This window comes from Candidatus Pelagibacter sp. HIMB1521 (assembly GCF_052047875.1).
Classification (GTDB): domain Bacteria; phylum Pseudomonadota; class Alphaproteobacteria; order Pelagibacterales; family Pelagibacteraceae; genus Pelagibacter.
This window is the reverse complement of the sequence record NZ_JBNAIZ010000001.1, coordinates 56824-151189: the sequence shown is the minus strand read 5'-3', so window position 1 is coordinate 151189 and position 94366 is coordinate 56824. Positions and strand designations below refer to the sequence as shown.

84 protein-coding genes and 1 tRNA gene (1 of these 85 cut by a window edge) are annotated in these 94366 nt (G+C 29.4%); 53 read left to right on the top strand and 32 right to left on the bottom strand.

The window, feature by feature from the left end:
- The first annotated feature begins 72 nt into the window (after positions 1-72).
- Positions 73-1929, top strand: a complete 1857-nt coding sequence (locus ACTTA5_RS00730; RefSeq protein WP_440647123.1) for a hypothetical protein — start codon at positions 73-75, stop codon at positions 1927-1929.
- A 28-nt stretch (positions 1930-1957) separates the two neighbouring features.
- On the opposite strand, the gene ACTTA5_RS00725 is transcribed toward ACTTA5_RS00730, so the two are convergent.
- On the bottom strand, positions 1958-2545 hold the full coding sequence (locus ACTTA5_RS00725; protein ID WP_440647121.1) for a pilin: 588 nt from the start codon (positions 2543-2545) through the stop codon (positions 1958-1960).
- Between the two features lie 245 nt (positions 2546-2790).
- Between ACTTA5_RS00725 and ACTTA5_RS00720 the strand changes: the two genes are divergently transcribed.
- Together ACTTA5_RS00720 and ACTTA5_RS00715 are read left to right on the top strand one after the other, a co-directional pair.
- The gene (locus ACTTA5_RS00720) at positions 2791-4680 is read left to right on the top strand and encodes a tetratricopeptide repeat protein (protein ID WP_440647119.1); all 1890 of its coding nucleotides are present in this window, start codon (positions 2791-2793) and stop codon (positions 4678-4680) included.
- Positions 4673-5380 carry a glycosyltransferase gene (locus tag ACTTA5_RS00715; protein ID WP_440647117.1) on the top strand — a complete coding sequence of 236 codons (708 nt, stop codon included), beginning with the start codon at positions 4673-4675 and terminating at the stop codon, positions 5378-5380. The genes ACTTA5_RS00720 and ACTTA5_RS00715 overlap by 8 nt, the downstream gene beginning before the upstream one ends.
- Here ACTTA5_RS00715 and ACTTA5_RS00710 read toward each other — a convergent pair.
- Positions 5369-6994 (bottom strand): hypothetical protein, encoded by a 1626-nt coding sequence (locus ACTTA5_RS00710; RefSeq protein ID WP_440647115.1) that lies wholly within the window; start codon positions 6992-6994, stop codon positions 5369-5371. The two genes, ACTTA5_RS00715 and ACTTA5_RS00710, sit on opposite strands and share 12 nt — an antisense overlap.
- A gap of 67 nt (positions 6995-7061) precedes the next feature.
- Here ACTTA5_RS00710 and ACTTA5_RS00705 point away from each other — a divergent pair, with 67 nt between their 5' ends.
- Positions 7062-7739, top strand: coding sequence for a hypothetical protein (locus tag ACTTA5_RS00705; protein ID WP_075506340.1), 678 nt, complete (start codon positions 7062-7064; stop codon positions 7737-7739).
- 9 nt (positions 7740-7748) lie between these two features.
- Here ACTTA5_RS00705 and ACTTA5_RS00700 read toward each other — a convergent pair whose 3' ends face one another.
- On the bottom strand, positions 7749-8522 hold the full coding sequence (locus ACTTA5_RS00700) for a hypothetical protein (protein ID WP_440647113.1): 774 nt from the start codon (positions 8520-8522) through the stop codon (positions 7749-7751).
- A 38-nt stretch (positions 8523-8560) separates the two neighbouring features.
- Between ACTTA5_RS00700 and ACTTA5_RS00695 the strand changes: the two genes are divergently transcribed.
- Genes ACTTA5_RS00695 through ACTTA5_RS00685 form a run of 3 tightly spaced genes read left to right on the top strand, consistent with a single transcriptional unit; the run spans position 8561 to position 11560 of the window.
- Positions 8561-9073 carry an STAS domain-containing protein gene (locus ACTTA5_RS00695; protein WP_440647111.1) on the top strand — a complete coding sequence of 171 codons (513 nt, stop codon included), beginning with the start codon at positions 8561-8563 and terminating at the stop codon, positions 9071-9073.
- Complete coding sequence (locus tag ACTTA5_RS00690) at positions 9074-9829, top strand: prepilin peptidase (RefSeq protein ID WP_440647109.1); 756 nt, start codon at positions 9074-9076, stop codon at positions 9827-9829.
- A gap of 33 nt (positions 9830-9862) precedes the next feature.
- Entirely contained in the window at positions 9863-11560 is a 1698-nt protein-coding gene (locus tag ACTTA5_RS00685) for a tetratricopeptide repeat protein (RefSeq protein WP_440647107.1), read from the top strand.
- Here ACTTA5_RS00685 and ACTTA5_RS00680 read toward each other — a convergent pair.
- Positions 11557-12621, bottom strand: a complete 1065-nt coding sequence (locus tag ACTTA5_RS00680; protein ID WP_440647105.1) for a putative zinc-binding metallopeptidase — start codon at positions 12619-12621, stop codon at positions 11557-11559. The genes ACTTA5_RS00685 and ACTTA5_RS00680 overlap by 4 nt on opposite strands.
- Positions 12621-13253, bottom strand: coding sequence for a hypothetical protein (locus tag ACTTA5_RS00675; protein WP_440647103.1), 633 nt, complete (start codon positions 13251-13253; stop codon positions 12621-12623). The genes ACTTA5_RS00680 and ACTTA5_RS00675 overlap by 1 nt, the downstream gene beginning before the upstream one ends.
- Before the next feature lie 51 nt (positions 13254-13304).
- Between ACTTA5_RS00675 and ACTTA5_RS00670 the strand changes: the two genes are divergently transcribed.
- Positions 13305-14141: an AAA family ATPase gene (locus ACTTA5_RS00670; protein WP_440618874.1), complete on the top strand. Its 837-nt coding sequence runs from the start codon at positions 13305-13307 to the stop codon at positions 14139-14141.
- On the opposite strand, the gene ACTTA5_RS00665 is transcribed toward ACTTA5_RS00670, so the two are convergent.
- Positions 14138-21256 (bottom strand): autotransporter-associated beta strand repeat-containing protein, encoded by a 7119-nt coding sequence (locus ACTTA5_RS00665; RefSeq protein ID WP_440647101.1) that lies wholly within the window; start codon positions 21254-21256, stop codon positions 14138-14140. The genes ACTTA5_RS00670 and ACTTA5_RS00665 overlap by 4 nt on opposite strands.
- A 114-nt stretch (positions 21257-21370) precedes the next feature.
- Between ACTTA5_RS00665 and ACTTA5_RS00660 the strand changes: the two genes are divergently transcribed.
- Genes ACTTA5_RS00660 through ACTTA5_RS00640 form a run of 5 tightly spaced genes read left to right on the top strand, consistent with a single transcriptional unit; the run spans position 21371 to position 27991 of the window.
- A complete protein-coding gene (locus tag ACTTA5_RS00660) occupies positions 21371-22318 on the top strand; it encodes a LysR family transcriptional regulator (RefSeq protein ID WP_440647099.1) in 948 nt (315 codons plus the stop codon).
- Positions 22319-22335: 17 nt separating this feature from the next.
- The gene (locus tag ACTTA5_RS00655; RefSeq protein WP_262589719.1) at positions 22336-22887 is read left to right on the top strand and encodes an invasion associated locus B family protein; all 552 of its coding nucleotides are present in this window, start codon (positions 22336-22338) and stop codon (positions 22885-22887) included.
- Positions 22888-22941: 54 nt separating this feature from the next.
- Positions 22942-24888: a CHASE2 domain-containing protein gene (locus ACTTA5_RS00650; protein ID WP_440647097.1), complete on the top strand. Its 1947-nt coding sequence runs from the start codon at positions 22942-22944 to the stop codon at positions 24886-24888.
- Positions 24889-24896: 8 nt separating this feature from the next.
- Positions 24897-26513, top strand: coding sequence for a hypothetical protein (locus ACTTA5_RS00645; protein WP_440647095.1), 1617 nt, complete (start codon positions 24897-24899; stop codon positions 26511-26513).
- The gene (locus tag ACTTA5_RS00640; protein WP_440647094.1) at positions 26510-27991 is read left to right on the top strand and encodes a FecR domain-containing protein; all 1482 of its coding nucleotides are present in this window, start codon (positions 26510-26512) and stop codon (positions 27989-27991) included. Before ACTTA5_RS00645 ends, ACTTA5_RS00640 begins: the two co-directional genes overlap by 4 nt.
- 2 nt (positions 27992-27993) lie before the next feature.
- On the opposite strand, the gene ACTTA5_RS00635 is transcribed toward ACTTA5_RS00640, so the two are convergent.
- From ACTTA5_RS00635 to ACTTA5_RS00595, 9 genes are read right to left on the bottom strand one after another with little or no spacing between them, the layout of a single operon-like run.
- A complete protein-coding gene (locus ACTTA5_RS00635; RefSeq protein ID WP_440647092.1) occupies positions 27994-33678 on the bottom strand; it encodes a LamG-like jellyroll fold domain-containing protein in 5685 nt (1894 codons plus the stop codon).
- Positions 33678-37346, bottom strand: a complete 3669-nt coding sequence (locus ACTTA5_RS00630) for a PilW family protein (protein WP_440647090.1) — start codon at positions 37344-37346, stop codon at positions 33678-33680. Before ACTTA5_RS00630 ends, ACTTA5_RS00635 begins: the two co-directional genes overlap by 1 nt.
- A gap of 1 nt (position 37347) precedes the next feature.
- On the bottom strand, positions 37348-38163 hold the full coding sequence (locus tag ACTTA5_RS00625) for a type IV pilus modification PilV family protein (RefSeq protein WP_440613827.1): 816 nt from the start codon (positions 38161-38163) through the stop codon (positions 37348-37350).
- Positions 38163-38738, bottom strand: a complete 576-nt coding sequence (locus ACTTA5_RS00620; RefSeq protein ID WP_440613826.1) for a pilus assembly FimT family protein — start codon at positions 38736-38738, stop codon at positions 38163-38165. Before ACTTA5_RS00620 ends, ACTTA5_RS00625 begins: the two co-directional genes overlap by 1 nt.
- A gap of 6 nt (positions 38739-38744) precedes the next feature.
- Complete coding sequence (locus ACTTA5_RS00615) at positions 38745-40034, bottom strand: type II secretion system F family protein (RefSeq protein ID WP_440613825.1); 1290 nt, start codon at positions 40032-40034, stop codon at positions 38745-38747.
- Between the two features lie 3 nt (positions 40035-40037).
- Positions 40038-41780: a GspE/PulE family protein gene (locus tag ACTTA5_RS00610; RefSeq protein WP_440647088.1), complete on the bottom strand. Its 1743-nt coding sequence runs from the start codon at positions 41778-41780 to the stop codon at positions 40038-40040.
- Positions 41781-41807: 27 nt separating this feature from the next.
- The gene (locus tag ACTTA5_RS00605) at positions 41808-43424 is read right to left on the bottom strand and encodes a secretin N-terminal domain-containing protein (RefSeq protein WP_440647086.1); all 1617 of its coding nucleotides are present in this window, start codon (positions 43422-43424) and stop codon (positions 41808-41810) included.
- A complete protein-coding gene (locus tag ACTTA5_RS00600; protein ID WP_440647084.1) occupies positions 43424-44644 on the bottom strand; it encodes a LysM peptidoglycan-binding domain-containing protein in 1221 nt (406 codons plus the stop codon). Before ACTTA5_RS00600 ends, ACTTA5_RS00605 begins: the two co-directional genes overlap by 1 nt.
- Positions 44644-46410: a fimbrial assembly protein gene (locus ACTTA5_RS00595; RefSeq protein WP_440647082.1), complete on the bottom strand. Its 1767-nt coding sequence runs from the start codon at positions 46408-46410 to the stop codon at positions 44644-44646. The genes ACTTA5_RS00600 and ACTTA5_RS00595 overlap by 1 nt, the downstream gene beginning before the upstream one ends.
- A 137-nt stretch (positions 46411-46547) precedes the next feature.
- Here ACTTA5_RS00595 and ACTTA5_RS00590 point away from each other — a divergent pair, with 137 nt between their 5' ends.
- On the top strand, positions 46548-47540 hold the full coding sequence (locus tag ACTTA5_RS00590; protein WP_075506362.1) for a type IV pilus twitching motility protein PilT: 993 nt from the start codon (positions 46548-46550) through the stop codon (positions 47538-47540).
- 1 nt (position 47541) lies between these two features.
- Here the strand turns inward: ACTTA5_RS00590 and ACTTA5_RS00585 are convergent, their stop codons facing one another.
- The gene (locus ACTTA5_RS00585) at positions 47542-47853 is read right to left on the bottom strand and encodes a hypothetical protein (protein ID WP_440647080.1); all 312 of its coding nucleotides are present in this window, start codon (positions 47851-47853) and stop codon (positions 47542-47544) included.
- Between the two features lie 160 nt (positions 47854-48013).
- On the opposite strand from ACTTA5_RS00585, the gene ACTTA5_RS00580 reads away from it, so the two are divergent.
- Positions 48014-48184 (top strand): hypothetical protein, encoded by a 171-nt coding sequence (locus tag ACTTA5_RS00580; protein ID WP_440647078.1) that lies wholly within the window; start codon positions 48014-48016, stop codon positions 48182-48184.
- Here the strand turns inward: ACTTA5_RS00580 and ACTTA5_RS00575 are convergent, their stop codons facing one another.
- Positions 48185-48562 (bottom strand): ATP-binding protein, encoded by a 378-nt coding sequence (locus tag ACTTA5_RS00575; protein WP_440647076.1) that lies wholly within the window; start codon positions 48560-48562, stop codon positions 48185-48187. It abuts the gene before it with no gap.
- Positions 48563-48642: 80 nt separating this feature from the next.
- Here ACTTA5_RS00575 and ACTTA5_RS00570 point away from each other — a divergent pair, with 80 nt between their 5' ends.
- Positions 48643-48981, top strand: a complete 339-nt coding sequence (locus tag ACTTA5_RS00570; RefSeq protein WP_440647074.1) for a heavy-metal-associated domain-containing protein — start codon at positions 48643-48645, stop codon at positions 48979-48981.
- Here ACTTA5_RS00570 and ACTTA5_RS00565 read toward each other — a convergent pair.
- Complete coding sequence (locus tag ACTTA5_RS00565; protein WP_440647072.1) at positions 48978-49643, bottom strand: hypothetical protein; 666 nt, start codon at positions 49641-49643, stop codon at positions 48978-48980. The two genes, ACTTA5_RS00570 and ACTTA5_RS00565, sit on opposite strands and share 4 nt — an antisense overlap.
- Positions 49643-50587 carry a mitochondrial fission ELM1 family protein gene (locus ACTTA5_RS00560; RefSeq protein WP_440647070.1) on the bottom strand — a complete coding sequence of 315 codons (945 nt, stop codon included), beginning with the start codon at positions 50585-50587 and terminating at the stop codon, positions 49643-49645. The genes ACTTA5_RS00565 and ACTTA5_RS00560 overlap by 1 nt, the downstream gene beginning before the upstream one ends.
- Before the next feature lie 21 nt (positions 50588-50608).
- On the opposite strand from ACTTA5_RS00560, the gene trxB reads away from it, so the two are divergent.
- From trxB to ACTTA5_RS00545, 3 genes are read left to right on the top strand one after another with little or no spacing between them, the layout of a single operon-like run.
- A complete protein-coding gene (gene trxB, locus ACTTA5_RS00555) occupies positions 50609-51553 on the top strand; it encodes a thioredoxin-disulfide reductase (RefSeq protein ID WP_075506369.1) in 945 nt (314 codons plus the stop codon).
- A 41-nt stretch (positions 51554-51594) separates the two neighbouring features.
- A complete protein-coding gene (locus ACTTA5_RS00550) occupies positions 51595-52617 on the top strand; it encodes an NAD-dependent epimerase/dehydratase family protein (protein ID WP_440647068.1) in 1023 nt (340 codons plus the stop codon).
- 49 nt (positions 52618-52666) lie between these two features.
- Positions 52667-53299: a hypothetical protein gene (locus ACTTA5_RS00545; protein WP_440647066.1), complete on the top strand. Its 633-nt coding sequence runs from the start codon at positions 52667-52669 to the stop codon at positions 53297-53299.
- A gap of 2 nt (positions 53300-53301) precedes the next feature.
- On the opposite strand, the gene ACTTA5_RS00540 is transcribed toward ACTTA5_RS00545, so the two are convergent.
- Positions 53302-53955 carry an NAD(P)H-binding protein gene (locus tag ACTTA5_RS00540; RefSeq protein ID WP_440647064.1) on the bottom strand — a complete coding sequence of 218 codons (654 nt, stop codon included), beginning with the start codon at positions 53953-53955 and terminating at the stop codon, positions 53302-53304.
- A gap of 3 nt (positions 53956-53958) precedes the next feature.
- The gene (locus tag ACTTA5_RS00535; protein ID WP_440647062.1) at positions 53959-55146 is read right to left on the bottom strand and encodes a pyridoxal phosphate-dependent aminotransferase; all 1188 of its coding nucleotides are present in this window, start codon (positions 55144-55146) and stop codon (positions 53959-53961) included.
- Between the two features lie 36 nt (positions 55147-55182).
- Between ACTTA5_RS00535 and uvrB the strand changes: the two genes are divergently transcribed.
- From uvrB to pgsA, 5 genes are read left to right on the top strand one after another with little or no spacing between them, the layout of a single operon-like run.
- Positions 55183-57357: an excinuclease ABC subunit UvrB gene (uvrB, locus tag ACTTA5_RS00530; RefSeq protein WP_440647060.1), complete on the top strand. Its 2175-nt coding sequence runs from the start codon at positions 55183-55185 to the stop codon at positions 57355-57357.
- Positions 57339-58091, top strand: a complete 753-nt coding sequence (locus tag ACTTA5_RS00525; RefSeq protein WP_440647058.1) for an SDR family oxidoreductase — start codon at positions 57339-57341, stop codon at positions 58089-58091. The genes uvrB and ACTTA5_RS00525 overlap by 19 nt, the downstream gene beginning before the upstream one ends.
- Positions 58088-58513 (top strand): dihydroneopterin aldolase, encoded by a 426-nt coding sequence (locus ACTTA5_RS00520; RefSeq protein WP_440613809.1) that lies wholly within the window; start codon positions 58088-58090, stop codon positions 58511-58513. The genes ACTTA5_RS00525 and ACTTA5_RS00520 overlap by 4 nt, the downstream gene beginning before the upstream one ends.
- A complete protein-coding gene (uvrC, locus tag ACTTA5_RS00515) occupies positions 58500-60335 on the top strand; it encodes an excinuclease ABC subunit UvrC (protein ID WP_440647056.1) in 1836 nt (611 codons plus the stop codon). The genes ACTTA5_RS00520 and uvrC overlap by 14 nt, the downstream gene beginning before the upstream one ends.
- Before the next feature lie 2 nt (positions 60336-60337).
- The gene (gene pgsA / locus ACTTA5_RS00510; protein WP_440613807.1) at positions 60338-60922 is read left to right on the top strand and encodes a CDP-diacylglycerol--glycerol-3-phosphate 3-phosphatidyltransferase; all 585 of its coding nucleotides are present in this window, start codon (positions 60338-60340) and stop codon (positions 60920-60922) included.
- Here the strand turns inward: pgsA and ACTTA5_RS00505 are convergent.
- Positions 60919-61800, bottom strand: a complete 882-nt coding sequence (locus ACTTA5_RS00505; RefSeq protein ID WP_440647054.1) for a branched-chain amino acid aminotransferase — start codon at positions 61798-61800, stop codon at positions 60919-60921. The genes pgsA and ACTTA5_RS00505 overlap by 4 nt on opposite strands.
- A gap of 72 nt (positions 61801-61872) precedes the next feature.
- On the opposite strand from ACTTA5_RS00505, the gene ACTTA5_RS00500 reads away from it, so the two are divergent.
- From ACTTA5_RS00500 to ACTTA5_RS00490, 3 genes are read left to right on the top strand one after another with little or no spacing between them, the layout of a single operon-like run.
- On the top strand, positions 61873-62310 hold the full coding sequence (locus ACTTA5_RS00500; protein WP_428080895.1) for a MarR family winged helix-turn-helix transcriptional regulator: 438 nt from the start codon (positions 61873-61875) through the stop codon (positions 62308-62310).
- Positions 62303-62980 carry a response regulator gene (locus ACTTA5_RS00495; protein WP_440613806.1) on the top strand — a complete coding sequence of 226 codons (678 nt, stop codon included), beginning with the start codon at positions 62303-62305 and terminating at the stop codon, positions 62978-62980. Before ACTTA5_RS00500 ends, ACTTA5_RS00495 begins: the two co-directional genes overlap by 8 nt.
- Positions 62961-64280, top strand: a complete 1320-nt coding sequence (locus tag ACTTA5_RS00490) for an ATP-binding protein (RefSeq protein ID WP_440647052.1) — start codon at positions 62961-62963, stop codon at positions 64278-64280. Before ACTTA5_RS00495 ends, ACTTA5_RS00490 begins: the two co-directional genes overlap by 20 nt.
- On the opposite strand, the gene ACTTA5_RS00485 is transcribed toward ACTTA5_RS00490, so the two are convergent.
- Entirely contained in the window at positions 64258-64509 is a 252-nt protein-coding gene (locus ACTTA5_RS00485) for a hypothetical protein (RefSeq protein ID WP_075506383.1), read from the bottom strand. The two genes, ACTTA5_RS00490 and ACTTA5_RS00485, sit on opposite strands and share 23 nt — an antisense overlap.
- Before the next feature lie 32 nt (positions 64510-64541).
- Here ACTTA5_RS00485 and lgt point away from each other — a divergent pair, with 32 nt between their 5' ends.
- Genes lgt through ychF form a run of 7 tightly spaced genes read left to right on the top strand, consistent with a single transcriptional unit; the run spans position 64542 to position 70453 of the window.
- Positions 64542-65321, top strand: a complete 780-nt coding sequence (lgt, locus tag ACTTA5_RS00480; RefSeq protein WP_440647050.1) for a prolipoprotein diacylglyceryl transferase — start codon at positions 64542-64544, stop codon at positions 65319-65321.
- Positions 65305-66354 (top strand): SAM-dependent methyltransferase, encoded by a 1050-nt coding sequence (locus tag ACTTA5_RS00475; RefSeq protein ID WP_440647048.1) that lies wholly within the window; start codon positions 65305-65307, stop codon positions 66352-66354. Before lgt ends, ACTTA5_RS00475 begins: the two co-directional genes overlap by 17 nt.
- Positions 66347-67105, top strand: coding sequence for a peptidoglycan editing factor PgeF (gene pgeF / locus ACTTA5_RS00470; protein ID WP_440647046.1), 759 nt, complete (start codon positions 66347-66349; stop codon positions 67103-67105). The genes ACTTA5_RS00475 and pgeF overlap by 8 nt, the downstream gene beginning before the upstream one ends.
- A 9-nt stretch (positions 67106-67114) precedes the next feature.
- The gene (locus ACTTA5_RS00465) at positions 67115-68047 is read left to right on the top strand and encodes a ribose-phosphate pyrophosphokinase (protein ID WP_440618924.1); all 933 of its coding nucleotides are present in this window, start codon (positions 67115-67117) and stop codon (positions 68045-68047) included.
- A gap of 45 nt (positions 68048-68092) precedes the next feature.
- Positions 68093-68779 carry a 50S ribosomal protein L25/general stress protein Ctc gene (locus tag ACTTA5_RS00460; protein WP_440647044.1) on the top strand — a complete coding sequence of 229 codons (687 nt, stop codon included), beginning with the start codon at positions 68093-68095 and terminating at the stop codon, positions 68777-68779.
- A gap of 40 nt (positions 68780-68819) precedes the next feature.
- Positions 68820-69380, top strand: coding sequence for an aminoacyl-tRNA hydrolase (gene pth / locus ACTTA5_RS00455; RefSeq protein ID WP_440647042.1), 561 nt, complete (start codon positions 68820-68822; stop codon positions 69378-69380).
- Entirely contained in the window at positions 69380-70453 is a 1074-nt protein-coding gene (gene ychF / locus ACTTA5_RS00450; RefSeq protein ID WP_440647040.1) for a redox-regulated ATPase YchF, read from the top strand. Before pth ends, ychF begins: the two co-directional genes overlap by 1 nt.
- On the opposite strand, the gene ACTTA5_RS00445 is transcribed toward ychF, so the two are convergent.
- From ACTTA5_RS00445 to petA, 3 genes are read right to left on the bottom strand one after another with little or no spacing between them, the layout of a single operon-like run.
- A complete protein-coding gene (locus tag ACTTA5_RS00445; RefSeq protein WP_440647128.1) occupies positions 70430-71188 on the bottom strand; it encodes a cytochrome c1 in 759 nt (252 codons plus the stop codon). The two genes, ychF and ACTTA5_RS00445, sit on opposite strands and share 24 nt — an antisense overlap.
- 22 nt (positions 71189-71210) lie before the next feature.
- Complete coding sequence (locus tag ACTTA5_RS00440) at positions 71211-72473, bottom strand: cytochrome b (RefSeq protein WP_440647038.1); 1263 nt, start codon at positions 72471-72473, stop codon at positions 71211-71213.
- Positions 72474-72480: 7 nt separating this feature from the next.
- A complete protein-coding gene (gene petA, locus ACTTA5_RS00435) occupies positions 72481-72993 on the bottom strand; it encodes a ubiquinol-cytochrome c reductase iron-sulfur subunit (protein WP_440647036.1) in 513 nt (170 codons plus the stop codon).
- Between the two features lie 91 nt (positions 72994-73084).
- Here petA and ACTTA5_RS00430 point away from each other — a divergent pair, with 91 nt between their 5' ends.
- Genes ACTTA5_RS00430 through greA form a run of 3 tightly spaced genes read left to right on the top strand, consistent with a single transcriptional unit; the run spans position 73085 to position 74853 of the window.
- The gene (locus ACTTA5_RS00430; protein WP_440647034.1) at positions 73085-73543 is read left to right on the top strand and encodes a tRNA (cytidine(34)-2'-O)-methyltransferase; all 459 of its coding nucleotides are present in this window, start codon (positions 73085-73087) and stop codon (positions 73541-73543) included.
- Between the two features lies 1 nt (position 73544).
- A complete protein-coding gene (gene hemF, locus ACTTA5_RS00425) occupies positions 73545-74372 on the top strand; it encodes an oxygen-dependent coproporphyrinogen oxidase (protein WP_440647032.1) in 828 nt (275 codons plus the stop codon).
- Between the two features lie 4 nt (positions 74373-74376).
- The gene (gene greA, locus ACTTA5_RS00420) at positions 74377-74853 is read left to right on the top strand and encodes a transcription elongation factor GreA (protein ID WP_075506396.1); all 477 of its coding nucleotides are present in this window, start codon (positions 74377-74379) and stop codon (positions 74851-74853) included.
- Here the strand turns inward: greA and ACTTA5_RS00415 are convergent.
- The 4 genes from ACTTA5_RS00415 to ACTTA5_RS00400 all read right to left on the bottom strand — a co-directional run bounded on the left by ACTTA5_RS00415 (position 74850) and on the right by ACTTA5_RS00400 (position 78765).
- Positions 74850-76124, bottom strand: coding sequence for a CCA tRNA nucleotidyltransferase (locus ACTTA5_RS00415; RefSeq protein ID WP_440647030.1), 1275 nt, complete (start codon positions 76122-76124; stop codon positions 74850-74852). The two genes, greA and ACTTA5_RS00415, sit on opposite strands and share 4 nt — an antisense overlap.
- Positions 76125-76129: 5 nt before the next feature.
- Positions 76130-76203 (bottom strand) — tRNA-Gln (locus ACTTA5_RS00410).
- Positions 76204-76237: 34 nt separating this feature from the next.
- Positions 76238-77080, bottom strand: a complete 843-nt coding sequence (locus tag ACTTA5_RS00405; RefSeq protein ID WP_440647028.1) for a 4-(cytidine 5'-diphospho)-2-C-methyl-D-erythritol kinase — start codon at positions 77078-77080, stop codon at positions 76238-76240.
- Complete coding sequence (locus ACTTA5_RS00400; protein ID WP_440647026.1) at positions 77077-78765, bottom strand: tetratricopeptide repeat protein; 1689 nt, start codon at positions 78763-78765, stop codon at positions 77077-77079. Before ACTTA5_RS00400 ends, ACTTA5_RS00405 begins: the two co-directional genes overlap by 4 nt.
- Positions 78766-78779: 14 nt before the next feature.
- On the opposite strand from ACTTA5_RS00400, the gene ACTTA5_RS00395 reads away from it, so the two are divergent.
- The 3 genes from ACTTA5_RS00395 to ACTTA5_RS00385 all read left to right on the top strand — a co-directional run bounded on the left by ACTTA5_RS00395 (position 78780) and on the right by ACTTA5_RS00385 (position 81231).
- Positions 78780-79496, top strand: a complete 717-nt coding sequence (locus ACTTA5_RS00395; protein ID WP_440647024.1) for a uracil-DNA glycosylase — start codon at positions 78780-78782, stop codon at positions 79494-79496.
- The gene (locus ACTTA5_RS00390) at positions 79496-80056 is read left to right on the top strand and encodes a ribonuclease HII (RefSeq protein WP_440647022.1); all 561 of its coding nucleotides are present in this window, start codon (positions 79496-79498) and stop codon (positions 80054-80056) included. Before ACTTA5_RS00395 ends, ACTTA5_RS00390 begins: the two co-directional genes overlap by 1 nt.
- Positions 80057-80160: 104 nt before the next feature.
- Positions 80161-81231, top strand: coding sequence for a site-specific DNA-methyltransferase (locus tag ACTTA5_RS00385; protein WP_440647020.1), 1071 nt, complete (start codon positions 80161-80163; stop codon positions 81229-81231).
- Here ACTTA5_RS00385 and ACTTA5_RS00380 read toward each other — a convergent pair.
- Positions 81228-82373, bottom strand: coding sequence for a salicylate 1-monooxygenase (locus ACTTA5_RS00380; protein WP_440647019.1), 1146 nt, complete (start codon positions 82371-82373; stop codon positions 81228-81230). The two genes, ACTTA5_RS00385 and ACTTA5_RS00380, sit on opposite strands and share 4 nt — an antisense overlap.
- Positions 82370-83356: an A/G-specific adenine glycosylase gene (locus ACTTA5_RS00375; RefSeq protein ID WP_440647017.1), complete on the bottom strand. Its 987-nt coding sequence runs from the start codon at positions 83354-83356 to the stop codon at positions 82370-82372. Before ACTTA5_RS00375 ends, ACTTA5_RS00380 begins: the two co-directional genes overlap by 4 nt.
- Here ACTTA5_RS00375 and ACTTA5_RS00370 point away from each other — a divergent pair, their 5' ends adjacent.
- The 13 genes in view from ACTTA5_RS00370 to ispH are tightly spaced (at most 39 nt apart) and all read left to right on the top strand, a layout consistent with a single transcriptional unit that may run on beyond the window.
- On the top strand, positions 83357-83845 hold the full coding sequence (locus ACTTA5_RS00370; RefSeq protein ID WP_440647015.1) for a DUF721 domain-containing protein: 489 nt from the start codon (positions 83357-83359) through the stop codon (positions 83843-83845). It abuts the gene before it with no gap.
- On the top strand, positions 83842-84420 hold the full coding sequence (locus ACTTA5_RS00365) for a thioredoxin domain-containing protein (RefSeq protein ID WP_440647013.1): 579 nt from the start codon (positions 83842-83844) through the stop codon (positions 84418-84420). The genes ACTTA5_RS00370 and ACTTA5_RS00365 overlap by 4 nt, the downstream gene beginning before the upstream one ends.
- A gap of 8 nt (positions 84421-84428) precedes the next feature.
- The gene (locus ACTTA5_RS00360; protein ID WP_440647011.1) at positions 84429-87002 is read left to right on the top strand and encodes a chromosome segregation SMC family protein; all 2574 of its coding nucleotides are present in this window, start codon (positions 84429-84431) and stop codon (positions 87000-87002) included.
- A 9-nt stretch (positions 87003-87011) separates the two neighbouring features.
- Positions 87012-87287, top strand: a complete 276-nt coding sequence (locus ACTTA5_RS00355) for an AtpZ/AtpI family protein (protein WP_262589780.1) — start codon at positions 87012-87014, stop codon at positions 87285-87287.
- A gap of 9 nt (positions 87288-87296) precedes the next feature.
- Complete coding sequence (locus tag ACTTA5_RS00350; RefSeq protein ID WP_075506408.1) at positions 87297-88031, top strand: F0F1 ATP synthase subunit A; 735 nt, start codon at positions 87297-87299, stop codon at positions 88029-88031.
- A 17-nt stretch (positions 88032-88048) separates the two neighbouring features.
- Positions 88049-88276: a F0F1 ATP synthase subunit C gene (locus ACTTA5_RS00345; RefSeq protein WP_006997791.1), complete on the top strand. Its 228-nt coding sequence runs from the start codon at positions 88049-88051 to the stop codon at positions 88274-88276.
- A gap of 4 nt (positions 88277-88280) precedes the next feature.
- Positions 88281-88871, top strand: a complete 591-nt coding sequence (locus ACTTA5_RS00340; RefSeq protein ID WP_440647009.1) for a F0F1 ATP synthase subunit B family protein — start codon at positions 88281-88283, stop codon at positions 88869-88871.
- Positions 88861-89358: a F0F1 ATP synthase subunit B family protein gene (locus ACTTA5_RS00335; RefSeq protein WP_440647007.1), complete on the top strand. Its 498-nt coding sequence runs from the start codon at positions 88861-88863 to the stop codon at positions 89356-89358. The genes ACTTA5_RS00340 and ACTTA5_RS00335 overlap by 11 nt, the downstream gene beginning before the upstream one ends.
- Before the next feature lie 39 nt (positions 89359-89397).
- Positions 89398-90858 (top strand): phytoene desaturase family protein, encoded by a 1461-nt coding sequence (crtI, locus tag ACTTA5_RS00330; RefSeq protein ID WP_440647005.1) that lies wholly within the window; start codon positions 89398-89400, stop codon positions 90856-90858.
- Between the two features lies 1 nt (position 90859).
- Complete coding sequence (locus tag ACTTA5_RS00325; protein WP_440647003.1) at positions 90860-91711, top strand: phytoene/squalene synthase family protein; 852 nt, start codon at positions 90860-90862, stop codon at positions 91709-91711.
- Complete coding sequence (locus tag ACTTA5_RS00320; RefSeq protein ID WP_440647001.1) at positions 91698-92762, top strand: lycopene cyclase family protein; 1065 nt, start codon at positions 91698-91700, stop codon at positions 92760-92762. The genes ACTTA5_RS00325 and ACTTA5_RS00320 overlap by 14 nt, the downstream gene beginning before the upstream one ends.
- The gene (locus ACTTA5_RS00315; protein WP_440646999.1) at positions 92763-93710 is read left to right on the top strand and encodes a Brp/Blh family beta-carotene 15,15'-dioxygenase; all 948 of its coding nucleotides are present in this window, start codon (positions 92763-92765) and stop codon (positions 93708-93710) included. It abuts the gene before it with no gap.
- Positions 93691-94366: the 5' portion of a 4-hydroxy-3-methylbut-2-enyl diphosphate reductase gene (gene ispH, locus ACTTA5_RS00310; protein ID WP_440646997.1), read on the top strand. 269 nt of this gene lie beyond the right edge of the window; 676 of the gene's 945 nt are visible here — the first part of the coding sequence; it begins with the start codon at positions 93691-93693; the stop codon falls past the right edge of the window. Before ACTTA5_RS00315 ends, ispH begins: the two co-directional genes overlap by 20 nt.

Sequence of the window (94366 nt, the reverse complement as noted above, 5' to 3'; positions counted from 1 at the left end):
AGCTTAAGTTTAGTAAAGATTTCAAAGTTTCAATAAAGAATTTTTATGAGATAAATATAAAAATATTAAAATATGCTTATTTTAAAAAATAAAACAAAACTAATATTATTTTTATCAGGAGTTTTAATCTTTTTAATTCATCAGATTATTTTCCTATCCTATTTAGATTTTGAAAAACACCATTTTGATTTTCAATCTGCATTATCAAGGTTAATATTTGGTAAAATCTGGTTTTTTAAAAATGAATTGGATGTTCCTTGGTTTACTCCACATGTTTGTTGTGGATTGCCGTTGTATTCAAACCCAGAATCAGAATTTTATTCGCCAGTTCAATTTTTATTTTTGTTTTTAAAACCATTAACTACATTCAAAGTTATTTTCTTTTTATATTCATTAATTGGTTTTTGTGGTTTTTTCTTAGTTTTAAGAAATATTTTTAAACTATCTAATAATGCGTCTTTAATTGGTTCAACAATATTTTTGTTTAACCATTGTTTTGCTTTTCATTATTTGTCTGGTCATATTGCTTGGGGTTTATATTATGTAGTTCCATTTTTTTTCTTCTTATGCGCTATATCCTTAAATAATCGAAATAAAATATCTTCATTATTTTTAATCTCATGTGCTGGGTTAATCTTTGCAATCATCATGCACAGTGGTGGAACTAGAATTGTTATTGAAATCTTAATTTTTATTTTTTTTCTAACAATATTACACCTAATCAATTTCAAAAATTTTAAGATTATATTACATGTATCAGTGGCTGTTTTAATTGGTCTAATGATTTCATCTTCAAAAATTTATGCTGGATGGTCATTTGTTGGTGAATTAGAACGAGAAGTATCAGTTCTATACTTTAAGAGTATTCGACATTTTATTTCTGCATTTTTTGATTTCTTTTTCTTGTCACCTAGAGAGGCTATTGGAAATGATGTTGCTAAATTTGATGTTCTTTTATCAATTGAAGAATTGTCATTTAACTTATCAATTTTACCTTTAATAATTCTAGTTTTTTACTTAAGAAGTATTCCAGAAATTACAAAGGATAAATTTAAGTTATTATTTAGTTTTGTACTATTAATTGCAGTTTTTGTACTAATTTTATTAAATTTCTCTAATACATTTCTTGGTTCTTTAGTTGGAAAAATTCCTTTTATGACGACAGACTGGCTGTCACTTAGAAAGCTTACTCCATTTGTCCTGTTATTTTCAATCCTTGCAGCAATGATGTTTGATAAGATTTCTTTTAAAAAATACAATTTGATAACATTTTTATTTATATCAATTGTTATTATTCAAAATATTTCGTTTGATAGAAATAAATTAAATAAAGTTTTTAGATATTCAGAATTAGATATACTGCTTAATTATAATGTTACAAAAGATAACGTTGACGATTTTAAAATCGAAAAAGTTCTTTCAATTGTTAATGATGAAACTAATTATTCTCGTCCTTATGAGCATCATTATTTTTTAAATAATCAGTCTATTCAATACTGTTATTTTCCTATTTTGGGCTATGATTTAAAATTACTTAAACCTATAGTTTCAAAAATAAAATTTAATGAATACAAAATATATGATGGCTCTGACGAAAATGACACCAAGACATTAAATACTGAAAAAAAACTTAAGTTAAGATTTTATCAAGGCAACCCTTTACTTGCAGTAAATGAAAATTTAAATTTTATTAATCCCTCATGTTATTTAAATCCAGAAGGAAATAATTGTGAGAAAAACTTCTTATTTAAAATTGATCAAAAAGACGAACTAATAAAGTTTTTAAATTATGAACCTTTTGAATTTAAACATTTAAAACTTCAAATATTTTTTAATTATTTAAGTATATTTACGTTAATTTTTATTTTTACTATCTTCTTTTTTTGGACAATTTACAGAATAAAAAAAAACCCCTCTAATAAATATTAGAGGGGTTTTTTTAAATTTTAATTTTAACTTATTTAAGTTGAAATTCTTTAGCTTTATATTCTCCTTCACTTCCTGCTGCACCATCTGCAGTGTAATATTCCACGTAAAAATATCCTGAAGTTCCACCAGATGAGAATAATCCGCCTGCAGGAATTACCGCACCATTTATCGTATAATCTGCAGCTGTAAAATGAGCTATGTTAATCTGACCCTTTTTAACGTTAGCAGCAGCAGAATTGTAAACAATTTGATTTCCACCTGCAGCATCATATGGGTTTTTAAACGCATTACCATATCCATCAGTACCAAAGTAACAAGTTAGTCCCTTGATAAAGTCTCCTAGGTTATCACTGTAAACAGTGTATGCCTGAAGAGAAGAACAATCAGATCCAGCGCTTATTGCTCCAGAAACCGTTTGGATATTGTTGTTAAGCAGAGTTAGCTCTGTTTCAACAAATCTTTTTACTGAGTTAAAGTTAGCTACCGCAACTCTACTTTTTGCAGAGTCAGTGTAACTTTGATAACCCACAATTCCAACACCTGCTAAAACTCCAATAATTGCAACAACAACTAGAAGCTCTACAAGTGAGAAACCTTTTTGTAGTGTTTTTTTCATAATTATGTTTTTCCTATATTCTAGAATTATATATATATATGAAGCTCTTCTACCAATATTCTTTACTATGTAAACTATAAAAAATACCTTAATTAAATAGCTATTTAAATTTTTTATGCACCCATTTTGGGGGTATTATACATGGAATATTAAGAAAAAACTTAGTGGCAGATTCACAAATTGATAAATTAATAATTAAATTTATTGCAGTTTAAATTATTTAAAACTCAATTATTAAGAAAAATATGAAGCTAACAAACTCACAAAATAAGATATTTGAGTATTGCATTTATCTAATTGCATTTAGTCTTTTTTTATTTTTTTTTAAACACACACTAGATTATGGAAGAACCTACGATGATGATGCTTTACTAGATCAATTCACAAGATCCCCTGGAGATGCAAAACTTATCTCTAGTTTTTTATATGCAAAATTTCATTTTTATCCTGTGTATTTTTTAACACATGAATTGGATAATTTTTTAACCTTTTTATTTAACTTTAGTGGGATTGAAATATTAAATACAAAAATAGCTAAATTCACAAATATTTTTTTGCACGTAACAAATAGTTTTTTAGTTTATTTATTCATAAAGAAAATTTTAAGAATTGAGAATAATTTAAGAGATAATATTTTAATTTTTCTAAGTTCTTTAATATTTTTATTTCACCCTATTACTTCACAAATTATTTTTAATATAACGACTCGTAATGAAAGTTTAGCATTATTCTTTGGACTTTTAACTTTTATTTATTGTCTAAACAATGCCTACGATAAAAAATTAATTAATTATTTATTTATAGCATTATTATTTTTTCTATCATTATGTTCAAAACTAATGACCATCTATTTAGCTGGTTTAATTCCACTAACAATCTTTTTACTCAATTTTCATCAAATAAATTTAAAAGAAAATTTTAAAAAAAATTTTGATGTTTTTATTCTACTATGTGTAACATTTTTTGTTTACTATTATTTAAGAAGCGTTTTCACTGAGAAAAATGATATTTTTTTCTACGACAGTTTTAATGATTTATTATTTTATTTTTTTACTTCATCAAAATTTTATTTAATTGGATTATTTTATCCTTTTGAACATATTTATGTTTATGCAACAAACTATGACTTAAATTTAGCCATTATTTTATTTACTCTCTTCATAATTTATTCAATCTTTGCGACATATTTATTTTTTAATAAGAAAGATCCAATTCTATTAATTAGTGTTTTTTGGATCATTGCAAGTTTAACATTGCCTGTTATTTTTGGAATGGTTGATAAAGGTTTTCCACTAATTTCAAATTTAGCTGAGAGATATCAATATTCATCAGTTGTTGCAATTTCAATAATATTTTTTTGGATTTTAAAAAATTTATCTAATCATCTTTACAAAAAAACATTAGCTCTGAGTTTTTATTGTTTAATACTATTTTCTTGCATTTTTATTTTGTATGACAGAAGCAAAGTTTATATTGATAACTATACTTTTATGACTGAAACAGATGAGAAAAGTCCTAAAAATGTTCATAGATATTCATTTTCGGTTCCAATGAGAAATGCTGTAAAAAATAATGACTGGACGGCTTATAAGTTTAATCTTTATCAATTTTATCAATTAAACACTAAATTTGACGAAGTTATATTGGAATTTTTAAGATATTTCATTCACGAAGAAAACGAGGTGGGCATTAAATTTTTTGAAGACGAATTTGAAAAACAATTTAAAGATAAACCTTATGGAATTTTTAAATTAGCAAGATTTTATGTTTTTAATGAAGAATATCAAAAAGCTGAAAATGAAATAAAAAAAATTTTTAAACAATATGATAAAATTAAGAAGCAATTAGAAGCTTCAGGGAAAAAAGTTACATTTTTAGATCCACCAATTGATGACTTATATTTTGAACTTGGAAAAATTAATTTTTATCAAAAAAACTATGACAAAGCCTTAGAAAATTTTAAAACAGCAAATGTAATTAACCCCCTGCACGCAACAGCACTTTACAATGCAGCTATAACGCTTAAAAAACTTGGACTAAATAAAGAGGCTACACAATTATATAAGGATGCTATTGAAATAAATCCTTTTTTAAGAGAAACAGCTAATAATTTAATTGCTAATACAAATGAGTAATGAATTAAGCATAATTTCTCCTGCACTCAATGAAGAAAAAAATATTGAACCTTTAACTTTAAAAATCATTGAGCATACAAAAAAAACTAAATTTGAAATTATTTTCGTTGATGATAATTCAACTGATCAAAGTAAAAAAATACTCTTAAATTTATCTAAAAAATACAAATTTTTTAATCCAATCTTAAGAAAGAAAAAGAGAGATCTTACCCAATCTTGTTTTGATGGGATTAACAAATCTAAATATAAAAATATTCTTATTTTAGACGCCGATATGCAACATGATCCGAAATATATTCCTCAGATGCTTAAGGAATTTAACAAAGGACAGGATATTGTTATAGGAGCTCGAAAACTAACATCGAGAAAAAATAAAGGTTTATCTGAGACAAGAAGATTTGCTTCAATATTTTTAATATTTTTTTTTAAAATTTTTAATATTCAAACAAAAGATCCAATGAGTGGTTTTTTTCTATTTAAAAAGGATATTTATCTAAAAAACAAGAAAAGATTTTTTGGTAAGGGATTTAAAATCCTAGCTGATATATTAATTAACTCAAAAACAAAATTGAAAGCTAAAGATGTTCCAATAAATTTTAACAGACGTTATAAGAGTGAAAGTAAAATGAATACTAAAATTTTGCTGATATTAATTAATTTTTATATAATTAGTTTGATAAAAAAATTTCTAACCTATTAATTTTTTTGCAATTTCATCAATCATAAACTCATTATGTTTTATCCATTCTCTTGATTTTTTTGAAATTGAATTTTTAACATATTTTTTTGCATCAACTAAATTTGAAAATTTTTTAATTGGTTTTTTAAATTCTTTGTTTAAATCTGTAGAACCAATTTTATCTAAAATACTTTTTATTTCATACTCAGATAGTTGTTCTTTTAACAAGTTGAATTGTTTATCCATTTCTTTTTGAATTTTTGGGAAAAATTCTTTTTTTATTTCTTCTGAAATTAATTCTGGATTAAAAGATTTTTGCTCTGGCACTGTAGTTTTGGCTTCCATATTTTTTTGCAGTATAGAGTGGCTATGTTGCAGCTCAGATGAGTGATACATCTGCAACATTCTCATATTTTGCATATCCATAATTTTTGACATTTGATCAAATTTATCTTGAAGTTTTTCAGACTCGCTTTTGTTTTTTTGTTTTTCTTCAATTTTGTTAAACAACTCCGGCTCTATATTTTGAACTTTTTGATTTAACTCTTCAATTTTTTGACTGGCTTCGTTTCTATAAGTTGAGATGTTGTCTAAAGTTTCATCAATTTTATTATTTAGACTATTTAATGAATTTTCGATTTTTAAATTGTAATCTTTTAAATCATTTATTTTATCTTCAAATCGTTTTTCTAAATTTACATTTTCATTTAATTTTTGAGGATCATTCAATTGTCTAATGCTATCATCTATTTTAGTTGAAATAGAATTGATATTATTTTGGATATCATCAAACTGATTATTTAAATTACCGATTTGATCCTCTAAATTTGCAAAATTTTTGTTTGCTTCGTCTTCATATTTTTCAAACTCTTGGTGGTAACTTTCGTTAATGTTATTAAGTTTATTTTCAATGCTTTCTTCTGATCTGGTAAGTGCCTCAGTTAGTTTTGTATCAAGTTCATCATTAAATTTTTCAGAGAATAGGTTTTTCTGATTTAATAACTCATCTAATTTTTCTGTAAGTTCAGAACTACTTAGATCTAAATCGTTTATTTTTGCATTTAACATCTCCAACTGTTCGTTAGAGAATATTTGAGAACTTTTTACTTCTTCTTTAATTACCTCACCATTTGCAGATTTTTCATAATCAGCTTCTTGAGCATTGACAACAGTTTCTGCAACTTCATCAGTTAGATTAATGATATCATCTACTTCTTCAATTAAATCTATTATTTTTTGATTATTAATGTCAGCAACTTCATCTTTGAGTTCAATAATATTTTCATCAACATTTCCAAAATTAGACAAATCATTATTAGCTTCATCTACTTCGCTTAAATTTTGATCAACAATTTCATTATTAAGAAAAATAATTTTTTCACTATTATTACTTCTTGGAGTTGATTTTGGTTTTGCGGTTGTATCTTGAGACGATGAAACTACAACGGTTTTATCTGTTCCTGTTGATGACATCTTTGCTTCCATGCCATCCTTAAGATCAATTACTTGATCGTTGAAAATTTCCTTGAGTTTTTGCACATAAAGCTGTCTTGATAGTTTAAGTTTTTTATCTTTTAGTAACTCAAGCCTAATTTCATCAAGAGTTTTTTTGATGTAAATTGGAGTTTTTTTCATATAATAAATTTATACGTACGAATCATTTACAGTTTATCAAATCTATAAATGATAGTAAAAATTTATAATGTTTGGATTAGGAAAAAATAAATCAAAAACAGTCGAAGACGAATCTATTAAAGATAAATCAAAATTTGTTGTCGTAGGTTTTACCGTAATGATTTTTGCTTTTTTGGCATTTTTGATAGGTGAAATTTACACTTCACTTCAACTTTCTAAGCAAAGCAAACTTTTAGCTAATACAGGGAGTATCCAAGAAGAGTCTGACAAAATCATTATTGAAATGGCTAAAGTTGGTAAAGATGTGAATAAAAGTGAATATGAATACATTAAAGAAATAATGATGTTTATGTCTCCAACTGAATTTCAAAATTTCAAAAATTCTATTTCAGGAATTGCAAGTGAATTTAATGTGCAAATTAATAGCTTAAATGAAAGTCAAGCCGATCCATTAGGTGAGAAATATTCAATTAATTACATTGAGTATCAGTTCTTAAGTACTTTTCAAAACTTAACTTATTTAAAAAACAAAATTGCAGAAAGTGAATTTAAAATAAATATTATCGAGGAAAAAATTTCTAGAGAGAATGCTAACTCTGATAAAGTACTAGCTAGTGGAAAAATCGGAGTTTATGTTTTTCCTGGTAAAGAAAAATTATTAAAAGATAAGTCAAAAATAATTGAAATATTTAAGGCTGAAGAAGAAAAATTAGCTGAAAAGGAAAAGCAAGAAACTGAAAATTAAAGTATCTACCTAACTTAGTCCTAAAGGTCCTTTAATATAATCATACATAGGTATTAAAAACTCTAGATAACTTTCCATAATTGGAAATGCCATTCCTACCTGATCTCTAAATGGAACAATTAAAACAGAAAAAACTATCAATAACAATAAAAGTAGATAAGTGAGCAATCTTGCTCTTCTTCCTTTATTTAACTGTTGCTCAGATTGTTCTTGTAGTTGCTGCTCTTTTTCTAAAGATTTTTTTGCCTCTTTAATTCTATCTTTTTTAAATAATTTTTGAAAAAAATTTAGATTTTTATCTCTATCAACTTTGTATTCATCTAAATTTTTATCCATTTCTTCTTTTGATGGAAGATCATTTTGATCTTCATCTGTAAATATTTTAAAGTTTGAAATGCTCTCTGGGTTTTCTTTTTTTATTTCATCAAGGTTTTCATTTCCAACTTCCTCCTCAGACAATTTATCTTCAGGAGTGGACAATAAATCTTCTGGGTCTTCTAAACTAGATGTTTGATTTACATTTTCAGTTTCTTGTACTTCAGATTGAGTTGTTGCAGCTAAATCATCAATTTCTTTATTTTCTCCAATATCATTCTCATTTTCTATTAATGAATTTTGCTCTTCATTAACATTATCATCTTGATTGATTGGATTGTTTCCTTGATCTGGATGATAAAACCATACCTCAGAACATGAGCCACATCTAACTTTTGAGCCCTGTTGTGGCATAACTCCGTCAGCTAACTTAAATTTTTTTTTTCCGCAAATACAGTCGATAATCATATGTTGTAATTTAAAACTAATAATATAAAAAAATACATATGTCTATCGAACAAAAAATTAATGGAAATGTAGGAAAATTGTTTGTTACTGGTGAAGTTGATTTAGATAGTTCACCCGAATTAAGAGATAATATAAAAGATTTAATTGATAATGTTAAGACAATTGAAGTTCAGCTGTCAAAGGTGAACTACATAGACTCTTCAGGTATAGCTGCATTAGTTGAAGGTATGCAACTTTCAAAAAGTAAATCAAAAGAATTTTTTCTAACTGATGTGAGCAATGAGGTCATGAAAGTAATTAAATTAGCTCACTTAGATAAAATTTTTAAAATTAAAAATGTAACTGGTACAAATGCAGCTGAAGTAAGTTCAGAGCCAGAAACAATTCAAGAACCTGAGCCTCAAGCAAGTGAGAACGTGGATCTTGCTCCAAACGAAGAACCTCAACAACAATCTGAGAATGCAGAAACAGAAAACAAAGAAACTGAGGAAACAAACCCTAGCATCAAAAGAGATGATGACGATGGAGATAAAATAAAATTTAAAAGGTAAGTGCTTACCCTTTCTCTGTTTATTATTGGATCAATCTTTGGTAGTTTTTATAATGTCTGTATATATAGACTTCCTAATGATTTAGATGTTGTCGCAAAACGATCATTTTGCACAACTTGTAAATATAAAATACCTTTTTATCTCAACGTTCCAATCATCTCATACATAGCTAATCTTGGTGAATGTAAAAATTGCAAAAGTAAAATAAGTGTAAGTTATCTTATAGTAGAGATTTTAACGGCATGCTTATTTGTCTACGCTTATAGTTTACACGGAATTAGTTTTAAAACTTTAGCTTATATTATTTTTTATTCAGGTTTATTAATAATTTTTTTTACTGATTTTAAATATTATTTAATTTTAGATAAAATCACAATTCCACTTTCTGTTCTCGGGTTAGTTTTTACCTTTTTCAAGTTTAATCCTTTTGATGTGAGTATATTAAGCTCTATCATTGGCGGGATAGTTGGCTATTTAATTATTTATATTATTAGATTTTTATTCTTTAAAATTAGAAAAGTTGAAGGTATGGGGTTAGGAGATGCAAAATTATTTTTAATGGTTGGTATTTGGCTTGGAATAAAATCAATTTATTTAATTTTAGCAAGCTCAGCAATTACTGGGGCTATTGTTGGTCTAATGATTATTTATATTTACAAAAAAGATAAAGATTTTCAAATTCCATACGGGTGTTTTATTGTCATAGCTTCAGCACTATATCCATATCTAGGATCAGTCTTTTATAATTGGATTTAAAGATATATTGTTAGATAACTGATTCGTTTAAAAATGAATAAATCTCTTGTTGCTCAAAACATAAAAAAAAATTACCAATTACTAGATAATAGACAATATGGTCTTGCTGAACAGAATGCATGTAATTTATTAAAACATGATCCTAACAATCATGAAATTTATAATTTAATAGGAGATATTCATTATAAACAAAACAATTTTGATAAATCTATTTGGTATTATCTTTCTTCACTAGATAGAAACTTTGATCGTAAAGCTCTTAATAGATTAGGTACAAATATTTTTTTATTAAATAATAACTCTGCTGCCGAGAAAGTTTTAACAAACCTTTTAGCTCACGACCCTACTTATGTTGATGGTTACTTAAGTTTAGGTCTAGTATATGAACAAAGTAAAAACTTAGAAAAAGCGGTAGAATGTTATAAGGCTGTAATTAAAATAGATCCTAAAGAAATAAAGGCTTACTTAAGTCTTGCAACTTTATACAAACAAGATCAAAAATATGAAGAAGCGATAAAAGTTTATCAACAAGGCCTTATAAATAATCCAAGTAATCATTTCATTTTAAGTAACCTTGGGAACTTATTCTATCTTCAGCATAAATACGAAGATGCAATAATCTGTCATCAAAGAGCGATTAAGGCTAAACCAGACTCTCATGTAGTACATTTCAATTTTGCAAATACTTTACTAAACGCTGGAAAATATTCTGAGGCAATTGAAATGTATAGAAAAACAATTGAACTTAATCCTAACTTTAATAAATCAAAAATTAATTTAGGAACTACTCTTTTATCAATGTCAAATTTTGAAGAAGGTTTTAAAGAATATCATCATAGAATATATGAAGATAAAAATTTTAAATCAGTACTTCATAAAAAAAATTTAATTTGGAATGGTCAAAATATTGAGAATAAAAAAATTCTTATTATCGCAGAAAATGGATTAGGTAATACTTTACAATTTTCGAGATATCTTGAAACATTAAGCCAACTAAATTGTAAAATTATATTCCAGTGCCAAGAAGAACTGCATCATTTTTTTGAGGATATGGTTTTTATAGAAGAAATTATTTCTAATGAAAGTGAATATGATGATTATGATTATTGGATACCCTTACAAAATTTAATCTATTTACTTACACCAGATCTTAATAGCAATTGTCCTTTTCCATCACCTCTAAAAATAAATGATAATAAACTTCTGGAATGGGAAACTCTTATCGAAGTAAATGATAATGTGAAAATTGGTTTAAATTGGCAAGGTAGCAGTTTAAATCCTAGAGTTGCTAATAACTCAGTTTCTTTAAATAGTTTTAAGAGCATTGTTAAGAATCCATTAGCTACATTCATAAATTTGCAAAAAGGCAACGCTGTTTCCGAAATTGAAAAATTTCAGTTGGAAGAACACATTGTAAATTATGATTTACTAATGGATACAGGATCAAAAAAATTTGTAGATACAGCTGCAATTATAAAATATTTAGATCTAGTTATTACAACTGACACCTCAATTGCTCACTTGGCTGGAACACTTGGTACTCAAACTTGGTTATTACTTCCAAAAGTTTCTGATTGGCGATGGTTAAATTCTAAAGATGAAACTATTTGGTATGACAATTTTAGAATTTATCGCCAAAAAATACAGGGAGACTGGTCGGATGTATTTTCAAGGGTGGAAAAAGATTGCCAAGAGCTAATTAAAAATATCAGTGATTTAAGAAAATCTTAATTTAATTTTTTCCAAAAACTTTTATCTATTTCTTTAGAAATTCCTTTAAGCCTTGAAATCATTAGTTTTGATTTCTTTAATAATATTTCATCCTTAGCAATGGCTTTTTTAAATTCTTTATGTTGAGCTACCATAAAAGCAAATAATTCTGCTTTATCTTCTGCAGAATTATTTCTAGCATAACCTGAAATAAAACCTTCAACAGATGTATCTATTCCAATACCCCCTGTTATTAAATCATTAGAATAATCCACTTTGTTTATTTTTTCCCAAGCTTCATCTAATTGCATTAAAGACAATTTAGAATCGATTATGTGATAAAATTCGTGATGGAACAAAATTCTAATATAATCTTTTTTTGCTTTTGAATTTTTAATTTTATTAACCGCTGACAAGTTCAAATAAAAAACTCCAGGTGATTGATCAACATGTCCTGGTGCCAATCCACCTGGCTCAAACCCTAATGATTTGTCAGTAATTTTTTCACAAATCATGACATATTTTAGTCCTGAATTTTGTAAGAAAGATACTGGATAGACATTTATTTCTTTTACAAGATTATTAATAACATCTTTATAATTCGACTTTGTTTGACCACAAAAAAAATCATTTTTGTTTTTAAAGTTTTCAGTACTAATTAAGATATCTATCCCCTTTGAAGAAAATTTTTTTTTTGATCTAATATGTTCACCCAAAACTTTTAAACTTGATTTTGAATTAATATATTTTGCATATCTATTATATTTAAGATTTTTCTTAAGTGTTCTAAATCGCACAAGACATTCAATTTCACCATCACTTTTACAATTTTTTAAAGCTTTTTGATCCAACTCATATTGAGATAATGTCCCCCAGCTGGTGTATAATCTCCCAGAAACAGCTTCAACTATACTTCCCTTAAATTTTTTATTTTTTTTTCTATTCTCTTTTATCGTGGATATATATTTTTTTACAAATTCAGTTCTTTCCTTGTAAGCTTGTCTTACCTCAGGAGTAATATTACCAGCGTATAATTGATTATGAATAAAGACACTTAGTATGAGAATAACAAAAATTCTCATTAAACATTTTTGAAAAATTTAATACTAAAACTAGATGATATATCTCTAAATTGTTCATCATAACAAGAAGCAAAGATTTCAATACTATTTTTTTGAGGAGCATCAGTTAATACGAAATTTAAAGAATTATCTTTAGGTTCCTTTTCGATTAAATCATAACTATTAAAATAATCTTTCCATAGAGAAATTTTCTCTTTGCAATTATTTAAGTCACCTTGTCTTTTATTATTAAATGCAATTATTGAATAAACTTGATTTTGAGAATTTGTGTAAAAGTAATAATTGTTAAAATGATTTGATAATTTATTTGGCTCTACTTTAAAACATTTTCCCTCTGCGAGATTGTTTTCGCATTCAACAATTATATTTAATTGATCCCTATTAAGTTCAGCTAAAAAAAACTGATTGAATATTTTCTCTAGCCTATTTTTAGGAAGTACAACTTCTGTATTTTTTGGTTTCAATAATTCAGTAATATTTGAAACATCCAAACCCTCTTTTTCAATGGGTTTTTCATCAAACATTTCTTCTGGCTTTTTTTGTTCTTCTCCAGGTAAATCTCCAGGCTCGCCAGAATACAACAAAGAAGATGAAAAAAATAAAATTAAAATTGTTTGAATTATTAGTTTCATTTAAATAAAAACATCTTAAATTAATTTTTAACTATAATTCAATAGAAATCAATGAGTGAAGATCTCGAAAAAAACCTGAATGAAATAAAAAGATTACCTGGACTAAAAAAAGTAAAGGAAGAAGTTGAAAACTTATTGGCTTTTCTTCAAAATTCTAAGGATAGAAAAGAACAAGGTTTAGGTGATGCAATGCCACTTACTTACCATTTAATTTTTTCTGGTAATCCAGGAACAGGAAAAACTACAGTGGCTAGAATTTTGGCAAATATTTATAGAGATTTAGGCATTATTGCTGGAGGGAAACTGATAGAAGTAACCAGAAGTGATTTAGTTGTAGCAGAGAAAGGTAAAACAGCAGAAAGAGCAGCAGAAAAGTTTAATCAAGCAATAGACAATGTATTATTTATTGATGAAGCATATACTTTATCAAATAAGAAAGATCCAAATGACAACGGTCAAGAAGCAATTGACGAATTACTGAAGTTTATGGAGGATTACAGGGATAGATTGATAGTTATTGTGGCAGGTTATGAAACTAATATGAAAGAATTTATTTCTTCAAATGCTGGTCTAGCTTCTAGGTTTAAAAGAAATATAATTTTCGAAAATTATAATGACCTAGAATTATACCAGATCTTCTTCAAACTTTGTCGAGACAACAAATATATGATTGCAAATGATGCAAGTGCTTCAATTAAAAATTCATGCAATAAAATTATAGAAATAACTGGTGACCGTTATTCTAATGCAAGAGATTTAAGAAGATTTTTTGAAAATTGTATTCAAATTCAATCAGTAAGATTGAATAAGAAAGAAAATAAAACAAAATTAGATCTAATGATGATTAAAAAAGAAGATATTGAAAATACTATCAATAATTTTTCTTAACTTATAATTCTCGATTTATATCGATAAGTAATAAATCTTCTAATAATTTCATAAAATAGAATGATTAATGCTATGAAAGTTACTATTGGAATGTAACTTAAAATTTTAAGATATCTTGAATATAAAATCTCAATAGCAGATCTTTCGTCCATTTGAATATCATGTAACCTATTTGCGATTAAATGTATTTTTGGATCTTTTAACTGAGAACATTTATCCAATATTTGGTATAATTGTAATTTATCATAATAATTAATTAATCTTGTTAGATTTTTTTCTACCGCATAACAATTTGCAAACAAATTATTATAAACATCATCTAAAGTTAGATCTCTTTTAGATGAATTTTTCATTTCATTGTTTAAACTGATATAAATTTCCTCAACTTCCTCTTTTGTTGGATTTTCTTTTAAAACTATTTCAATTTTTTTCTCAAAATTTTTAATTTTTTCTTTAACGTCTTTTTTAATATCATTGTTTAAATTTTGATCTGGAAAAGTTGCTATGATAGTTTCATCCTTTCCTATTTCATTATCGCTAGATATAACTTCATTACTCTGTTCTAAATCTTTATCAGATTTTATAGGAGGATCTTTCTTTAAAACTACTTTAGTTTGTTCCTCATTATCATTTTTATCCTGATCAGATTTTACTGGGATATCTTTTTTTGCAATCACGCTTGGTATTCTACCTTTTGCAAATTCACCAAAGAATTTTCTAAATGTAATTGAAAAAATATTAGAGCTGATGTCTTCTTTTGTATTTTCTAACAAAAATGCATTAGCCATTAGGCTTGTGTTATTCTCTTTATTAAGAAAATTATACCCTACCCCTAAAGAGTAGTAGTCTTCTTTGTCTCTTGGTAAATCGTGGTTAAAAGTAGAGCCAGATGCAAATCTTGCTTTATTTTCTGTTCCTTCAATAAAATAATCTTTAGATACAAAAGCTGCTAATTCCAACTGACTTAATTTATTATCTTTTTCAGAAAAGTTTTTTGATACTGAAATTCCAACCTCAGGTTTGACGATAAAAAGATCTTCATTATCAACTGTTAATGCTAAATCACCACCTGTTTCTTTTGTATCTCCCTTGAAAATATAGCTATAATTTATTTTAGCAGATGGAGATATTTTATAACCATTAAAATCATATTTCGCTATATGCTGAGCCTCTAAATTAAAACCAACATCATAAAAATCAGATTTATACTTATCATCTACTGAAGTTCCAAATACAGATACATTTCTATTGCTGTTAGTCTTAGATACAAAAGCGCTACCTAACAAATTAAATGCATAATCTTCATCATCTATTTGCTTAAACATTGATGCATGCATTGAATAAATTTCAGCATCTCCATAACTATCATTATAGGTTGTATCAGTTTTTGAAATTCCAATTGAATAACCATCAAAATTTATATCGTCTTTTTTAAATTGTTCTCCAAATAATATTCCTGTCGTATCAGAATTATATCCCGTGTAGCCTTCACCAATATTATCTCTTTTAGTATTTGTTCCAAAAGTTCTCAAAAATGAAGCACTATCATCTGACTCGAATCTTTCAAAAAATGATTTATTTTTATTATTTTTTATAAAACCTAAAACAGATACATCACTATAATCATAGTATTCACTGTATCTTTTTTTATCTCCATATAAACCTTGGTCTTGTAATGATGCTAAAGTAAGCTCATTAGCTGTAGAAGTAAAATTTGTTACAAAGGTTGTATTTGAAAGAGACGTAGTATTAGCAACAGCTCTATTAAAATAATTATGATTAGTATTTGATTGAATAGATGATGTTGCAATAACAGTACCTTTTAATTTATCTAATTCTGTATTTACTGAAGAAACTGTTGCGCTATCCAAAACATCTTTCACGTCTTTTAATGTTCCGCTAGTTGCATTGTCAAAAACTTTTGCAATGTCTTTTGATGATGAAACTGTTGTCGTGCAATTTATGTTACATGTACTAGCTGCTTCAGCAATTTGTAAAGAAACAGTTTTTGCCGAAGTATCATAAACAATATCCCAAGTAGCATCATTAAGATTACTCTCATTATTCATTGTCTCTGTTGAAAAAGTTCCATTAAATGTTCCACCTCCAGAAGCATCTACAATTGTATGTGTTACGTCTGAGTAAGTGGTATCTTCAGGATATAAGGAAATAGTTCCTGCAAGTACTGTATTTCCATTAATTACTATCTTGTCTGCTGTTGTTGAATTAAATTCTATGTTTGTAGTATCGTCTGCAGATAGCGTTAAGTTACCAGTTATAGTAAGAGTGCCTATGCTATTTCCAGGTGCTAAAGTACCTGCGGTAGATGAAAATGTAACATTACGCCCTATAACACCACCTCCACTTAATGTACCTCCCTCTACACTAATATCTCTTGGAATAATGGTATTTGATCCATCGCTTGCTGTTCCTACATATAGAGTGCCTGCAGTTAATGTTGTATCTCCGGTGAAAGTATTTGTTCCTGTTAAAGTTAAATCACCTGAACCAGATTTATTTAAATCTCCTGAACCAGATAATGTTCCGGATAAAGTTTGATTATTTGAAGAACTAAAAGTTAGTGTACCAGAATTTGATATATTACCAGCGTACGATCCACTGTTTAATTGTCCGCTTATATCAATTGTACCCGCTGAAATAGTTGTATTTCCTGAATAAGTATTTGTTCCACTTAAAGTAAGAGTTCCAGAACCAGCTTTTGTTAATCCACCAGATCCTGATATTACACCAGAAACAGTTTTATTGTTTGTGTCACCAGCAGTTAGAACTTGTGAACTTGCTATTTCAATATTTCCAGCTCCTTCTATTGAAGCAACCGTATCACTTGCATCTACGTCATATACTGCACCAGAAGCAACACTTACCGAAGTGCTATCAGATAAAGTACCTGAAACAATTAAAGTTCCTGAATTAATATTTGTGTTACCTGTATAAGTATTTGTTCCGCTTAAAGTATAAGTACTAGAGCCAGCTTTAGTTAATCCACCAGATCCCGAAATTACTCCAGATAAAGTTTTATCATTACTATCCCCAGCTGTAAGAATTTGACTACTTGCTATTTCAATATTTCCTGCTCCACTTACGGATGCGATGGTATCACTTGCATCAACATCATAAGTGGCACCTGATGCAACTGTTACTGCTGTACTATCTGATAAAGTTCCTGAAACAGTCAATGTTCCTGCATCAATAGTTGTTAAACCTGAAAATGTGTTGTTACCACTTAGAGTTTGAGTTCCAGAGCCAGCTTTAGTTAATCCACCAGAGCCTGATATTACACCAGATAAAGTTTTATTATTTCCATCACCAAAAGTTAAAGTTTGTGAGCCAGCAATTTCAATATTTCCGGCTCCACCAATTGAAGCAACTGTATCACTTGCATCCACATCATAAATTGCACCAGAGGCAATTGTTACTCCAGTACTGTCAGACAATGACCCAGTTACAGATAAGGTTCCTGCATTAATAGTCGTAGCTCCAGAGTAGGTATTTGCACCACTTAAAGTTTGAGTTCCTGATCCCGCTTTAGTTAAACCTCCAGAACCTGATATTACACCTGACAAAGTTTTATCATTACTATCTCCAGCAGTTAATGTTTGAGAACTTGCTATTTCGATATTTCCAGCACCACTCACAGATGCAATGGTATCACTTGAATCAACATCATAAATTGCACCACTTGAAACTGCTACTGCTGTGTTGTTATCAAGAGTTCCTGTTACAGTTAAAGTTCCAGCACTGATGGTAGTAGTACCGTCGTAACCATTTGATCCAGTTAAAGTTAAAGTTCCACTTCCAGATTTAATTAAATTATAAGTGTTAGATCCATCATCAATTGCTGCCATTGATACAGCGCTATCAATACTGGCGGTAGTATTTCCAGTTAGAGTATTGGTTCCTGAAAAAGTAATTGTATTGCTATCTCCACTATTTCCTAAAGTTATTGAACCCTGTAAATTTAAATTCTCATCAATTGTAAAATCACTTGCATCTGATGTATAAAATTTACCTCCAGTCATTGTTATAGCGCCTGTACCAAAAGCATCATTATTTCCATACTGAATGGCACCAGCAGTCACTGTAGTACCTCCAGAATAAGTACTGCTGTTCTCTGCAAAAAATGTACCAGTCGCTGACATTGTCAAAGTTCCAGAATTCAACACTAAACCACCTGATGGTCTAATTGTTCCATCACCACCTGTAATAGTTAAATCATAATTGTTGTCTCCTGCTGTTAAACGACCACCAAATGTTAAATTTCCGTCATCAATATTTATTGTAGTATCAGAACCAAGAGTAGTGGCACTCCCTGATAATGTTATTGTTCCAGAAGTATTTGCAGCTTGTAAAGCACCACCATTACTTACACCATTTCCATTTAATGTTAAGCTCTCATTAGTAATCGTAATTGCATCAGTTATTTTTAAACTTGCACCATCTGCAACAACTGTTCCTCCACTTGATGACCCTAAAGAATACTGATCAGATATTTCTAGAATACCTGCATTTACTGTAATTGTTCCATCATTTTGATTAGCTCCACCCAAGACTAAAGTACCACTTCCAGATTTAGTTAAATTACCAGAATCTGTAATGATACCATCAAAGGTCATTGTATTGGATGATGTTACTTCAATTGTACCATTACCAGTTAACGTAATTCCTTTATTAGCACCTAAAGTAAAATCATTTGTAGCACTTAAAGTTCCACCATTAAAAATTATGTTATCTCCATCTGCGCTGCCAGGAGTTGCTCCTAAATTAGCTGAACTTGAAACACTAATAGTTCCATTTGTAATAGTTGTTGAACCAGAATAAGTATTTGTACCTGAAAGAGTTAAAGTTCCGCTACCTGATTTATTTAAAGCACCTGTTCCTGAAATCACACCTGCTAAAGTTTGGTTAGATGATGAGTTTATTGTAAAAGTTCCTGAATTTGCAATTGCACCATCATAATTTCCACTTTCTAACTGACCTTGAACGTATAATGTTCCAGCTGAAATTGTAATATCTCCAGTATTAGTATTTGTTGCACTTAAGGTTAAAGTTCCATCACCTGATTTAGTTAAAGCACCTGAGCCAGTGATAACACCTTGAATATTTGATGTTGTTGACGATGCTGTATTTATTGTTCCAGCACCTGTCATTGTAACCCCTCTATTAGAGTCAAATGTAACTCCTGAGGTTATTATTAAACCACCACCATTAAAAATTATATTATCGGTATCAGCAGAACTTGGTGCAGACCCAAGATTGTTATCTGCTGAAATACTTAAGTTTCCAGCATTAAGGGTAGTATTACCGCTGTAAGAGTTTGTTCCGCTTAAAGTTAATGTTCCTGTTCCTGACTTAACAATAGAACTTGTTCCTGTGCTATCTGTAATTACCCCGGCATAAGTAGTATTGGTATCTTGGTCTATTGTTAGAGTTGTATTTTGTAGATCTATTGAACCTGTAGAAGTACCTGTAAGTGAAGCTATAGTGTCACTTGAACCCATATTTAGAGTTCCCTGAACATCTAAATTTACTGTGTCTGCAAAACCTCCTTCTCCACTAGTAAAATCTGCTGTTGTATATCTGTCAATATCTAAAGTTCCAGTTCCTGTAACTAGATCTAAAAACTGATATTCTCTTGTGTTAGTTCCTTCAGCAAGCAATGTGAAGGTGTTGCTACCTAAATTAATTGCAGTAGTAGCAGAACCATTTGAATTACCAAATATAAACTTATTACTCGCATCTGAATTTAAATTAGGTTTATGCAATACATTCGAGTCTGCAGTTAAAGTTACTGTTCCAGTTAAAGTAGTATTTCTATCCTGGCTAGATGTTAACGTTGCTGCTGTACCACTGTTAAAATTATTATTCCCAGAACCTGCTAAACTTATGTCCATGCTATAGGTTCTTCCAGAACCTGTCCCTGGATAAAAATTTAAAGAACCTCCACTTTGAACAGTAATTGAATTTCCTGAAGCAAAAGTATCATGATTTACAGACGCATTAGCTCCATTTGCAACTATAACATCAAAGGAATATGCATCTGAAGTTCCACTGACAAACCTCATTTGACCAGCACTTACTGTTACATCTCCTGATAAATCATGAGTATTAGCAGCACCTAAAGCTAAAATACCTGAACCAGTTTTTGTTAAATTATAATTACCCGTTATATCACCATAATAATTTACCCTAGCACCTGAATTTGTTACTTCAATCGTTGCATTATTATTTGCTAAAGTAATACCTCTATTAGCATGTAGAGTAATTGTACCTGTGTTAGAAAATTTTAAAGTTGCATCAACAATTCTAATATTATCAGAAACTAAACTACCAGGTTCACTTCCTAAACCTCTATCAGTTGCAACCTCTAATATTCCTCCATTTAAAACTGTTTGGGATTGAGTGTTTGTTCCAGTTAACTTTAAAGTACCACTTCCAGATTTAACTACATTACCATTACTAACTACTCCAGATATAGTTGAAGTAACTCCACTTGAAGTATCAAATGTTATATTCTGACCTCCAAGATTTACAGCTCCAGTTAAAGTATTATTACTATTTGATGTAACAGTATGTTTGCCTCCAGAAATTGAAACATCGCCATCCAAAGTTAAGGCACCATTATTTGTTGTGTCACCAATTGTTGTTGATGTTATTATATCAATATCATTATTAATCGAAAAAGATGATGTATTTGATGATGATATTCCTCCACCCTCTATACTTATGTTTACAGTTCCAAATGAGCCATCGTCTCCAATACCAATCAAACCACCTTCTATATTAAAGGTTCCATTGACAAAATTTGAATTATTTGCGTTTAAAATTAAAGTTCCGTTTCCTTGTTTAGTTAATTCATAGCCGTTACTAATTATTTCTCCATTAAGAGTATAAACAGCGTTATTTGTAATATTATAAGTAGTATTTGCTTTTATACTGTCGTTTAAATCAAGATTATTATTTTCTATAGTGTCAGTATTTGCAGGTATAGTGTTGGCTAAACTCTCACCAACTAATGAAAACACAAATAAATAAAATAAAACTACACCGCCAACCTTTTTTAAATTTAGAAAAGTTTTTTTAAATTTAGGTAACATTAAAAGTTTAAATTAATATTAGTCCAATAAAGTTATTTTGATACAACTTATGGTATATAATATTAGTTATATATACAATTTGATTAAATATAAAAAAATTCTATAAATGCGATTATGAGTAATCAAGAGTTCTTAAACCCTAAGTTTTTAAAGTATTTTATAACAGTAGCAGATACAGGAAGTATTTTATCTGCAAGTTCGAGTTTAAATGTTGCTCAACCTTCAATTACAAGATCTGTACAAATTATTGAAAATAGTTTGGGAAAAAAATTATTTATCAGAACTAAAAAAGGAGTCACTCTAACTAAAGAAGGTGAAATTTTTTACATGAATGCAAAATCAATTTTAGCGTTCAATGATAAAGTTATAGAAAATATAAAATCTATAGAATTTGATGATAAAAGTATAAATAATGATCAAATTACTTTTGGTATTCCAAGTACCCTTACCTATTCCCATAAACAAAATATACTTTGGTTGATTAAAAAAAATAATCCTAAAGTAAGAATAAAAGTTATTGAAAGTGATAGTTTTGAAATGATTAATCTAGTTGAAAAAAATAAAATTGATTTTGCAATAAGTTGTATCAAATTTTCAAATGATAATATTGATACAATCAATTTATATGAAGATCCGTTTTGTGTTGCCTTTTATAAGGGACACCAATTTCAAGAAATTAAAGAAGTAAGTATAGATATGGTTCGAAAAGAAAAAAATTATATCTTTAGAAATACTTGTGAATTTTTTTACTATGATTATTTAAAAAATAAAGGTTCCTTTCCAAACTTTAAAGAAATCCAAAAAAATATAAAAAAAAGAAAGCAAGAAAATAGTGATAGAGATATTGTTTTTACTGATAGCGATACAACAGCAGCCTCATGTATTAAAAGTGGTTTGGGAGTTGCGATAATTCCTGAAAGTGTAGCAATTGATCATAAACTTTTATTTACCAGAATTAATAAACCCCAAATGAATAGAGATATTTTATTTATTCAAAATAAAAATAATAAAAAAAATATTAATACAACCAATGAAGCTTTAAAGAATGCTTTATGGTTATAACGACTGGAGATTAAAATATGAGATTATTACTAACTTTTATATTTATATTTGTATTTAATTTAAATTTTACTCATGCAGAACAAAGTGAAGAAAAAGTACCAACTGTTACTACAAAACAGTTTAGAGATTGGACTTTGCGATGTGTTACTGAAAACAAGAAACAAAAATGTGAAATTGTACAATTTTTACAAGTTAAAAATTTAAATCTACAATTTACAGTAGTGTATTCTGAATTTTTAAATAATAAAAATGAGTTAAAGGAATTAATTAATATAATCACACCACTAGGTGTTAATGTTCAAAGACCTGCATCAATAAATTTTCATAAAGGGACTGCAGTTAATTTACCTTTCATAAAATGTGAAGTTGTTGGATGTATAATATCAATTTCAAATGATACTACCGATCCTGCGATAGAGAGTCTTTTTAAACAAATTAAAGAAGCAATGAAAAAATCAATCTACTTTGAAATTTTAGTTGATGGATTTAGAGAAAAGCCATTTTTAATTAAATCTTCATTACAAGGTTTTGAAGATGCACTTACTGAATTTGAAAAACAAAAAAATTAAAAATTTGTGAAAAATTTAAAAAAATACCTTGGGCTTATTTTTCTAGCGCTGTTAGTGCTAATTAAAATCCAGGACAGTAATTTTGTTAAACGAATAGAGAATATCTCATATGATATTTACCAGTCTATTTTTGAGGAAAATAGCGATTTTAATGATGTTTTAATCGTTGATATTGACGAGAAAAGTATAGGTGAAGTAGGCCAATTTCCCTGGAGAAGAGACGTTTTTGCCAACCTTGTTGACAAATTAGAGAATTTGGAAGCATCAGTAATTTCTTTCGATATTTTTTTTAGTGAAGAAGACAAACAAAACCCTAGCAAAATATTAGGAGAACTTAATATTTCTAATGAAGGAGTATTAGACTCTGACCAATCCCTAATTACTGCAATTCAAAATTCAAATGTAATACTGCCAGTTTTAGGAGACATTTCTGTTTTTGATAAAATGAATAATTCTAAACCAAAAACAAACTTTATATCAAGAGGAGGTGATGCAGAAAACTACTTATATAATTTTAAAAATAAAATCACTTCACTTGAAGTTATAAATAATGCAGCAAAAGGTATAGGTAACATTTCATATCTTGATAATCAGGATGGTGTCTTGCGGTCATTACCAATTTTACTTAAAATCGATGGAGATATCTGGCCATCACTAAGTTTAGAAACATTAAGATTGTTGCATAAAAATAAAAGTATTTTAATTCAATCATCAGAAAGTGGAATAAAAACAATTAGAACTAAGAACTATAGTTTGAACACAGATCCAAATGCAATAGTTCATATCAACTATAAAAAATTTGGTAAAGATAAATACATTTCAGCTGTCGATATTTTAAATGACAAAATTAGTAAAAATATAATTAAAGATAAAATAATTTTAATTGGAAGCTCAGCACAAGGTTTATTTGATTTTGTTAAAATACCTAGTGGAAAAGTTATCCCTGGAGTTGAAACACATGCTCATGCAATTGAAAATATTATAAATAATGACTTTATAATTAAAAACTTAAAAACAGATATTATTGAAATAATTATATTATTAATTTCTTTGATCTTAGTATTAATAATTCCAAAAAAAGTTAATCCAAAACTAAGTATAGTTTTTTTTGTAGGCTTATGTGTATTTCTAATAACTTCTAGCTTAGTCTTTTACCAATTTAATTATTTTATAGATATATTTTATACTACTTTAGGCTCTGCATTTCTATTTTTAGTTACTCTGTATTTTAGATATCTCCAGGAAAATGAAATAGCTATTGAAAATGAAAAAAAACAAATAGTTTTAAAAAAAGAAAGAGAAATTGCTGGTGAGGTACAAAAAAAATTATTTCCAAAAGAATTTGAACAAAAAAATATTCTTTACGCAAAGAATGTTCCTGCGCGAGATGTTTCTGGTGATTACTACGATTACATAAAAATATCTGAGGATGAATTTTATTTCACATTAGCAGATGTTTCTGGCAAAGGAGTTAAGGCTGGAATACTAATGGCAAATGCTGCAGCTGTTTTTAGATCGATGGCAAAACTTAATAAAGAAGTATCTACAATTGCAAGATACATTAATAATCAAGTTGCGGACTCATCTTATCAAGGAATGTTTATAACTGCAGTTGTAGGAAAATATAATATTAAAGAAAAAAAAATAGAATACATCAATCTTGGGCATGAACCAATTATGGTTTATGACGAAAATTTTAATTTTGAATATTATAAATCTACACTACCTCCGCTTGGAATTATGGCTATGGATAATGACGATTTTTTTCAGACAAACGAAATAAGCTTAGTAAATAAAAATTTAGTTATCTATACAGATGGTGTTACAGAGGGATACTTAGAGAATAATCAAGAATTAGAGGCAAAAGGTGTAGAAAAGGAAATTAGCGATAATAAATTTAAGTCGCCTGTAGCAATTATTGAGCATTTAAGCGATATTTTAACTAAAAGAAAAGAGCCTTTAAGAGACGACATTACCTGTCTGATCATCTCCGGATTTTAAGAATTGTTATGAGAATACTGATCTTTCTTTTTTTTATATTTATTTCAATCACTAAGGCTCATGCAAATTTAGTTTTAAGTGAAGTTTTAAATAAACCGGAAGATCTTGAACAAGCATTTTTATTTGTAGAGCAAGAAAAAGATAACAAAGTTAATGAAGCAATTTATGCGCTCGAAGTTTTAAAGAAAGTTTACCCAGAAAATTCAGAGATCAAAATAAAACTATTTTATCTTTATGAAAAAACTCAAAACGAGACAGAGTTAAAAAAAATATTAAATGAGTTAAAGGAATTTGAAAACATTCCAAGTTATATTGTAAGTAAAATAAATGAATTAATTGTTTCAGAAAATAAATCTGAGAAAGAAAATTTACAAATATCAAATGATAATTCTAAAGGAATAAAATATTCTGAAATTCTTAACAATCCAACTGATCTTGAATTAAATTTGAGATTTGCAAAGGAGCAAGAAAGTTTAGGAAATTATAAAACTGTTATTGCAACTTTAGAAAGACTATCAGATCTATACTCAGAAAATTTAGATTTAAAATTATATTTATTGTCAATATCGTTAAAAATAGATTCTAAAGAAAGAACAAAAGCAATTATTGATGAAATAAAACAGAGTGAAAAATTAACAGCTGATATCAGAGAGCAACTTAACTCACTAACCCAAACTTTAGAAAATCAGAAGAAACCTAGAGATGAAAATGACTGGATTAGATATGTAGACTTTGGTGTTAATCTTGCAGAAGAAAACAATGTTAATACTGTTTCAAATTCTAAAACATTGTATATCAGTGATAGTTTAAGTAATTACGCTGCTGATACTATTTACGAAGATTCTTATAGTGACATCTTTATAAGAACAGGAGCTTTTAAAAAACTATCTGATACTTCAAATTTAAGTTTAAGTTTAGGTAAAAATGTAACAAGACAGAATAGAGATAAGAATAAAGAAAATGATCTAGATTCTTTATTTGTTAATTACAATAAACAATTCAATAAAAATTATACGTCCGCTTTCTTTTCAATGAATAACAATAATTTTGTTAATGATGCTGAAAATGTAATTTATAATGTTACTCTTGAAAACAGATATCTAACTAAACCAAATCAAAATCTGTTAGTATCTTCAAATATGGGTATTACAGATTATAGAACAGATACTACCTTTAGTTCTGCGGATAATAAAAATAATACTTATTATGGACTTGCAACGGGTTATGAATATTTTTTGAGCAATACCAATAATATAAAATTTAAATTAGGTATAAATCAGTATAACGCTAAGCTAGACTCTTATGGATATGAAAATAATTTTTATACTATTTCAAATTCAGGAAAAATTGGATTTCTAAATTATACAATATCTCATTCAAATAACTCAAATAAATATGATAAATCTGACACTTTCGTAAAAAGCGATACGGTCAGAGATGATGAGATTGTAACAAATAGTGTTACACTTTCTGGAAATTTAGAAGATCTAATAAAGAATAAGTATATAAAGAATGTTTTTTACAATCTTTCTTATTCTGATATAGAGTCGAGCTCAAATATCCTTAACTACGACTATGATAAGGAAATAATTAAATTTGGATTAACAAAAAGGATGATGTTTTGAAGAAAATATTGGCTCTAATTTTAACCCTATTTTTTATCAGTCATTCAGTTGCTGATGAGAAAATTGTAGGTGCAATTACATTATCGATTGGAAAAATTACCAATCAAAAAGGAGAAATTTTAAAAGCTGGAGATAAAATTTTCTTTGGAGATGAAATTATTTCTGATGGAAAATCTAAATCTCAAATAATCTTTTTAGACGAGACCGTTCTTACAATCGGAGAAAAAACATCAATAACAATAGATGAATTTGTTTTTGACCCAAGTACATTGGACGGCAGTTTTTTAGCTACACTTAATGAAGGAAGTGTAAAAGTTTTAAGTGGATTAATTAATCAAAAGAACCCTGAAAAATTAGAAGTTAAAACTGCAGCGGGAACAATAGGTTCAAGAGGTACAGAGTTTCAAACAATTATAGATGAGGAAGATAACGCCCAAGTATTACTAATTGGTCCTGGGGAAGACAACACTTTAGGATTAAGGCCAGGTGCTGTAGAAGTTGCAAATGAACTTGGAAGTGTATTATTAGATACACCTTTTTCATTCACTCAATTATCTTTAAACCAAATTCCAACTCCTCCAGTTGAAATTACACAGGAGCAATTGCAACAATTCCAAAATTTTTTAGATGTTAAAGCAAATCTTGATGTTCAAGAAGTAGAAAGTGCAATTAAAGAAGGTTTGTTTGATGATCAGCAAATAAGTGGAAATGAAATAATAGGTGAAATAGTAATCACTGCTTTGAATTTAAGTGATGGAGGATTAACTTTCGATCAAATAGCTGAAGTGCTAGGTGTTGATGTCGTAGATATTATTGGCGAAGAAGGTCAAGCTGAATTTGAAAACGAGTCAGCAGAAAACCAAATTGCAATGGCAAATGCTGAAGGTGGAGACGGTCTTGCATATATTTTACGTTATGGTGGTACCAATTTAGGAGAAACAAATTATGGAGATTTCCAAGGTATAACTTCAGGGACTTACACTTATACAGGTAACGATATTAATATGGCAGCAACTAAAGGAACTGGTTCTGGGACTTTTAGTGGTGTAACTACAGTTAACTTTGCATCTCAAACAATTAATAATACTTATTCAGGAACATTATCTTTAAATGGTAATGCAGATGTAGATTTTAGTTATTCTTTTACAACTGATTATTCTAGTGGATCAGCATCTACATCAATGTGGGGAACAAATAATGGAATTTTTAGTATAAATAATTCAAACGGTACAACTGCGACAACTACTAAATCAGGTGAAGAGGGATTTATTCCAACTAACTTTGCTACTAATGCTTCAAGTTATTATGCTGATGCTGCAACGGATTTCTTTAACGTTCAAATGAATGGTTCTCCAAATCCATCAACTGGTTCTGTAGCAACAATTGCTTTAAATGTTTCTGATTATAATACAAATGGAACTGATACAGAAAATACTATAGATGGCCAAAGAACTGGTATTATGCCATCAAGAGATTAAAATTATCTATTATTCCAAGATATAGGTGTAACTGTAACAGCGTTTCTGCTTCCTATAGCTTTTACAATCCCAATTTCTTGATTCAATGAAGTATCTCCATACACTAGCTTAATTTTAATTTTTCTATTTCCTGGAGTAAAGTCGCTAGTATCAGTACTTTGATAGTAAACTTTCTGAAGCTCGTCTCGCCATTGTTGAATGGTTGCAACCTCACCAGAAGGAGACGTAATTTTTAATGGTGAATTACTAGAAGCTATAAAATCAGCTGTTTTAGACCACCCTGTAGATAATGCTAAATCACCTGTGGTATCAACTTTAACAGAGTCCTCGTCGCTTATAAAAATACTATTATCACTTCCATCATTGTAAAAAGAAATTTCAGCTCTTTCAGGACCTAATAGTACATTAATGTCATTATCATCTTCTTCAATATCTGCACCAGTAAAATCTCCTACACTTCCTCCATATCTAATGATGAACCCTTCAACATCAGAGCTAGCCATACCACCTCTAGTCATAATTCCAGTTGTAGATGCAGAACTAGTTTGTTGGAAAACAAGATAATCATTTGTATTAGCAGCTGGATGAGAGCTAATCCAGTTTGCAGCAGTAAAAGGTCCTACTCTAACACTAGCCTGACTAGACCTCGTAGAAGTTACACCGCAACTTGCTTCATTTTCTAAATTATCTCTAATGTCGTCTGCGTCATCCAAATCAATATCTAATCTTAATCTCCAAAACTCTTTGTCCTTCCAAGGTCCAGATGAATATCTCCAAAATCCAGATCTAAAAATTCCACCCTGACATTCATCTGTTCCATTGACCCAAACTTGTTTATCATCAGTTACACCAAGCTCTTCAATTGCATCTAGATCCGCGGATGTTGTAACATTAGCTAAATAACCTTGAATACCACAAAGGTTTTGGTAACTCGCTTGAAAATTTGCTTGATTGTAACTTAACTCAGTATCTTTTAACTGATAATAATGTTCAGCGTTACTTGGCTTTTGAATATCTCCTAACAATACTTCTATTTCTCTTGTTCCATCAGCAGATGCATTGTGTTCAAAATACATAGATTTAATTAAATCAACATAATTTTTACAAGTTGCATCTCCAGATAAAGTAACCTCGCTAGTTTCATTTCCTGTAGCAGTTAAATTAACTGCATTAAGTTCCTCTGAGCCTACTACAAGCTTGTCACCAGTTTCAGCTCCTGATTTTATTTTCACAATGGCTTTTGTTACTCTCCTATCAAAAAGTTTAATTACTCTTTTTGTAGCTATTCTAATATTAGGATCTTCATCATTTTCCATACCCCCATATTCTAAAACTAATCCTCTTATTGAATAATTAAAGTTATTTGAGTAACTTGCACTCCAATTGTGTAAATCATTCCATGTGAGCTCATCATCGTCATCGAAATGAGTTCCTAATAAATGAATACCATGTTCTGTTTGTGCAACATTATTAGGTTCTCCAGTTCCATTCCAATTTCTAAATGGCATACCATCAACAAACACTTCACCAATTTGTTGACCTTGGGGATCATTAGAACCAGCTGTAACACCTCTTTCCCAGGTTCCATTGTTAGCAGAAGGTGTTCCAGAAGCTGTTCGTGTTGGAGCAAAAGCCAAACCCCTTCCATTCCATAACATACCTTCAGGGCCAGTCATCCATCTCCATACAGGGCATTCTGTGCTCGTTACCGTATCATCAACGTTTGTAAACGAATCTGTAAAATATCTTTTTGTATTATTGCCTGTAATTGCTGCATTTGAAGACAAAGCTATTTTAGGATCTTTATAAAACAATGTTAAACCAGACTGAGATTGGGGGTTTGCATTTGATGCAGTTAGTGATGAAGATCCTTTTCTATAAAATTCATTCTGATACCCTTCCAGTAACCACATTTGAGCTGAACTTGCTGTATAATTAGACCAAGAAGTAGAATTTATATTATTTCTCGTATCTAAATCGACAAGTCTAAATGTTGTGTTGGAAACAACTCTAACTCTATAAAATCCAGTAGCTAGTTGTGTCATACCATCAACATTCATCTGATTAGTGGTGCTAATATCTGCAATCTTAATGATATCATCACTGGTAAGACCATGTGCCGAACTTGTTGTAATTAATGCCGGATTAGCTTTTGATATTGATGTAATTGTTCTTGCTGTTGTTGTTTGATATTTTTCAACTATGTTTCTAACATATCTTGTACTAGCACCATAAGTTTGGCCATTTCTATAAAACGGTATATTTTCAAAATCTCGTAAAGCTTGAAAATCAGCTGTTGCTTGAGCTCTATTAGATCTTTGTCGGAAACCACCACATTTATTTAAATTAGCTACAGTATTTGCGTTATCCGACATAGCTAATCCACCCATCCATCCATTACCAACTGCTTTAGTTGTAATGATATCATTTTCAGACTCGCTTGTTATAGTTGCAAGGTATCCACTTTTTCCAAAATAATCTAATTGTCTAGATAGAGAGAACGCTTCATTCATTCTTCTATTTTTATTATTGTATAGATTTTGACTTGAATTAGCAGTTCCATCTGGTCTAGCAGGAAACTCATAAAATTCGTAGAAGTGATTATACCCATCTCTATGCTCTTCAACATGAAGCGGACCTAAAGAAAATAAAATTGTTCTTTCTCCAAGCGAGGCTGTAGTAGTTTCAGTGTCTTCACCTTCTGTGCCGTCTGAACCATCTGTTCCTTCATAAGCATAAGGGTTTTCTCCTTCTTCTGCATCTACTTCTTTTGAATTGTAATATTTTATAGATTCAAATGCTTGTGTCCAAACATCTACGTCTGCACACGGTGCATCAGACTCGTCACCTTCATACATAGTCCAATTATGTGGATTATAAATTGTAGGGGTTTGAGTTAAATCTAATGAAGAACCACCAGTTATCGTGCCACCTGAAGTATTTTTCCAAACTCTATTATTAAACCAAACAAAATCATTAGCTGAATAAGTTGATGTTGAACTCCAATCATTTGGTTTACCAGAATGAACCATAGTAAGGACTCCTGTGTAGGCGTTCCAACCTGGATAATCGTCAGTCGTATCATGATCTACAGAAGATGAAGAGGTATCACCTGTTATTGCTGAAGGATAATCTTCAGCACCAGTATCAAGTTTTAAATAATCTTCTATTACGTCTGGGTTGGTGTCTGCATCAATATCTAATAAATCTCCATCACTGTTTCCATCAACTGGAGCTACATATGTGTCTGCTTCTATAGTGGCTCTTGCAACACAAAAGTTATGACCACTAATATCTATCTCATCTGCATCGTCAGTGTCACCATCTTGGTTAATATCATGCTCTAAGCTAAAATGATCAAAACCTCCATATTCAACAACATAACCAGTAATACAATCTAGTCCTCCAGAACTACAATTTGGAATTCTTCTTAAATCATTCCAACCCCCGTTGGTTCTATCGCTTCTATTTATTTCCATATCAGCATATGGCTCTGCTGAATTATTGGGTTCACCACTTTGCCAGTTTGTATAGGAAACACTCATTCCCATTAAAGGTCCTGACTCTGATTGCATATTGGCTGCATTCGAGGTTGGATTTCTCCAATCTGAGTTTGATAGCCAAATATAGTGTTGATCACTAGATTGATCTAATCTTGTTCCATAGTAATTTTCTCTGGTTTCTCCAGCAGCAACATGAAAAGGGGTAACCCCAGTACAGCCAGACTGTGTGCTGCTATTGCACATTACAGCATCTTTAATAAATTCATTTTCTTCAGCACTTTCTATAGAAACTAAATATCCTCGCATACCTCCACAAGTAGATTGCTCAGCTCTTCTTTTTGCTTCCCACCAGTCAATCGAGTCACCATTATAACCCAGATCAGAAGTTACATTTGGTGCAGTTGAAAAATATTTATAATAATGGCCATAACTATTATCACCTGAATTTGATGTAAATTGTACACCGTCACAATCGCTACCCAAAACCTCAGACCAATCATCTTCAATAAAATCGTCACCAGCTGATTTTCCATCATCTTTTTCTAGGAAATACAATTTATCTTCAAATTCTGCACAGTCTCCTTCGGAGTATGATGAGGCGGCACTGAAATCTGTAAATGAATTAGAGTTACTACATTGCTCCATAGACCTTTTAAAAACATAAAAGTTTGTATTGGTATTATCCTTGGTTTGAATTTTAATATCTCCAGTCACTCCTTCTTGAGCAATATAGTTATTTAAAGGTGTTATTAATGGAGTACCTTCTTGACCAGTTAAATCATTTAGGTCTTCTTCTGTGAGTGCAATTTTACCATCTCCTACATCTCCCTTTTGAACTGGGGCTGAAACAATTAATTCAAGAGGAACGATTTGTTCTTGAGGTCCTTTTCCACATGATAAAATTTTGTAGTAAACAACATCTTCTCCGGGTGGAACATTGATCGACGGTGCATCGTCCGTTGTTGAAGTAACTGGATATTTAACAATTTCTGTTTTCCATAAAGTTCCTTTATTTCCAATACCATAAATCGTTGCATCATTTTTTCTATCAGCTGCTCTTGAGGTATTAAAATCTTTAGCAGTATTACCTGATCCTTCATTAAACTTATAATATGAAACTAATCCTGGTTCAGAACCTGTTAATCTTCTTCTATTATTGTTTGCAATGTCAGTGCCTGATCTTGATACATTCCATATTCTCATTTCAGCAATATTACCAAGCCAAGGAACACTTTGAATTATTGGATCTCCAGTCAAATAACTACTAGGATTAAAGCCAGCCAAACCTTCTCCGATTGCTAACGGCCAAAAATCTCCTTCAGGTAATGTCTCAGGAGGATTAGTATAACCAGATTTAGGTCTAGCTCCTATATCTGCATTATATGTTCCACTTAAAGTTCCATTTTGGTAAATTCTAACATTACCGGTATCAGTACTCCCCGGTGTACCTCCATCCCATACCCATGCAATGTGAACCCACTCATCCTTAACAGGAGATCCAATATCTCCTTGGTCATCCAAAACAACTTCTCCAAGTCTTGGAGACCACTCATCATTTTTAACTTTAAATACTAAATCCCAAGTTCTACCCCATTCAAAAGCATGCATGTCATAAGTAGATCCTGGCTGTTTATTTTGTATCCACATTTCAATTGTAAATTGATCGTTTGGAAAATCTTTAAAGTTTTCAACAAGCGCAAAAGATCTGTCTGTGTAAGTAGTATCTTTTTCAGTATTATTTTTTGAACCTTCTGCTGAGAAATAAATAGATCGAACTACATCTGCATGCCTTTGAACAAAAACCTCATAAGACATGTCCTCAAATTTTGGATCATCTGTTCCAAGATTTGCATTTATTCTTTTTGCATAATAAACATCTTCACTAGAATTGGTAAAACCATGCCTATTAAGACATTTGTTATCTGAGTCAGCGACATTAAGGGTATTTTGAATATCAACTAGAGTAAAACTATTTGAATTTAGCTGATCAGTGATCCATTTCTGACCTTCTTGTAATCCCGTTTCCGCAGCAAGATTTACTTGTTGCATTACTGAATTTCTTGAAACACTTTTTAAATCATTGTCATAATAAAAAAACATTGCTCCCGTCATAATTGACAATGCTGAGACGACAGCAATTACAAATACAAGGACAAAACCTTTTTCGTTTTTTTGTTTTTTCATTATGAGTCGCTCCAAAGTTGCTGTCTATCAATATAACTATGAGTTTCCTTACATCTATTCGACAACATTCCAATAACAACATCCTCTCCATCAACTGTCACTGTTTTTTCAGATATTTTCACAGACGGCTGAACTGATCTTTCAGGATATTCAAATGTAATTACAGCCTCATCCAAGCTAGTAGTTAGTGGGACTGTCTGTCTCCTAAATACCTTCTCACCTTCTTTTCCTTGAATATAACCCTCAATGGTCATTGCTGCTTTTGTTTTATAAACAGTGATATTTTCCATTGCTGTTTCTGAGCAATCAACTCTATCTACATATACTTTTTCTGTAGTAGTTAATTGGTTTCCTCTTAAATCTGTAGCAACAATTCTTATTGAGAAATATTTTTTATTTGAAGGTAAATTAGACCATCTAATGTCACTATCATCATTTAAAACTAAATAAAATTTATCATCTTTTTGGTCAATTCTAAATCTAGTTCCATGATCTACATCTTTATCAGCATCATCATTTGGAACCTCTCCAAGATTAAATCTTACAAAATCATGTGTATCAGGTTCTTGAGTACTAGTAGCATAAATCTCACCTACTATTAGATCTTTGTTATCATCCTCAGCAATATCAAAGTTATTATTATCTGTAATGGCTGTTCCATCTGCTTCCTTAAACGATACCCCTGTAGGTGTAGTGTTTCCAATATTAAAACCAATATATACTTTTTTTATGTCTGAAATTCTATTATTAGAGGTATCTTCTGATTGAACTGCATAATAAAAAGAGTCTTCTTTTGGAGTACCATCATTAAAACCATCTGCATAAGCTTGATATCTGAAAGAACCATCAGCAAAAACATAAATAGTATTTCCTGCGGTAGTTGTTACTGTTGCCCTGGCACCACTATAAGAATCTTTATCTTGAGTATCATACATTTCTCCTATATTTGGAAGTTCTGTATTATTAGCCCAAACTGCTGAGGTTGCTCTCCACTCTCCACTCAATCTGCAATTCATAGATCTACTAGAACCATCTACACTTTGAGTTTTAATTGAACCTGTTTCATTTGTTCCTCTACCACCGATTTGTGCACAGTTAGCTGATGAATTTGACTGCACCAAAACTTCTATGTGTTCTCCAAAGGGATCATAAGATTTACTTAGCAAACCATATATTCTGTTTACTGTAAAATAGTCTTCGTCCATGTAATAATATAAGTTTTGTGCTTTAGGCATTGGTTTATTGCCATCAGTTTTGTCAGGAATAAACCTTGGTAGTCTTGCAATTTGAATATTAGAATACCTATTGTCAGGTTGTGAAAAAGAAACTATTGCAACTGAACCTTTTTGAAATCTTTTAAACCCTTCTGTTTTTAATTCTTCGGTATCATCATCTCCGCTTGGTAGAGTAATAGCAGTTGGTGTTGTATCTTCATTATAAGGCCAAGCAGATAGTGTGTGATCAAATAAGTCTCCATCGCTATCAAATCTATAATCAAATGCTGTGAACCTTTGACTGTTACTATTAGCAACATGTGGTTTGTTATCTATATTGGCTCTAAATTTATTTGGGTGGTATGTAAGCGTGACAGTATTTTTAACACCAGTATTTTTTCCGTGTCCACATCCCCATTTATGAGTTGCACCAGGATTATAACTAATTCTTGAAAATGAACTACCTCTATTATTACAGTTCCTAGAACCAGTATTTGTTGGTCTAGTGCTATCAGTTCTCATAAAAAGTCTATTGTATCCATTCTCATTGAAATCAGACATTTTTGATGAATTGGGAGTAGACCATCCAGTTAACCTATTCATATCAGCATGTGATAGATAGGATCCTTCATTATAACCACAATTTCTAGTGTGATCGAACTCATAACCTTTGAAATGATGTAGATGGATAGCAGATCTATTACCTTGTGCCCCCCACCAAGACCATAAATACATATCATAAACAAGATCTGCTGGCTCACCCCACCATTCATTTTTTTCAGAAGCAGATAAACCGTCCCATTCTGTTTTATCACTACTTCTTAATGAGTTTCTTAATTTAGACGCACTAAATCCAGATGTGCCATTTAAACTTTCATAATCAATTCCAGCACAAGCTCTAATTCTACCATCTGGCCAAGTTTTTTGAACTACGCTAGGTCTTTGATATCCAGCTGCAAATCCTAACATGTCGTCATCCATCCATGCACTCATATCATGGTTACAATCTGGATAACCGCCGGAACAAATCATTCCTTTTAAAACAAAAGAGTCATATTCCTCAGTAGAAGCTAAAAAAGAAGGAGATGCTAAATTTTGCTGTATATAAAATGATCTTCCATCATCTGTTAAATCGTAATTAGGACCTCCATTATAACTTGATGTTCCTTTTCTCTCATAATTTGCATCTCCATAAGTAAAACCTTTTGCTTCCCAAGTATGTAAATTTACATCCGAAAATTGAGGTGCATCATATTTCATTACTCTTACCTTGTAATCTTTGTACGCCTCATTTTGGTCTTCCCAAGGTTGACTATCACAACTTGTATCCAAATCTGCTTTTAACCTAATCGTAAAATCTTGATAACCGTCAGAGTTAAAAGTGTAATTTGTATCTAAATTATCTAAAGTGCCCTCAAGAGTTAATGATCCATCCCATTCACCATCATCAGCAGAATTATTATTATTTAAATCATCATATCCAGATGTTACGGTAAGACCTGGGGGTAAATTAGCGGCAACTGTGGTTGTAACCAACTTTAATCTCATTTCGTCATGGCTAACACTTGGTATTCCAGTTATTGCGGGTGGTTTTTCTGAATTAAAAACTATAGCATCGTGTGTCCTAGTAAGACTTGTCCCTCCAACTGTTTCACCTTGATGAAGTATGATAATATCATCAGAGGTTGTAAAGTTTGCAAGCTGAATATCTCTAGTAAGATTGTTTGCACACTGAACTTTTAAACTACCGGTAAAAGGTATAACAGCTGTCCTATTTTCATGAAGATCTTCTTCATCATAAACATAATAAGTTTTTCCACCAAAGTTTAAATTTCTCATGTAAGCAGAAGCTGTATATTTTTCTGTTACTTTTTCATCTTTAGAGACAAGAGTGATTTCAAAATCAATATGCTTACTTCTAATTCTAATTCCAATTTCATCAAAAAACTGGGCAACAGGCATCCAGTCTGCATCGACTGTTGTATTGACAGTATCATCTTCGTCACAATTTGTTGTGTTCCAAACTTTTTTCTTTAATACAGTTTTATCAGTAATAGGAGAGTATGGAGATTTTAACTCGTACTTAATTAATTTTCTTTGAATATTTCCACTATTATCCTCGGTATCAAAACAAAATGATACAATTTCTCCAAACTCAGTATCATCTGCAACTTCTGTACCATCTGTATTTAAAACCTTTACCGGCACTTGAACTTCACCATCGGTACTATCAGGATGTTTATAACCAGCCATCTTGCTATCGTGTTGTAATACATGTAGTGCAAATCTAGCCTCCTGTTTCATATTATTGTGATTGATTTGTCTGACAAATGTACCCTGAAAATTATTATAAATTGTATAAGTTGCCCCCATAACGATTGTTGAAACAACCACAGCAACTAAAGCTTCGGTAAGAGATAATCCTTTTTGAGTAATAAATTTTTTTAAATTCATTTTAAGTTCCAGCTAAAAATAATCTTCTAAATTTTTCTTCAATTTTGTCTTGTTTAATAATTATTGTAACTTGTTTCTTTTTGACGGTTTCATAAATATCAACTCCATCTTCTTGATCTGTAACTCCATCATTATCTTTATCAACAGGGACATCTTTTTCGATGTCTTCAATTTCTAATAATCTCTTATCTCCAGTTCTTGCAGGACCGAGATGCTTCTTCAATAAAGTTCCCCAATTATCTAGGTCGGCCAAAACTTTTTGATTTGTTATTGTCGCTTTATATGTGGTGTCTTCAAACTTTGTCATGTCTAGATCATCATAAGGATCCAAACTACCTTCAGAATTAGATATAAATGTAATTGGAGCATTTTCTGTAGCATCAGATGCCATATTTTTATTTGGTGTATCATCAGGAACATCTGATCTTTCCAAAGATAAAGTAGTATTGTTATCATCATCGAAAGCAGTTGAGTCTGTAATTTCGTATTTACCACCCACTCCCTCGATTATTATTTGATCTCCATCACCTGGTAATTGAGCAAGACCCTTTACTTTTAAAGAAGCGCCTGCTGTTGTATCTTCAAATACTCTTGGATTTCCATATTGCGCAGCTACAGGATTGTAAACAGCGGCAAGTTCTTCAAACATTAATTCTACTGCATAAGCAGCTTTGTCAAACTTCCTTAAGTTTGCAAAATCTCTTTCTTGATAAGATTGTAATGTCATAAATACAGTTACAGCTATACCCAAAACACCAGCTGCTGTCATTCCCTCAACCAAAGATACACCCCTCTGAAGTTTGTGTTTTAAATTCATTACATTCTATTCCCATTATTAAAAAAACCTGTCTCGTAAGTGTGTAAATAATCTTTTTTTCCTCCAGCATTTTCAGAGGCTTGTATTTCTCCTCTAGCATTTTCAGGTGAGGATCCATCAGGTAAAAAACAAAAAAAGTTATTAGAAGCAGAAACTTTTGTACAGCTACCTGTCGTAGATGTACATCTACTGATTGTCATATGCTCAAGTTCTTTTGTTAAATCTGTTAGCTTAGTTCCTTTATCATTTGTACCATCAAAATCAGAACATTTGGTGGCTGTAGATTTATGGTATTCCACATTGTATCTATTCAAACCTTGTGCCTGCCAAACTTCTAAATCTGCAGTATTGTTAGAAGTATCATTTACAATTCTGATCGTATAAGCGTTTCCATCTTCAAGGGACAGTTGTCTAACGTAATTTATTTGACCTCGAATTGTTGCAAGATCGCTCTCGAAATTATCTTGATCACCAAAATTATCAATTGCTGGAAAACCAACTGCACCAATAATGGATATGATGGCTATAGTGGTCATCAACTCCAAAATACTAAAACCTTTTTCTTTGATTTTCATTAAGGTCTATCCTACAGCTTGACCAATACTGAAGATTGGCATGTACAAAGCTATCATAAGAACCCCGATAATCGCACCAATTATCACAATCATTAATGGTTCTATAATTGAGGATAAGGCCGCAACAACACCATCAAATTCTTCTTCATAGTAAGTTGCAATTGACTGAAACATTTCTTCCATATTTCCTGTTCTCTCACCAACAGCTGTTAACTGTGCAAGAGCTGGAGGGAATATATGTTCTTCTTTTTGTAGTAACGCAGACAATGTTTGACCAGTTACTATCTGCCTCCCAATTCTCTCTAACGCATAAATAAAAACTAGATTTGTAGTAACAGATTTGGAAATCTTTATTGTGTCTATGATACTTACTCCAGCTCTAGTTAGATTGGCCATAATCATACACATCCTAGACACTGTTGCCTTAACAATTAAATCTCCAAACAATGGAAATTTTAAAAATCTCTTATGCATTACATGTCTAAATCCCTCTATATTTTTGTACATGAAGTTATAAGAAACTCTAATAATTACTATAATTCCAACGATTTTCATTATATTGGTTGGATTAGCAATAAATCTACTCGCATTAACAATAACTAAAGTTGCTGCTGGGAGTTGAACACCCATTGAGCCATACATCTTCTCGAAAACAGGAACGACTTTCCATAACATGAAAATTGTAATTACTGTTGCAACCGTCAAAAGCATTATTGGATAAAATAATGCACTTTTAATACCTTGTTTAATTTTTGCATTTTTCTCTAATAACTCTACAAGTTTAATTAAAAATTCATCTAATTTACCACTAGCTTCACCTGCAGAGATCATATTCAAATAAATATTGTCAAAAATTTTTGGGTGCTTGGCAAAAGCATCCGTTAAATTCATTCCGCCATTTAAATCTTTTATTATGGCATGAGCAGTCATTTTCATCTTCATATGTACAGTTTGATCTCTGATCATCATGATAGACTCTAAAATAGGCAAACCCGCCTTGATCATAGTTGATACTTTTTTTGTAAACTGCAATAATTCCTTCGGTGGAACTTTGGCCCAAGGTCCAAAATTTAAATAAATATTTCCTTTTGCAATAATAATAGGGGCGTTACTTATAGGAACATCATCCAAAGATGGTGGACCTTTCTTTTCGGATTTACCGTTACCTTTTTTGATTGAGGTAACAATAATTTTCTTTTTCCTAAGTTCTACTGCAGCACTTTTTGGATCAGATGCAGAAATTACACCATTAATTTTTTTTCCAGCTTGAACACCAGCATATTGAAATGTTGCCATAAACTAAACTACTAAAATTCTAGAATATTCTTCAACAGATAATATACCTTTTTTAATAAAATTTCTGCCAATAACTTGCATAGTTTTGAAACCATCCTTAATTGCAACTTCAAGCATTTCATCTCCTCTAGCATCTCTCAATATCGCAGCTTCTAAGTTAGGAGTTTTTTTTAACACTTCATAAATTCCTTGTCTTCCTTTGTATCCAGTGTTGTTACATTCTGCACAACCTGCACCCATTTTGGGGGTAAAAGCATTTAACTCTTCTTCTTTAAAACCATATTGCAATAAAGTTTCTTTAGTTGCTTTTTCATCATCAACTGTACAAGAAGAACAATTCTTTCTCGCCAACCTTTGAGCAACAATTAAACTCAATGCTGATGCAACCATGAAACTTGGAACACCCATATTTACTAATCTGACAACCGTAGAAACCGCATCATTTGTATGAAGCGTACTTAATAATAAGTGTCCAGTTAAAGCTGCTTTAATCGCAATATCTACTGTAGATTTATCTCTTATTTCTCCAACTAGAATTACCTCTGGGTCTTGTCTTAAAAAAGATTTTAATATCGCTTCAAATGTTAAACCAATTTCATTGTTAGCTTGAATTTGTCCAACACCTTTTAAATAAAATTCAACCGGATCTTCGGCTGTCATTATATTTGTTCCGGGATTATTAATTTTTTTAATACAGCCATAAAGAGTTGTACTTTTACCGCTACCTGTTGGACCCGTAACCAAAACCATTCCTTGAGGAGCAGTTATAGCTGTAACTAAATTATCATAATCCTCTTTATCTAGACCGATTTGCTCTAAACCAAGATCTGGCCCAGCAGCAAGTAAACGCATAACAACTCTTTCACCTTCTTTAGCTGGAATAACTGAAAATCTAACATCAATATCAACATCATCTTCATTTTTTGGTTGTGGATTTTTAAATTGAAGTTTTCCATCTTGAGGCAACCTTTTTTCTGAAATATCGCAACCTGACATAATTTTTAGCCTTGTCACTATTGCATTGTAATTCTCCATCAAAAATTGTTTGAACTGTAATTGTTCTTGGAGGACACCATCTTTTCTAAATCTTATTCTTGCCTCACCTCTTCTAAAAATTTCAATATGAATATCACTAGTGCCACTAAAAAATGATTCATTTAAAAGTTTATCGACAAATTCCACAACAGCATTCTCACCTTGAGTAATTTTTACATTTGGAACCTTCACGTTTAAATTTGGTTTTGAGACTGATGATTTTTGTGCTTGATTATTTTGAGAGTCTTGTGTCGCTTCAATTACAGATTTAAATTTTAATGCTTGATCTAAATTTGATGGTTTTGCAACATACAATTCTACATTACATCCAGTCATACTTTTAATCTTACCTGCTAATGTAGATTTAGTTGGATCAAATAAAGCAATTTTTAAAATTCTTCCATTTAGTTCAAATGGAAGCATTTCGTTTTCCATTATAAAATCTTTTGGAAGTTTTTTTACAGCTTCTTTTTTAATATTTTGCTCAGTTAGAATAGTTTTACGTAAAGCATAATTTCTTGAAACTGCAGAAACAATATCATCTTCACTTACTAATTTATCATCAATTAAATACTCTAAAACTCCAAGAGGAACCTTGCCATTACTATCGTATTTTTTTTTAGCCTCATTAAAGTTAGCTTCAGATAATTTTCCACTAGTTTTTAAAAGGTTTGAAATCTTAATACTTATTTCAGGATTTATTGAAGGCATGTTTAAAGTTATAATAAAAATTATAACTTATACAACATTTGCACTTAGGAATATTAACAGTTGAGTTTTATCGTCTTTATCAGTTGTTTGTCTAAAAAATGCTCCTAGTAATGGAATTTTTGAGAAGAACGGCACATAAGTTTCGCTGTTTTCTCTAGTATTTTTATAAACACCTCCAAGCACAGCTACATCACCTGCATTAATTTGTACTATAGATGTAAGTGATTCCTCGTTCGTTACAACGTCATCACCTGAGCTTTCACCTGGTGCATCATTTGCAAGTGATAATTCAATTTTTACTCTACTTTCTCCAACAATTTCCGGTTTCACCGTGATGCTTAAATTTTGTGGAATTTCTACTGTAGATCCTGCAGCATCACCTGAAGCTGGAATTACTTTTACTAAAGTTGTACCTTGAGTAAGAGTTGCTTCTTCACCGTCCATTGCAAATAGTTTTGGATTTGAAACTGTTTCTGTATTAGAGTCTTTCACTGATGCAGTGATTACAGCTTTGATCTTTGTCATTCCTATATTTCCAAGCAAAAATGCTCCTCCTGCCAAACTGACTGCATCTGATAAATCTGCATTAGATATAGCTTCAGGACTCGTATCAGCCACAGGAGTTATTGAAGTTGTATTTCCTGGGTTGGTATCAATCCCTGAAAAAGTTATTCTATCACTTCCATTTGCAGTTGCCGCAGCATTTAATGCATCTATGTTCGCACTAAAGTTTTTATTAAAGCCATCAGTTGCATTAACAATATAAGCCTCGATCATTACTTGTTTTTTTTCCAAGTCAATTTTGTTTAAAATATTCTCTGCCTGATTTAATTGTGCATATGTTCCTGTAATTATAATTTGATTATTTTTTTCATCATCTACCATAGTAAAGCCTTCGGTTTCACCCATAACTTCCCCAAGAGATTCTACTAAATCTGTTGAACTTTGATAAAAGACTTTAAATATTTCTGTAACCAAAGGTTCAGAACCATCTCCTTCGTTTGATACTGAACCGCCAATATCTAAGGAAGCTAAATTATTATTTTCCTCTATAGTATTGTCTATTTTAGCTTTTTCTAATTCAGCAAAAAATTCTTTTGTATGAACTCTTAGCAAACCAGAATCTTCATCAACAGTCATAATTAAACTGTTAATATCTAAAATAGCATAAACAGCAGAGCCCCATTTTATATTTTCAAAATCAATAGTTATTTCACCATCTACTTCATTACCTATGATAATATTTCTCTGAACTAATCCAGCAAATAATTTTAAAGCTGATCTTATATTCATATTATTAAGCTTTAAACTTACTTCGGTATCTTCCAACTTTTTAATCTTTAAATTTCTATCAATTAGTTTAAGTGATTTTTTTTCAAGCGTTTTACCCTCTGTTAAAGAGATTCTTCTTGCTAACTTTTCCTCTTTTTTATTTTTATTTAAAATATCGTTTGAGTCTAGATTGAATTGTTCTGCAGTTTGTCTAAAATTTTCAGCACTTGCCTTTACATTGAAAGACTCAATTTCTTGAACAGCTCCTTTATCTTTTTGATCATAAGCCATTTTGGGCCTATTTGAACTACTGCAACTTACTAGTAACATAGAAAGTGTTAAAACCAGGAATGATTTAATAAATTTTGTCATTAATTGAATAAATCCTCAACATTGGTTACTGTTTCACTTTCATTATCGTTATTATTATTTTCATTATTCTCTGTTTGATTTTCAATATTTATATCATCATTGTTTACATCATCGTTGATTAAATCTTCATTATTTGATTGTGGTAATGATGCAATTGCCATTCCTACTATTGGAGTATTAATTAAAAACTCATATTCAATATTATCCTCTAAAACAATCATTTTATTTTTTTCAATTGACACTATCACGCCATCTCTGTTTCCTATTCTGTCTCCTTCTCTAACCATAAATTGACTGTTGCTTATTTCAATTATTGCAAGATTTTTTCTATTTATTTTAAAATCGTTAATACTCTTCTTGTCTAAGTTTTCATAAGAAATATTCTCATTCGTATAAATTGGAATTTTTACTAATTGATTTTCGTTTAAAATAACTGTGTTTTTTTCAAAAGCATTAAATTCTATTAATTCACTTATTTCTCTTTCATATCTTCCAGCAATATCAGCTATTGTTTCGTTCTCATTTGTTACATGAATAAAGAATGGGAGTAATAGTTTATCACCAATCAAAATAATATTTTCATCATCCAGATCATTGTAAGAAGCAAGTTGCGTTGCATTTAAATTATATCTTTCAGCAATCGTATTTAAGTTTTGACCCTCTTTTACGATATGAAATCTATTTGGTATAACTATCTTGTCACCAATTACTAATTTTCTTGATCCAGGATAAATTGCATTTGCAACTTCTATTTCTCTTAAAGAAAAACCGTATCTAAAAGCAATCTTCTCAATTGTATCGTCTTTCGAAATAGTGTGAGTAGTAGGTGTTTTTGCTCTATCGATTTTTTTTATTTTAGCTCTTTGAAATTGATGATCAGATTCTTTGCTTAGTGCAACACCTTTTAATAGATAATCTCTTAAAGAGTATGCAATTATTGGATCAATATTTAAAACTGTAACAATTTCGGTGCTCTCAGGTTCAGCCTCAACAACTTCAATCACCTCTTCAGTGTTATTAGATAATTCTTCTGCCAATTCCTCTTCATTAGCTTCTTCTTGAATTAATAAATCTGTCTCAGACTCAACTGTATCTTCAATTTTAATCTCAACTACTTCTGGCTCTCTTACAATACCAATTTCATTAGTAAATGGATCGCTGCTAAAAGAATTACCAAAATAGAATAGAAAGATAATTGTAAATATAAATCTTAGTAACATTATTCTTTACCTGCCTCTAATAGATCTGAAACTATAGTTTCATCATCAAATACTTCATTTGATAAAGCTTTTAATGATAATCTTGAATTAAATTTTTTTGTTATTTTTTCTTTGGGTAAATCTTCCTCTTTTAGGTCAGGTTGTCCAGCAACTGTGTAAAGTGCTATTCGATCTTGTTTAGAAAATTCAACTAATGCCTCAATTTTACTATCATTAACAACTTCATTGTCTGAAAAACTATTCATCATATTTACAACCGCTTGATCGTTCATGGCTACACCAGAAAATAAAATATTATGTTTTTCTTGTATTCCAAAACTAGTCAATCTTATATTTTTTGGAACTATTTGATTTAAACTTGCATAAAGATTTGCAGTTGTTTTTAAATTTGAACCAAATGCTGCTGCAATTCTTTTATCTTCATTTATACTATCGATTTTTGCATTATATCCTTGCAAGAGATTATTTTTACTTTCAAGATCTTCCTCTAAAATTTTAGTGGCAGCTAATTTAGATGAATTATTCATTAATTTTAAAATTTTAAATGGAAGAACGTGTCCAATAATACCTAAAACAAAAATCATAGAAATCATTAAACAAAAATTACCTAAAGATTTTGATCTTCTGTTAGTTTTTACCTGATCAAAATTAGATAAAAGATTTACTGAAATTATTTCGTTAGTTTCAAGATTAAAAGAATTTAATTTTCTTGATGCAATACCAATTGCTTCCGATGCAAGAGATTTATTGCTAAGTGAGTCTATATATTTTTTTGCACTATCTGAAATTTCAGCAGAGTCCTCAGGATTATAAAGTTTAATAACAACATCTCCCAATTGTCGCTCAATTCCTTTCGAAACATTTTTAATTTTTGACTTATCTGAAATTACTGTAATAATATTTATAGGATCAAATTCATACTTTGTTTCATACTCAACTAAATATTGTTTAATTTGAGAACCTAGTCTTTCAAAAATTTCATCCCAAAATTCTGTTTCAACACTTTCAACTTCCTCAACTGTATCAAGCAATACTTGATCTGCTTCAATAATATTTAATTCTGAATACTGAAAACCTTTATTGGAACAAATAGTAATACTTTTCTCATCTTTTGAATAATTGAAAATAACATTTGGAGTTTCAAAACCTTCTTTCCCAAGAAGTATTCCTTGAGAGTTAACATGAGCAAACGGTGCTAGATCAATAACAACAGGATTATAACCCGCAAGTCTAAAAATATTTGAATAAGTTTCTACAAACTTTATTTCCATGGCAACTAAAACTACATCCATTACACCAAGCTCTTCATTTGTGCTCATAACAGAATAACTTGTTTCAAATTCATCTAAATTTTCAGGTGTTTCATCAAACTGATCCCAAAATCCACCTAAAGCAGTTGCTTCCCTTAAACTTTCTTCATCCATAATTGGAATTTGTAAATTATAAATTTGTGCTTTGGATGTATCTATAGAAACGGCAATGTCTTTTGTTTTAGTCTTAATAGAGTCTAATGCATTTTTTACTTGATCACTTAAATATGTTGTTGCGGATAAAAAATCTTGGTCTTCTCCAATTCCTGCTATTTGTTGATTAGAGAAATTATCAATTTTACAAACACCTTTTTTGTATGAAATTTCTGCGGCTTGAATAAATTTATCTCTAAAAACCACACCTATTACTTTTTCTTTTTTTGAGTGATTTTTTCCTATTAATTTAATGATAGGAGCAAAAGCTTTTGCAATAGGAGGTCCAATTTTATCAATCATAATTTTTTATAAAAACCGAATAAAATCACAATAATAAATACCGAATCGGTACACAAGCATTAGTTGTGTTACTTTATATATGTATCAATATTAAAAAAAACTTGAAAAGCTATAACTTTTAGAGCATCAAAACATTTATGAGTCTTCATGATAAATTAAAATCATATCCAAAAGAATATGATTTGTCAGATATCCACATCAGATCGAATCAACCATTTGCAATCAGAGAAAATGGTGAGATTAAAGTTTTCAGCGAAGATATTGTTTCAAGACAAGATATAGAAACTTTTTGGAAACAATCTTTAGATAAAGCTCAATATGATTATTTAATTAGCAATGGTGATTTAGATTTTGCTGTTGTTGTTGATGGACAGAGATTTAGAGCAAACGGTTATTATTCTTCATATGGACCAAGTATGGTTCTTAGAAAAATTATAAGCGAGATACCTAATATTGAAAAACTAGGTTTGCCACCGGCAGCACATGAAGCAATTACTCATAAAACAGGATTAGTTCTTGTTACAGGACAAACTGGTTCTGGTAAATCTACATCACTTGCCGCAATGATAGATCAAATTAATTCTCATAGAGCAGAAAATATAATTACAATTGAAGATCCTATTGAGTTTGTTCATCCTGCTAAAAAAAGTATTATTTCTCAAAGGGAGGTTGGAAAAGATACTGGTAGTTTTGCAAAGGCATTGAAATCTGCATTAAGACAAGATCCTGATGTAATTTTAGTTGGTGAGATGAGAGATCTTGAAACTATTTCATTAGCATTAACTGCTGCAGAAACTGGTCACTTAGTTTTTGGAACCCTACATGCTAGTAGTGCTTCTTCAACAATTACAAGAATTTTAGATGTATTTCCTCCAGCTCAAAAAGAACAAGCACAAACAATGCTAGCTGGATCAATAAGATTAGTAATGTCTCAACAGTTATTAAAAAAGAAAGGTGGAGGAAGAATTGGATGTCATGAAGTAATGACAGGTACACCAGCAATAAGAAATTTAATTAGAGAAGGTAAAACAGAACAAATTCAATCTACCCTTCAAACATCTGCTAAAGATGGAATGTTTACAATGGAAAAATGTCTTGAAGGTTTAAAGCTAAAAAAATTAGTTGAATAAATTAATTTGAACTTTCTGTAAATCTTTGTTGCGGAACTACTGCAGAAAAAGTTCCAGTGCCGGTACAATTACTTTCAGTTTGCTCACCAAGGCCTCTATTTACACTTGAGGGGTTTGGGTTGTTTGCTCCTTCACATTTTAAATTAAAATCTACATTACCTTTTAACTCAACTTCAACCTCTAAAAACTTTACATTGTTAGCTGTAGATTTTGTTATGATATTATTATAAAGATAGTTAGCTGCCAAAAATGCAAAAAAAGCTAAAAAAAATATTTTGATGTTATTTAAATTTTTTTTAAAATTTACCTTCATACTTGTTGTTATAGCTTTTATTCCTAAAAATTCTAATGCAAATATTTATCAATTAAGTTGTAAAAATAAAAAAAATACAACTGTCTGGATTTATTCAAAAAAGAGAAAGCAAATAATTTTGACTAAAATTAATAATTCAAAGACAAAAGTAAACTTCAAGATGGGTAAACAAACCCCATCATCTTTCTCCTCTGTTGGATCCATTGGGGGGCTTCAAACAAATTTAACTTACAGTCAAAACTCTAATGAATTAGCAATGCTGCAAAAATCTTTAAGAGGTTCCAATCAATTTTACAAATGCTCAAAGCCTAAACTTATTAAAGAGGAGTAGTTAAAAAATTAAAGTTAAAGTTGTGCCTGGGCCCACTTCATTGTGTTTGTACTCACAAAATTTTGAGGTTTTTTTTATAAAGTATACTCCCAAACCTCCAGGTCTGACGTTATCTAAATCTCTTGGTTTAATTGTATCTAATGGTACTTGTTCACCGTAGTCAGTAATTATTACTTTAAGCTCATTATCATTTATAATTTCTAAATTTAAATCAATTTTTTGATCTTTTTTCATTTTATATGAATACCTAATTACATTTTGCAAAGCCTCATCAATTGCTAAAGTTACGCTTGCTAATTCGATATTTGGTAGATTTGATTTACAAAACTCTTCTATTTTCGATCTTGTATCTTTTAACTCTGAGGGATTTGAAAGCATTTCTATATTCATAAATAAATTTCAATAGTATTACCCAATATGGGTATATTAAATTAAAAAAAATAGTTTATAAGAGAATTATGAAAAAAATCTTACTAGTTTTATTTACATCATTAATATTTTTTCAAAACATAGTCAAAGCAGAAGTTGCTATGATTGGAGTTGTAGATGGAATGGTATGTATGGCATGCCAAGCAAAAGTTAAAAAAGAACTTAAAGCTGCAACAGGTGAAGGTAATGTTGAAGTTTCATGGCCAGAGGGAGTTGCGTTTATTAACTTTGAAAATACTCCAAATTTTTCCGAAGAAGACTTTAAAAAAGTAATTGAGAATGCTGGTTTTGCGGTTGGTAAAGTTGCTACCTTAAATGAAAAAATTATTGATCCAAAATCTGGATTAATTTCATTAAATAAATTTTAATTATTTACTTTCCAGTCAGTTTCGAAAGTCACGTAGTTTACTTGTAAACATCGTCTTTCTTTAAGAATGCTCTTTTTTTCCATGCCATGCCAAGTATTTGGCCCGCTGGTAAAAAGATAACCATAGTTATTTCTGTAAGGTAATGTTTTAACTTTCTCTAATTTTTCATTATAAAAATCAGTTCCCAAATCTTCAGACTCATTAGTTTTATTTACAAAAATTAATCCTGACATTAATTTTTCTTTAATATCACAGTGTGGTTTAAGCCAAAAACCCTCTCTATCACAAATCACCTCTACCCTGACGTATGAGTTTGATAAATCTTTATTGATCATTTTAGATATTGTCTCGAATGTTTCTTTTGATTGTAGTTCATTTATAAATTTAACAAGATTTGGAAATTGCAAACTATTTTCTTTTGTTACAAAACATCTAAATTTTATTGCTTTACCACCAGATGATATACCTTCTCTGAATTCTGCTGCCCCTCCATCAATTGCTCTTGTTCCGTCATAATTCAAATTATGCTCACTTAAATTTGGAATATCTGCTTTAATAATCTCTTCAATTGCTCCGTCAGATAGAGCATTGCTATATTCCCAATGATCAAATGGTGTTTCATATTTTTTTGAATTATTTTTTATAGAATTTAAAAATGACATTAAGATTCAATTTTTTCTTTAATAACTTTTGCTACTCTATTAGTTTCATCTAGTTTTTCATAGTTCCAATTTTCAATTTCCTCACCTAAGTTTCTAGTGATATTTAGTTCTCTAAATAAATTTCTAAATCTTTGGAATCTTTTGTCATTCTTTTTTGGTAAAATATTAGCAACATAGATTGGTTTGCCTGTCAAAGCAGCTTCAGAGATCATGGAGCTAGAGTCACATGTAACAACTATATATTCAGATAAAGCTAATGCAGATAAATATGCCTTTTTATCTACATTCATAATTACTGTATGTTTTTCTCCAAAAAACTCTTTTGCATAATGAATAGTATTTATTGGGGTTCTCATTGATGGGATTACTACTAATTGGAAATCATGTTTCTTCATTAATTTATAAAACATTGAGAAAATGTGTTTCATATTTTTAGTTGAATAATCATAATATTTTGTTGGTCCACCCATAATTAAGCACCAAATTTTTCTTTCGTCCTTTTTGATAAAAGAATTTAAATAATCTTTATTTTTCTCAATTTCTCTTTCTGAAAGATAATGAATGGCTCCTTTAGTGCTAATAACGTTCTCCCCATTAATTCCATCATGTTCAGGTGCAACAATAAAATCGAAATGATTAAAATCTATTTTTGGATTTTGAATATGAATATTAAAAATTTTTTTTTTAGAAATACTTTTTAAGTGGATAGATGGAATTACACTCTTTCTCCCACATGAGATTATTAAATCAAAATCATTATCTTCAATCTTTTTATAAACATTTTGAGAAATTGGTGTAAATTTAGGAGGAACAAATTTCCAAATACTTTTTAGTTCAACCTTGTGGTGAACAAAATCAATATCAAGTGCTTTAGCAAGTCCCTCGACTTGACTAATCATTCCGTGCATCCCTTGAGTTAATAATAAACCTTTTAATTTAGACATTAATCACTATATAGCTTCCATATGAGTCAAAATCCAACTAAACACACAAAAGTGTTAATAATTGGATCTGGTCCTGCCGGATACACAGCAGCTGTTTATGCTGCACGAGCAATGTTAAATCCTATCCTTGTTCATGGTGCTCAACCAGGCGGACAATTAACAACCACAACTGATGTGGAAAATTTTCCAGGGTTTGCAGAAGTAATTCAAGGACCATGGCTAATGGATCAAATGAGAGATCAAGCAAAAGCTGTTGGAACAGAAATGATAGAAGACCATATCGGATCAGTGAATTTAAAATCTACACCGTTTGAGGCTGTTGGTGATAGTGGTCAAAAATATACAGCAGATAGCATAATTATTTCAACTGGTGCACAAGCAAGATGGTTAAACATTAAATCTGAACAAGAATTTAGAGGATTTGGAGTTTCAGCATGTGCTACATGTGATGGTTTCTTTTTTAAAGATAAAGAAGTTGCTGTAGTTGGAGGTGGTAATGCTGCAGTAGAAGAGGCAATGTTTCTTACAAAATTTGCATCAAAAGTAAAATTAATTCATAGACGAGATAGTTTAAGAGCTGAAAAAATGCTGCAAAAAAAATTGATGGAAAATAAAAAAATTGAAATAGTTTGGGACTCTGTTGTTGAGGATGTCTTAGGTGATAGTGAACCCAAAAATGTTAAAGGTATAAAAATTAAAAATTTGAAAACTGAAAAAACAGAGGAAGTAAAATTAGATGGATTGTTTATTGCTATTGGTCATGATCCTGCAACTCAACTTTTCAAAGATCAATTAGAAATGGATAAAGAAGGTTATTTAATTACAAAACCAGATTCTACAGAAACAAATATTCCTGGAGTTTATGCTGCGGGTGATGTTAAAGATAAAACTTTCAGACAAGCGGTTACAGCAGCTGGTATGGGTTGTATGGCTGCATTAGAAGCAGAAAAATTCTTATCTCATTAATTTGAGATTACAATAACTAACTGACTAAAGAGAGAGGTGTTATGACTGATAAGGTATTATTAACTGGAATAAGTGGATGGATTGCTAAACATACTGCAATAGAATTATTAAATTCAGGTTACGAGGTTTTGGGTTCTGTTAGAAGTGATGATGTAATTTCTCAAACAAAAGAGACGATTAGTAAATATGCATCAATAGATAATTTGTCTTTTATTAAACTTGATCTTTTAAGTGATGAAGGTTGGGAAGAAGCTGCAAAAGGATGCAAATATATAATTCATATGGCTTCCCCCTTTCCGATGAAAGTCTCAAAAAATAGAGAAAATTTAATACCAGTTGCAAAAGATGGAACTTTAAGAGTTTTAAACGCTGGTATCAAAGCAAATGCAGAGCAATTTGTAGTTACATCTTCAATAGCAGCAATGTTTAGAAAGCCGAATAGATCAAATCCTTATAAATTTAGTGAAAATGATTGGACTGATGAAAATTGGGTTGAAGGAGTTAATGATTATTTTCTATCCAAAACAGTTGCTGAAAAAGCTGCCTGGGAATTAATGGAAAGTAAAGGTATTAAAAATAAACTTACTTGTATAAATCCCGGTGGAGTATTTGGGGATGCTTTGGATACCAAGGGTGGAACTTCAATTGAATATGTAAGACAATTTTTAAAAGGTAAATTTCCAGCAACACCTAAATGGGGAATACTAATATCTGATGTTAAAGATGTTGCAAAATCTCATGTAGCTTGCTTAGGAAATTCAAAAGTTGGTGGCAGAAGATTAATAATTGGAAAAGAAGTTAAAACACTACTTGAGACATCAAAAATATTAGCAGAAGCATTACCAGAGTATGCAAAAAAACTACCTAAAAAAACTTTACCAAATTTTATGGTGAAATTTATTAGCATGTTAGATTCAAGTGCAAAAACAATGATTCCTGATCTTGAATTAGAAATGAAACCAGAGACAAAATATGCTGAAGATTTAATTGGTTTTGAATTTAAACCAGCAAGTGGGGCTCTAATTGATGCTGGAAAATCAGTAGTAAGATTAGGCTTAGTATAAAAATTTTGTATAACCTCATCTTTAAATTTCAGGTATAAAATTAATTCAAATGAACAGAAGAAAATTTATAAAAACTGTAAGTCAAATTATGATTGCTTGGGGATTAAGTCCAAAGCTCGCATTTGCCTCCGAAACTAATAAAATATTATCAGGAAAATTTTTCATAGATGGTAAGGAAGCAGAATTAAATTTTCAGGATTTAAATAATTCTACAATTGAAACTAAAGATGAAAAATCAATAATCAAAGTTAAAGATGATTTTTATTTGATAAGACCTGAAACTAAACTTCAATTTGTCTCAAAAAACTTATTAAAAGTTATCAAAGGTTCTGTTCATGCAGTTTTTGGAAAAAGACAAGAGGAATTAAATGTTGAAATCCCACACGGCACAATTGGAATAAGAGGAACCTCTATTTTTATTGATATTGAGCCTAAGCAGAACAGAAGTTATTTTTGTAATTGTTATGGAGAAACAGTTCTCTATGACAAAAAAGGAAATTTATTAGAAACAGTGGTTTCATATGGACACGAATCTGGAGCACTTACAGAAGATGGAAAATTTAAACGGTATGGAATTAATTATTTAAAAAATATTTATGCTTTAAGACATCCAAAAATATTTGACGAAGAAATGGAAAAAGTTGGGTGTATCGTAGAAAATAGTCATTGTACCTTAAAATAAATTTATTTTACTAAATCTGAAATTTGATCTGACTCGAAGATTTTTTGATCAATATCACTATTCGCAAGTTTAATCATTGCTTTTGCGATTGTTTCTGAATGAATTGATCTCATTTTCTTTAATGGTCCAAAAAATAAAGGATTTAGGAGTTTAAAAATAATTATTCCTATTTTCTCTCCCAATCTAAATTCTTTTCTGTTCCCCAATATAAATGAGGGTCTCATAATTCCTATTTTAGAAAAACCTAAACTTAAGATCTCTTCTTCTACAAGGCCTTTATATTTTAAATAATCTCCTGAACTTTTAGAATTTGCGTATCCTGAAGACACAAAAAAATATGAATTAATATTATTAGATTTTGCAATTTGAGCTATTTGTTTTGGTATATCTAATTCAATTCTTTGATATTCATTTTTGTCAGGAGAATTTTTTTTTGTTGTCCCAATACAAAAATAACATTCGTCTCCAACAATCTGTTCTTTATGCTTTTCTAGATTATTAAAATCAGTTTTAATTACTTCAACTTTTGAATTGTCTATTTGAATTGGAGAACGAACAAATATTTTAATTTTAGAATAATTATCATTCTGAATAAGTTGATTTAAAACATGACCTCCAACTAATCCAGTTGAGCCAAATAGTAATGCTGTTTTCACTTCTTAAGAAAGGCTTTCGCAAAAAGATTTTATTCTATCCATTGCTTTCTTCAAATTTTGCATTGAAGTAGCATAAGAAATTCTAAAGTACCCATCTAAACCAAATGCAGAACCTTGTACGACTGCAACATTAGATTGCTCAAGTAGTTTTTGTACAAACTCAGTATCAGTTTTCAATTTAGTTTTTTTATTTAACAATCCCTTACAACTTGGAAATACATAAAATGCACCATTAGGGGTTAAACAATTTATACCTTTAATACTGTTTAAACTTTTAACAACAAAATCTCTTCTTTCTTTGAATGCTTTAGATCTTTTTTTTATAAAACCTTGGTTGCCATTTAAAGCTTCAACTGCAGCAGCTTGACTGATTGATGAAGGGTTAGATGTAGATTGAGATTGAATTTTACCAATTGCTTTAATTATATCTTTTGGCCCAGCGGCATACCCTATTCTCCAACCAGTCATTGCATAAGATTTACTAACACCATTCATTGTCAAAGTTCTATCTTTCAATTTAGAATTTTGAGCAATCGTATAAAAATTAAAATTATCATATGCTATATGTTCATAGATATCGTCACTTAAAATATGAACTTTTTTATTTTTAATTAAAACTTTAGCTAAATCTTCAATTTCTTTTTTTGAGTAGCCTGCTCCAGTTGGATTTGAAGGTGAATTTAAAATCACCCATTTTGTTTTTTTAGTAATAGCTTTTTTTAATTTACTTGGAGTTAGTTTAAATCCTTCTTCTTCTGTACACTTTACTATCTTTGGTTTACCGCCCGCTAATAAAACCATATCAGGATAAGAAACCCAAAAAGGTGCAGGAATAATTACTTCATCACCTTTATTCAAAGTTGCCATGAAAGCATTATAAAGAACTTGTTTTCCACCAGTTCCAACAGTGATTTGATCTGTGGTGTAATTAATTTTATTTTCTCTTTTAAACTTATCTACGATTGCTTTTTTTAAAGCAGGTGTTCCATCTACTGCTGTATATTTTGTGTCTCCACTTTTGATAGCTTTAATTGCAGCATTTTTAATATTATCTGGTGTATCGAAATCTGGTTCTCCAGCTCCAAGTCCAATTACATCTTTTCCTGCAGCTCTAAGTTCTCTTGCTTTTTGAGTAACTGCAATAGTTGGTGATGGTTTAATTCGTTTTAAACTGTCTGATATTATGCTCATTGAAATATAAATAAATTCTAATACGCTGTTTAATATATGGAAAATACTTATCAAGATTTAATTACGGATATTCAGAGTAAAAATCCAAAAATTGTTGGAAAACTCGAAGGTGGAAAAAAATTCAAAATTAAATCTGATTTTAAACCTGCAGGTGATCAACCAGAAGCTATCAAGAAATTAGTAAACGGTGCAAATAAAGATCAATTTAATCAAGTATTACTTGGAGTTACAGGATCTGGAAAAACTTTTACAATGGCAAAAGTTATCGAGGCTACTAATAGACCTGCATTGATACTTGCTCCAAACAAAACGCTAGCAGCACAACTCTATGGAGAAATGAAAACATTTTTCCCAGATAATGCGGTTGAATACTTTGTTTCTTATTATGACTATTACACTCCAGAAGCGTACGTTCCAAGATCTGACACTTACATAGAAAAAGAGGCATCAATTAATGAACAGATTGATCGAATGAGACACTCGGCCACCAGATCTCTTTTGGAAAGAGACGATGTTTTAATTGTAGCAAGTGTTTCATGTATTTATGGATTAGGTTCTGTTGAGGCGTACAGTAAAATGACGCTAACTCTTCAAAAAAATTATGATTACAACAGAGAAGAAATAATTAAATCTTTAGTTGCTTTACAATACAAAAGAAATGATCAAAATTTTTATAGAGGAACATTTAGAGCAAGAGGAGAATATTTAGAAGTATTTCCCTCCCATCTAGAAGATAGAGCTTGGAGGCTTTGTCTATTTGGAGATAAATTAGAACAGATAGAAGAGTTTGATCCTTTAACTGGGGATAAAGTTAGAGAACTAAGTTTAGTAAAAGTCTATGCGAATAGTCATTACATAACTCCTAAGCCTACAATCGAACAGGCGGTTATTAATATTAAAAAAGAATTAGAAATAACTTTAAAAAAACATAGAGCAGAAAATAAATTATTAGAGGCTCAAAGATTAGAAGAAAGAACGAAGTTTGATTTAGAAATGATTGAAGCAACTGGTTCTTGTGCAGGAATTGAAAACTATTCAAGATTTTTATCTGGAAGAAAACCAGGAGAACCTCCTCCTACTCTATTTGAATATTTTCCAGATAATACATTAATATTTGTTGATGAATGTCATGTAACTGTTCCACAACTTAATGGAATGTACAAAGGAGATAGATCAAGAAAAAGTACTCTTGCAGAATATGGTTTTAGACTGCCATCATGCATGGATAATAGACCGTTAAAGTTTGAAGAGTGGGATTTAATGAGAACTCAAACTGTATTTGTATCTGCAACACCAGGACCGTGGGAACTAGAGCAAACAAAAGGGAAATTTATTGATCAAGTTATCAGGCCAACCGGACTAATTGATCCTGTAGTTGAAATTAGACCTGCCAAAAATCAGGTAGATGATTTGATGCACGAATGCAAAAGAGTGATTGAAAACAATCATCGTGTTTTAGTCACAACTCTTACCAAGAAAATGGCAGAAGACTTAACAGAATATCTTCATGAAAATGGAATTAAAGTTAGGTACCTTCACTCAGACATAGACACTTTAGAGAGAATTGAAATAATGAGAGATTTAAGAATGGGTGTATTCGATGTTTTAGTTGGTATCAACTTATTAAGGGAAGGACTTGATATTCCTGAATGTGCATTAGTTGGAATTTTAGATGCAGACAAAGAAGGTTTTCTAAGATCAGAAACTTCTCTCATTCAAACAATAGGAAGAGCAGCAAGAAATGTAGATGGAAAAGTTATTTTGTATGCTGATAAAGAAACCAAAAGTATAAAAAAGGCAGTTGCTGAAACTGATAGAAGAAGAAATATTCAAATAGCTTACAATAAAAAACATAAAATTAGCGCTACATCAGTTAAAAAAGAAATAAGTGACATTTTAGAGAGTGTTTATGAAAAGGATTATGTAAAAATAAGTGAAGGCTCTAATGTTGGTGGAAACTTAAAAAAACACCTTAAAGCACTAGATAAAAAGATGAAAGAAGCTGCATCTAATCTTGAATTTGAAGAAGCTGCTAAAATTAGAGATGAAATAAGAAAGTTGGAAAGTAGCGAATTAGAAATTACATTAAATCCAAAAATAAGGCAGTATGATGTAAAAAATAAACTTTATCCTAAAGGTCGATCAACAATGGGAATGCCTGGAACAAAAGTTACAAAAAAAAGAGATAAAAAATGGAAGCACGGAAAATAATTATTACAGGTGGAGCAACAAGAATTGGTGCTGCAATTGCAAAAAAATTATCTGGTCCCAATAAAGAAATTCTCATTCATTTCAATAAATCAAAATTAAAAGCTGAGAAGTTAAAAAAAGAACTATCAAATAATGGTACTAAAGTTTACTTGGTTAAAGGTGATTTAAGTAAAGAAAATGATGTAAATAAAATTGTAAAATATGCAAAATCAAAACTTAAATATTTTGATTGTCTAATTAATAACGCTTCTTTGTTCGAAAATGATAAATTAGAGAACTTTACCACAGATAGTTGGGGGCAACATTTAAGAACAAATTTAAGAACACCCGCATTGTTATCAAAAGAATTTGCAAAAAATGTCAAAGGTACAAATAACAATATAATTAATATTATTGATCAAAGAGTTTTCAAACTAACTCCGTATTTTTTTTCTTACACAATCAGTAAAACTGGACTTTATACTTTGACTAAAACTAGTGCTATGAGTTTAGCTCCAAAGATTAGAGTAAACGGCATTGCACCTGGCCCAACTATTAAAAATCAAAGACAATCTGAAAAACATTTTAGAAAACAGTATTTAGCAACCCCACTAAAAAGACAAGTTGATGTTGAACAAATATGTAATGCTGTTGACTTTTTTATAAAAAATATATCTATTACAGGTCAAGTTTTAGCAATAGATAGTGGGCAAAATTTAAACTGGCAAACACCAGATATAATGGGCAAAGAATGAAAAGAAGTAATTTTAAAATTGTAAAAATAGATAAAAACAAAAGTCTTTTTAATTACGAAAAGAAAATTCTAATTAATGAACTAATTTTAAATTTAAAACTTGGCTATTATGACTTTGAAAAGAAAAAGCCTCAAAAAGTTAAATTTAGCCTAGAGATTGATTATGAGGATAAAAAGCCATCAAGTGATAAAGATATAAAATCGATTGTTAATTATGGAACAATTGTAAAATTAATTACAAAACTCGTTAAAAAAAAACATTACAACTTTCTTGAAACATTAGCTGAAGCCGTATTTGATGAATTATTCAAAGATCAAAGGATTGCTAAAATAATGTTGAAAATTGAGAAATTAGAAATTCTTAAGCAATGTTCATCTGTTGGTATTCAAATTACCAAAAAAAGAAGTCATGATAAGCTCTGAAATAGGAAAAGAAGTAATTAAAAAAGAGCTATCCCTAGTCCCTAAACTTCCTGGTGTCTACAGGATGCTAAATGAAAAAAATGAAATCCTTTATGTGGGAAAAGCAAAAAATCTTCCTAATAGACTTAAAAGTTATGTATCTGAAAAAAATCATATAATTAGAACAGAGAGAATGTTATCTCAAACTAGAAAATTAGAGATAACAACTACTTCAAATGAAAGTGAAGCTCTACTCCTAGAAGCAAACCTAATTAAAAAATTTAAACCGAAATTCAATATTTTATTAAGAGATGATAAATCATTTCCATTCATCTTTATTGGTAACAAAGATAAATGGCCACAAATAAAAAGACATAGAGGAAAAAAAACAAAAGAAGGGTTTTATTTTGGACCTTTTGCATCAGCAGGTTCAGCTAACTGGACTATAAAGATGATCCAAAAAATTTTTCATCTAAGAGTTTGTGATGATACTGTTTTTAAAAATAGAGAAAGACCTTGTATTCTTTATCAAATAAAAAGATGTTCTGGACCATGTGTTGGTTATGTTGAAAAAAGTGATTATCAACAAACAGTTGATGATGCTATTGAATTTGTATCAGGAAAATCAAGAAAAATTCAAAAAAATCTCTCAAGTCAAATGGAAAAGGCAAGTGAGGAATTAGATTTTGAAAAAGCAGTAATTTTAAGGGATAGAATTAAAGCTTTAAATATTATTCAATCTTCTCAAAGAATTAATGAGGCAAACTTAGTAGAGGCAGATGTAATAGCAGGATACAAAGAATCTGGAAAAACTTGTATTCAAGTATTTTTTTATCGTTCAAAACAAAATTGGGGTAACCAAGCTTTTTTTCCAAAACATGACCCTGATGAAAAATTAGGAGATATTTTAAATTCATTCGTTTCACAATTTTATGAAAATAAAAGTGTACCTTCTGCAATAATACTATCTGAAGAAATAAAAGAAAAAGTTTTAATTGAAAAAACTTTAACTCAAAAAGAGGGAAAACAAATTAATATTAGTGTTGCTAAAAAAGGCTCAAAATTAAAAGTAGTTAATCAAGCAATTAAAAATGCAAAAGACAGTTTGAATAGAAAACTTTATGAAAGTCAAAATAATCGAGAACTTTTCGATGAGGTTGCAAAGAAATTCAATCTCGAGACAAATATAAATTTAATTGAGGTTTATGACAACAGCCATATCCAAGGAACAAATAGTGTTGGAGCTTTAATTGCATATGGTGATGAGGGATTTGTTAAAAAGAGATATCGAAAGTTCAACATCAAGCACAAAAAAAATGAGCAAGATGATTACGGCATGATGAGAGAAGTATTAAACAGAAGGTTTAAACGTGCTGTTCAGGAAAAAGATAATTATCTCTCTTTTCCTGATTTGGTATTAGTTGATGGAGGAAAAGGACAATATTCAGTAGCTAGAGAAAGTTTGAATGAATTGGGGCTTCACGACATTCCAATTATTGCAATAGCAAAGGGTAAATTCCGTAATAGTGGAAATGAAACATTCTTTCACAATGGCAAAGAATATAAATTCTCAAAAAATGACCCCACTCTATTCTTCCTTCAAAGGATAAGAGATGAGTCGCATAGATTTGCAATTAGTGCTCACAGAGCAAAGAGAAAAAAAGGAATTAGTAAATCTTTACTGGACCAAATTGAAGGTATTGGAGCAATTAGAAAAAGAGCGCTACTAAACCATTTTGGGTCAGCGAGATCTGTTGAGTCTGCTAGTTTGGATGAAATTAAATCTGTTGAAGGTGTTGAGGAAAAAGTAGCAAAAAAGATATATAACTTCTTTCACGAGTAATTATGTTAAAAAAAATTCCAAATATTCTGACAATAGGGAGAATAATAATTGTACCCTTCTTTGTTTTAGCATTTTATCTTCCAGGTTTTTATGGTGATTTAACTGCTTTAATTTTATTTATAATTGCTTCATTTACAGATTTCTTAGATGGCATGTTAGCTAGAATGTTAGGCCAAGAATCTAAATTGGGAGAATTACTAGATCCTATTGCAGATAAAATTATAGTCGCTACAGCTCTAATTTTATTGGTGATGGATGGAACAATCAGAAATTACGAAGTTATTGCAGCCATAATAATCTTAACTAGAGAAATTTTAATTTCAGGATTACGAGAATTTTTAGCAAAAGGTCAGATTAAACTTCCAGTTTCAAATCTTGCTAAACTCAAAACAGTGTTACAAATGGTTGCTATTGGTCTACTGCTTTCAGGAGATACTGGAAATAAAATAATCAACTTTGAAAATTATAATGCTCAAACTATTGGAATTATTCTTTTATGGTTATCAGCTGCGCTTACTTTATTTACAGGTTATGATTATTTACGAAAGGGTATTGATCACGCAATATCAGAAGATAACAAAGATTAAGCTGCTTTTTTCTTTCTCACCAGCGCTTGATAGCTTTCATTAAGATCGATTATGGTATCACAAACTTTGAATTGATTTTCTGCAATACAAGATACAGGTGTAACTTCAGCAGCAGTTCCTGTTAAAAAGCATCCTACAAAATTTGAAAGTTCCGTTGGACTAATTTTTCTTTCGTGAACTTTTATATTTTTTGATTTTGCAATTCCAATTACAGTTCTTCTTGTGATCCCATCTAAAAATGAATCTGGGACTGGTGTATGAATTTCTCCATTTTTATCTTTGAAAAATACATTGGCCCCTGTTGCTTCAGCAATATTACCCTCATGATCTAACATTAATGAATCGGTGTAACCTTGTTTTTCAGCCTCATGTTTTGACAATGTACAAATCATATATAAACCTGATGCTTTAGTGTCCCAAGGAATAGTATTAGGAGCTGGTCTTCTCCAGTTTGAAATATTTAATTTAATGCCTTCGACTTTTAGTTTCGGATCAAAGTAAGATCCCCATTCCCAAGTTGCAATCGCAACATGAATTTTTGTTTGTTGTGCTGAGATAGCCATCATTTCAGTACCTCTCCAAGCTACCGGTCTTACATATCCGTTTTCTACATTTTGAGTTGCAATAATTTTATTTGAAGCGGTATTTATTTGCTCTTCAGTATAAGGAATTTCAAAACCCATTCTTCTAGCAGAATGAAAAAATCTTGAGGTATGTTCCTCTAATTTAAAAATAGAACCATCATAAACTCTTTCACCTTCAAAAACACAACTCGCATAATGTAAACCATGACTTAATACATGGAGTTTTACATCTCCCCAATCAACAAGTTCATCGTTGTACCAAATTTTTCCAGATCTTTTATCGTACGGTATCATTAGTGAAAATATTTTAAAATATCAGTGAAAAATATCTTTGTATCTTTGATATGTCAATATAACTTACCCATTATGAAAGAACTTTTATATCTTAAAGACGATCAACTTAAGGGTTTAATTGAAAAATTATTTGTTAGTTACAGAGAGACATTTTCTGACTCTAAAAAAATTTTAGATAAATATTCAATTGGTGTGGCCCACCATAAGGTTATTCACCTAATTTCATCTTACGAAGGTATCTCTATCTCAGATCTTCTTAAAAAATTAAAAGTAACTAAGCAGAGCCTTAACAGAGTTTTAAAAGATTTAATAAAGTTAGACATCGTCATATTTAAGAAAAATGATCAGGATACAAGGGTTAAACATGTGTTTTTAAACGAAAAAGGAAAGAAAATATTTGAAGAAATTTTTAATTTACAAAAAAAAAGAATTTATTCAGCTCTTTTAAATTCAACTTCAGAAGAGGTTGTTAATTTTGACAATGTATTAAATAAAATAATTAATGGATAATTTTTTAGCACATATTTTAGTAGTTGATGACGACGATGGTATTAGATCATTGGTCAAAAAATTTTTAAACGAAAATAATTATTTAGTAACTACAGCTGACAGTGCTGAAGATGCCTCTGATAAAATAAAAATAATAAAGTTTGATCTAATTGTGCTCGATATAATGATGCCCGGAAAGAATGGATTGGAATTTGTAGAAGAAAATAAAAAAAATCTAGATACTCCAATTATACTTCTTACAGCAAAAGGAGAAGCCAAGGAAAGAATAGAAGGTCTTGAAGTAGGTGCGGATGATTATTTACCCAAACCATTTGAACCTAAAGAATTAATTCTAAGAATAAAAAACATTTTAGATAAGACAAAAAAAACTGAACAAAAAAGAATTATTGAATTTGAAAATGTTAAAATCGACTTAAATAAACTTTTAATTATTAGAGATCAAAAAGAATTTAAAATTAATAATACCGAAAAGACAATTTTAGAAAAAATGATTAATAGTCCTGGAAAAACATTTTCAAGAGAAGATATAGGAAAATTGATTAATTTGGATAAAGAAAGATCCATTGATGTTATTATTACTAGATTGAGAAAAAAAATTGAAATAGACCAAAAAAGTCCTAAGTTTTTACAAACAATTAGAGGTGCAGGATATGTTCTCTGGATTGAGTAATTTCTTAAAAAAAGTTTTACCAAAAAGATTATTTTATAGAGCGCTCTTAATTGTTGCGGTCCCTGTAATTACTATCCAACTAATAATCACCATTGTTTTCTTTGATAGTTTGTGGATTAAAACTAATAAAGGTATGACCAGAACTCTGGTTAATGAGATTAGTACTTTTATAGAAGCTTATCAAAATGAGGAAAATGATAAGCAAGAAGTGAATAATCTTTTTTCATTGTTTCTAGATTTAAATATTGAATTGGTAGTTAATGAAAAACTAAGTGATCAAAATAAAGAAAGATGGTTTAGTCCAATTGATCGAACTTTAAGAAGAGAATTGAAGTCTAAATTTTCTCCTGAGATCTTCTGGTTTAATACTACAAACTATAAAGAACTAGTTGATTTAAGAATAAAATATGAAGATGGATATTTTAAATTTTTAGTTCCAAAAGATCGAGTCACTAGTACCTCTGCAAGAATATTTGCATTATGGATTACAGTTCCTGCAGTTATAATGGTTATTATTTCACTAATATTTTTAAAGAACCAAACGAGGCCAATTACAAATTTAGCTCGCGCTGCTGAAAGATTTGGAAAAGGAGAAGACATAGAAGAATTTAAACCCTCTGGAGCACTCGAGATACGTCAAGCAGGTCATGAATTTGACAAAATGAGAAAGAGAATTGAAAGACATCTTAATCAGAGAACTGAAATGTTATCAGGTATTAGTCATGATTTAAGAACTCCTTTAACAAGAATGAAGCTACAATTAGCTTTTCTTAAAGATAAAGATGCAGTTGATAAGTTAACAGATGATATCAACGAAATGGAAAAAATGCTTAATGAGTATCTGCAATTTACAAGTTCATCATATGTTGAAAAAGATGAAATGTTCAATCTTTCCGAGCTAATTGAAGAGATAATAAAAAAATATAATAATAAAAACATTTCTCACAATTTAATTCCTAGAATTTACGTTAATGGCAGAAAGAATCTTATCAATAGATCTTTAAATAATTTGATAGATAACGGATTAAAATATGCAAACAAAGTTGAGATAAGCCTAACCAAAAAAAATACAAACCTATTTATAATTATTGATGATGACGGTCCAGGGATACCTAAAAAAGAACATGAAAACGTGTTTAAACCTTTTTATAAGATGGACAAAGGGAGAAATGATTCAAAATCTAGTGTTGGTCTAGGACTGTCAATTGCGTCTGATATTATCAAATCCCATGGTGGAAACATTATGCTGGAAAAATCAAAATTTAATGGGCTAAGAGTTAAGATCTTTTTGCCGGTCTAGTTTTCTTCTTTTTTTTTGTTTCTAATTTTGAAATTTTATTTTCTAAATTTTCTACTCTCTTTGAAAGAATCTCAAATTCATCCTTGCTAGTAAGTTTCATTTTAAAAACAAATTCATCTCTCTTTGACTTAAATATATTTAAGATTTCAGATGATAAATCTTTTGAAGTTATTAATCCCTGCTCTAGTAGTTTTGCAAATTTATCAATTATAAATTTAGAATTTTTCATATTTGAGATATACAATATAGATATAATTTAAAATGTTCATCAATAATTTTGACCCAGTAGCAATAGAAATATTTTCTTTAGAAATTAGATGGTATTCTCTAGCTTATATAGCTGGTATTTTATTTGGATGGCTAATAGCAAAAAAACTGTTCTTAAAGAATTCTGAAATAAATAAAAACTTTGATGATTATATAACGTACTTAATCATCGGAATTATTTTAGGTGGAAGAATTGGTTATGTATTATTTTATAATTTTGAATTCTATATCAATAATCTATTAGATATTTTAAAAGTATGGGAAGGTGGCATGTCTTTTCATGGAGGAGTAATTGGTATTGTTATCGCAACTATATTGTTTGCAAAAAAAAATAATCAAGATGCGTTTTTATATTTAGACGTCGTCGCTCTAGTTGCACCTATTGGAATATTTTTTGGAAGAATTGCAAATTTTATAAATTCTGAACTTTATGGAACTATAACTAATTTACCTTGGGCAGTTACATTCATACAAATAGATAATCAACCAAGACATCCCTCACAAATTTATGAGGCATTATTAGAAGGTATAATTCTATTTTTAATTTTACTTTATTTTAGAAATAGAGGAAATTTTGCTATAGCTGGATTGATTTCTGGATTATTTTTAATTTTCTATTCAATCTTTAGATTTATTGTTGAATTTTTTAGAGTTCCAGATGATCAATTGGGATACCTAATATTCAATTTAACTATGGGTCAGTTAATAAGTTTTATCTTTTTGATAATTGGATTAATTATTTTCTTTTTGAAAAAAAATGAACAAGTCGACTAATTTACCTCTAGATCAATTTATAAATCACGCTCTTTACGATAAAGAAAATGGTTATTATATGAAAAAAAATCCCTTTGGAAAGGAAGGTGATTTTATTACATCTCCCAACATCACAAGACTATTTTCAGAAATAATTGCGATTTGGGTAATAACTTTTTGGAAAAGTATTGGTTCACCTAAAAAATTTAACTTAATTGAACTTGGCGCTGGTAATGGAGAGATGATGAAAGTTGTATCTGAAACATTAAAGAATTTTCCAGATTGTTTTAACTCCTGTAATTTAATGATTCATGAAAAAAGCTCATATTTAATTGATGAACAAAAAAAAAATTTAAATTCTGAAAAAATAATCTGGGTAAATGAAGTTGAAATCGATAACACATTTCCATGCATTTATCTTGCAAACGAATTTTTTGATGCACTTCCAATAAAGCAATTTTTTAAAAAGGAGAATAATTGGTTTGAAAGGTATGTTAATTTAAAAACTTACAAAAAGGCTGAGTTCAATGATAAAGAAGTGGATATTAAAACAATAGAGCAAAAACTTAAATTTGAAATATCTAAGGACCAAGATGTTATTGAATACTCTCCGGAAGCGTTTAAGTATCTAGAGAAAATTTGTAAAATTATTGAGAACAGAGATGGTGGACTTTTAATAATTGATTATGGATATTTAGATCTGAAAATAAAAAATACTATTCAAGCAATAAAAGATCATAAATTTTCAAACATATTAGAAGATATTGGCGACTCTGATATTACATACAATTTAAATTTTAATTTATATGCCAATTATATTAATCAATTTGAAAAACTAGATCATCTAATTACTAATCAAAAAAAATTCTTAACAAGTATGGGAATTTTGCAGAGAGCCGAGATTGTAAGTAATAATATAGCCTTCTCACAAAAAACAGATCTATTTTATAGAATTAGACGTTTAATTGATGAGAAACAAATGGGGGAGTTGTTTAAGGTAATGTTGATTAAAATTAAAAACAATAAATTTAAAACAGGTTTTCAAATTGATTAAATCTAAAAAGCTTTCAAAAAATAAAGCTATCAAACATGGTTTTTTTAATAGCATCGGTGGTGTATCAAAAAATATTTATAAAAGTTTAAATTGTGGTCCAGGTTCAAATGACAATAGTGCAAGTGTAAAAAAAAATTTAAATATTGTCAGGAAAAAAATTTCTAAGAACTCAAAAAATATTTTTTTACTTAATCAAATTCATAGTAATAAATTCGTGTTTATTGACAAAAAGTATAAATCAAAAATAAAACCTAAGGCTGATGCAATTATTACTGACCAAGTAAATTTACCTATTGCGGTTTTGACTGCAGATTGTGTACCAATACTTATTTTTGACAATCAGAGAAAAATGATAGCTGCAATTCATTCAGGATGGAAAGGTGCCTTTAAGGGAATTATATCAAAAGTGATTAAATTTATGGTTAAGAGAGGGTCTAAAATAAAAAATATTACAGCAGTTATAGGTCCATCAATATCAGTTAAAAATTATGAAGTTCAAAAAGATTTTTATAAAAAATTTATAAGAAAAGACAAAACTAATCATAAATTTTTTAAATTGGGTAAAGAAAAGTTATATTTTAACTTATCTAGTTATGTTAAATCATTAATTCTTAAGTCTGGTGTGAAAAAAATAGAAAAAATTGACGTTGATACATTCGATACTAAAAATAAATTTTTTAGTGCTAGAAGATCAAAAAGTTTAAATCATGCTGATTATGGTAGAAATATTTCAATAATTATGCTTAATTAGGTTTTTTTCATGAAATTATTATCAGGAAATAGCAATAAACCACTTAGTAAGAATATTGCTAAATATTTAAAATCTAAATTAGTCAATTCAAGTATTAGAAATTTTTCTGATGGTGAAATTTATGTTGAGATTAATGAAAACATAAGAGGAAATAGTATTTTTATTATTCAATCTGTTTCTTCACCAGCTAATGATAATTTAATGGAACTTTTATTATGCATAGATGCTTTAAAAAGATCATCTGCCAAAAATATAACTGCTGTAATTCCATATTTTGGTTATGCAAGACAAGATAGAAAAGTTGTCCCAAGAACCTCAATTTCAGCAAAACTAGTATCTAACCTGATTACAAAAGCAGGAGCAGATCGTGTTGTAACAGTAGATTTGCACGCAGGACAAATTCAAGGATTTTTTGATATTCCAGTAGATAACTTGTTTGCTACTCCTATTTTTGCAAGACACGTTAAGAAAAAAATTAAAAGTAAAAATATGATTTGTGTTGCTCCAGATGTGGGTGGTACTGAGCGAGCAAGATCTCTTGGAAAACTTTTAAATGTTGGTCTAGCTATAGTAGATAAAAGAAGACCTAAGCCAGGACAATCTCAGGTTATGAATGTGATTGGGGATGTAAAAGGTAAAACATGTATAATTGTAGACGATATCATCGACTCTGGTGGAACAATTGTAAATGCAGCTAAAGCTCTAAAAGATAGAGGTGCAAAAGAAGTTTACGTTTATATTACTCACGGCGTTCTTAGTGGTGAAGCGGTCAAAAAAATTAAAAATTCTGTTATCAAAAATTTAGTAATTACAGACACAATTGATAATAGTGACAAAATAAAAGGTGCAAAAAACATTGAAGTTTTATCTATTTCAGGGCTAATGGGTGAAGCAATTAAAAGAATATCAAATTCTACTTCTGTATCTGATTTATTTAAATAATTACCTTGTGTTATTAAGGATCTTGAGCTAAAAACCCTTGTTTTTATGAATACTTTAGAAGCTAACATCAGAGATACTAAAACAAAAGGAGAGCTTAACTCACTTAGAGATAATGGAGAAGTCCCGGCTATAATTTACGGCGGTGAAGCTCAAAACGAAAAAGTTTCTATATCTAAGAAACTGCTAAAGTCGATGTTAGAAGACTCAAATTTTTTATCTACAATTCTTACATTAAATGTGAACGGTAAACCACAAAATGTACTTCCAAGAGAAGTAAAATATCACATCTTGTCAGACGAACCTATACATGTTGATTTTTTAAGAGTTGTGCCTGGTCTAAAAATTAGAATTGAGGTTCCAGTTAAATTTATTAATCATGAAAAATCACCTGGATTAAAAAAAGGTGGAGTATTAAATATTGTAAGAAGAAAAGTTGAATTAAAATGTCCAAGTGAAAAAATACCTGACAATCTTTTAATTGATTTAGATGGTATTGATATTGGAGTAAGTTTTAAAATTTCGTCAATTAATCTAGATCCTGAAGTTGTACCAACTATTCAAGGTAGGGATTTTGTTATTGCAACACTTGCGGCTCCAACTGTAATGAAAGAGCCAGAAAAACCAGCTGAAGCTGAAGCTGCAGAGGGTGAAGCGGGTGCCGAGGCTACTGCACCAGCTGAAGGTGATAAACCAGCTGAAGGCGAAGATAAGCCTGCTGAAGAAAAAAAATAAATTATTTATACTGAAGTTTGTTTTCCATTAAAAAATTTTTATGCTTTTATTTGTAGGACTAGGTAACCCAACGCCCGATAGTGAAAATAATAGACATAATGTAGGTTTTAAAATTATAGACTCGATAAATAAAAAATTTGGCCTATCAAAACAGAAACCAAAATTTAAAGGTTTGCTTACAACAGGAAATGTTGGAGACAAAAAAATATATGCAATTAAACCTTTAACTTTCATGAATAATTCAGGAATTTGTATAAGAGAATTAATAGAATATTTTAAAATTGATGCCGAGGATGTCATAGTTTTTCATGATGATTTGGATGTGGAATTTGGAAAAATAAAAGCTAAGTTTGGTGGATCTAGTGCAGGTCATAATGGTATAGCTTCAATAGATAAATTTATTGGTAAAGATTATTCTAGAGTAAGAATTGGTATTGGAAAACCAAAAGAAAATATGGAAGTAAGTGATTTTGTACTTCAAAACTTTGATGAAGATGAAATGGCTGGATTAGAAAAAATTACAAATAATATTACTGAGTCAATTTCAATATTAATTGAAAAAAAATTAGATCTATTTTCAAGTACAGTTAATAATAAATAATGAGTTTTAAATGTGGAATCGTTGGTTTGCCAAATGTTGGTAAGTCTACACTTTTTAATGCACTAACAAATTCTAGTAAAGCACAAGCAGCTAATTTTCCATTTTGCACAATTGATCCAAATGTTGGTGTAGTTCCCGTACCAGATGAAAGATTGTCCAAATTATCAAAAGTCTCCAACTCTAAAAAAATAATTAATACTACAATTTCATTCGTTGATATTGCTGGTCTTGTAAAAGGAGCTTCAAAAGGAGAAGGATTAGGAAATAAATTTCTTTCTCATATCAGGGAAGTTGATGCAGTAATTCATATGATTAGATGTTTTGATTCAGATGATATCCAAAATGTTAATCATGACGTAAACCCAGTGAGAGATTTGGAAATTATTGAAACTGAAATGATGCTTGCAGATCTTGAAAGTATTCAAAAAAGATTGGAAAAAAATAACAAGAAAAATGTAGATGAGGAACAACTTAAAATTTTAGAAATTGCTCTTGATTGCATAAATAATGACAAAGATATTTCGGTTCTAAAAACACAATTTGATACCAAGCAATTAAATCAAAGCGGTTTATTATCAATTAAACCAAAAATATATGTCTGTAATGTTGATGAACAAAGTGTTCAGAACGGTAATAAATATACAAATGATTTCATAGAAAAATTTGGCAATGAAAATACACTAATTGTATCCGCTGATATTGAAAATCAAATTAATGAACTACCTGCTGAAGAGAAAAAAAATTATATGGAAATGATAGGTTTAAAAGAAACTGGATTAAATATGTTAATTCAAAAAGGTTACAATATACTAGAACTAGACACTTATTTTACATCGGGTCCTGAAGAAACAAGAGCATGGACAATTAAAAAAAATTGTACAGCTCCTAAGGCAGCAGGCGAAATACATACTGATTTTGAAAAAGGCTTTATACGAGCTGAAACTATTTCTTATGAAGATTTTATAGCAAATGATGGCTGGGTAAATTCTAAAGCAAATGGGAAAATGAGATTAGAAGGAAAAGATTATATTGTTAAAGATGGAGATGTATTAAACTTCAGATTCAACACGTGACCAAATTTTCTTCATACTAAAGTAAACTAAAATAGTTAAAATAATCAAATATACTATAGCTTTAAATCCCATTTGGTGTCTTGCTTCTAAGTGAGGCTCCGCAGCCCACATTAAAAATGTTGTTACATCTTTTGACATCTGTTCAACTGATGCATTAGTACCATCCCCGTACTCTACAATTCCATCTGATAATGGTGCTGCCATTCTGATCTTATTACCATACATATATTTGTTGTAATAAACTCCATCATCCAAAGTTACTCCACTTGGTGGATCTTCATAGCCTTGAAGTAAAGAATAAATATAATCAACTCCACCACCTCTAGCTTTAACTAAAACAGACATATCTGGTGGATAAGCTCCTCCGTTAGCTGCTTGTGCGGCTTTTACATTTTCGTATGGCATTACAAATTTATCCGAAAGTTTTGCAGGTCTAGTAAACATTTCACCATCAGCGTTTGGTCCATCTGTAACTTCAAAAGAAGCGGCGATTGCTTTTGCAGCTGCTTCTGAAAACTCTGGTCCACCCTCTTCTGATAAATTTCTATAGCTCAAATATTTCATCGAATGGCAAGAAGCACAAACTTCCGTATACACTTGATATCCTCTTTGAAGAGCTGCCCTATCAAATTTACCAAAAAGTCCTTTAAAACTCCAATCTGTTTTAAGATAATCTACCTTTTCTGCAGCAAATGTTTGGACGCTATTTAGAGAGAAAAATGAAAGTATTAAAATTAATTTAAATAACTTTTTCACTTTATTTTATTTTACTTTCTCTATGTCTTGCAGCTGCTAAGTTTGGTGATCCACCTAAAATAGGTTCAGTTATACTTAGTGGAACAGGTAATGTTCTTTCTTTATATCCAAGTATAGGGAGAATAACCAAGAAATGTAAGAAATAATATGCAGTGGCTACTCTTGCTATTAACAAATAAAGACCTTCTGCAGGCATAGCCCCTATGTAACCAAGAATTAAAACATCAGCTACTAAAATCCAATAGAATTGTCTGTATAAAGGTCTAAACACTGCTGATCTAATTTTTGAAGTATCTAACCAAGGCAAAGCTGCAAGTATTAAAATTGCAGATAGCATTGCAACTACTCCAAGCAGTTTATCTGGTACCGATCTTAAGATTGCATAAAAAGGTAACAAATACCATTCTGGAACTATATGAGCTGGAGTTACCATAGGATTTGCCTCTATATAATTATCTGCGTGACCTAAAATATTAGGCGTGTAAAAAACAAAAAATGCAAAAACAATCATGAACATTAATAATGCAAAACCATCTTTAATAACAATGTACGGATGGAATGGTACAGTGTCCTTAGAAGGTTTTTTGATGTCAATACCAACTGGATTATTATTTCCAGGTACATGCAGAGCCCATATATGTAAAATTACAAGTCCTGCTATTAAGAATGGAATTAAGTAATGTAGAGTAAAAAATCTTGTCAAAGTTGGATTGTCAACCGAGTATCCACCCCATAACCATGTTACAATTCCCTCGCCTACTAATGGTATTGCACTAAATAAGTTTGTGATAACAGTTGCTCCCCAGAAACTCATTTGTCCCCAAGGCAAAACATATCCCATGAATGCAGCTGCCATCATTAACAAATAAATTACTATTCCAATAATCCAAATTATTTCTCGTGGTGCTTTATAAGAACCATAAAATAACGATCTAAAGATATGAATATATACAGCAAGAAAAAACATTGATGCACCATTTGCATGTATGTATCTAATTAACCATCCATAGTTAACATCTCTCATTATATGTTCAACACTTTCAAATGCCATGTCAGCATGAGCAATGTAATGCATTGCTAAAGTTAATCCTGTTATAATTTGTGTGATTAAGCAAAAAGTTAAAATTCCTCCAAATGTCCACCAGTAATTTAAATTTTTTGGAGTAGGATAATCCGTTAAATGATTTGCAAGAGTTAGTAACGGTAACCTATCGTTAAACCACTGACCAACTTTAGATTTAGGTCTATAATCGTGATCACTCATAAATTTACTATCCTATTTTAATTGTGTTTGCATTTACGAATTCATATTTTGGAACTTCCATATTCCAAGGAGCTGGTCCTTTTCTAATTCTTCCAGATGTATCATAGTGAGATCCGTGACAAGGACAAAACCATCCATTATAATCACCTTTGTCATTTAAAGGCACACATCCTAAATGAGTACAAACTCCAAGCATGACTAACCATTCAGGATTTTTTGCTCTATCCTCATCTTTTTCTGGATGAATTAATTCTTCCATTTTAACAGATCTTGCTTCTTCGATCTCTTCTTGTGTTCTTCTTCTAATAAAAACTGGTTTTCCTCTCCATAGAACTGTAATTGTGTTTCCAGGTTGGACTGAACTTACATCTACCTCGGTACTTGCTAATGCTTTAACTGAAGCATCTGGGTTCATTTGATCTACCATGGGCCACACTACTGCTGCAGCTCCAACTGCACCCACAGCTGTGGTCGCTGTAAATAAAAAATCTCTTCTTTTTTTTGGCTTTTTATCTGACATTTTAAATAGTTTTTTGTTAAAAAATTAATTTAATATACGATTTCTTATAAGATAACAGTAATTTTTCTACTGAAAGAATGACACATTACAGATGAAACCTAGACCTAAAATTTCACTATACGAGCCAGATATTCCACAGAATACAGCTGCAATTATAAGAACATGTGCCTGTTTAGGAGCAGAATTAGAAATAATTGAGCCTTGTGGATTTTTATTATCTGACAAAAGGTTTAAAAGAGTTGTCATGGACTACATGGATTATAGTAAAATTAAATTCTACCAAAGTGCAGAGCATTTTTTTGAAGAAAAAAAGAATCAAAGAATTGTTTTAATGACAACGAAGGGTTCTATAAATTATACTAAATTTAATTTTAAAGCTGATGACACAATACTATTTGGAAGAGAGAGCGCTGGTGTCCCTGAGAAGGTTCATAAGCTAATTGGTGATCGTCTAAAAATTCCAATGAATGAAAAAGCGAGATCTCTAAATATAGCATCCTCAGTTGCAATAGTTTTAGCTGAAAGTTTAAGACAAAATAATTTGATGTAATATGGACAATTCAATTAAAAAAGACCTAGCAAGCAATTGGTTCAAATTATTACAAAATGCAATTTGTAATGACATAATTGAATTGGAAAATAACAAAATTAAATTTGAGTCAACATCTTGGAAAAGAAACTCTAAAAAAGATGAAGGTGGTGGCGAATATAGAATTTTAAAAAATGGGAAAATTTTTGAAAAAGTTGGAGTAAATTTTTCAAAAGTATATGGAAAATTTCCTAAAAAATTTCAAAAAAATATACCAGGAGCTGAGAAAGATCCTAGATTTTGGGCCTCAGGAATTTCAATAGTTATGCATATGCAAAATCCACACATTCCAGCTATGCATTTTAATACAAGATATATCAGTACTCAAAAAAACTGGTTTGGAGGGGGAATGGACGTAACTCCAGCCATCAAAGATGATAATGAAAAAAATAAATTTCATAAAACTTTAAAGTTAATGTGTGATCAACATAATAAAAATTATTATAAAAAATATAAAAAATGGTGTGATGAATATTTTTATTTACCCCACAGAAAAGAAGCTAGAGGAATTGGGGGAATTTTTTTTGATTATAAAGATGATAATTTCGAAAAAGATTTTAAATTTGTAAGAGATGTTGGTATTACTTTTCAAATGATTTTTAATGAAATTATTAGAAAAAAAATTAACAAAAAATGGTCTTTAAAAGAAAAAGAGAAGCAGTATATTAAAAGAGGTCGTTACGCAGAATTTAATTTACTGTATGACAGAGGAACTAAATTTGGATTACAAACTGGTGGTAATGTTGAAGGAATTTTAATGTCATTACCTCCTTTAGCTAAGTGGAAATAAAAAAATGGAAAAAGAACCTATTACTTTAAATGGTTTAAAAAAATTAGAGGAAGAACTTATTTTTTTAAAAGAAAAGAAAAGACCTGAGATAGTTGCCGCAATTGCTGAAGCAAGATCGCATGGAGATCTAAAAGAAAATGCCGAATATCATGCTGCAAAGGAAGAACAATCTCATAATGAAGGTAGGATTACTGAAATAAACGACATAATAGCCAGAGCTAACGTAATTGATGTAACTAAATTAAATAATGAGGGTAAAGTAATTTTTGGATCAACTGTATATCTAGAAGACTTAGATAGTGGGGAAAAAATAAATTATAAAATTGTTGGAAAAGATGAAGCTGACTTAAAACAAAAATTAATTTTCTTTCAGTCCCCAATTGGAAAAGGATTAATAGGTAAAAATAAAAGTGATCTTGTAGAAATAAGTACCCCTTCTGGGATAAAGAATTTTGAAATTAAAGACGTTAAATATATTTAACTCTTTGCAATTTTTTCAACCTGTTTATCTGAAATTTGAAATCCATTTTGAACCCAGGTTTCTTCTATAAGTTTTAACTTATTACCTAAAATTTTACCCTCAGGGATTTTATACTTAGACATTAAAATATTTGCTCCAATTTTTAATTCAGGCAATGTTTTATTTTCGTAAATTTTAAGTAGTTTTAATAATTTATTCTCCACCTTACTTGAATAGAACAATTTAAAATTAATTAAATCAATTACAGTTTGTCTACCATTATAGTAAAATATTTTATTAAAGTTTTTTTCTGTAAAACTTTTAATACTCACTTTTTCTTTGAAAAAATAATGAATTAATTTAAGCCTCTTTTGATCTTTTTTTGAGATTTTAAATTTATAAATGAAATAATCAGTATTGTCTGTTTCATCAATAATCAGCAATGCAATTACAAAAATAAAGTCAAAGCTACTGATAGCTTTAGAACTGAATGAATTCAGCTTCTTAAAATGATTAATATTTTTAAATTGTGGAAATACTATTTCTAATATTTCTAAACTCTGTTGATCTTCAAATAATTTGAGAAAATTTTTTGATTTAACTGTCTTTTTAAATTCATCTAATAATCTTTCAGCAGATAAGTTCGAAATACCTTTGATATTTTTTTTAAATATTTTAATTATCTCTGTTTTATGATTTTCAGTTGAGTAATTAATATGAAAACGAAAATATCTTAATATTCTTAAATAATCCTCTTGAATTCTTTTTTCTGGATCTCCAATAAATTTTAAAACACCTTTATTTAAATCTAGCTTACCATTTTGTGGATCAAATAAATTACCTAAACTATCAGAGTAAATAGCATTAATTGTAAAATCTCTTCTTTTTGAATCTTCTTTCCAATCAGAAGTAAATTCAACTTTTGCATGTCTCCCGTCTGTAGCAACGTCTTTTCTAAGTGAAGTAATTTCATAGTTTTTTTCATTTATTACTGCAGTGATCGTGCCGTGTTCTTTACCTGACTCAAAAAATTTAATTTGATGTTTATTTAGTGCGTCACAAACTTCATCTGGTGTAATGTTAGTTGCTAAATCAATGTCATCTACTTCTTCTCGATTTATAATTTTTCTAATACATCCTCCAACAAATCTTAATTCACTATTTTCAGAATAATTGTTAATTGCTTCAAAAACTTTTTTTGCAGGAGTGTTCTGGGATATGTTTTTTATATTTTTACTTATATAATTAAGATTTTTGGACCTAAAAAAAATTTTATCTAAAAATTTATCCATATATATGGCTGGGGCGCTAGGATTCGAACCTAGGATGCAGGTACCAAAAACCCGTGCCTTACCGCTTGGCTACGCCCCAATATTATAGTTCCTATAACACAAAAAAAATAAATTTATATAGTTTTTGATACATACAACCAACAATTTTTAAATTTCCTCTTAAATTGAACTTTTGCTGAATTACAGTCTTTGACTGATTTATAGTATGCAATAACTGTAGATCCAGACCCAGTCATTCTTACAAACTCAGGATTATTAGTCTTTTCTAAAAATAACTTAATCTTTTTTATTTGTGGATATTTTGAAATTGCAACATCTTCTAAAGTATTACTTTGATTTTTTAAAAATTTATAACCAAACATATTTTTTTTAGGATTATTAAATTTTGGTTTTGTAAAATTTGTAACGTTAGAATAAATTTTTTTTGTCGCACAACCAAAATTGGGCTTTATTAAAAGCATATTTAGAGTCGGACAATTAAAAAATTTTTTGATTTTATTGTTTGAAAGTAAAACTGAGCTAGATGGGTCTATACCTAAAATAACATCAGACCCTATTTCAGAGCAAACCTCCAAAATGTTCTTTTCACTAATTTTAATTACCTTTTTTTTATTTAAAAAATTTAAAATACTCGCAGCATTAATAGAACCACCACCAAGTCCTGCTTTTTGAGGAATATTCTTTGTTATAGAAACTCTAAATTTTTGATTTAGCAATAATTTTTCTCGATCTAGTATTTGAAAGAGTTTTTGAACAGTATTTTTTTTTCCAATACCTTTCGCAAATTTCCCTTGAAAAGAAATATTATGTTTTTCACCTCCTTTTTTTTTTATTGAAATAATATCATACAAATCAATAAAACTAATGATGCTTTCAATTTTATGTAATGATTTATTTTTTCCTGTTACATTGAGAGCTAAATTGATTTTAGCATGAGACTTTAAATTTAATTTCATTGAATAGATTTAAAGCCAGTAATCAATTTTTTGTTTATATTTTCTCTCATATCATCTTCAGTATCATCAAAGCTCAACACACTATTCCAAAAATATCTCGCCTGAATTTTTTGATCTAGCTTCCACAATATATCTCCATAATGATCATTTACTATTGGGTCATCAGGCATTAATTCTACAGCTCTTTTTAAATATTTTTCTGCTTCTTTATATTCCTCTATCAAGAAATATGCCCAACCAATTGAGTCAATAATATAGGGATCATTACTTTTTAAATCATATGCTATTTTTAACATTTCCATCGCTTCATCTATTTTGTAATCACGTTCTAACCAAGAATAAGCAAGATAATTTAGGACATATGCATCATTAGGTCTTATTCTTAATGCATGAAGTAAATCTTCATCTGACTTCTCATAATTGCCTAATCTTTCGTAACTCCCACCTCTTCGATATAAAATATCTGATTTAATTACAGATGTATCCTCTAGTGAGGAGATTAATCTTGAATAATTATCAATTGCAAGTTCATAATTTTTAGAGTTTTTGTAAAAATTCGCTAAATCAAAAATCATCTTTGGATTAGGTTTTTCAATATTTTTAAATTTAGACTCGATATAGCTTGTGCCCTTTTCATAATTTTGTTCTTTCACTATTATTTGCGCTTCTTTTTTAACTCTAAACCAATAATAAAACTCATCAGTCTCTTTAAATTTTCTTACTATTTTTTTTACCTTGTTGTATTCACCATCTGCAAAGAAATTTTCTGCAACAAGGGATAAATTAAATTCAAATTTAGGATTTAAGTATATTGATAAATTTAAATAAAAATTTGATTTTTCAAAATTATCTTGTGATGAATAAAGATTTGATATCAAAAATAAAAATTCACTAATTATATCATTGTGGTTTCCACATGAGAAAATTTTTTCAAAACTTTTAAACTTATTATTATCTATCCAGCTTTTGGTTTGAGTTAACAAAAGTGTTGAGCCAATATAATCAATTTGATCAATTACTGACTTTGCCTGATCAAACTTCTTATTCTGAATAAGATAATTTATATAAAAAAATATATATCTTGAATAATCACCTTGTTGACTGTTGATTAAATTTAAAAAGAAAGAGCTGGTTCTTTGATCATTATAATGACATCTTTGAAATGCCTCAGCTATTAATGATAAGTTTCCAAAATTTTTCATATTAGGTAAAAGTTTTTTATTTTTAAAAGTGTAAATGTACTGCTTTAAAGTCTCAAAAATTACTAGATTAATTCTATTTTCTTCCTGAAATCTTAAACTTTGATCTAAGTAAATATCAGCTTTATCAAAATCATTTTTTTTCAAACTATCAATTATTAATAAAACATATGCATCAAAAAAATCAGAGTTACTTTTTTTTGAGTTATTTTTTATAACATTTATTGCTTGCGCTACTTTGTTTTCCAATACAAGAGAATTAACGTATCTTTTTAAATAATTGTCATGGCTGTTTAGTAAAACTTTACTTAAATTGAAATATTTTAGAGCTTCTGAATTATCTCTATTTTCATAAGCTATAATACCTGAAAAATAATTAGATAAATCTCTTGAGTTGAAATCATTAAAACTTGTACTTTTAGAATAAACGGGCGTCTGATAGAATAACACTAATAATAATATGATTTTAAATATTTTAGATATCATTTAATCCTTGTAAGGTGAAAAAATTGATAAATCAAAACGACAAATTAAACGAAGAATTAATAAATACAATAGAAGCCAATTTTGTATTTGATAAAAAACCTATTAATAGGTTTTCTGAGGTCAAAAAAGAAAGTGATATCAATCAAAGAAATAAACAAGATTTATTAGAAAATCTAAAGAAACAATTAAATTCAATTGAAAATTGTAAACTAAGAAATTATTCCAAAAATATTGTTCTTGGAGAAGGAAATATTGATAGTCCTATAATGTTAATCGGAGAAGCTCCAGGTGAAATTGAAGACAAAGTTGGAAACCCTTTTAAAGGAGAAAGTGGAGAGCTTTTAGACAAAATGTTAATAGCAATAAATATTAAAAGAGAAAATATTTATACAAGTTATGCAATAAATTTTAGACCACCAGAGGATAGAAAACCAACCTCACAAGAAATTAAACGTTACTCAAACTTTTTAAAAGAACATATATCTATTATTGATCCCAAAATTATAATTTTAATGGGTAGCACAGCTATGGAAGCTGTTACTGGGATTAATGAAAAAATATCTTCAGAGAGAGGTAAATGGAAGGAAATAATTTTAAATAATAATACTTATCCTTTAATGATAACTTTTAACCCTTCTTATTTAATTAGATATCCAGATAACAAAAAATATTCTTGGGAAGATTTAAAAAAAATAAGAGAAAAAGTTAAAGAGTTAAAATTAACAATTTAATGAAATTAATAGCTGGTGTTGATGAGGTCGGCAGAGGTAGTTTAATAGGTCCTGTTTATGCTGCTGCTGTCATTCTAAAAAAATCTGTGGATCCAAAAATTTTAAAAGACTCGAAAGTGTTGAGTAAAAAAAAGAGAGAATACCTTTTTAATTATATTAAAAAAAATTCAATTTGGTCATTAGGCAAAGCTTCTGTTAACGAGATTGAAAAACTCAATATACAAAATGCAAGTTTACTTGCTATGAAAAGAGCTATATTAAAATTAACAAAAAAACCAATTCTTGTATTGATAGATGGAAACAAAATTCCAAATTTAAAAAATTATAAATTAAAATCGATCATAAAGGGTGATAGAAAAATTCCTTCAATTTCAGCAGCCTCTATAATAGCAAAGGTATCAAGAGATAGATTTGTTGCTACACTATCAAAAAAAAATAAAGGTTATCATTGGGATAAAAATTTTGGTTATGGCACCAAACAACACTTACAAGCATTAAAAAAACTAGGCATAACCAAACATCATAGAAAAACTTTCTCTCCTATATCTAGATTAACTTAATACCACATCTAGTTGTCATTAAAATTCGATACACAAATCGAATCCAATTTTTTCAATCACAGGTTGACCGAAGAATCTATTTGGAGTCTAATTAATTTTTACAAATGAAATCTGATTTTAAAAATAAAATAATTAACGGAGACAGTCTTGAAGAATTAAAAAAAATTCCAAGTGAAACCTTTGATTTAATTTTTGCTGACCCTCCATATAATTTACAATTGAAAGGTGAATTGACTAGACCAGATAGATCTAAAGTCAACGCTGTAAACGATAAGTGGGATCAATTTGAAAATTTTAAAAAATACGATGAATTCACGTATGAATGGCTTAATGAATGCAAAAGGATTTTGAAAAAAGATGGAGCTATTTGGGTTATAGGTAGTTACCATAATATTTTTAGAGTAGGAACCGCAATACAAAATTTAGGTTTCTGGATACTAAATGATGTCATCTGGAATAAAAATAATCCAATGCCTAACTTTAGAGGCACAAGATTTACAAATGCTCATGAGACTTTAATTTGGGCTTCGAAGAGTGAAAAATCAAAATACACATTCAATTATCAATCTTTGAAATGTTTAAATGATGATCTTCAGATGAGATCTAATTGGAGTCTTCCTATTTGTAGTGGTTCTGAACGACTTAAAAAAAATGGAAAAAAAATTCACTCTACTCAAAAACCAGAATCACTTTTACATAGAATTTTACTAGCTACATCAAATAAAAATGATCTAGTTCTTGATCCTTTTTTAGGTTCTGGAACTTCTGCTGCAGTTGCAAAAAAACTAGGGAGAAATTATTTTGGTATAGAAAAAGAAAAGAATTATTTTAAAGCTGCTGAGGAACGTTTAAAGGCTACCAAACCAATTGAAGATGATTTATTAGATACACTTAAAAATAATAGATCAAAACCAAGAATTCCATTTGGATCCTTGGTAGAGCTTGGAATAATTAAGCCTGGAACAAATATTTTTGATAATAAGAAAAAAATAACAGCAAGAATAATGGCTGATGGTAGCATCAAGCACAACCAAGCGGAAGGTTCTATTCATAAAGTTGCAGCTACTATATTGGGAGCTGAAAGCTGTAATGGTTGGACATTTTGGCATTGTGATATTAATGGACGAACCTACCCAATCGATTACTTGAGACAAAGATTAATTTCTAAAAATTAATCTTTATAAATTTTACCTAAATAACTTTGCAGAAATTTTTTATTTTTTGTCAAAAGCTTTAAAAAAATATTTCTAAAAAAGATCATAATCGGATTTGATAAATGAAAAGCAAATTGATTAAAATCAGATCTTCTATTAATCATTTTTACTCGCTCTAATCTAGAATTATAAAAATCATTTTTTTGATTAATTATAATTTCATGTAATTGATTGGCTCCTTCTATTGATTGTGAGGCTCCCTGAGCAAAAGAAGGAGAGAATGCAAAAAAAGCATCTCCAACTAAATAAATATTTTTGGGAGGAATAAATGGATTTTTACTTACAAATACTGGAAACAATTTAATATCTTCAAGACTCTGAAATACTTTTGATGAAATTTTTTCAGATAATTTTTGTTTAATGCCCTCAATAAATGTACTTTCATTGCAAAGATTATGGTTTTTTTGCTGATCAGAATTTAACTTATTCTTCAATATCCCAATAAAATTAAAATTTTTATCATTATTAAGTGGATATAATACATAGTGAAAATCTGATCCTAAAAATAAAGAAACATTCTCCTCGTTTATATTATCAAGACTTTCTTTGGATACACTGGCTCTAACAGCGATAGTGTTATTGTAAATTGGTTCTGAATTATTATTTGAAATTAATGACTTTCCTTTTGAAAATACACCATCTGAAATAATTAAATGATCACAAGTTATTTTTTCTTTATCAAAAGTTAAATTTATTGAATCATTACTGGATCCTATCTTGTCTAAACTGCAGTTAAACTGGATTGTATTTTTATCCAGTCCATTTATTAGAAACTGAAGTAATTTTGATCTTTTTAATGTTGTGTACTTACAATCATCAGAATTAAATTCTGAAATATCTAAATCGCAAATTTTCTTTGAATTTTTAATTTCATAAAAATCAATTTTTTTTGGATTAAATTTCTCTTTGTCCGACAAGGAAGAGAAGCCTAATTTGTTTAATAACTTTACGCTATTAACAGATAATTGAATACCATAACCTTCTTCTATTTCTAATGAAGTTTTTTTTTCATAAATTGTGACCTGATAATCTTTATTTCCTTTAAATAAATTAGCTATAAACAGACCCGAAATACCTGCGCCAATAATTGCTATTTTTTTCATTTTTGACTTTCTAAAAATTTTATTATCTTTTTCGTAAATGTTGGAAGCACATAATTTTCAAGCTTTGCAGGATTTATCCAATTAATATTTTTGTCAAAGTTATGCTTCTTTTTATATTCAATTTTAATATTCATATTCATATTAGATATTTTAAAATTTAAATCTTTATCAAAATTTTTAGGATTATTTAATTGATCCATTGGAAAAATATTTAAATTTTTCAAAAAATTAAATTTAATATTTTTGATTAATAAATATTGGTTATTTTTTTTATAAACATTTAATTTATAATATGTTTCCTTGTTAATTTTCTTAAATTTCACTAAATCAAAATTTTTATTTTTAAATGCTTTGCAATTATAAGATAATGGACATTTATTGCATGAAGGGTTTGTAGGTTTACAAATTAATGCACCGAGTTCCATCAAAGCTTGCGCATAATCGCTTGATCTTTTTGTTGATGTGCCAAAAATTTTTTTTTGATCTTGTAAGAATTCTTTTTTAATTTGACTTTGTTTCTTTAAATATAAGTATCTTTTTAATACTCTTTCAATGTTTCCATCCAAAGGAATTATTGGTTTGTTAAATGCGATTGCTGAAATTGCACTCGCTGTATAATCGCCAATACCTGGTAATGATTTTAATTCATAAAAATCTCTAGGTATTTTTTTATTGAATTTTTTAACAATTATTTGAGCAGTTTTTTTTAAATTTCTTACTCTTGAATAATATCCAAGACCTTCCCAAAGTTTGGTTAATTTTCTATTATTATATTTTGATAACTTTTCAATATTAGGGATATTTTTAATAAATCTATTAAAATAAGGTATCACAGTAGCAACCTGAGTTTGTTGCAACATGAACTCGCTAACCAATGTAAAGTATTGTTTCTTTTCTTGTGAAACCTTATTTCTCCAAGGTAAAGACCTCTTATTTATATCGTACCAATTGAGAATTTTATTTGTTATTATTAGATCTTTCATATGCAATTTAAAAATAATACTAAGCAGAGAAATAATAGCATTCAAGGGTTAAGATCTTTCAAAGACACTTTGCCAAAAAATCTAAAAAAAATTATTAATAAAAAAGGTCATATATATTCAGAAACACTGAGTAATTGGAAATATTTAGTTGGAAATGAATTGTTTAAAGTCTGTTTCCCAAAAACATTCAAAAACTCAAATCGATTTGGTGTGAGTACTTTAGTTGTGATGGTTAAAAGAGGCCATGAGGTAGATGTAGAATATTCAAAAAAAAATATTTTAGATAAAATGAATAATTTTTTCGGCTACGATGTTGTTGAAAAGCTTAAATTTATTAGCTTTGATGACGAACAAAAAACTAGCAGTTTGAATGAAATTAATTCTAATAATGTGGCAATTAGTAAATATCGAGATAAAATCAAAGATGTTAAAAACGAAAAGATTAAAAAATCATTAACAGAATTAACAAAAGTTTATAAAGAAAAATGAAAAAAATTATATTACTTGCCATAATTGTTTTGGGAAGCTTTTCAAATTTAAATGCTGAAGAAATAAAAAGAATTATTGTTGGAAATAAAGACGCAAAAATAACTATAATTGCGTTTGAGTCACTAACTTGCAGCCATTGTGCTAATTTTCATAAAAACGTTTATCCAGAACTTAAAAAAGAATATCTGGACACAGGTCTTGCTAAAATAGAATTTAGACATTTTCCTTTAGATATTGCCGCCTTCAACGCTTCAAAAGTTGCTCAATGTAAAAATGATGGTAATGCTGATATTTTGGAAAGTTTATATGCTAACCAACAAAAATGGGTAAAGGGAAGCTCTATTGAAGAAGCAAATAAAAATCTTCAAATATTTTTAAAAAATGAAGGTTTCTCTATCGATTTTGAATCTTGTGTGAATAACAAAAATATTGAGGATTTTGTGTTAAATGACCGAATAGAGGGTGCAAAAAATTTCAAAGTAAACGCAACCCCTACGATAATAATAAACAACGAAAAATTCGAAAAAAAACTTAATTATAAAAATTTGAAAAAAGCACTAGAAAAAATGATATAAGTTAGTGCATGGAGTTTAAAAAAATCCAATTAAATGGATTTAAATCATTTGCTGAAAAAACAAATTTCTTAATAGAAGAAGGCCTTACTGGAATAGTTGGTCCTAATGGCTGTGGAAAGTCTAACATAGTTGAATCTTTGAGATGGGTGATGGGAGAGACCTCTGCAAAAAGTATGAGAGGTTCAGGAATGGAAGATGTAATTTTTTCAGGTACATCAAATAAAGCATCAAAAAATATTGCTGAAGTTTCCATAGAAGTAGAGAACAAAGAAAAAGAAGGTCCCATTCAGTATCGTGAATTAGAAAACATTCAAGTTAGACGAAAAATTGAAAAAGATAAGGGTTCTAAATTTTATATTAATGACAAAGAAGTAAGAGCAAGAGATGCTCAAATGTTTTTTGCAGATCTTTCAACGGGCGCACATTCCCCTTCTATGATTAGCCAAGGAAGAATTGGAGCTTTAGTGACAGCAAAACCTACTGACAGAAGAGCAATACTTGAGGAGGCAGCTGGAATTTCTGGTTTACATGTAAGAAGACATGAAGCTGAACTTAGACTCGGTGCGGCTGAAAATAATTTAAAAAGAGCTGATGAATTACGAAGGCAACAAGAAAAACAACTAGTAAATCTTCAAAAACAAGCTGAAGAAGCTACAAAATACAAATTAATTTCAGAAGAAATAAAAAAAATAGAGGCTGGTCTATATTATCTAAGATTATTGGATATCGATAAGGAGATAAGAATAGAAAATGAAATTAATACAGAGGCAGGAGGTGAAGTTGAAAGTTTCAACAATCAGATATCTGAACTTGAAAACTTAATAAAAACTTCAACCGATAAAGTTGCTCCACTTAGAGAAAAAAATATTGAGAATTTATCAAGAATACAGAGACTTAATTTGGAACTACAGAACCTAGATGAGGAAAATACTAGAATTCAAGATGAAATTGAAACAATTAAGAAATCAATAAAAACTTTAGACGAAGACATATCAAGAGAAAATGGAATTATTATTGATGCTAACTCTAATGAAAAAAGATTAAAGGAAGAAAAGTCAGACTTGATTGAAGTAGATTCAAAATATTTTGAAACAGAAAAGTTATCAAACGAAGATCTAGAAAATGCAAAAAATGAACTTGAAAGAGAGCAAAAAGAAGTTGACGAAGTTGTTAATAATTTAGCTGACGATACAATTAAAATAAGCATTGGTCCTATAAAGAATGTAAAAAATTCAATTACTAGAGCAAAAGAATTAATTGATAGTAATGAGATAAATCAAGCAGTTACATTACTAGATAGATGTAATATGGAATTAGACAATTTTATTAATGATTTAAAAAATGAAAAATCAAGAACAGAGCTATTAAGTGTAAATGAGAAATCTCATAATATAAAAATACTTCAAGAAAAATATGCTGATGCATATAGTAAAAATCAGTCAATAAAGAATGAATCAGTAAAAAGAAATGAAAGAATAAAAACAATAGAGACTGAAATAGAAAGCTGGAAAAATCTTTTATCTAATTCAGAAAAGATGGTAAATGAATTAACTGAAAGAAAAAATAAATTATCTAAACAATTAAATGATTTAGAAAATCAGCCAAGAGTACAAGCAGAAAGAAAAGGTCAAATTACAGAAAATTTAAGAATTTCTGATGAAGAAAAAATAGAGAACGAAAAAATTGTAGAAGAAACTGATAAAAAAATTGAAACTTTAAGAGCTCAACTAAATGAAATACAAGAGCAATCAATTCAAATTAGAGAGCGAAAAGCTAGCTCAGGTGCAACCATAGAAGGTTTACAAAAAAGAAAAAATGATTTGCTTGATAGAGTGAATACAGAATTAAATTTAACAGAAGAAAATATTTTAGAAAATTCAAATTTATTTGGAGTTGAAGAACTTCCAAATCATGTTGATCAAGAAGATGCATTAGATAAAAAAAAACAACAAAGAGATCAATTAGGTTCTGTAAATTTAAAAGCAGATGAGGAAACTAGTAAGTATGAAGAAGAAATAAAAAAAATGGAACAAGATCGTAGTGACCTAGTTACCGCAATTGTTAAACTTAAAGATAGTATTGATGAGCTAAATCAAAAAGGAAGGGAAAGACTTGTTGAGGCATTTGAAAAAGTTAACAGAAAATTTAATGAGGTTTATACAAAACTTTTTAATGGAGGAAATGCCAAGCTTGAATTAGTAGACTCTGATGATCCATTAGAAGCTGGTTTAGAAATGTTAGTCAGTCCACCAGGAAAAAGGCTTCAATCTATAACTTTATTATCTGGTGGTGAACAAGCACTTACTGCCCTATCTTTGATATTTGCAGTATTTTTAACTAACCCTTCTCCAATTTGTGTTTTAGATGAGGTGGATGCTCCTCTTGATGATGCTAACGTTACAAGATTTTGTAGCTTGCTAGAGGAATTAATTAAAATTACTAACACTAAATTTATAATTGTTACTCACCACGCCTTAACAATGTCTAAAATGAACAGGCTATATGGGGTAACTATGCCTCAAAAAGGGATAAGCCAACTGGTAGCCGTAGACCTTCAAAAAGCAGAAAGTATGGTTGCTTAACCAGAATAAATGGCAAAAGACCCTTTTAAAACTCGCTTAGAGATTGCAAAAAGCAAGATTTCCAAGAAAAATCTTTATAACAAGAAGGATAATCCCTCGCCTATTGGAACTGCATTCAAATTGAGCACAGAACTTGTTTCTGCAGTGGCCGTCGGGACAATTATTGGGTTTATTTTTGACAAGACCTTTGGTACTAAACCCTGGTTTATATTAATATTTTTTTTTGTTGGGGTGGTCGCTGGAATAACAAACGTGATTAGATCAGCAAAAAAGATGCAAAAATAAGTTAGTACTATGGCAGCAAACCCGATGTCCCAATTCGATGTTTATAGAATTGGACCTGAAATAAAAGTTGGAGCATTTGATATATCTTTTACAAACGCAAGTTTGTTTATGATTATAAGCACTGTTTCTATTTTATTAATTTTTAATTTAGGATCTAAGAAAAATTCAATCTTACCAAATAAAATTCAATTATTAGCGGAACTTAGCTACACCTTTGTTGCTAAAATGATTAGTGATACAGCTGGTTCTAAAGCAAAACCATATTTTGCATTTATTTTTTCATTGTTCATGTTTGTTTTATTTTGCAACATGTTTGGAATGATACCGTACACATTCACTGTAACTAGTCATATTATCGTTACATTTGTTCTTGCTGCATTTATCTTTATTGGCGTAACAGTAATTGGATTTATTAAACATGGTTTTGGATATTTAAAATTGTTTGTACCAAGTGGAGTACCAGCAGTATTACTTCCTTTAATAGTAGTTATTGAAATTATTTCTTATTTAAGTAGACCAATAAGTCTATCAGTTAGATTATTTGCAAATATGATGGCTGGTCATACAATGATGAAAGTTTTCGGAGGCTTTGTAATTAGTCTTGGAATAGTTGGTGGATGGCTTCCACTAAGTTTTTCGGTTGCATTAACTGGTTTGGAGATATTAGTTGCTTTTCTTCAAGCATATGTTTTTGCAATTTTAACCTGCATCTATTTAAATGATGCATTAAATTTACACCATTAATAACAGAGGAGGATATAATGGAATTAGAAGCAGCAAAAATGATCGGAGCAGGTTTAGCAGCAATAGCTTTAGCTGGTGCCGGTGTTGGTATTGGAATAATTTTTGGAAATTATTTATCAGGTGCTATGAGAAACCCATCAGCAGCTCAGAAACAATTTCCTAACCTACTTTTAGGTTTTGCACTTGCTGAAGCAACAGGATTATTTGGATTAGTTGTTGCATTGATTATTTTATTTGCGTTTTAAGTTAATGGTCAAAAAAATATATCTTCATCTGGTATTTTTAAGCTTCTTTTTTATCAAAGAAGCTTTTGCCGCTGAAAGTGGGGGTATGCCTCAATTAAATCCAGAGTTTTGGGTTTCTCAGATTTTCTGGTTGGTACTTACTTTTGGGATAATGTATTTGGTTTTATCTAAACTAATCCTTCCAAAAATTAGTAACAACTTAGAATCTAGAAAATCTCAAATTCTAGAAAATATTGAGGCAGCTGAAAAACAAAGAGAAGATAGTGAGACCAAACTTCAAGAATATGATCAAATAATTTTAAAAAGCAAAACTGAAGCTAATGCTATGTTTAATCAAGCAAGAGAAAAGGCAGTTAAAGATATAAATGCTAAAAGAGACGTTCTTGATAAACAAATAGATGACGAAATAGCTAAAGCGGAAAAAGAAATCCAAGCTTTAAGAGATAATGCGCCTGACAAAATAAATAAAATTGCTATAGAAACGTCATCTGAGTTACTTCAGAAACTGATTGGTGCTGAAGTAAATAATAGCAGTATATCAGCAATTGTTGACGATCTATCTAGAAGAAACGGAGATAAATACTATGGCAATTGATGCAACTTTCTGGGTAGCAATTTCATTTGTAATCTTCATCGGGGTTTTATTTTACTTTAAAATTCCACAAAAAGTTTCTCAGATGCTTGATGGTATGATTTCTGACATCAAAAATGAGATAGATGAAAGTGAAAAATTGAGAACAGAAGCAAAAACTTTGCTCGATAATGCTCAAAAAAAATTGGATACCGCTACTTCAGTAAGTAATGAAATTTTGGAGAATGCAAAAAAAGAGTCGGATAAATTAATAATAGATTTAAATGATAAATTTCATAAATCATCAGAAATTAAAAAAAGTTTAGCTGAAAATAAAATTAGCCAAATGAAAGAGGCTGCATTGAAAGAAATAAAAGATGCTTCAATCAAAATAGCGGTAGATTCAGTAAAAAAAATCATAACTACATCAGTTGATAAATCTAAACTGGATGCTGTATTTCAAAAAAATTTAGAAGAAACTAAAGAACAGCTAAAAAAAATAAACTCATAATACGGTTACAATTTCCTTAAAAAGCTATAAATTACAGCAATGAATTCTATAGTTATTGGATCTGGATTTGGTGGTATTGCTACAGCAATTAGACTAAGAGCCAAAGGACATAAAGTAAAATTAATAGAAAAACATTCAGATCTAGGTGGAAGAGCTAGAGTTTTCAAAAAAGATGGTTTTACCTTTGATGCTGGGCCAACAGTAATAACAGCTCCATATTTAATTAACGAACTATTCAGTTTGTTTTCTAAAAATCCTGAGGACTACATAAAACTAACCCCACTTAAAATTTGGTATCAATTTGTTTTTGAGGACCAAACTAAATTTAATTACTCAGGTGATGAAATAGAAATGAAAAAACAAATTGAAAATTTAAATCAAGAAGATGTTAAGGGTTATGAAAATTTAGTAAATTTTACCAAAAAAATTTTTGAGAAAGGATTTTTAGAACTTGCAGATGTTCCATTTGATAGACCCTTTTTTATGATGAAACAGCTGCCAGCATTATTAAAACTTAAGAGTTATAAATCAGTTTATTCATTAGTATCTTCTTATGTAAAAAATGAAAAATTAAGAAGGATGCTTAGTATGCATCCACTTTTGGTTGGTGGTAATCCATTCACAACTACCTCAATTTATGGGCTAATTCTTTATTTAGAAAAAAAATGGGGCATTCATTATTCAATGGGCGGTACAGGAAATATAATTAAAGGATTTGAAAAGTTAATGGAGGAAATAGAAATCAAAATAATAAAAAATACTGAGGTAAAAGAAATTATTACTAAGAATAATAAAATTACTGGTGTTGTAGTTGACAATGAAGAGATTATCAAAGCTGATAATGTTATTTGTAATGCCGACCCTCCTGCTTTTTATGAAAAGATGACTAGTAAAAACTTAAAAAACTCAATGCTGTTTGATTGGAAACAAAAGAGGATGGATTACTCAATGGGTTTATTTGTTTATTATTTTGGAACCAAAAAAGTCTATGAAAACGTTGAGCATCATACAATTAAATTTGGAAACAAATATAAAGAACATCTGGATGATATTTTTGATCATAAAAAATTAAATAACGATATTAGCTATTATCTACATAGACCTTCTGCAACAGATAAGAGCATGGCTCCTGAGGGTAGTGATTGTTTTTATGTATTGGTTCCAGTTCCAAATAATCAATCAAATATAGATTGGCAAATAGAAGGTGAAAAAATGAAAAATCTTGTGATTGATAAAATGGAAAATGATTTAATGCCAAATCTTAGAGATAATATTGTATCAGACTTTTATCTTACACCTGATTATTTTGAGAAAGAACTAAATACAAAATATGGATCAGGTTTTTCAATTCAGCCTAAATTTACTCAATCAGCTTATTTTAGATTTCATAATAAATCAGAGATTTATGATGGTTTATATTTTGTTGGTGCTGGAACTCACCCAGGTGCGGGAGTACCAGGAGTACTTTCATCAGCAAAAGTATTAGATAAATTGATCTAGAATGTTAACTAAAAATTATTTATCAACATATGCAAAATCATTTAATTGGGCTGGTTTTTTTTTACCAAAAAAAACTTATGACAAATGTTCTGCGCTTTATGATTTTTGTAGAGAAGCGGATAATATTGCAGATGATCCAGCAAAATTAGAAGACAAAATAATTAAATTTGAAAACTTTAAAAAAGATTTTTTAAATAAAAACTTTAAAAACATTGTTATTAAAAATATTTGGGAACTTATAGATGAATTTAATATTTCAACAAAAGTAATTAATGATTTATTTGATGGGATTAATTCAGATATTAAAGAAAGAGTGGAATTAAAATCAAAAAAAGAGTTATTAATTTACTCTTATAGAGTAGCAGGTACAGTTGGTTTAATGATGGCAAAAATTTTAAAAGTTAATAAGACAGATTCCTTGAAATCAGCTATCGATCTTGGAATAGCAATGCAGCTTACCAATATTTCAAGAGACGTAATTGAAGATAAAAATAATAAAAGAATTTATATCAATGAAAATTTCAACGATATCAAATCTACCATTTCTTTATCTGAAAGATTTTATGAAAATTCTTTTTACTCAATTAAAGAAATACCTTTAAGTTTCAGATTCTCTATTTTAGTTGCAAGGCGAGTCTACAGAAAAATTGGACACAAAATAATTAATAAAAATAATTTAGAAAATTATAAAAATTCTGAAAAAATTTATGTAACAAAAATTGAAAAAATTATTGAAACTTTTTTATCAATATTTGATTTAATAATTTTAACATTTACAAATAAAAATGATAATAACATTGAACATGATCATTCATTAATTAATGAAGAGATAAATTTAAATGAAAGATTTTGATTATATAATTATCGGTGGTGGTTGTGCAGGTTTGTCTTTGGCTTATGAACTTGAAATTTCTGATAAATTAAAAAATAAATCTTTGGCTATAATTGAGCCTAGGGACGAATATAAAAGAGACAAAACTTGGTCATTTTGGAAAGTATTTCCACATAATTTTGATGATTGTGTAAAAAAAAGTTGGAATAATTTTTCTATAAACATTCCTAATGATACAAAGTTTATTGATTGCAAGCTAACACCTTATCAATCTATAGATACTGGAAAATTTTATGACAAAATTCTTTCAAAACTTAAATTAAATGAAAATATAAAATTTTTTAAGAATATTAATGATATTGAATTATCAAATTCAATAATTTTTAACAGCGTTCCAAATTTTGAAAATAAGACAAATAATTTGTGGCAACATTTTTGTGGTGTAGAAATTGAAACAGAAAAAGATTTTTTTGATGACCAAATATTTAACTTAATGGATTTTGCGTGTGATCAAAAAAATGAGGTTCATTTTTTTTACACTTTACCTTTTTCAAAAAAAAGTGCTCTTGTGGAAACTACCTGGATATCAAATTTAAGTAATGAAAATATAAAAGATTATGATAATCAAATAGATCAATACTTAAAAAACCATTTAAATATCAGAAATTATAAAATCAATTTTAAAGAAGAAGGCTCTATACCTTTATTTAGAAATAAAAATCTAAAAAAATTAAATGAAATATATATTGGATCAGCCGGTGATATGACAAGATTAAGCACGGGTTATACTTTTTTAAATATTCAGGAACACAGCAAATATATAACAGAAAACATTGAAAATATTTCTAAAGCTAAATTGTTTAAAATTAAGAAAAAATATGATTTTTTGGACAATATTTTTTTGAAAGTTTTAAGAAATAACTCTTCAGATATGGGGGAAATTTTTTTTAAAATGTTCAATAGTTCACCTAAGACTGCTATTAATTTCTTATCTAATAAAAGTAATTTTTTTGAAGATTTAGAAATAATTTTAAAAATGCCTAAATGGAAATTTTTAAAAGAATTATTTTAAATGACTAATCAATTAATTAAAAAAATTAACCTTAATCATTCATTTATATTTTTTTTGCTAATTAATATATTTTCTGTTGTGATGTTTAAATTAAATTATTTAGATATTTCATCATCAATATGCTTATTTTTAATTTTAACTATTGGAGTTTCACACGGTGCATTAGATAATATTAAAGGTAAAAAACTTCTTAAATTGTTTAATTTTGAAAGAATATATATTTTCTATATCTTTTATATTTTTATAGCGGTTTGCGTCATTATTATTTGGTCACTCTTACCTGCAACCACACTGTTAGTTTTTCTTATAGTGGCAGCATTTCATTTTGGTAAAGAAGATACACAATTTTTAATAAACAAAAAATCGTACTTAATTCAATTATTATACCTTTTAAAAGGATCGCTCATAATTCTTGCCCCGCTTTTTTTTCATTTTGATGATACTGTGAAAATATTCAAATCATTACTTGTTGTTAATGAAAATTTTTATTTATTCTTAGAATTTTTAGAAGAAAAAAAGATAATCGAGATATCAATTATTTTGAGTTCATTATCAAGTGTATTTTTATTTATTGATAAGTTTGAATTAAAAAAATTCACTATTTTTTTTGATTATTTCTCAATTATAATTTTAAATTACTACTTTACTCCTTTAATAGCTTTTACAATTTATTTTTGTTTTTTACATTCTGTGAGGCACTCTATTTCGCTTGCGACCGACCTTGATGAAAACAATCTCCAAAATGGACTAAAATTATTTATTTTAAAGGCTTTACCACTTACTCTTTTAACAATCTTTATTTCAATAATTGTATTATTTTTGTTAAATGACGTTAATTATTTAGATGATGCAATCTTAAAACTAATTTTTATTGGTTTGGCGTCTTTAACCTTTCCACATATATTGCTGGAATATTTTTTAGAGAAAAATGAAAAACAAACAAATTAAAATTTTACTTTCTGCTCCAAGAGGTTTTTGTGCTGGTGTTGAGAGAGCTATAGAGATTGTAGAAAAATCTATTCAAAAATATGGATCGCCAGTTTACGTTAGACACGAAATCGTTCATAACAAGCATGTTGTTGATAATTTAAAAAATAAAGGTGCTATCTTTGTTGAAGAATTGGAGGAAATTAATGACAAATCTAGACCTGTTATTTTTTCTGCACACGGTGTTCCAAAAAAAATACCAGAAGATGCTGAAAATTATAAAATGACTTATGTAGATGCTACTTGTCCACTAGTTTCTAAAGTTCATAGAGAAGCGGAAAACTTAAATAAAGCTGGTTATCATATTATTTTGATTGGACATGAGAACCACCCAGAAGTAATAGGCACTATGGGCCAATTACCCAAAGGATCTATTGATTTGGTTCAAAATGAAGCTGAAGCAATGGAGTATAAAACCAATAATAAAGAAAAATTGGCTTATATAACTCAAACAACACTATCTGTTGATGACGCTAAAGAAATAATAAAAATTTTGAAAGATAGATATACAAACATTAAAGAGCCAGCAAAAGAGGATATTTGTTATGCAACAACTAATAGACAAATGGCAGTAAAAAATATTGCAAAAAAGTGTGATATGTTTTTTGTAATAGGTA

Coding starts and splice junctions, on each gene's coding strand:
- ACTTA5_RS00730 (WP_440647123.1), top strand. CDS start 73: ATGCTTATTTTAAAAAATAAAACAAAACTAATATTATTTTTATCAGGA.
- ACTTA5_RS00725 (WP_440647121.1), bottom strand. CDS start 2,545: ATGAAAAAAACACTACAAAAAGGTTTCTCACTTGTAGAGCTTCTAGTT.
- ACTTA5_RS00720 (WP_440647119.1), top strand. CDS start 2,791: ATGAAGCTAACAAACTCACAAAATAAGATATTTGAGTATTGCATTTAT.
- ACTTA5_RS00715 (WP_440647117.1), top strand. CDS start 4,673: ATGAGTAATGAATTAAGCATAATTTCTCCTGCACTCAATGAAGAAAAA.
- ACTTA5_RS00710 (WP_440647115.1), bottom strand. CDS start 6,994: ATGAAAAAAACTCCAATTTACATCAAAAAAACTCTTGATGAAATTAGG.
- ACTTA5_RS00705 (WP_075506340.1), top strand. CDS start 7,062: ATGTTTGGATTAGGAAAAAATAAATCAAAAACAGTCGAAGACGAATCT.
- ACTTA5_RS00700 (WP_440647113.1), bottom strand. CDS start 8,522: ATGATTATCGACTGTATTTGCGGAAAAAAAAAATTTAAGTTAGCTGAC.
- ACTTA5_RS00695 (WP_440647111.1), top strand. CDS start 8,561: ATGTCTATCGAACAAAAAATTAATGGAAATGTAGGAAAATTGTTTGTT.
- ACTTA5_RS00685 (WP_440647107.1), top strand. CDS start 9,863: ATGAATAAATCTCTTGTTGCTCAAAACATAAAAAAAAATTACCAATTA.
- ACTTA5_RS00680 (WP_440647105.1), bottom strand. CDS start 12,621: ATGAGAATTTTTGTTATTCTCATACTAAGTGTCTTTATTCATAATCAA.
- ACTTA5_RS00675 (WP_440647103.1), bottom strand. CDS start 13,253: ATGAAACTAATAATTCAAACAATTTTAATTTTATTTTTTTCATCTTCT.
- ACTTA5_RS00670 (WP_440618874.1), top strand. CDS start 13,305: ATGAGTGAAGATCTCGAAAAAAACCTGAATGAAATAAAAAGATTACCT.
- ACTTA5_RS00665 (WP_440647101.1), bottom strand. CDS start 21,256: ATGTTACCTAAATTTAAAAAAACTTTTCTAAATTTAAAAAAGGTTGGC.
- ACTTA5_RS00660 (WP_440647099.1), top strand. CDS start 21,371: ATGAGTAATCAAGAGTTCTTAAACCCTAAGTTTTTAAAGTATTTTATA.
- ACTTA5_RS00655 (WP_262589719.1), top strand. CDS start 22,336: ATGAGATTATTACTAACTTTTATATTTATATTTGTATTTAATTTAAAT.
- ACTTA5_RS00645 (WP_440647095.1), top strand. CDS start 24,897: ATGAGAATACTGATCTTTCTTTTTTTTATATTTATTTCAATCACTAAG.
- ACTTA5_RS00635 (WP_440647092.1), bottom strand. CDS start 33,678: ATGAAAAAACAAAAAAACGAAAAAGGTTTTGTCCTTGTATTTGTAATT.
- ACTTA5_RS00630 (WP_440647090.1), bottom strand. CDS start 37,346: ATGAATTTAAAAAAATTTATTACTCAAAAAGGATTATCTCTTACCGAA.
- ACTTA5_RS00625 (WP_440613827.1), bottom strand. CDS start 38,163: ATGAATTTAAAACACAAACTTCAGAGGGGTGTATCTTTGGTTGAGGGA.
- ACTTA5_RS00620 (WP_440613826.1), bottom strand. CDS start 38,738: ATGAAAATCAAAGAAAAAGGTTTTAGTATTTTGGAGTTGATGACCACT.
- ACTTA5_RS00615 (WP_440613825.1), bottom strand. CDS start 40,034: ATGGCAACATTTCAATATGCTGGTGTTCAAGCTGGAAAAAAAATTAAT.
- ACTTA5_RS00610 (WP_440647088.1), bottom strand. CDS start 41,780: ATGCCTTCAATAAATCCTGAAATAAGTATTAAGATTTCAAACCTTTTA.
- ACTTA5_RS00605 (WP_440647086.1), bottom strand. CDS start 43,424: ATGACAAAATTTATTAAATCATTCCTGGTTTTAACACTTTCTATGTTA.
- ACTTA5_RS00600 (WP_440647084.1), bottom strand. CDS start 44,644: ATGTTACTAAGATTTATATTTACAATTATCTTTCTATTCTATTTTGGT.
- ACTTA5_RS00595 (WP_440647082.1), bottom strand. CDS start 46,410: ATGATTGATAAAATTGGACCTCCTATTGCAAAAGCTTTTGCTCCTATC.
- ACTTA5_RS00590 (WP_075506362.1), top strand. CDS start 46,548: ATGAGTCTTCATGATAAATTAAAATCATATCCAAAAGAATATGATTTG.
- ACTTA5_RS00585 (WP_440647080.1), bottom strand. CDS start 47,853: ATGAAGGTAAATTTTAAAAAAAATTTAAATAACATCAAAATATTTTTT.
- ACTTA5_RS00580 (WP_440647078.1), top strand. CDS start 48,014: ATGGGTAAACAAACCCCATCATCTTTCTCCTCTGTTGGATCCATTGGG.
- ACTTA5_RS00575 (WP_440647076.1), bottom strand. CDS start 48,562: ATGCTTTCAAATCCCTCAGAGTTAAAAGATACAAGATCGAAAATAGAA.
- ACTTA5_RS00570 (WP_440647074.1), top strand. CDS start 48,643: ATGAAAAAAATCTTACTAGTTTTATTTACATCATTAATATTTTTTCAA.
- ACTTA5_RS00565 (WP_440647072.1), bottom strand. CDS start 49,643: ATGTCATTTTTAAATTCTATAAAAAATAATTCAAAAAAATATGAAACA.
- ACTTA5_RS00560 (WP_440647070.1), bottom strand. CDS start 50,587: ATGTCTAAATTAAAAGGTTTATTATTAACTCAAGGGATGCACGGAATG.
- trxB (WP_075506369.1), top strand. CDS start 50,609: ATGAGTCAAAATCCAACTAAACACACAAAAGTGTTAATAATTGGATCT.
- ACTTA5_RS00550 (WP_440647068.1), top strand. CDS start 51,595: ATGACTGATAAGGTATTATTAACTGGAATAAGTGGATGGATTGCTAAA.
- ACTTA5_RS00545 (WP_440647066.1), top strand. CDS start 52,667: ATGAACAGAAGAAAATTTATAAAAACTGTAAGTCAAATTATGATTGCT.
- ACTTA5_RS00535 (WP_440647062.1), bottom strand. CDS start 55,146: ATGAGCATAATATCAGACAGTTTAAAACGAATTAAACCATCACCAACT.
- uvrB (WP_440647060.1), top strand. CDS start 55,183: ATGGAAAATACTTATCAAGATTTAATTACGGATATTCAGAGTAAAAAT.
- ACTTA5_RS00525 (WP_440647058.1), top strand. CDS start 57,339: ATGGAAGCACGGAAAATAATTATTACAGGTGGAGCAACAAGAATTGGT.
- ACTTA5_RS00520 (WP_440613809.1), top strand. CDS start 58,088: ATGAAAAGAAGTAATTTTAAAATTGTAAAAATAGATAAAAACAAAAGT.
- uvrC (WP_440647056.1), top strand. CDS start 58,500: ATGATAAGCTCTGAAATAGGAAAAGAAGTAATTAAAAAAGAGCTATCC.
- pgsA (WP_440613807.1), top strand. CDS start 60,338: ATGTTAAAAAAAATTCCAAATATTCTGACAATAGGGAGAATAATAATT.
- ACTTA5_RS00505 (WP_440647054.1), bottom strand. CDS start 61,800: ATGATACCGTACGATAAAAGATCTGGAAAAATTTGGTACAACGATGAA.
- ACTTA5_RS00500 (WP_428080895.1), top strand. CDS start 61,873: ATGAAAGAACTTTTATATCTTAAAGACGATCAACTTAAGGGTTTAATT.
- ACTTA5_RS00495 (WP_440613806.1), top strand. CDS start 62,303: ATGGATAATTTTTTAGCACATATTTTAGTAGTTGATGACGACGATGGT.
- ACTTA5_RS00490 (WP_440647052.1), top strand. CDS start 62,961: ATGTTCTCTGGATTGAGTAATTTCTTAAAAAAAGTTTTACCAAAAAGA.
- ACTTA5_RS00485 (WP_075506383.1), bottom strand. CDS start 64,509: ATGAAAAATTCTAAATTTATAATTGATAAATTTGCAAAACTACTAGAG.
- lgt (WP_440647050.1), top strand. CDS start 64,542: ATGTTCATCAATAATTTTGACCCAGTAGCAATAGAAATATTTTCTTTA.
- ACTTA5_RS00475 (WP_440647048.1), top strand. CDS start 65,305: ATGAACAAGTCGACTAATTTACCTCTAGATCAATTTATAAATCACGCT.
- ACTTA5_RS00465 (WP_440618924.1), top strand. CDS start 67,115: ATGAAATTATTATCAGGAAATAGCAATAAACCACTTAGTAAGAATATT.
- ACTTA5_RS00460 (WP_440647044.1), top strand. CDS start 68,093: ATGAATACTTTAGAAGCTAACATCAGAGATACTAAAACAAAAGGAGAG.
- pth (WP_440647042.1), top strand. CDS start 68,820: ATGCTTTTATTTGTAGGACTAGGTAACCCAACGCCCGATAGTGAAAAT.
- ychF (WP_440647040.1), top strand. CDS start 69,380: ATGAGTTTTAAATGTGGAATCGTTGGTTTGCCAAATGTTGGTAAGTCT.
- ACTTA5_RS00440 (WP_440647038.1), bottom strand. CDS start 72,473: ATGAGTGATCACGATTATAGACCTAAATCTAAAGTTGGTCAGTGGTTT.
- petA (WP_440647036.1), bottom strand. CDS start 72,993: ATGTCAGATAAAAAGCCAAAAAAAAGAAGAGATTTTTTATTTACAGCG.
- ACTTA5_RS00430 (WP_440647034.1), top strand. CDS start 73,085: ATGAAACCTAGACCTAAAATTTCACTATACGAGCCAGATATTCCACAG.
- hemF (WP_440647032.1), top strand. CDS start 73,545: ATGGACAATTCAATTAAAAAAGACCTAGCAAGCAATTGGTTCAAATTA.
- greA (WP_075506396.1), top strand. CDS start 74,377: ATGGAAAAAGAACCTATTACTTTAAATGGTTTAAAAAAATTAGAGGAA.
- ACTTA5_RS00415 (WP_440647030.1), bottom strand. CDS start 76,124: ATGGATAAATTTTTAGATAAAATTTTTTTTAGGTCCAAAAATCTTAAT.
- ACTTA5_RS00405 (WP_440647028.1), bottom strand. CDS start 77,080: ATGAAATTAAATTTAAAGTCTCATGCTAAAATCAATTTAGCTCTCAAT.
- ACTTA5_RS00400 (WP_440647026.1), bottom strand. CDS start 78,765: ATGATATCTAAAATATTTAAAATCATATTATTATTAGTGTTATTCTAT.
- ACTTA5_RS00390 (WP_440647022.1), top strand. CDS start 79,496: ATGAAATTAATAGCTGGTGTTGATGAGGTCGGCAGAGGTAGTTTAATA.
- ACTTA5_RS00385 (WP_440647020.1), top strand. CDS start 80,161: ATGAAATCTGATTTTAAAAATAAAATAATTAACGGAGACAGTCTTGAA.
- ACTTA5_RS00380 (WP_440647019.1), bottom strand. CDS start 82,373: ATGAAAAAAATAGCAATTATTGGCGCAGGTATTTCGGGTCTGTTTATA.
- ACTTA5_RS00375 (WP_440647017.1), bottom strand. CDS start 83,356: ATGAAAGATCTAATAATAACAAATAAAATTCTCAATTGGTACGATATA.
- ACTTA5_RS00370 (WP_440647015.1), top strand. CDS start 83,357: ATGCAATTTAAAAATAATACTAAGCAGAGAAATAATAGCATTCAAGGG.
- ACTTA5_RS00365 (WP_440647013.1), top strand. CDS start 83,842: ATGAAAAAAATTATATTACTTGCCATAATTGTTTTGGGAAGCTTTTCA.
- ACTTA5_RS00360 (WP_440647011.1), top strand. CDS start 84,429: ATGGAGTTTAAAAAAATCCAATTAAATGGATTTAAATCATTTGCTGAA.
- ACTTA5_RS00355 (WP_262589780.1), top strand. CDS start 87,012: ATGGCAAAAGACCCTTTTAAAACTCGCTTAGAGATTGCAAAAAGCAAG.
- ACTTA5_RS00350 (WP_075506408.1), top strand. CDS start 87,297: ATGGCAGCAAACCCGATGTCCCAATTCGATGTTTATAGAATTGGACCT.
- ACTTA5_RS00345 (WP_006997791.1), top strand. CDS start 88,049: ATGGAATTAGAAGCAGCAAAAATGATCGGAGCAGGTTTAGCAGCAATA.
- ACTTA5_RS00340 (WP_440647009.1), top strand. CDS start 88,281: ATGGTCAAAAAAATATATCTTCATCTGGTATTTTTAAGCTTCTTTTTT.
- ACTTA5_RS00335 (WP_440647007.1), top strand. CDS start 88,861: ATGGCAATTGATGCAACTTTCTGGGTAGCAATTTCATTTGTAATCTTC.
- crtI (WP_440647005.1), top strand. CDS start 89,398: ATGAATTCTATAGTTATTGGATCTGGATTTGGTGGTATTGCTACAGCA.
- ACTTA5_RS00325 (WP_440647003.1), top strand. CDS start 90,860: ATGTTAACTAAAAATTATTTATCAACATATGCAAAATCATTTAATTGG.
- ACTTA5_RS00320 (WP_440647001.1), top strand. CDS start 91,698: ATGAAAGATTTTGATTATATAATTATCGGTGGTGGTTGTGCAGGTTTG.
- ACTTA5_RS00315 (WP_440646999.1), top strand. CDS start 92,763: ATGACTAATCAATTAATTAAAAAAATTAACCTTAATCATTCATTTATA.